General features: G+C 54.2%; 109 protein-coding genes and 6 tRNA genes (1 of these 115 only partly in view). 78 read left to right on the top strand and 37 right to left on the bottom strand.

Annotated elements, in window-relative coordinates; all coding sequences use genetic code 11:
* From ACMV5I_RS09550 to ACMV5I_RS09495, 12 genes are all read left to right on the top strand, one after another.
* A protein-coding gene (locus ACMV5I_RS09550; RefSeq protein WP_414824199.1) for a 4-oxalomesaconate tautomerase crosses the window boundary here: on the top strand, positions 1–694 show its 3' portion. Its footprint begins 398 nt before the window's first position; the window shows 694 of its 1,092 coding nt (coding positions 399–1,092); its start codon lies beyond the left edge, outside the window; the stop codon is at positions 692–694.
* An 87-nt stretch (positions 695–781) separates the two neighbouring features.
* Positions 782–2,026, top strand: a complete 1,245-nt coding sequence (locus ACMV5I_RS09545; RefSeq protein WP_414824198.1) for an MFS transporter — start codon at positions 782–784, stop codon at positions 2,024–2,026.
* Positions 2,027–2,107: 81 nt separating this feature from the next.
* On the top strand, positions 2,108–2,968 hold the full coding sequence (locus ACMV5I_RS09540) for a fumarylacetoacetate hydrolase family protein (protein WP_202673003.1): 861 nt from the start codon (positions 2,108–2,110) through the stop codon (positions 2,966–2,968).
* Between the two features lie 80 nt (positions 2,969–3,048).
* Positions 3,049–4,095, top strand: coding sequence for a [citrate (pro-3S)-lyase] ligase (gene citC / locus ACMV5I_RS09535; RefSeq protein WP_414824197.1), 1,047 nt, complete (start codon positions 3,049–3,051; stop codon positions 4,093–4,095).
* A 66-nt stretch (positions 4,096–4,161) separates the two neighbouring features.
* On the top strand, positions 4,162–4,452 hold the full coding sequence (gene citD, locus ACMV5I_RS09530) for a citrate lyase acyl carrier protein (protein WP_024531089.1): 291 nt from the start codon (positions 4,162–4,164) through the stop codon (positions 4,450–4,452).
* Positions 4,452–5,327: a citrate (pro-3S)-lyase subunit beta gene (gene citE, locus ACMV5I_RS09525; protein WP_024531090.1), complete on the top strand. Its 876-nt coding sequence runs from the start codon at positions 4,452–4,454 to the stop codon at positions 5,325–5,327. The genes citD and citE overlap by 1 nt, the downstream gene beginning before the upstream one ends.
* A 29-nt stretch (positions 5,328–5,356) precedes the next feature.
* Positions 5,357–6,880 carry a citrate lyase subunit alpha gene (gene citF / locus ACMV5I_RS09520; protein WP_414824196.1) on the top strand — a complete coding sequence of 508 codons (1,524 nt, stop codon included), beginning with the start codon at positions 5,357–5,359 and terminating at the stop codon, positions 6,878–6,880.
* Entirely contained in the window at positions 6,877–7,425 is a 549-nt protein-coding gene (gene citX, locus ACMV5I_RS09515; RefSeq protein WP_414824195.1) for a citrate lyase holo-[acyl-carrier protein] synthase, read from the top strand. The genes citF and citX overlap by 4 nt, the downstream gene beginning before the upstream one ends.
* Positions 7,397–8,269, top strand: a complete 873-nt coding sequence (citG, locus tag ACMV5I_RS09510; RefSeq protein WP_121608491.1) for a triphosphoribosyl-dephospho-CoA synthase CitG — start codon at positions 7,397–7,399, stop codon at positions 8,267–8,269. The genes citX and citG overlap by 29 nt, the downstream gene beginning before the upstream one ends.
* A gap of 25 nt (positions 8,270–8,294) precedes the next feature.
* Entirely contained in the window at positions 8,295–8,873 is a 579-nt protein-coding gene (locus ACMV5I_RS09505; RefSeq protein ID WP_284122060.1) for an RBBP9/YdeN family alpha/beta hydrolase, read from the top strand.
* 43 nt (positions 8,874–8,916) lie between these two features.
* Entirely contained in the window at positions 8,917–11,493 is a 2,577-nt protein-coding gene (gene acnB / locus ACMV5I_RS09500) for a bifunctional aconitate hydratase 2/2-methylisocitrate dehydratase (protein ID WP_414824194.1), read from the top strand.
* Positions 11,494–11,676: 183 nt separating this feature from the next.
* On the top strand, positions 11,677–13,110 hold the full coding sequence (locus tag ACMV5I_RS09495; RefSeq protein ID WP_121608494.1) for an anion permease: 1,434 nt from the start codon (positions 11,677–11,679) through the stop codon (positions 13,108–13,110).
* Between the two features lie 82 nt (positions 13,111–13,192).
* Here the strand turns inward: ACMV5I_RS09495 and ACMV5I_RS09490 are convergent.
* The 6 genes from ACMV5I_RS09490 to aspA all read right to left on the bottom strand — a co-directional run bounded on the left by ACMV5I_RS09490 (position 13,193) and on the right by aspA (position 19,065).
* Positions 13,193–13,268, bottom strand: a tRNA-Phe gene (locus ACMV5I_RS09490).
* 179 nt (positions 13,269–13,447) lie between these two features.
* A complete protein-coding gene (locus ACMV5I_RS09485) occupies positions 13,448–14,023 on the bottom strand; it encodes a transcriptional regulator (protein WP_021807590.1) in 576 nt (191 codons plus the stop codon).
* 40 nt (positions 14,024–14,063) lie between these two features.
* Positions 14,064–15,779, bottom strand: a complete 1,716-nt coding sequence (locus ACMV5I_RS09480) for a protein-disulfide reductase DsbD (protein ID WP_414824193.1) — start codon at positions 15,777–15,779, stop codon at positions 14,064–14,066.
* Positions 15,755–16,078, bottom strand: a complete 324-nt coding sequence (gene cutA, locus ACMV5I_RS09475) for a divalent cation tolerance protein CutA (protein WP_021807588.1) — start codon at positions 16,076–16,078, stop codon at positions 15,755–15,757. Before cutA ends, ACMV5I_RS09480 begins: the two co-directional genes overlap by 25 nt.
* 126 nt (positions 16,079–16,204) lie before the next feature.
* A complete protein-coding gene (locus tag ACMV5I_RS09470) occupies positions 16,205–17,506 on the bottom strand; it encodes an anaerobic C4-dicarboxylate transporter (RefSeq protein ID WP_024484767.1) in 1,302 nt (433 codons plus the stop codon).
* Between the two features lie 122 nt (positions 17,507–17,628).
* Complete coding sequence (aspA, locus tag ACMV5I_RS09465) at positions 17,629–19,065, bottom strand: aspartate ammonia-lyase (RefSeq protein WP_021807586.1); 1,437 nt, start codon at positions 19,063–19,065, stop codon at positions 17,629–17,631.
* 351 nt (positions 19,066–19,416) lie between these two features.
* Here aspA and ACMV5I_RS09460 point away from each other — a divergent pair, with 351 nt between their 5' ends.
* The 4 genes from ACMV5I_RS09460 to ACMV5I_RS09445 all read left to right on the top strand — a co-directional run bounded on the left by ACMV5I_RS09460 (position 19,417) and on the right by ACMV5I_RS09445 (position 22,881).
* The gene (locus ACMV5I_RS09460) at positions 19,417–19,908 is read left to right on the top strand and encodes an FxsA family protein (protein ID WP_024484768.1); all 492 of its coding nucleotides are present in this window, start codon (positions 19,417–19,419) and stop codon (positions 19,906–19,908) included.
* A 336-nt stretch (positions 19,909–20,244) separates the two neighbouring features.
* Positions 20,245–20,538: a co-chaperone GroES gene (locus ACMV5I_RS09455; RefSeq protein ID WP_004952634.1), complete on the top strand. Its 294-nt coding sequence runs from the start codon at positions 20,245–20,247 to the stop codon at positions 20,536–20,538.
* Between the two features lie 48 nt (positions 20,539–20,586).
* Positions 20,587–22,233: a chaperonin GroEL gene (gene groL / locus ACMV5I_RS09450; RefSeq protein WP_141130996.1), complete on the top strand. Its 1,647-nt coding sequence runs from the start codon at positions 20,587–20,589 to the stop codon at positions 22,231–22,233.
* Between the two features lie 303 nt (positions 22,234–22,536).
* Positions 22,537–22,881 carry a DUF4156 domain-containing protein gene (locus ACMV5I_RS09445; protein ID WP_024484770.1) on the top strand — a complete coding sequence of 115 codons (345 nt, stop codon included), beginning with the start codon at positions 22,537–22,539 and terminating at the stop codon, positions 22,879–22,881.
* A 108-nt stretch (positions 22,882–22,989) separates the two neighbouring features.
* Here ACMV5I_RS09445 and epmB read toward each other — a convergent pair whose 3' ends face one another.
* A complete protein-coding gene (gene epmB / locus ACMV5I_RS09440; RefSeq protein ID WP_024484771.1) occupies positions 22,990–24,021 on the bottom strand; it encodes an EF-P beta-lysylation protein EpmB in 1,032 nt (343 codons plus the stop codon).
* 42 nt (positions 24,022–24,063) lie between these two features.
* Here epmB and efp point away from each other — a divergent pair, with 42 nt between their 5' ends.
* From efp to sugE, 4 genes are all read left to right on the top strand, one after another.
* Positions 24,064–24,630: an elongation factor P gene (gene efp, locus ACMV5I_RS09435; RefSeq protein ID WP_024484772.1), complete on the top strand. Its 567-nt coding sequence runs from the start codon at positions 24,064–24,066 to the stop codon at positions 24,628–24,630.
* A 69-nt stretch (positions 24,631–24,699) separates the two neighbouring features.
* Positions 24,700–24,831 carry an entericidin A/B family lipoprotein gene (locus ACMV5I_RS09430; protein WP_021182099.1) on the top strand — a complete coding sequence of 44 codons (132 nt, stop codon included), beginning with the start codon at positions 24,700–24,702 and terminating at the stop codon, positions 24,829–24,831.
* 120 nt (positions 24,832–24,951) lie between these two features.
* Complete coding sequence (locus ACMV5I_RS09425; protein WP_021807577.1) at positions 24,952–25,083, top strand: entericidin A/B family lipoprotein; 132 nt, start codon at positions 24,952–24,954, stop codon at positions 25,081–25,083.
* Positions 25,084–25,311: 228 nt separating this feature from the next.
* Positions 25,312–25,629 (top strand): quaternary ammonium compound efflux SMR transporter SugE, encoded by a 318-nt coding sequence (gene sugE, locus ACMV5I_RS09420; protein WP_021182101.1) that lies wholly within the window; start codon positions 25,312–25,314, stop codon positions 25,627–25,629.
* Here the strand turns inward: sugE and blc are convergent.
* From blc to frdA, 5 genes are all read right to left on the bottom strand, one after another.
* The gene (gene blc, locus ACMV5I_RS09415; RefSeq protein WP_202673013.1) at positions 25,623–26,156 is read right to left on the bottom strand and encodes an outer membrane lipoprotein Blc; all 534 of its coding nucleotides are present in this window, start codon (positions 26,154–26,156) and stop codon (positions 25,623–25,625) included. The genes sugE and blc overlap by 7 nt on opposite strands.
* 95 nt (positions 26,157–26,251) lie before the next feature.
* Positions 26,252–26,611, bottom strand: coding sequence for a fumarate reductase subunit FrdD (frdD, locus tag ACMV5I_RS09410; protein WP_021182103.1), 360 nt, complete (start codon positions 26,609–26,611; stop codon positions 26,252–26,254).
* 12 nt (positions 26,612–26,623) lie between these two features.
* Complete coding sequence (gene frdC, locus ACMV5I_RS09405) at positions 26,624–27,016, bottom strand: fumarate reductase subunit FrdC (RefSeq protein ID WP_021182104.1); 393 nt, start codon at positions 27,014–27,016, stop codon at positions 26,624–26,626.
* A gap of 16 nt (positions 27,017–27,032) precedes the next feature.
* Complete coding sequence (locus ACMV5I_RS09400; RefSeq protein WP_024484774.1) at positions 27,033–27,767, bottom strand: succinate dehydrogenase/fumarate reductase iron-sulfur subunit; 735 nt, start codon at positions 27,765–27,767, stop codon at positions 27,033–27,035.
* The gene (frdA, locus tag ACMV5I_RS09395; RefSeq protein ID WP_024484775.1) at positions 27,760–29,562 is read right to left on the bottom strand and encodes a fumarate reductase (quinol) flavoprotein subunit; all 1,803 of its coding nucleotides are present in this window, start codon (positions 29,560–29,562) and stop codon (positions 27,760–27,762) included. Before frdA ends, ACMV5I_RS09400 begins: the two co-directional genes overlap by 8 nt.
* A gap of 403 nt (positions 29,563–29,965) precedes the next feature.
* On the opposite strand from frdA, the gene epmA reads away from it, so the two are divergent.
* Complete coding sequence (epmA, locus tag ACMV5I_RS09390; protein WP_065684070.1) at positions 29,966–30,943, top strand: elongation factor P--(R)-beta-lysine ligase; 978 nt, start codon at positions 29,966–29,968, stop codon at positions 30,941–30,943.
* A 113-nt stretch (positions 30,944–31,056) separates the two neighbouring features.
* Here epmA and mscM read toward each other — a convergent pair whose 3' ends face one another.
* The 3 genes from mscM to rsgA form a co-directional block, all read right to left on the bottom strand.
* The gene (mscM, locus tag ACMV5I_RS09385; RefSeq protein WP_414824192.1) at positions 31,057–34,410 is read right to left on the bottom strand and encodes a miniconductance mechanosensitive channel MscM; all 3,354 of its coding nucleotides are present in this window, start codon (positions 34,408–34,410) and stop codon (positions 31,057–31,059) included.
* 4 nt (positions 34,411–34,414) lie between these two features.
* Complete coding sequence (gene asd, locus ACMV5I_RS09380) at positions 34,415–35,308, bottom strand: archaetidylserine decarboxylase (RefSeq protein ID WP_174334392.1); 894 nt, start codon at positions 35,306–35,308, stop codon at positions 34,415–34,417.
* Positions 35,309–35,371: 63 nt separating this feature from the next.
* The gene (gene rsgA, locus ACMV5I_RS09375) at positions 35,372–36,421 is read right to left on the bottom strand and encodes a small ribosomal subunit biogenesis GTPase RsgA (RefSeq protein ID WP_021182110.1); all 1,050 of its coding nucleotides are present in this window, start codon (positions 36,419–36,421) and stop codon (positions 35,372–35,374) included.
* A gap of 162 nt (positions 36,422–36,583) precedes the next feature.
* Between rsgA and orn the strand changes: the two genes are divergently transcribed.
* Positions 36,584–37,129: an oligoribonuclease gene (orn, locus tag ACMV5I_RS09370; protein WP_021182111.1), complete on the top strand. Its 546-nt coding sequence runs from the start codon at positions 36,584–36,586 to the stop codon at positions 37,127–37,129.
* 62 nt (positions 37,130–37,191) lie between these two features.
* Here the strand turns inward: orn and ACMV5I_RS09365 are convergent, their stop codons facing one another.
* On the bottom strand, positions 37,192–38,718 hold the full coding sequence (locus ACMV5I_RS09365) for a DHA2 family efflux MFS transporter permease subunit (protein ID WP_202673015.1): 1,527 nt from the start codon (positions 38,716–38,718) through the stop codon (positions 37,192–37,194).
* On the bottom strand, positions 38,715–39,881 hold the full coding sequence (locus ACMV5I_RS09360) for an efflux RND transporter periplasmic adaptor subunit (RefSeq protein ID WP_414824191.1): 1,167 nt from the start codon (positions 39,879–39,881) through the stop codon (positions 38,715–38,717). The genes ACMV5I_RS09365 and ACMV5I_RS09360 overlap by 4 nt, the downstream gene beginning before the upstream one ends.
* Positions 39,882–39,983: 102 nt before the next feature.
* Here ACMV5I_RS09360 and ACMV5I_RS09355 point away from each other — a divergent pair, with 102 nt between their 5' ends.
* The 4 genes from ACMV5I_RS09355 to ACMV5I_RS09340 all read left to right on the top strand — a co-directional run bounded on the left by ACMV5I_RS09355 (position 39,984) and on the right by ACMV5I_RS09340 (position 41,383).
* A complete protein-coding gene (locus tag ACMV5I_RS09355; RefSeq protein WP_202810408.1) occupies positions 39,984–40,802 on the top strand; it encodes an AraC family transcriptional regulator in 819 nt (272 codons plus the stop codon).
* A 234-nt stretch (positions 40,803–41,036) separates the two neighbouring features.
* Positions 41,037–41,112, top strand: a tRNA-Gly gene (locus ACMV5I_RS09350).
* A gap of 64 nt (positions 41,113–41,176) precedes the next feature.
* Positions 41,177–41,252: transfer RNA gene (locus ACMV5I_RS09345), tRNA-Gly, on the top strand.
* 55 nt (positions 41,253–41,307) lie between these two features.
* Positions 41,308–41,383: transfer RNA gene (locus tag ACMV5I_RS09340), tRNA-Gly, on the top strand.
* Positions 41,384–41,671: 288 nt separating this feature from the next.
* Here the strand turns inward: ACMV5I_RS09340 and queG are convergent.
* Positions 41,672–42,811 carry a tRNA epoxyqueuosine(34) reductase QueG gene (queG, locus tag ACMV5I_RS09335; protein WP_059199518.1) on the bottom strand — a complete coding sequence of 380 codons (1,140 nt, stop codon included), beginning with the start codon at positions 42,809–42,811 and terminating at the stop codon, positions 41,672–41,674.
* Between queG and nnr the strand changes: the two genes are divergently transcribed.
* The 16 genes from nnr (at position 42,810) to ACMV5I_RS09255 (ending at position 63,944) form a co-directional block, all read left to right on the top strand.
* Positions 42,810–44,324 (top strand): bifunctional ADP-dependent NAD(P)H-hydrate dehydratase/NAD(P)H-hydrate epimerase, encoded by a 1,515-nt coding sequence (gene nnr / locus ACMV5I_RS09330; protein ID WP_414824190.1) that lies wholly within the window; start codon positions 42,810–42,812, stop codon positions 44,322–44,324. The two genes, queG and nnr, sit on opposite strands and share 2 nt — an antisense overlap.
* 10 nt (positions 44,325–44,334) lie before the next feature.
* The gene (tsaE, locus tag ACMV5I_RS09325) at positions 44,335–44,805 is read left to right on the top strand and encodes a tRNA (adenosine(37)-N6)-threonylcarbamoyltransferase complex ATPase subunit type 1 TsaE (protein WP_024483333.1); all 471 of its coding nucleotides are present in this window, start codon (positions 44,335–44,337) and stop codon (positions 44,803–44,805) included.
* Between the two features lie 7 nt (positions 44,806–44,812).
* Complete coding sequence (amiB, locus tag ACMV5I_RS09320; RefSeq protein WP_414824189.1) at positions 44,813–46,543, top strand: N-acetylmuramoyl-L-alanine amidase AmiB; 1,731 nt, start codon at positions 44,813–44,815, stop codon at positions 46,541–46,543.
* A gap of 28 nt (positions 46,544–46,571) precedes the next feature.
* Positions 46,572–48,434 carry a DNA mismatch repair endonuclease MutL gene (mutL, locus tag ACMV5I_RS09315; protein WP_414824188.1) on the top strand — a complete coding sequence of 621 codons (1,863 nt, stop codon included), beginning with the start codon at positions 46,572–46,574 and terminating at the stop codon, positions 48,432–48,434.
* Positions 48,427–49,368 carry a tRNA (adenosine(37)-N6)-dimethylallyltransferase MiaA gene (miaA, locus tag ACMV5I_RS09310; RefSeq protein ID WP_202672565.1) on the top strand — a complete coding sequence of 314 codons (942 nt, stop codon included), beginning with the start codon at positions 48,427–48,429 and terminating at the stop codon, positions 49,366–49,368. The genes mutL and miaA overlap by 8 nt, the downstream gene beginning before the upstream one ends.
* Positions 49,369–49,481: 113 nt before the next feature.
* Positions 49,482–49,793 (top strand): RNA chaperone Hfq, encoded by a 312-nt coding sequence (gene hfq, locus ACMV5I_RS09305; protein WP_021179001.1) that lies wholly within the window; start codon positions 49,482–49,484, stop codon positions 49,791–49,793.
* A gap of 98 nt (positions 49,794–49,891) precedes the next feature.
* Complete coding sequence (gene hflX, locus ACMV5I_RS09300) at positions 49,892–51,172, top strand: ribosome rescue GTPase HflX (RefSeq protein WP_121608505.1); 1,281 nt, start codon at positions 49,892–49,894, stop codon at positions 51,170–51,172.
* A 92-nt stretch (positions 51,173–51,264) separates the two neighbouring features.
* Entirely contained in the window at positions 51,265–52,533 is a 1,269-nt protein-coding gene (gene hflK, locus ACMV5I_RS09295; RefSeq protein ID WP_414824187.1) for an FtsH protease activity modulator HflK, read from the top strand.
* Positions 52,534–52,536: 3 nt separating this feature from the next.
* Positions 52,537–53,547, top strand: coding sequence for a protease modulator HflC (gene hflC, locus ACMV5I_RS09290; protein ID WP_024530186.1), 1,011 nt, complete (start codon positions 52,537–52,539; stop codon positions 53,545–53,547).
* 106 nt (positions 53,548–53,653) lie between these two features.
* Positions 53,654–53,854, top strand: a complete 201-nt coding sequence (locus tag ACMV5I_RS09285) for a DUF2065 domain-containing protein (protein WP_021179005.1) — start codon at positions 53,654–53,656, stop codon at positions 53,852–53,854.
* A gap of 97 nt (positions 53,855–53,951) precedes the next feature.
* On the top strand, positions 53,952–55,250 hold the full coding sequence (locus ACMV5I_RS09280) for an adenylosuccinate synthase (RefSeq protein ID WP_065684083.1): 1,299 nt from the start codon (positions 53,952–53,954) through the stop codon (positions 55,248–55,250).
* 219 nt (positions 55,251–55,469) lie between these two features.
* Positions 55,470–55,895 carry a nitric oxide-sensing transcriptional repressor NsrR gene (gene nsrR / locus ACMV5I_RS09275; RefSeq protein ID WP_024483339.1) on the top strand — a complete coding sequence of 142 codons (426 nt, stop codon included), beginning with the start codon at positions 55,470–55,472 and terminating at the stop codon, positions 55,893–55,895.
* 59 nt (positions 55,896–55,954) lie between these two features.
* Positions 55,955–58,474 (top strand): ribonuclease R, encoded by a 2,520-nt coding sequence (gene rnr, locus ACMV5I_RS09270; protein WP_074032086.1) that lies wholly within the window; start codon positions 55,955–55,957, stop codon positions 58,472–58,474.
* A gap of 59 nt (positions 58,475–58,533) precedes the next feature.
* A complete protein-coding gene (rlmB, locus tag ACMV5I_RS09265) occupies positions 58,534–59,265 on the top strand; it encodes a 23S rRNA (guanosine(2251)-2'-O)-methyltransferase RlmB (protein WP_021179009.1) in 732 nt (243 codons plus the stop codon).
* A 123-nt stretch (positions 59,266–59,388) separates the two neighbouring features.
* Positions 59,389–61,017 (top strand): isovaleryl-CoA dehydrogenase, encoded by a 1,629-nt coding sequence (locus ACMV5I_RS09260; protein WP_071682918.1) that lies wholly within the window; start codon positions 59,389–59,391, stop codon positions 61,015–61,017.
* Between the two features lie 395 nt (positions 61,018–61,412).
* Positions 61,413–63,944 (top strand): filamentous hemagglutinin N-terminal domain-containing protein, encoded by a 2,532-nt coding sequence (locus ACMV5I_RS09255; protein ID WP_414824186.1) that lies wholly within the window; start codon positions 61,413–61,415, stop codon positions 63,942–63,944.
* 66 nt (positions 63,945–64,010) lie between these two features.
* Here the strand turns inward: ACMV5I_RS09255 and bsmA are convergent, their stop codons facing one another.
* Positions 64,011–64,319, bottom strand: coding sequence for a biofilm peroxide resistance protein BsmA (gene bsmA / locus ACMV5I_RS09250; protein WP_024483343.1), 309 nt, complete (start codon positions 64,317–64,319; stop codon positions 64,011–64,013).
* A 99-nt stretch (positions 64,320–64,418) separates the two neighbouring features.
* Between bsmA and yjfP the strand changes: the two genes are divergently transcribed.
* Positions 64,419–65,171, top strand: a complete 753-nt coding sequence (gene yjfP, locus ACMV5I_RS09245) for an esterase (RefSeq protein WP_414824184.1) — start codon at positions 64,419–64,421, stop codon at positions 65,169–65,171.
* Between the two features lie 88 nt (positions 65,172–65,259).
* Here the strand turns inward: yjfP and ACMV5I_RS09240 are convergent, their stop codons facing one another.
* Positions 65,260–65,532 carry a DUF1471 domain-containing protein gene (locus ACMV5I_RS09240; RefSeq protein ID WP_414824183.1) on the bottom strand — a complete coding sequence of 91 codons (273 nt, stop codon included), beginning with the start codon at positions 65,530–65,532 and terminating at the stop codon, positions 65,260–65,262.
* 181 nt (positions 65,533–65,713) lie between these two features.
* On the opposite strand from ACMV5I_RS09240, the gene ACMV5I_RS09235 reads away from it, so the two are divergent.
* The 6 genes from ACMV5I_RS09235 to ACMV5I_RS09210 all read left to right on the top strand — a co-directional run bounded on the left by ACMV5I_RS09235 (position 65,714) and on the right by ACMV5I_RS09210 (position 67,922).
* Positions 65,714–65,860: a hypothetical protein gene (locus tag ACMV5I_RS09235; RefSeq protein ID WP_174334403.1), complete on the top strand. Its 147-nt coding sequence runs from the start codon at positions 65,714–65,716 to the stop codon at positions 65,858–65,860.
* Positions 65,861–66,003: 143 nt separating this feature from the next.
* On the top strand, positions 66,004–66,402 hold the full coding sequence (rpsF, locus tag ACMV5I_RS09230) for a 30S ribosomal protein S6 (RefSeq protein WP_004933634.1): 399 nt from the start codon (positions 66,004–66,006) through the stop codon (positions 66,400–66,402).
* 8 nt (positions 66,403–66,410) lie between these two features.
* The gene (gene priB, locus ACMV5I_RS09225) at positions 66,411–66,728 is read left to right on the top strand and encodes a primosomal replication protein N (RefSeq protein ID WP_065684090.1); all 318 of its coding nucleotides are present in this window, start codon (positions 66,411–66,413) and stop codon (positions 66,726–66,728) included.
* A gap of 4 nt (positions 66,729–66,732) precedes the next feature.
* Complete coding sequence (gene rpsR / locus ACMV5I_RS09220; RefSeq protein WP_000135199.1) at positions 66,733–66,960, top strand: 30S ribosomal protein S18; 228 nt, start codon at positions 66,733–66,735, stop codon at positions 66,958–66,960.
* Positions 66,961–66,999: 39 nt separating this feature from the next.
* On the top strand, positions 67,000–67,452 hold the full coding sequence (gene rplI, locus ACMV5I_RS09215; protein ID WP_004933629.1) for a 50S ribosomal protein L9: 453 nt from the start codon (positions 67,000–67,002) through the stop codon (positions 67,450–67,452).
* A gap of 110 nt (positions 67,453–67,562) precedes the next feature.
* Positions 67,563–67,922, top strand: coding sequence for a DUF488 domain-containing protein (locus ACMV5I_RS09210; RefSeq protein WP_024483346.1), 360 nt, complete (start codon positions 67,563–67,565; stop codon positions 67,920–67,922).
* Here the strand turns inward: ACMV5I_RS09210 and ACMV5I_RS09205 are convergent.
* Complete coding sequence (locus ACMV5I_RS09205; RefSeq protein WP_024483347.1) at positions 67,919–68,587, bottom strand: OapA family protein; 669 nt, start codon at positions 68,585–68,587, stop codon at positions 67,919–67,921. The two genes, ACMV5I_RS09210 and ACMV5I_RS09205, sit on opposite strands and share 4 nt — an antisense overlap.
* A gap of 342 nt (positions 68,588–68,929) precedes the next feature.
* Here ACMV5I_RS09205 and ACMV5I_RS09200 point away from each other — a divergent pair, with 342 nt between their 5' ends.
* Entirely contained in the window at positions 68,930–69,550 is a 621-nt protein-coding gene (locus ACMV5I_RS09200; protein ID WP_021179017.1) for a peptidylprolyl isomerase, read from the top strand.
* 44 nt (positions 69,551–69,594) lie between these two features.
* Here the strand turns inward: ACMV5I_RS09200 and ytfE are convergent, their stop codons facing one another.
* Entirely contained in the window at positions 69,595–70,260 is a 666-nt protein-coding gene (gene ytfE / locus ACMV5I_RS09195) for an iron-sulfur cluster repair protein YtfE (RefSeq protein ID WP_414824182.1), read from the bottom strand.
* Between the two features lie 120 nt (positions 70,261–70,380).
* A complete protein-coding gene (locus ACMV5I_RS09190; RefSeq protein ID WP_414824181.1) occupies positions 70,381–72,333 on the bottom strand; it encodes a bifunctional 2',3'-cyclic-nucleotide 2'-phosphodiesterase/3'-nucleotidase in 1,953 nt (650 codons plus the stop codon).
* 254 nt (positions 72,334–72,587) lie between these two features.
* Here ACMV5I_RS09190 and cysQ point away from each other — a divergent pair, with 254 nt between their 5' ends.
* Positions 72,588–73,328, top strand: a complete 741-nt coding sequence (cysQ, locus tag ACMV5I_RS09185) for a 3'(2'),5'-bisphosphate nucleotidase CysQ (RefSeq protein ID WP_414824180.1) — start codon at positions 72,588–72,590, stop codon at positions 73,326–73,328.
* Positions 73,329–73,369: 41 nt separating this feature from the next.
* On the opposite strand, the gene ACMV5I_RS09180 is transcribed toward cysQ, so the two are convergent.
* Positions 73,370–73,921, bottom strand: coding sequence for a YtfJ family protein (locus ACMV5I_RS09180; protein WP_414824179.1), 552 nt, complete (start codon positions 73,919–73,921; stop codon positions 73,370–73,372).
* Between the two features lie 330 nt (positions 73,922–74,251).
* Between ACMV5I_RS09180 and ACMV5I_RS09175 the strand changes: the two genes are divergently transcribed.
* Complete coding sequence (locus ACMV5I_RS09175) at positions 74,252–74,458, top strand: DUF1107 domain-containing protein (RefSeq protein ID WP_021179022.1); 207 nt, start codon at positions 74,252–74,254, stop codon at positions 74,456–74,458.
* Between the two features lie 187 nt (positions 74,459–74,645).
* On the opposite strand, the gene ACMV5I_RS09170 is transcribed toward ACMV5I_RS09175, so the two are convergent.
* Both ACMV5I_RS09170 and msrA read right to left on the bottom strand, forming a co-directional pair.
* Positions 74,646–75,977: a hemolysin family protein gene (locus ACMV5I_RS09170; RefSeq protein ID WP_414824178.1), complete on the bottom strand. Its 1,332-nt coding sequence runs from the start codon at positions 75,975–75,977 to the stop codon at positions 74,646–74,648.
* A gap of 175 nt (positions 75,978–76,152) precedes the next feature.
* A complete protein-coding gene (gene msrA, locus ACMV5I_RS09165; RefSeq protein WP_121609075.1) occupies positions 76,153–76,791 on the bottom strand; it encodes a peptide-methionine (S)-S-oxide reductase MsrA in 639 nt (212 codons plus the stop codon).
* A 284-nt stretch (positions 76,792–77,075) separates the two neighbouring features.
* Here msrA and tamA point away from each other — a divergent pair, with 284 nt between their 5' ends.
* Genes tamA through ACMV5I_RS09150 form a run of 3 tightly spaced genes read left to right on the top strand, consistent with a single transcriptional unit; the run spans position 77,076 to position 82,986 of the window.
* Positions 77,076–78,812: an autotransporter assembly complex protein TamA gene (gene tamA / locus ACMV5I_RS09160; RefSeq protein ID WP_414824177.1), complete on the top strand. Its 1,737-nt coding sequence runs from the start codon at positions 77,076–77,078 to the stop codon at positions 78,810–78,812.
* Complete coding sequence (gene tamB / locus ACMV5I_RS09155; protein ID WP_414824176.1) at positions 78,809–82,633, top strand: autotransporter assembly complex protein TamB; 3,825 nt, start codon at positions 78,809–78,811, stop codon at positions 82,631–82,633. The genes tamA and tamB overlap by 4 nt, the downstream gene beginning before the upstream one ends.
* 2 nt (positions 82,634–82,635) lie before the next feature.
* Positions 82,636–82,986, top strand: a complete 351-nt coding sequence (locus ACMV5I_RS09150) for a gamma-glutamylcyclotransferase (protein WP_024483355.1) — start codon at positions 82,636–82,638, stop codon at positions 82,984–82,986.
* Positions 82,987–83,036: 50 nt separating this feature from the next.
* Here ACMV5I_RS09150 and ppa read toward each other — a convergent pair whose 3' ends face one another.
* Positions 83,037–83,564 (bottom strand): inorganic diphosphatase, encoded by a 528-nt coding sequence (gene ppa, locus ACMV5I_RS09145; RefSeq protein ID WP_024483356.1) that lies wholly within the window; start codon positions 83,562–83,564, stop codon positions 83,037–83,039.
* A 258-nt stretch (positions 83,565–83,822) separates the two neighbouring features.
* Between ppa and ACMV5I_RS09140 the strand changes: the two genes are divergently transcribed.
* Positions 83,823–85,376 carry a methyl-accepting chemotaxis protein gene (locus ACMV5I_RS09140; RefSeq protein WP_024483357.1) on the top strand — a complete coding sequence of 518 codons (1,554 nt, stop codon included), beginning with the start codon at positions 83,823–83,825 and terminating at the stop codon, positions 85,374–85,376.
* 34 nt (positions 85,377–85,410) lie between these two features.
* On the opposite strand, the gene fbp is transcribed toward ACMV5I_RS09140, so the two are convergent.
* Positions 85,411–86,415, bottom strand: coding sequence for a class 1 fructose-bisphosphatase (fbp, locus tag ACMV5I_RS09135; protein ID WP_029711176.1), 1,005 nt, complete (start codon positions 86,413–86,415; stop codon positions 85,411–85,413).
* 170 nt (positions 86,416–86,585) lie between these two features.
* Between fbp and mpl the strand changes: the two genes are divergently transcribed.
* Positions 86,586–87,965, top strand: coding sequence for a UDP-N-acetylmuramate:L-alanyl-gamma-D-glutamyl-meso-diaminopimelate ligase (gene mpl / locus ACMV5I_RS09130; protein WP_121608515.1), 1,380 nt, complete (start codon positions 86,586–86,588; stop codon positions 87,963–87,965).
* 213 nt (positions 87,966–88,178) lie between these two features.
* Here mpl and yhcN (ACMV5I_RS09125) read toward each other — a convergent pair whose 3' ends face one another.
* From yhcN (ACMV5I_RS09125) to argR, 3 genes are all read right to left on the bottom strand, one after another.
* Positions 88,179–88,442, bottom strand: a complete 264-nt coding sequence (gene yhcN, locus ACMV5I_RS09125) for a peroxide/acid stress response protein YhcN (protein ID WP_021179031.1) — start codon at positions 88,440–88,442, stop codon at positions 88,179–88,181.
* A gap of 133 nt (positions 88,443–88,575) precedes the next feature.
* Positions 88,576–88,839, bottom strand: coding sequence for a peroxide/acid stress response protein YhcN (yhcN, locus tag ACMV5I_RS09120; protein ID WP_202810397.1), 264 nt, complete (start codon positions 88,837–88,839; stop codon positions 88,576–88,578).
* Between the two features lie 403 nt (positions 88,840–89,242).
* Positions 89,243–89,713, bottom strand: coding sequence for a transcriptional regulator ArgR (argR, locus tag ACMV5I_RS09115; RefSeq protein WP_021179033.1), 471 nt, complete (start codon positions 89,711–89,713; stop codon positions 89,243–89,245).
* Between the two features lie 465 nt (positions 89,714–90,178).
* On the opposite strand from argR, the gene mdh reads away from it, so the two are divergent.
* Positions 90,179–91,117, top strand: a complete 939-nt coding sequence (gene mdh, locus ACMV5I_RS09110) for a malate dehydrogenase (protein ID WP_021179035.1) — start codon at positions 90,179–90,181, stop codon at positions 91,115–91,117.
* A 62-nt stretch (positions 91,118–91,179) separates the two neighbouring features.
* Here mdh and ACMV5I_RS09105 read toward each other — a convergent pair whose 3' ends face one another.
* Complete coding sequence (locus ACMV5I_RS09105; RefSeq protein ID WP_071783710.1) at positions 91,180–91,440, bottom strand: helix-turn-helix domain-containing protein; 261 nt, start codon at positions 91,438–91,440, stop codon at positions 91,180–91,182.
* A gap of 181 nt (positions 91,441–91,621) precedes the next feature.
* Between ACMV5I_RS09105 and ACMV5I_RS09100 the strand changes: the two genes are divergently transcribed.
* Entirely contained in the window at positions 91,622–91,978 is a 357-nt protein-coding gene (locus tag ACMV5I_RS09100) for a DNA-binding protein (RefSeq protein ID WP_024483361.1), read from the top strand.
* A gap of 264 nt (positions 91,979–92,242) precedes the next feature.
* Positions 92,243–92,617 (top strand): DNA-binding protein, encoded by a 375-nt coding sequence (locus tag ACMV5I_RS09095; RefSeq protein ID WP_174334411.1) that lies wholly within the window; start codon positions 92,243–92,245, stop codon positions 92,615–92,617.
* Between the two features lie 44 nt (positions 92,618–92,661).
* Here the strand turns inward: ACMV5I_RS09095 and ispB are convergent, their stop codons facing one another.
* A complete protein-coding gene (gene ispB, locus ACMV5I_RS09090) occupies positions 92,662–93,633 on the bottom strand; it encodes an octaprenyl diphosphate synthase (protein WP_021807527.1) in 972 nt (323 codons plus the stop codon).
* 269 nt (positions 93,634–93,902) lie between these two features.
* Here ispB and rplU point away from each other — a divergent pair, with 269 nt between their 5' ends.
* The 4 genes from rplU to cgtA all read left to right on the top strand — a co-directional run bounded on the left by rplU (position 93,903) and on the right by cgtA (position 96,757).
* Entirely contained in the window at positions 93,903–94,214 is a 312-nt protein-coding gene (gene rplU, locus ACMV5I_RS09085) for a 50S ribosomal protein L21 (protein WP_004955927.1), read from the top strand.
* Between the two features lie 17 nt (positions 94,215–94,231).
* Positions 94,232–94,489 carry a 50S ribosomal protein L27 gene (rpmA, locus tag ACMV5I_RS09080; RefSeq protein ID WP_004933559.1) on the top strand — a complete coding sequence of 86 codons (258 nt, stop codon included), beginning with the start codon at positions 94,232–94,234 and terminating at the stop codon, positions 94,487–94,489.
* 107 nt (positions 94,490–94,596) lie between these two features.
* Entirely contained in the window at positions 94,597–95,568 is a 972-nt protein-coding gene (locus ACMV5I_RS09075; protein ID WP_021807524.1) for a DMT family transporter, read from the top strand.
* A 16-nt stretch (positions 95,569–95,584) separates the two neighbouring features.
* Positions 95,585–96,757, top strand: a complete 1,173-nt coding sequence (gene cgtA, locus ACMV5I_RS09070; RefSeq protein ID WP_024483364.1) for an Obg family GTPase CgtA — start codon at positions 95,585–95,587, stop codon at positions 96,755–96,757.
* 106 nt (positions 96,758–96,863) lie between these two features.
* Here the strand turns inward: cgtA and pmrB are convergent, their stop codons facing one another.
* From pmrB to dacB, 3 genes are read right to left on the bottom strand one after another with little or no spacing between them, the layout of a single operon-like run.
* Complete coding sequence (gene pmrB, locus ACMV5I_RS09065) at positions 96,864–97,928, bottom strand: two-component system sensor histidine kinase PmrB (protein WP_414824175.1); 1,065 nt, start codon at positions 97,926–97,928, stop codon at positions 96,864–96,866.
* Complete coding sequence (pmrA, locus tag ACMV5I_RS09060) at positions 97,925–98,587, bottom strand: two-component system response regulator PmrA (protein WP_121608520.1); 663 nt, start codon at positions 98,585–98,587, stop codon at positions 97,925–97,927. Before pmrA ends, pmrB begins: the two co-directional genes overlap by 4 nt.
* An 11-nt stretch (positions 98,588–98,598) precedes the next feature.
* Positions 98,599–100,032: a serine-type D-Ala-D-Ala carboxypeptidase gene (gene dacB / locus ACMV5I_RS09055; protein WP_021807522.1), complete on the bottom strand. Its 1,434-nt coding sequence runs from the start codon at positions 100,030–100,032 to the stop codon at positions 98,599–98,601.
* A gap of 289 nt (positions 100,033–100,321) precedes the next feature.
* Here dacB and greA point away from each other — a divergent pair, with 289 nt between their 5' ends.
* Positions 100,322–100,798, top strand: a complete 477-nt coding sequence (greA, locus tag ACMV5I_RS09050; RefSeq protein ID WP_021179044.1) for a transcription elongation factor GreA — start codon at positions 100,322–100,324, stop codon at positions 100,796–100,798.
* Between the two features lie 115 nt (positions 100,799–100,913).
* On the opposite strand, the gene yhbY is transcribed toward greA, so the two are convergent.
* Positions 100,914–101,207: a ribosome assembly RNA-binding protein YhbY gene (gene yhbY / locus ACMV5I_RS09045; protein WP_121608521.1), complete on the bottom strand. Its 294-nt coding sequence runs from the start codon at positions 101,205–101,207 to the stop codon at positions 100,914–100,916.
* Positions 101,208–101,350: 143 nt separating this feature from the next.
* Here yhbY and rlmE point away from each other — a divergent pair, with 143 nt between their 5' ends.
* The 13 genes from rlmE (at position 101,351) to rpsO (ending at position 113,886) form a co-directional block, all read left to right on the top strand.
* Positions 101,351–101,980, top strand: a complete 630-nt coding sequence (gene rlmE / locus ACMV5I_RS09040) for a 23S rRNA (uridine(2552)-2'-O)-methyltransferase RlmE (RefSeq protein ID WP_021179046.1) — start codon at positions 101,351–101,353, stop codon at positions 101,978–101,980.
* A 56-nt stretch (positions 101,981–102,036) separates the two neighbouring features.
* The gene (ftsH, locus tag ACMV5I_RS09035) at positions 102,037–103,968 is read left to right on the top strand and encodes an ATP-dependent zinc metalloprotease FtsH (RefSeq protein ID WP_024529076.1); all 1,932 of its coding nucleotides are present in this window, start codon (positions 102,037–102,039) and stop codon (positions 103,966–103,968) included.
* Between the two features lie 140 nt (positions 103,969–104,108).
* Entirely contained in the window at positions 104,109–104,942 is an 834-nt protein-coding gene (folP, locus tag ACMV5I_RS09030; protein ID WP_021807519.1) for a dihydropteroate synthase, read from the top strand.
* Positions 104,943–104,949: 7 nt separating this feature from the next.
* Complete coding sequence (gene glmM / locus ACMV5I_RS09025) at positions 104,950–106,287, top strand: phosphoglucosamine mutase (protein WP_024483368.1); 1,338 nt, start codon at positions 104,950–104,952, stop codon at positions 106,285–106,287.
* Positions 106,288–106,536: 249 nt separating this feature from the next.
* Positions 106,537–106,872, top strand: a complete 336-nt coding sequence (gene secG, locus ACMV5I_RS09020) for a preprotein translocase subunit SecG (RefSeq protein WP_024483369.1) — start codon at positions 106,537–106,539, stop codon at positions 106,870–106,872.
* A gap of 69 nt (positions 106,873–106,941) precedes the next feature.
* Positions 106,942–107,028: transfer RNA gene (locus ACMV5I_RS09015), tRNA-Leu, on the top strand.
* Positions 107,029–107,088: 60 nt separating this feature from the next.
* A tRNA-Met gene (locus ACMV5I_RS09010) sits at positions 107,089–107,165 on the top strand.
* Positions 107,166–107,382: 217 nt separating this feature from the next.
* Positions 107,383–107,835 (top strand): ribosome maturation factor RimP, encoded by a 453-nt coding sequence (gene rimP, locus ACMV5I_RS09005; RefSeq protein ID WP_024483370.1) that lies wholly within the window; start codon positions 107,383–107,385, stop codon positions 107,833–107,835.
* A 21-nt stretch (positions 107,836–107,856) separates the two neighbouring features.
* Positions 107,857–109,365, top strand: a complete 1,509-nt coding sequence (nusA, locus tag ACMV5I_RS09000) for a transcription termination factor NusA (RefSeq protein WP_024483371.1) — start codon at positions 107,857–107,859, stop codon at positions 109,363–109,365.
* 23 nt (positions 109,366–109,388) lie between these two features.
* The gene (infB, locus tag ACMV5I_RS08995; RefSeq protein WP_021807516.1) at positions 109,389–112,076 is read left to right on the top strand and encodes a translation initiation factor IF-2; all 2,688 of its coding nucleotides are present in this window, start codon (positions 109,389–109,391) and stop codon (positions 112,074–112,076) included.
* A 70-nt stretch (positions 112,077–112,146) separates the two neighbouring features.
* Complete coding sequence (gene rbfA, locus ACMV5I_RS08990) at positions 112,147–112,557, top strand: 30S ribosome-binding factor RbfA (RefSeq protein WP_024483372.1); 411 nt, start codon at positions 112,147–112,149, stop codon at positions 112,555–112,557.
* Positions 112,557–113,501 (top strand): tRNA pseudouridine(55) synthase TruB, encoded by a 945-nt coding sequence (truB, locus tag ACMV5I_RS08985; RefSeq protein ID WP_414824174.1) that lies wholly within the window; start codon positions 112,557–112,559, stop codon positions 113,499–113,501. Before rbfA ends, truB begins: the two co-directional genes overlap by 1 nt.
* A gap of 115 nt (positions 113,502–113,616) precedes the next feature.
* Positions 113,617–113,886 (top strand): 30S ribosomal protein S15, encoded by a 270-nt coding sequence (gene rpsO / locus ACMV5I_RS08980; protein ID WP_010279698.1) that lies wholly within the window; start codon positions 113,617–113,619, stop codon positions 113,884–113,886.
* Positions 113,887–114,007: the final 121 nt, after the last annotated feature.

Here is a 114,007-nt window from a genome sequence, read left to right as displayed (position 1 = left end):
TATTCAGACCCCTGATAAAATTGTGACCTATGAAGGCGGTACCACGATCGATGGCGTGCCAGGTAGTGCGGCACCGGTTGGGCTGACTTTCTTGAATTCTGCCGGCTCCAAAACGGGTAAATTACTCCCGACAGGTAAGGTCATCGATGTTATAGAGGGTATCGGTGTGACTTGCATTGATATGGCTATGCCCATGGTGTTAATCAACGCCCGCGATTTAGGTAAACGCGGTGATGAATTGCCACAGGCATTAGACGCGGATAAAAACTTTCTTCAGGCGCTCGAAAATATCAGATTAAAAGCCGGGTTGGCCATGGGGTTGGGCGATGTCAGTAAAAAGGTGATACCTAAACCGGTATTATTAAGTGAAGCTAGCGCAGGTGGCACCTTAAAAGTCCGTTATTTTATGCCCCATAATTGTCATAAATCATTAGCCATTACGGGCTCAGTAGGCATTGCTACCGCCTGCCTGATGCCAGGGAGTATAGCCAATCAATTCGTTGACCAACCGGCGGGTGTCTTTCTCGAACACGTCGTCATTGAGCACCCCAGCGGAAAAATTGATATCTCTTTGGTTAAAACAGGGAGTGAAATGGAAAGTGTCCGTGCCTCAGTGATAAGGACTGCCCGAAAATTATTTGTTGGCAATGTGTGTGTGGCTGAAGGGGATTTAGAAACGGAAGACGCTTATTGATTTCGTATTGCGTCAATGAGTAGATATGTTTTATTTAACTGTGATTTATCTCTCTGTACCTACACTTAATATAAATTTGAGGTCATAATGACTGTGTCCAAATCGGCTGATCTGCCAGGAAAAGGCAGCGGTGTCAGTGCCAGAAATTATTATCGCGTAATACTGGCCCTGGCTGTCTCAGGGTTGGCTGAACTAGCCTCTTTATTTTTTATACAACCTCTGCTTCCTCGTTTAGCCATTGAGTATGACGTTGCCGTTAGCCATGTCAGTATTATTCTCTCCGCGGAGACCGCGTTATTGGCGATAGGCTTGCTATTTACCGGCACGCTCTCAGACCGATTTGGACGGAAACGGTTAATTATAGTGTCGCTGTTTACCGGGGGCGTACTCACTCTCCTATGCCCCCTCGTTGAATCCTGGGCGTTGTTGGTGATGCTACGCGGTGTTATTGGGTTGGCGCTCAGCGGTATAGCGGCAGCGGCGACCGCTTATATCAGTGAGGAAGTGGCTCCCGTCGTCGCTGGGGTGGTCACCGGATACTTTGTATTTGGTAACTCGATAGGCGGTATGTCAGGACGTGTTCTAGCCAGCCAACTCATTGACTATGTCTCCATCGACATCATCTTCTACGGCTTTGCCGTGCTTTTGATGCTGGTCTCGTTGATGGTGTATTTTGTCTTGCCGGAGTCTCAAAAATTCCAGGCATCAAAAAGTATAAATTTCACCCGTGTTCTGAAAGAAGGCGCGCAACACTTTAAAAATAAAAAGTTGGCGCTAATGTTTGTCGTCAGTTTTATTATTTTTGGTGTATTTACCTCTTTGTATAACTATCTTGCTTTCTTCTTGGCTAAAGAGCCGTTTAATGTGTCACATGCGCAAGCTGGATTGATTTCATTCAGTTTTGCTTTGAGTTTCTTCACTGCACCACAGGCAGGGCGTTTATCAGCGAAGTTTGGTGGAATGAAAGTATTGGCTGGCCTTTTCGTGATGATGATTATCGGGATGTTGCTGACGTTGACACAAAATACTGCCGTATTCATTGTTGGCGCAGTCATTTTTACCGGATGTTTCTTCGGCTGTCATTCTATCGGCTTAAGCTGGGTGAGTAAAAATGCGACCCATTCTCGTGGACAAGCAACGGGGTTATACCTGTTCTTCTACTACATGGGCGGCTCGGTAATCGGTTATTGCAATGGACAGGTTTTTGCCACATTCGGCTGGCCAGGGATGACAGGGTTCATTATCGCCTTGCTGGGGATTGGGATTGTGGTAGCCAATTATTTAGGGGCTGTGGGTAACATCCAACTTGTCCCCGCCAAGAGTAATGAATAGCCCCGTTTTTAAGCAGTGAATTATTATTGCCGGCAATGAGCGTGTTTCTTGCCGGCCCAGGAAAATCCAATAGGCGCTTTTATGAAACTCGCAAGCTATAGCCACGGTGGTCAAAAAAGTTACGGTATTTATACTCCCAACGGCATTATCGATCTGGGGGATAGAATTGGTGCGCGGTACCCCACTTTGAAATCATTGTTGGAAGGTGATTCTCTTGCGTTGGCTCGTGAATTTATCCGTTGCCAGCCTGATATTTCTCTCGATGATCTTACCTTCCTGCCGGTCATTGAACAGCCAGGTAAAATCCTTTGTGTCGGCATGAATTATGCGGAGAAACGTAAAGAGTTTAATGAACAGAACCCAGCACCCACGTTATTCGTCCGCTTTGCCGACTCTCAAACCGGCCACGATACCGATGTCATCAAACCTGGGTTAACCAAGGAGTTTGATTACGAAGGTGAGTTGGCGGTCATTATTGGTAAATCAGGTGAGAACATTGGCCGTGAGCAGGCCTTTGAGTATGTCGCGGGTTACAGCTGCTATATGGACGGCTCTGTACGCGATTGGCAGCACAGTTGGTATACCGCCGGTAAGAACTGGCGTAAAACCGGCTCTTTCGGGCCTTTTCTCACTACGGTCGATGAAATTCCCGATCCCCACGCTTTATCTATCCGTACCTATCTGAATGGCCACTTGGTCCAGGACGACCATACCAGCAGCATGATCTACAAAGTCGCTGAATTAATTGAGTACATCAGCACCTTCACCTTCCTCAGCCCTGGTGACGTCATCATCACTGGTTCGCCGGGTGGGGTTGGGAAAAAACGTAATCCTCCACTGTTTATGAAATCGGGGGATTGTATCGAAGTAGAGATTGAAAACATTGGCCATTTACGCAACTCAATTGTTGAAGCCAGTTCACGATGCAACATTCCTGCGTAATAAAACGGGCTCCAGAACATCAGCAGAGATGTCAAAAAGGTGGGAGTGACGTTATGGACGGCAGCCTGGGAGTACCCTTGATGGATATCATTGACTCCGTTGAATTTGAAGTGATTTCAGTTACCGATGATGTCGTTTGGATCGGAGAGATACACTCGTTTTTACAGCATTGCCATCTGGGGGTAGATCGGGACATTGAGCTGTTTGTCATTGCCCGCAAGGGCAAGAACATCATCGCCTGTGCCGGTTTGGCTGGTAACACTATCAAGTGTGTGGCCGTGGATATTGCCTGGCGTGGGGAAAAGCTCAGCGTACGGATTGTCGAAGAGGTGGCTAAGCTGGCCGCCCAGCGTGGCAACATACACCTTTTCTTGTATACCCGCCCTGAAAATAAGATTTTCTTCCGCGGATGCGGTTTTTTCCCGATAGCTGAGGTTCCAGGTATCAGCGTGTTGCTGGAAAACACGCCGGTGGGTATAGCCCGGTATCGCGCCTCGCTCCAGCCGTTCAGGAAACCGGGCGAGCGTATCGGTTGTATCGTGATGAATGCCAACCCCTTCACTCTTGGTCATCGTTATTTGGTCGAGCAGGCACTGCAAGCCTGTGATTGGTTGCATATCTTTGTCGTAAGTGAGGATGTTTCACTGTTCCCGTTCGCGCAACGGTTGGAAATGGTAAGCCAAGGTGTGGCCGACCTCAGTGGCCTGACGGTCCACCCCGGCACTTGTTACATGATTTCCCGGGCAACATTCCCCAGTTATTTCCTCAAAGAACAGAAGGTGATTAACGAAACCTATTCAGCGATGGATCTGCTTATTTTCCGCCGCTATATCGCGCCTGCGTTAGGGATCACTCACCGTTTTGTCGGCACGGAACCCCATTGCGCAGTCACAGCACAATATAACGATGCCATGCATTACTGGCTGGAAGGCTCAGACAACGCAATCTCACGGGCAATAAGCGTGGTGGAGATCGACCGTAAAACCACCTTGAATGGCCGGGCGATTTCCGCTTCCGATGTACGCCAGCTATTACGACAACATCAGGCCGAGGCTATTGAGGACATTGTGCCCAAGACCACGTTGCCCTATCTACAATCCTATTGCTTACCGGTCTGTACATCCTGAAATGCGTTCATCAACCGTCAATAAGGTTACCCATTTTACCAATGTCTCGAGGCAGGAATTCATACCATGAAAATAACTAAGGCGGCTCTGGCTGGCACCTTTGAGTCCAGCGATTTGTTGGTCAAGGTGAGTCCGTCAGAGGGAGGGCTGGACGTCGTCATTAACAGTGAAGTGTTCAAGCAGTTTGGTGAGCAGATAGCGGCAGTCGTGCACCAAACCCTGAAGGCGCTAGATGTCACGGATGGGCTGGTGATCATTGATGACAAAGGTGCGCTGGATTGTGTTATCCGAGCCAGGGTTCAGTGCGCGGTGTTACGCGGTACGCAGGAAGAGACGCTTAACTGGGAGGTGTTGTGATGAAAAAGTTGCGTCGAAGCATGTTATTTCTCCCCGGTTCAAATGCGGCCATGTTGTCGACTGCATTTGTGTATAAACCGGATTCAATCATGTTTGACCTGGAAGATGCGGTGTCTCTGCGGGAAAAAGACAGCGCCCGTATTTTGGTCTTTCATGCACTGCAGCTCCCGATGTATCGCGACATTGAAACGGTGGTACGCATCAATCCGCTAAATACGCCATTTGGTTTGAAAGATTTGCAGGCAGCCGTTCGCGGCGGTGCTGATGTAATTCGTCTGCCAAAAACCGACAGCCCGGATGATATTTACCAACTGGAAAATGAAGTCGCCCGCATTGAAGAGTCTTGCGGTCGCCCTGTGGGATCAACCCGTTTGATGGCGGCGATTGAATCGGCTGTTGGCGTAATCAATGCGGTGGCAATTGCCCGCTCTTCTCCACGTCTGATGGGGATTGCTTTGGCCGCGTTTGATTATGTGATGGATATGCAAACTGAACGGGGTGACGGAACCGAGCTGTTCTATGCCCGTAACGCGGTGCTGCATGCGGCTCGGGCGGCAGGAATTGATGCATTTGATGTGGTGTATTCCGATATCAATGATGAAGCGGGTTTCCTACGTGAGGTGGATTTGATCCGCCGGATGGGCTTTAACGGCAAATCCCTGATTAATCCCCGCCAGATAGAGTTGTTGCATAACGCCTACGCGCCGACACAGGAAGACGTGGATTACGCAGTGCGGGTGATTGCCGCCGCAGAAGAAGGTGAACGTGCAGGACTTGGGGTCATCTCACTGAATGGGAAAATGATTGATGCCCCGATCATTAATCATGCCCGCATCGTACTCGATCGCGCCCATGCATCAGGTGTACGTCAATGATGATTAAACGGAACCAACGGGAAAAGTCGATGATTAATGTAATTGATTCATTGCGCCAGCACTGTGCCGATGAGCATCACTGGACGCTATTCAGTGGTGCCAACGTCCATACTCCTTACCTGGCCGATGCCCGTCAAAAGCATGAGCGCAAACTGTGTGCCAGCCTGGAAGACGCTATTACCCGCAGTGGATTGCGCGACGGTATGACGATCTCCTTTCATCATGGATTTCGTGAGGGCGATAAAGTCATCAATACCGTGGTGGACCTGCTGGCCAGGCAGGGACTGAAAAACATCACCTTGGCTTCCAGCTCTCTGATGACCTGTAATGCGCCGCTGATCGAACATATTCGCAACGGCGTTATCAGCAAAATTTATACCTCGGGCATGCGTGGTCCGTTGGCAGAGGCTATCTCTAACGGGCTGATGAAGGAACCGGTGCAGATCCATTCTCATGGCGGGCGGGTGAAGCTGATTGAAAGTGGTGAAATCACCATTGATGTGGCCTTCCTCGGCGTGCCTTGCAGCGATGAGTATGGCAATGCCAACGGGACAGCAGGCCAGTCACGCTGTGGCTCACTTGGTTATGCGATGGTGGATGCACAGTATGCTCGCCACGTGGTGCTGCTGACCGAGGAAATCGTCCCATTCCCCAACATGCCTGCCAGTATTTTGCAGACTCAGGTAGATAGCATAGTGCAGGTCACAGAGGTTGGTGACCCGGCGAAAATCAGCGTAGGGGCGGCGCGTGTGACCAGTAACCCGCGTGAGCTGATGATTGCCCGAACTGCTGCCGATGTGATCGAGCATTCGGGCTATTTCAACAACGGTTTCTCGCTACAAACCGGCTCTGGTGCCGCATCAACGGCCTGCACCCGTTTTCTTGAAGCCCGCATGCTACGCCAAAACATTGTGGCAAGTTTTGCGTTGGGAGGGATCACCGGCAGCCTCGTCGATCTGCACGAGAAAGGCTTGATTGAAACCCTGCTGGATACGCAAAGCTTTGACAGTAGCGCAGCCTCCTCACTGGCAAAAAATCCGCGACATGTGGAAATTTCGACCAGCGTTTACGCCAACCCGGCAGCTAAAGCGGCCTGTTGTGATCAGTTGGATATCGTCATCCTCAGCGCGTTGGAGATTGACCTCGAATTCAACGTAAACGTGATAACCGGATCGGACGGTGTCATGCGCGGGGCTTCGGGCGGGCATTGTGATGTGGCTGCCGCCGCAAATCTGACCATCGTGGTCGCGCCCTTGATCCGCAGCCGTATTCCTACGGTGGTGCGCCACGTGACGACCTGCGTCACCCCTGGCGAAAGCATTGATGTTTTGGTCACCGACCATGGTATTGCGGTGAATCCTGCACGCCCGGAGGTATACCAACGCCTGTTGGTTGCCGGTCTGCCGCTAATGAGCATTGAAGCACTGCATGAGCGGACATTGGAAATTTCCGGTGAGCCGAAGCCCATCGAGTTTGAGGATCGCATTGTCGGAGTGATCCGTTACCGCGATGGTAGCGTTATTGACGTCGTCCGCCAGGTTAAACAGCCATGAGTAACGTACCTGCTGTTGCGCCAACCCCGGTGACTCTGGAGGCGTTGTTGGCGGCCCGGGATCGACGGGCCGAACGGCAAAGAGTCTGGTTGGCTCACTGGCAAGAGACCCTGGTTTCACTGACGTTAGTCTGGCCTGGCGAGGTTAAAGATAGCCCGCAAGCCCGTCAGGTCATGCAGGTGGCACTAATGACGTTCGGGCAGTTGGTGCAGGGAGCCGGGTGGGGGATCAGTCAGCATCAGGTTTTCTGGTTGCCTGAAGGCGCGGAGGCTTTCTGGGCGGTAACGGCACCTGCAGCGGCGGTAAAACGTGCCACGATTGCGTTGGAGAACCATCACCCTTTAGGGCGGTTATGGGATATGGATGTTTTTAGCCCACAAGATGGGTTATTGAGCCGCAGTCTTTTCAGGCAGCCCGCTCGTCCCTGTCTGGTTTGCGATGAACCCGCGCATGCTTGTGCCCGTTCTGGCAAACACCCGCTATCGCGGTTGTTACAGAGTATAGAGGACAAGATTGATGACTACGTCAACAGCTCATCAGTGTGAGCCCATTACTGCTGGCGCCATTGCACAATTGTCCGTCGAAGCTTTACGCCGTGAAGTAGAACTGACTCCCAAACCGGGCTTGGTGGACCGGGATGGTAACGGTGCCCATCGTGATATGGATTTGCCGTTGTTTCACCGCAGTATCGCGGCGATAGCTCCCTGGTTCAGTCGTTTCGTCACGGCGGGGGAACTGTCGGCCAACGAGAAAGGCTACGTGGCGTTAAGTAGGGTGAGGCCGGTGGGGTTGGCGTGTGAGCAGGATATGTTCCGGGCTACTGGCGGAGTGAATACTCACAAGGGGGGGATTTTCTCGCTGGGCTTGTTGTGTACGGCGGCGGGGCGCCTGGCGGGGCAGCAGCAAGCGATCACCAGCACCACTCTTTGCCAGGCCGTGTCGTCCCTGAGCGCACATCTGGTGGAGCAGGAGCTGGTTCAGGGGCGTCGGGTTGTCACGGTAGGCGAGCGGTTGTATCAGCAATACGGCATGAAGGGGGCCAGGGGGGAAGCAGCCAGCGGGTTCATGACGGTACGGCAATACGCATTACCGGCGTGGCAGCAGGCTTGCAAAGCCGGCTACGCAGAAGAACAGGTGTTATGGCATGTGCTGCTGACGCTGATGGCGCATAACTGCGATACCAATCTGGTATCGCGTGGCGGGCTTGCTGGCTTGCGCTTTGTGCAACGCCAGGCCCGGCAACTGTTAGAGATGAAGGACGCCGGGCTTGCCGAGCGTCGCAGGGCGTTGATTATGCTGGATCAACGGATGACCGCGGATAACCTCAGCCCCGGTGGCAGTGCCGATCTGCTGGCTGTGACCTGGCTATTGGCTCAGTACCCATGCTGACGGGTTTTAACAAGGATCGAGCCTGATGCACATGACAGAAGTGGACAACGCACTGGCCGAGGTGGCGGCACACCTGACCATGATACTGGTCCCTGGGGTGCGCGACAGCGGTGAGGAGCATTGGCAAAGCCACTGGTCCCGGCGTTTTCCATCGTGGCGCAGGATCCGCCAACGGGACTGGTTTCAGGCCGATTTGGACAGTTGGGGATTAGCCATCCGGCGGGAGCTATTGGCCTGTAAGCAACCGGCCATTTTGGTCGGACACAGCTTTGGTGCCTTGGCGTCCTGTTATGTCGTCCAAAGTGGGATTTCGGGAGTGGCCGGAGTGGTATTGGTGGCACCGGCCGAGCCGCTACGTTTTGAATTAGAAGAGCGCATCAATAACCAACCTTTGGCGGTACCGAGCCTGGCATTCGCCAGCCATAACGACCCGTTAATGCGTTTTGCTCGCGCAGAATATTGGGCACAGGCATGGGGTAGTGAGCTGGTTGATGTCGGTGAGGCAGGGCATATCAATGCGGAATCCGGGTTTGGTCCCTGGGACTACGGCCTGACACGGGTGGGGCAGTTTGCCAAGCAAGTGATCAATAAATTCAATGAGTAAAATATTTTAACATGAATATTTAATGGATTTTCAGGAGAAAGCAATGTTAGCCGACTATAAGCAACATAGCGCTGAGCGCGCCGAAAAAGGCATCCCACCCAAACCGTTAACGGCCGAACAAGTGGCCCAACTGGTTAAACTGCTGCAATCAGCGGTACCGGATGAAGGGGATTTCTTACTGCAATTATTAGCTCACCATGTGCCTTCCGGGGTAGATGATGCCGCAAAAATCAAGGCAGAATTTCTTGACCATATTGCGCAGCAAAAAGCTGATTCCCCACTGATAACCCGAGAAGAAGCGGTGCGCCTCTTAGGTACGATGCAGGGGGGATATAACGTACAGCCACTGATAGACTTGCTTGATGATGGGGTGTTAGCCCCTTTGGCGGCCAAAGAGCTGGCTGCGACGTTACTGGTTTTCGACAAATTTGCCGAGATTGAAAGCAAGGCTCGGCAAGGTAATGTAATGGCTCAGCAGGTTCTTCTTTCTTGGGCCGACGCGCAATGGTTTACCTCTCGCCCAGCGGTAGCAGAAAAAATCACCTTAACGGTCATGAAGGTGACGGGAGAAACTAATACTGACGATTTGTCTCCTGCGCCAGAAGCTTGGTCACGCCCCGATATTCCACTGCATGCGCTGACGATGCTGAGTGTTCCCCGTGAAGGCATCACGCCCGATCTGCCAGGCATCATCGGGCCAGTCAGCCAGTTAGCGGCGTTAAGCCAGGCCGGTCATCCTTTAGCCTATGTGGGGGATGTTGTCGGCACCGGTTCATCGCGCAAATCGGCAACCAATTCGATCTTATGGTATATCGGCCAGGATATTCCTTTTGTACCCGGCAAACGCTGTGGCGGCATAGTGCTGGCGGGGAAAATCGCGCCGATCTTCTTCAATACGCTGGAGGACTCGGGGGCACTGCCGATTGAAGTAGACGTCACCTCACTGGCGATGGGCGATGTGATCGACCTTTATCCAGCCCAAGGCGAGATCCGTCGCCATGACAGTGAAGAAGTCGTGAGCCGGTTTGTGTTAAAAAGCCCGGTACTTTTGGATGAAGTCAGGGCGGGCGGACGCATTCCGCTGATTATTGGCCGTGATCTCACTGCTAAAGCGCGTACTTCATTGGGATTGCCGCCTAGTGACGTGTTTCGGCAGGCTGTTGTTCCGGCAGAAAAGCACACCGGTTATACCTTGGCACAAAAAATAGTGGGTAAAGCCTGTGGCACCGTAGGGGTGCGCCCGGGTCAGTATTGCGAACCCAAAATGAGCACGGTAGGCTCGCAGGACACCACCGGTGGCATGACGAGGGATGAGTTGAAAGACCTTGCCTGCCTGAGATTTTCTGCCGATCTGGTGATGCAATCGTTTTGCCACACGTCGGCTTATCCAAAGCCAGTCGATGTTAATCTGCAACAGACATTACCTGACTTTATGACCCAACGAGGTGGTGTTTCACTGCGCCCCGGCGACGGTATCATCCATTCTTGGTTAAACCGTATGCTAGTGCCGGACACCGTGGGGACCGGGGCTGACTCCCATACTCGATTCCCGATAGGCATTTCATTTCCTGCAGGTTCGGGGCTGGTGGCTTTTGCGGCGGCAACCGGGATTATGCCATTGGATATGCCCGAATCGGTCTTGATCCGTTTTCATGGTGAGAGGCAACCGGGGATCACTCTGCGTGATTTAGTGCACGCCATTCCATATTTCGCCATCAGAGAGGGCCTGCTGACGATTGCAAAGCAGGATAAAAAGAATGTGTTCTCAGGCCGTATCCTCGAAATTGAGGGGTTGACGGGGCTGAAGGTTGAGCAGGCATTTGAACTGGCCGACGCTTCAGCTGAACGTTCTGCGGCGGCGTGTACGGTTAAACTCGGCCAGCCCGAAGTCGAAGAGTATCTAAGATCCAACGTGGCGTTACTGAATTGGATGATGACACAGGGTTATCAGGATCAGCCGACTCTCCGGCAACGAATCAAGGAAATGGAGGCCTGGCTGGCCAATCCTCAGTTATTGAGTGCAGACTCTGATGCCGAGTATGCCGCTGTTATCAATATCGATTTGTCTGAAATAACACAGCCGATCCTGTGTGTGCCAAACGATCCTGATGATGTTCATTTACTTTCTGAAGTGGCAGGCGAAAAAATTGACGAGGTGTTTATTGGCTCATGCATGACCAATATCGGTCACTTTCGTGCCACCGGTAAGCTGTTAGCGCAGCACAAAGGTGAGGTTGCGACACGTTTCTGGCTGGCTCCGCCAACAAAAATGGATGCGGTACAGTTGAGCAATGAAGGTTACTTCAGTCATTTTATCAAGTCAGGAGCCAGGATCGAGCCCTCAGGTTGTTCACTTTGTATGGGGAATCAGGCCAGGGTTAAACCGGGAAGCCGTGTCGTTTCAACCTCAACCCGCAATTTTCCCAATCGGTTAGGTGTGGATGCCAAGGTTTATCTAGCCTCTGCTGAATTAAGTGCGATAACGGCCATGACGGGGCAACTTCCTGAGGTGGAGGAATATCTTGGCTACATGGCGAATATAAGTGATACCGCTCAGGATACTTATCGCTATTTGTCATTTAACCGCATGCCTTTTTATCTGGAGGGTAATGCCAGTTAAATTAATCGGTACGCTGTGCATTCTTGATTAAATGGTCGTGCTTCTCAGGCTTTTATCGGCAATGCCTGAGGGGTATTCGCGTTAATATTATCAAAAATTATCTTAATCCGTTTGAGGGAAATAGGATGGTGAGTTCTATAGCCAATTACTTCAGCGATTAATATGATATCTAGGTGAGTGATTATGATAAAAACCAATGTATGGAAAATGGGATTGATCTTGGTAATCCCTCTGCTGGTATTTGCTATTCCCGCACCCGAAGGTCTTTCTCCAATGGCCTGGAAGCTTTTGGGGATTTATTTGGCAGCGATTATCGGATTGGTGATTAAGCCCTACCCCGAACCGGTGGTTTTATTGACTGCGGTTGCCGCATCCGCTGTGGTGATTGAGACGTTGGGTGATGGCAAACTAAAATTCAGTGCGGCGTTAAGCGGCTATGCATCAGGGACTACCTGGCTGGTTTTTGCCGCATTTACCCTAAGCGCTGCTTTCGTCACCACAGGGCTTGGAAAGCGTATTGCCTATAAACTGATTGGGCGGATAGGCAGTACCACGCTGGGGCTCGGCTATGTCACGGTATTGCTTGATTTGATCCTTGCCCCGGCGACGCCGTCAAACACCGCCCGAGCTGGTGGCATAATTTTTCCTATCATCAATAGTATCGCGGTAGCCTTAGGCTCCGATCCAGAGAAGAGCCCGCGTAAGGCCGGGCGTTTTCTTATGATCAATATCTATATGGTGACGAAAACTACCAGTTATATGTTCTTAACTGGCTTTGCCGGCAATGCGTTGGCATTGAGCCTGATGTCCGACATCTTTCATATCAAGATAAGTTGGCTGGGTTGGGCGTTGGCCGGAGGGATCCCGGGGTTAATTATGCTGGCGGTTATTCCCTACATCACTTATAAGATCTCACCCCCAGAGTTGAAATGTATCGACAATAAAACTCTCTCTGCTGAAGGTTTGGCGACCTTAGGCCCTATGACGAAGAGGGAAAAAGGGTTGATGATTATATTTCTGTTGGCATTACTAGGCTGGATATTCTCCGGTGAGTTAGGGATTGATGCGGCGACCGTTGCGATTATTGTGATGGTGCTTGCCTTGCTTTCTGGCGTGGTCAGTTGGGATGATATTCTAAAAAACAAAGGTGGATGGAGTACGCTGATTTGGTATGGCGGGATTATTGGCCTGAGCAGTACCTTATCCAAGACCGGTTTTTTCACCTGGTTAGCCGATTGGTTTTCTCATCACTTTACCTTTAGCGGTTCAGGCAATTACGTGGTGATTATACTGCTGTTGATCAGCATTTTTATCCGCTATCTGTTTGCTTCCGGCGGTGCTTATGTCGCCGCGATGGTACCGGTTTTTGCCACTGTCGGCATGGTGGCAGGGGCACCGCCGATGATCCTGGCTTTAGCCATATTATTTTCCAACTCCTATGGTGGGTGCATTACTCACTATGGTGGCGCCGCAGGGCCTATCGTATTTTCTGCTGGCTATAATGACATCAAATCATGGTGGATCACCGGGACTGTGATTGCCTTACTCACGTTCGTTGTTCACGTGATGATTGGTATGCCGTGGTGGCAGTTTTTAATCAGTCAGGGTTTTTTGTAGAGGAAAACGTTTAGCGGGCTTATAGCGGGGAAGTTTTAACCCAAAAGCAAAAAACCCGCCATAGGCGGGTTCTTCTAAATGATGGTGCCCGGACTCGGAATCGAACCAAGGACACGGGGATTTTCAATCCCCTGCTCTACCGACTGAGCTATCCGGGCAACGGGGCGCATTAAACCGTATTGGCCGTGCGGCGTCAACGGATTTGTGACGAAAAACGTGAAAACAGCTCCGATTGCTGGCTTTTCAGGCAAAGCGCGCAGAATACGGCCTTATCCCATTGGTTATCAACGGGCACAGCATGCAGCGCCCCTACGTGGTAAGCCCGGTAAGGGAGGCTTTAGCTTAACGCACCAAACTGACGGCACTGGGCAATATGCAAGATATCTTCGGCCAGCCGCTTGGCGACAGCCACATCCTGCAACTGGCGTTTTATCAGCAGTTTACTCAGGCAGCCTTCCTGCACCAGTTCCATCTGCTGCGCTACCGAGTCGGCGTCGTCGGCATCCATCTCACGCAATAGATCGCGGGTGAAGTCCAGCGAGGTGATCTTCTGCTGCTCGGCCAGTTGATGGATCGGGTGGTCGCTCTCAGGGAAGAAGCTACAGGCGGCAATAAACAGGCAGCCTGGATAGCGTTCATTCTGCACGTGCTCTGCCAGCACGTCATAACGCGCAAGCAGCTTTTGCTGTGGGCTCAACGTCTCATCAAGCTGCAACTGGCGGCGCCAGGTATCAATCTGCTGGCCATGGTAGCGCAGGCAGTCATACAGCAGAGCCTCGCGGTCCGGCCAGAACGGTTTGAAATCGCTGTATGGCACACCCAGTTTTTCTGCCAGCATTTCCAAGGTGGTGGTCGCCAGGCCCTGTTTTTCCAACAGCTCCAAGGCTGTATTTAAAACCTGTTCACGTTGCACTAGTGCTCCCTCCAAAAAATGTTCTGAAACTCAGTGTCGTTTACCGAGTGGTTTTCTGCAAATGTGCGTCGAAGGCTTCTGCGTTCATAAAGCCCGTCACGCGGGCTGCGGGTAACTCTTTGCCATCTCGGTCAAAGAACAAAATGGTCGGCAGGCCAAGCACCTGCAAGTGCTTGAGCAAGGCGGCCTGTTCGGCATTGTTGGCCGTTACGTCGGCCTGCAGCAACACCGTATCGGCCAATTGGGTCTGCACCGCTTGATCGCTGAAGGTGTATTTCTCAAACTCTTTGCAGGCGACACACCAGTCCGCGTATAGGTCCAGCATCACCGGCTTGCCCTGTGCCTGTTGTAGCGCCTGGTTAAGCTGTTCAACGTTATTGATACGGGTGAAGTTCAGATGCGGCTGGGCCGTCTGCTCAGAGGCCGTGCTGCCGAAAGCCCAGTCTTGCAATGGGCGCGCCGAAATCACCAGCGCCGCCAACAGTAGCACCTGGATGGCTCGCGTCCAGCCACGGGATGATTTCAGGCTCAGGACGAATGCCCAGCCGAAGAATGCCAGGCCGAGCAGGCTCCACAGGCGCAGCCCCCAGACGTCGCCAATCACCCGCTCAAGCAGGAACACCGGCAGCGCCAGGATCACAAAGCCAAAGGCTTCCTTGACGTACTGCATCCACGGGCCGCTGCGAGGCAGCAGGCGGTTGCCGAACAGCGTCACGATCACCAATGGGATACCCATCCCTAGGGCATACAGATACAACGTGCCGCCACCGGCCCACATATTGCCGCTTTGGGCGATGTATAACAGGATGGCGCTGAGCGGGGCGGTGGTGCATGGCGAGCAGATCAGGCCTGCCAGAGCGCCCATCACAAACACGCCCACCAGCGAGCCACCCTGCTGGGTGTTGCTCCAGTTGGCCAGCCGCGTTTGCAGTGAAGAGGGGAGCTGCAAGGAGTAGCAGCCGAACATGGACAGAGCCAGGGCGACAAACAGCACCGAAAGACCTATCAGCACGTAAGGGTGTTGCAGCGCGGCCTGGAACTGCAACCCGGCGGCGGCAACCACCAGGCCGAGCAGGGTATAGGTCAGCGCCATGCCTTGCACATACACCACGGCCAGCACCAGAATGCGCCCACTGCTGTGTGGCCGCTCACGGCCCAGAATAATGCCGGAAATCAGCGGATACATCGGCAACACGCAAGGGGTAAACGCAATACCGATACCAATCAACAAGGCCCACAGGGGGGAGAAGGGCAGATTGGCCGGTGCTGTTTCTGCTGGTGCTATGGCTACCGGTGCTGCGGGCTCTGCGGCAAGTGCCACTGCGCTCAGCGGGATCACACGGGTCTCAGGTGGATAGCAGAATCCGGCCTCAGCACACCCTTGGTAAGTGACGCTCAGGCTGGCATTGTCACCCGCCTGCAACAGGGGAATGCTCAGGGCCAAGGGTTCCTTGAATATCGCCACTTCACCAAAGAATTCATCTTTATGCTTCAGCCCGGCGGGCAGCTCGAACTGGCCCAGCGTTGCCTGCTGCGGCACCAGCTTGATTTGCTGGCGATACAGGTAGTAACCAGGGCGGATTTGCCAGCTTAGCGTCAGTTGGGGGCCCTGTTGTTTAAAATCAAAGGCAAATGCCTGATCGACGGGGACGAACTGGTTACCCGCGTTTTGGCCGAACAGTGAAGCCTGGGCCGCTGTGGGCAGGAAGAACAGGCTGCACAGCAGCAATATCAGTTTAATGAGGCGTTGATCCATGACAGGTAATCTTTATCTCCAGCCATCACCGGCAGCACCAACAGTTCGGGTGTCTGGTACGGGTGATGTTGTTTCAGGTAGGTGAGTAGCGCTTGTTGATGCTGGCGATCGCTTTTAAACAGCATCTGCACTTCGTATTCCTGTTGCAGTTTCCCTTCCCAGTAATACAGCGATGTTGCCCCAGGCAGCAGCGTGGCACAGGCCGCCAGTTTCTCCCCCAGGACGCGTGCCGCCAGCTCTTGCGCCGTGGCTTCATCGGGTGCGGTACAGAGTATGACGATAGCTTCGCAATCAGACATCTTCGGCCCTCTCAACCAGGTTTGGTAACAGGGCACTATACCCTGAAGCGGTGTTGGCTAGAAGGTTAGATTATCAACAGCAGGGGAATGAGGAGGAGAAAGCGGGGCCGAAGCCCCGCTTGAGGATCACAGAATAACGCTACCAATCAGGAAGCCGAAGATGACGGCAAACGCCACGCCCAAGGTGCCAGGGATCAGGAACGGGTGGTTAAACACGAAGCGCCCGATGCGTGTCGTCCCGGTATCGTCCATCTGTACCGCCGCTACCAGAGTAGGGTAGGTTGGCAGAATAAACAGGCCAGAAACGGCAGCAAAGGAAGCGATCGCCGTCAGCGGGGTGACGTTCAGGGCCAGCGCCATCGGCATCAACGCCTTGGCAGTGGCGGCCTGAGAGTACAGCAGCGCCGAACAGAAGAAGAAGATCACCGCCAGTAACCAAGGATGGGATTGGATCACGGTACCCGCAGTCTCTTTGATCCAGTCAAGGTTGGCCTGCACAAAGGTGTCACCCAACCAGGCTACGCCCAGGATACAGATACAGGCGCTCATCCCGGCCTTAAAGGTGCTGGAGTTCAAAATCAGGTCGGTTTCGATGCGACACAGGATGGTGGTCAGGGTGGCCACGCTCAGCATGATGATCAGGATGGCATTGGTGGTGTTCATCAGCGGCGTCGTCACCAGACCCATGCTTGGGCTGTTGATGATGGCATAAGCCACTACGCTCAGTACGCCAGCCAGGAACAGCAGCACGGAGGTTTTCGCACGCGGTTTGATCACGATGACGTTCTCACCACGCAGGGCAACCAGACCTTCTTCGAAGCGCTTTTGATACACAGGATCGTCAGACAGTTTGGAGTCAAACAACCAAGTGACCAGCAGCGACATCAGTATCACAGCCAGGAAGGTAGAAGGGATCACCACCATCAGCAAATGCAGGTAACTCACGCCATGTCCTTCCATAACGGAAGACATGTACACCACCGCTGCTGAGATAGGCGAGGCGGTAATGGCAATCTGCGCAGAAACCACGGCAGTAGACAGAGGGCGGCAAGGTTTGATGCCTTGCTCTTTAGCCACTTCTGCAATGACCGGTAGGGCCGAGAGGGAGATATTACCGGTACCGGCGAAGATGGTCAGGAAATAGGTGACGATGGGGGCCAGAATAGTGATGTATTTTGGATTTTTACGCAGCAGTTTTTCGGTTTGCTGCACCAGATAGTCCATCCCGCCAGCGACCTGCATAGCGGCGATAGCGGCGATAACCGCCATAATGATTGAAATAACGTCGAAGGGAATGCTGCCTGGCTTAACGCCAATCATCGCCAGCACCAACACCCCAAGCCCGCCTGCAAAGCCTATTCCGATACCGCCCAGCCTGGCCCCCAAAAAGATGGCCAGTAGAACGATCACCAATTCTACTACTAGCATAGTGTTTACCCCTTAAAATGGATTTTTATGAAAACCAAACGTTACAGCTTTGTGTTTTCGGAAAGAAAAAAGGCACGCTATCCAGAGGATTAGCGTGCCTTTCAGGCTACCGGATGAGTCTATTATTGTTCATTTTCATCTGTATAGCGTTTCGCCTTATATGCCGGGTGCATCAGGTTCTCTACGGAGAAGATGTCATCCAGCTCAGCTTCGGTCAGTAAACCGCGTTCCAGCACGACTTCACGTACGCTCTTGCCGGTTTCAGCACAGATCTTGCCGACAATGTCACCGTTGTGGTGGCCAATGAACGGGTTCAGATAGGTGACGATACCGATAGAGTTAAATACGTAGTACTCGCACACTTCTTTGTTGGCGGTAATACCGTTAATGCATTTTTCCAGCAGGTTATAGCAGGCATTGGTCAGGATGTGAATTGATTCAAACATCGCCTGGCCAATTACCGGTTCCATCACGTTCAACTGCAGCTGGCCTGCTTCGGCGGCCATGGTAACGCAAGTGTCGTTGCCGATCACCTTAAAGCAAACCTGGTTAACCACTTCTGGGATCACCGGGTTCACTTTGGCTGGCATGATGGAAGAACCGGCCTGCAGTTCAGGCAGGTTGATTTCGTTCAGGCCAGCACGTGGGCCGGAAGACAGCAGACGCAGGTCGTTACAGATCTTGGACAGTTTGACCGCCAGGCGCTTGTGCGCACTGTGCACCATCACGTAGGCACCACAGTCGGAGGTGGCCTCGATCAGGTCTTCGGCAGGTACCACCGGCAGGCCACTGACTTCCGCCAGTTTCTTAACAGCCAGGTGTTGGTAACCTTCCGGGGTATTCAGCGCGGTACCGATCGCCGTCGCACCCAGGTTCACTTCCAGCAGCAACTCTGCGGTACGGTGCAGGTTACGGGTTTCTTCATTCAGCAACACGCTGAAGGCGTGGAATTCCTGGCCCAGGGTCATTGGCACCGCGTCCTGCAACTGGGTACGGCCCATTTTCAGGATGGTTTCGAACTCTTTGGCCTTACGGTCAAACCCTTCACGCAGTTGGTTGATAGCATCGATCAGTTTCTGGTTGGAGGCGTAAACCGCGATGCGGAACCCGGTTGGGTAAGCGTCGTTGGTAGACTGACACTTGTTGAGGTGATCGTTAGGGTTCAGATATTGGTATTCACCCTTCTGGTGGCCCATCAGCTCCAAGCCGATGTTTGCCAGTACTTCGTTGGTGTTCATGTTCAGCGAGGTGCCAGCACCGCCCTGGAACACATCCACCGGGAATTGGTCCATGCATTTGCCTTTATCCAGTACTTCATCACATGCCTGGATGATGACGTCGGCAATTTTACGTGGGATGGTTTGCAGCTCTTTGTTTGCCATGGCGGCGGCTTTTTTTACCATCACCATGCCGCGTACAAACTCAGGAACGTCGCTGATTTTACTGTTGCTGATATAGAAGTTTTCAATCGCACGCAGAGTATGAACACCGTAGTAGGCTTCTGCTGGGACTTCACGTGTTCCTAATAGGTCTTCTTCGATACGAATGTTGTTTGACATGAGAACCTTCTCTATGTTGCTGCCGAATATAATTATGTGCAGGATAACAAAATAATGTTGCCGAGCGGGTCTACTGCGGAAGTATTGACCGCAGCTATTGTCGCTACCCAGATCATATGCTGGTTGGTAATAAATGAATGAACGTAGATCACTATATGGTGCTTCAGCAAATGACAGCTTTTGGTTTCTGTGAAGGGCTTCACGTTTGCGGCAAAGAGAATAAAAAAGATCGCCCGGTTGAAATGGCGGCGGGAAGCCCCCATTGTATGAAGGTTGGCCGATTAGCGGCCCCATTTATCACGTATGCGCCATCGGGCGGGTACGCCGACTCTACCTAGAGGAGAGAACCAGGTGCGCTGGTTACCGTTACTGCTGATATTTCTACTGGCTTATATAGAGATATCCTTGTTTATTAAAGTTGCCGCCGTGTTCGGCGTGGCAATGACGCTGCTGCTGGTGGTGTTTACTTCCTGCGTCGGTGTTTCCTTGGTGCGTAATCAGGGCATGAAGACCTTTGTGCAGATGCAACAGAAGCTGGCGGCGGGCGAAAGCCCGGCAGCGGAGATGGTGAAAAGCGTTTCACTGGTGCTGGCGGGTTTCCTGCTGGTGATACCGGGCTTTTTCACCGATTTCCTTGGCCTGTTGCTGCTGTTGCCGCCGGTGCAGAAATCACTGACGCTGAAGCTGATGCCGCATCTCGCCGTTTATCGCCCAGGCGGTTGGGGCCAGAACGGCGGAGCCGCCAATGGCAATACCTTCGACGGTGAATTCCAGCGCAAGCAAGACGACCGCTACACCTTGGATCATCAACCCGACGATCGCGACAAGCGTGACGATCGCTGATAATTTCCCCTCACCCTAACCCTCTCCCAAAGGGAGAGGGGACTGAACGTGCTACAATTGCCCCCGGTACCTGACCGCGACTCTGGACTACCCCCTCTCCCTAAACAAGTACCCATGTGTTATCCGGTCCGTATAGTGGGAGAGGGTCGGGGTGAGGGGAGATCGGCCGCGTTTTTGCTAATGGCGTTCACCGCAGGCCATCAAATCGAAAATTTTTTTGCTGCTGCCCCTTGAAGGGGGATGGAACGCCCCCATTTCAAATCCCACGGAGCCGGTATCAATAATCTGGCGCACAACCCTAAATCTGATAGAAACCTTCTTACAGGAGAGCGTTCAATGAGTATTCGTCCATTGCATGACCGCGTTATCGTCAAGCGCAAAGAAGTTGAATCAAAATCTGCTGGCGGCATCGTTCTGACTGGCTCTGCAGCGGGTAAATCTACTCGTGGTGAAGTGGTAGCCGTTGGTAAAGGACGTGTTCTGGAAAGCGGCAACATCCAGCCGCTGGATGTGAAAGTAGGCGACATCGTGATTTTCAACGACGGTTACGGCGTGAAAGCAGAGAAGATCGACAATGAAGAAGTGTTGATCATGTCCGAAAGCGACATTCTGGCAATTGTTGAAGCGTAATAACGCTTTATAAATCTTCTGAACTGAACGAGTTGAAGGGAAATACCAATGGCAGCTAAAGATGTAAAATTCGGCAATGACGCTCGCGTGAAGATGCTCCGCGGCGTGAATGTTCTCGCTGATGCAGTAAAAGTGACTCTGGGCCCGAAAGGCCGCAACGTAGTGCTGGATAAATCCTTCGGCGCTCCTACCATCACCAAAGATGGCGTATCTGTTGCTCGTGAAATCGAACTGGAAGACAAGTTCGAGAACATGGGTGCACAAATGGTGAAAGAAGTTGCCTCTAAAGCGAACGACGCTGCGGGCGACGGTACCACCACTGCAACCGTACTGGCTCAATCCATCATCACCGAAGGCCTGAAAGCTGTGGCTGCCGGCATGAACCCGATGGATCTGAAGCGCGGTATCGACAAAGCGGTTATCGCTGCGGTTGAAGAGCTTAAAAAATTATCCGTACCTTGCTCTGACTCTAAAGCTATCGCTCAGGTAGGCACCATCTCTGCAAACTCCGACGAAACCGTGGGTAAACTGATTGCAGAAGCGATGGAGAAAGTGGGCAAAGAAGGCGTGATCACCGTTGAAGAAGGCACTGGCCTGCAAGACGAGCTGGACGTGGTTGAAGGTATGCAGTTCGATCGCGGCTACCTGTCTCCGTACTTCATCAACAAGCCAGAAACCGGTTCTATCGAGCTGGAAAGCCCGTTCATCCTGCTGGCTGACAAGAAAATCTCCAACATCCGTGAAATGCTGCCAGTGCTGGAAGCCGTTGCGAAAGCGGGCAAACCACTGCTGATCATTGCTGAAGATGTTGAAGGCGAAGCGTTGGCTACCCTGGTGGTTAACACCATGCGTGGCATCGTGAAAGTGGCTGCGGTTAAAGCACCTGGCTTCGGCGACCGTCGTAAAGCCATGCTGCAAGACATCGCTACCCTGACTGCCGGTACCGTGATCTCTGAAGAGATCGGTCTGGAGCTGGAAAAAGCTACCCTGGAAGATCTGGGTCAGGCAAAACGCATCGTAATCAACAAAGACACCACCATCATCATCGATGGCGTGGGCGACGAAGCCACCATTCAGGGCCGCGTTTCCCAGATCCGTCAGCAGATCGAAGAAGCGACCTCTGACTACGATCGTGAAAAACTGCAAGAGCGTGTTGCTAAACTGGCTGGCGGCGTTGCCGTTATCAAAGTTGGCGCCGCAACTGAAGTTGAAATGAAAGAGAAGAAAGCCCGCGTTGAAGATGCCCTGCACGCTACCCGTGCTGCGGTAGAAGAAGGCGTGGTTGCTGGCGGTGGCGTAGCGCTGATCCGTGTAGCAGACAAAATCTCTGGCCTGAAAGGCGATAACGAAGACCAGAACGTGGGTATCAAAGTTGCCCTGCGTGCTATGGAATCTCCACTGCGTCAGATCGTGATCAACGCCGGTGAAGAAGCTTCTGTGATTGCCAATAAGGTGAAAGCAGGCGAAGGCAGCTTCGGCTACAACGCTTACACCGAAGAATACGGCGACATGATCGCGATGGGTATCCTGGATCCAACTAAAGTGACCCGTTCTGCTCTGCAGTACGCGGCCTCTGTAGCTGGCCTGATGATCACCACCGAGTGCATGATCACTGACTTGCCGAAAGAAGACAAGTTAGACATGGGTGGCGCTGGTGGTATGGGCGGCATGGGTGGTATGGGCGGAATGATGTAATTCCCCTCACCTCTGTGAGCTAACCACAAAACCCGGCTTCGGCCGGGTTTTTTTATCCCTTTCTTCTGTGTGGGGCTGATTGTGGCGCCCGTTTTTTTCATCGTCAGCGGCTACCGATGCGTCAGTGCTGAATTTGATGATATTTTTGCAGACCGTATCTATTAAGCGTGTAAACTGATAGTTCATCAGCTGTCGCTCAAGACGTTGACCAGGCTCCAGTGGCCGGTGGCAACGGATGCTTAAGAGATAGCAACGCTTTCTGATAAGCTTTTGCGTAATTCTCAACATCATATGGGGAACAAGATGCGGATTAAAGCCTTACTGGGTCTATCGGCAGCGCTGCTGCTGGCAGGGTGCAGCAGCACCAATGAACTGACCGCCGCAGGTCAACAGGTCAAATTTACCGACACCAAGCCTGCCGCAGAATGCCAGTTGGTAGGCGAAGTCACCGGCACTCAGAGCAACTGGCTGTCGGGGAGCGGTGGTGAGGGCAGCTCCATGCGCGGCGCGGCTAACGATCTGCGCAACAAGGCAGCAGCAATGGGCGGCAACGTGATTTACGGTGCGACTAGCCCAAGCCAGAACCTGCTTTCAAGTTTTGCACCGTTGGATAGCAAAATGATCGGCCAGGTGTATAAGTGCCCGTAACGCTGGCATAAGCACCCGTATAAAACAAAAGAGGAATGCCCAGGCATTCCTCTTTTTGCATTCATATGCGTGCGGCATGTTATTAAACGGGTGCAGCGTGCAGCGCCCCTACGAGCTTTGCGTGAGGCGCAGATCCAACGGTGTTTTGCTGGGTTCGCCGCCGACCTCACGGGTCAGGCGGGGTACCAGATAACCGGAAACCTTGCTCAGCAAACTTTTCACGATCGCACGAGCTTCGTCGTCGCTGACCATAAAATGGGCCGCGCCCTGCACCTTATCCAACACGTGGAGGTAATAGGGCAGGATCCCTGCATCAAACAGGGCGTTACTCAGCGTTGCCAGCGTATCCGCGTTATCATTGATCCCTCGTAGCAGCACGCTTTGGTTCAGCAGCGTCACTCCGGCGCTACGCAACTGTGCCATACTGGCGCGCAGCGGTGGGTCAATCTCGTTGGCATGATTGATATGGGTGACCATCAGCACCTGCAGGCGCGATGCCGAGAAGCGTTGGCACAGCGTGGCGGTGATGCGGGCGGGGATCACCACCGGCAAGCGGGTATGAATACGCAGGCGTTTGAGGTGTGGGATAGCCTCCAGTTCCCCGATCAGCCAATCCAGTTCATGGTCTTTGGCCATCAGCGGATCGCCCCCGGAGAAAATAATTTCATCCAGTTCCGGGTGTTGGCGGATATACTCCAACGCTTGAAGCCAGTTTGCCTTGTTGCCCTGGTTCTCCTGATAGGGGAAATGACGGCGGAAACAGTAGCGGCAGTTAACCGCACAGCCGCCTTTTACCAACAGCAGGGCACGGTTGCGATACTTGTGCAGCAACCCCGGCACCACGCTGCGCTGTTCATCCAGCGGATCGGTCGTGAAGCCTGGGGCATCGATGAATTCTGCGCTGGCGGTGAGTACCTGGCGCAGCAGCGGGTCATTGGCATCACCGGGTTGCATACGCGCGGCAAAGGCTCGCGGCACGCGTAGCGCAAACAGGCGGCGTGCATCGCGCCCCTGTGGCAGTTCCGGGTGCGTATTTAGTGACAGAAGCTGCAGTAATTCATCTGGGTCGGTAATAACATCGGCGAGTTGATGCAACCAATCTTCTCTATGCGCCGTGTTTTGGGTTATAATGTGTGCCATTTTTTTGGCTAAGCTACCAGTTTAAATTTTCAGAGGGCCATCATGGCGACTTATTCTAGCAACGATTTCCGTCCGGGTCTTAAAATCATGTTCGAAGGCGAACCTTACGCTGTCGAATCCAGCGAGTTCGTTAAACCAGGTAAAGGCCAGGCTTTTGCGCGTGTAAAAATGCGTCGCCTGCTGACCGGCACCCGCGTTGAGAAAACCTTTAAGTCTACCGACTCCTGCGAAGGCGCGGACGTGGTAGATACCAACATGAACTACCTGTACAACGACGGTGAGTTCTACCACTTCATGCACCCTGAGACTTTTGAACAGCATCAGGTTGAAGAGAAAACCGTTTCTGACGTGGCTAAATGGCTGCAGGACAACGCGGAATGTATCGTCACCCTGTGGGATGGCCGTCCTATCGCTGTGCTGCCACCGAACTTTATCGAAGCAGAAATCACTGATACCGATCCAGGCCTGAAAGGCGACACCGCAGGTACCGGCGGCAAGCCAGCTACCCTGAGCACCGGCGCAGTAGTTAAAGTGCCATTGTTCGTGCAGATTGGCGAAGTGATCAAGGTTGACACCCGCTCTGGCGAATACGTCTCCCGCGTTAAATAAGTTTCAATACAGAGGAACCCCCGTGGTTCCTCTGTATTATCCCTTCCCGTCACTCGTTGGCAGAACCGCATGATGAAGAAAACGCTGTTGGCCGTGGTCTCTCTGTTGTTGCTGATGTCTCTCAGCGGCTGTAATACCTTCCGTGGTTTTGGTGAAGACGTTCAACACCTCGGCGGTGCGATTTCCCGCAGCGCTGGCTGAAATCAATTAGCGCCATTAATCGGATAATACAGAAAAATCCGTTTATTCCGGCAACCCTCCTGATTTTTACTACGCTTAGAGAGCTACACTTTTTCACTAATAACGAATAAGGGTAATCTTATGCTGAAGAAAACTATTTTCGCCATTTTTTCCTTGTTGATCCTGTCATCGCTGGTGGGCTGTAATACTACCGAAGGCGTGGGCAAAGATGTTGAAGCTGGTGGTCAGGCGATCCAGCGTAGCGCACAGTAATTAAGACCGCACATTGGGGCACTGCATGTTGCTAAACGGGCGCAGCGTGCAGCGCCCCTACAGTCGAACATGTTCGGCACCGGCAAATATGAGCAACCTCGCCATTTCGTCGCCTTGTGACTTGCCATCTTCGTTGGTTATAATCCACGTCTTCAATCAGCCAAGTGGGACGACCCGCCTGCGCTTCTGTTGTCTGGGGACGACCCCATCAGTTCTGGAGCCAGTGTCATGGCATGGATAATTTTGCTTTTTGCGGGCCTGTTAGAGGTCGTCTGGGCTATTGGCCTGAAATATACCCACGGTTTTACCCGTTTGACCCCCAGTTTGATTACCGTCGCTGCGATGGTGGTGAGCATGGTGTTGCTGGCGCACGCCATGAAAACGTTGCCTGCGGGCACGGCTTACGCCGTGTGGACCGGGATTGGGGCGGTGGGCGCGGCGGTAATGGGCATGGTGCTGCTCGGTGAGTCGACCAACATCATGCGTATTCTCAGCCTGTGCCTGATCGTGGCCGGGATCCTGGGGCTAAAATTCAGCAGTCAATGAGTGGGCTGCTGATTGACCCAGATTAACGCTTCGGTATCAAAGCCGTAGCCCTTGGCAATCTGCACCAGTCTGTCGCGCGTGGCGGCTTCCAACGTCGGCGTGCGCGACAATATCCACAGATAGTCGCGGTTTGGGCCACAAACCAGCGCATAACGGTACTCCGGATCGAGTTCGATGACGTTATAGCCGCCATAGAAAGGGCCGAAGAATGAAACTTTCAGCGAGGCCGTCTGCGGCGAGCCGATAAAGTACGCCTTGCCTTCGCTCTCCTGCCACTGCTGTTTTTTGCTATCGAAACCCCGGTTAATCACCTTCAGGCCACCATCTGTACGCGGGCTGTAATTGGCCGTAACCTGCTCCAGGCCTCGTTCAAAGCGATGATCCAGACGCGCGATTTCATACCAGGTGCCCAGATAGCGTTTGCTATCGAAGTTATCTATGACCTTGACGTCCTTCGGGGGTGTCACGCTACAGGCAACGGAAACGAGGGCGGATAAAATGACGCACAGCTTTGACCAAAAACGCATGGGTGACTCCTGTTTTTCAGTTACAGATAAACAGTGTAGTCGAAAGAGTGGGAGTAGCGGAATAGGCGGCCAACGGGAGTTGGCCGCCAGAGGTCTTACAGCGTGACGACCCCGATCAGGGTAACGACGCTCAGGATAGCTGCCAGGCCGTAGAACACCCATTTGCCTGCAGGCACGTGGATTTTCAGATCGTGCATGGCATGGTGGATACGGTGTAGCCCGCACCACAATGGCAAAATGATCATCAGCAGCAGGAACAGGCGGCCGATCCAGCTTTGGCAAAACGCCAGGACGCGCTCATAACCTAAAGCTTCGCCGGGGAACAGGCCGAGTGGCAACAGGATGCCGACCAGCAGCACGATAGCCGGAGCAACGATCGCTCCCCACATACCGCCAGCGCCAAATAATCCCCAGAAAACCGGCTCGTCAGAGCGCTTAGGTGATTGATTTATCATGTTTCCTCCGGATTACAGTAACGCTACGGCGAGAATGATCACGGTGACGACGATCGTCACTGCCCACAGCGCCTTAACGATTGGCTCCGGCCCCATTTTCTCGCTGTTGACGACGATATTGGCGGCTTTCGGTGCCAGATCGAACCAGGTTTTGGTATGCAGCGCGGCGGCCAGCAGGGCGATGATGTTAATCAGCAGCACCAGCGGGTTTTGCAGGAAGCCGACAAACCCGGCCCAGCTTTCAGGGCCACCCTTCAGGGCAAAGACGCCGTAGATCAGCACGATGCTGAACCACACCGCCAGCACCGAAGTGCCTTCACGCAGCATGTAGAAACGGTAGAAACCCAGCTTTTGCCACCAGGTAGGAGTCATGGTACGCACATAGGGCTTACGTTGTGTTGTCATTGCTGTCTCCCCTCCCTTATTGCGGTTTCAGCATTGCGATCATGAAGTCTTTGGCACTCTCTACCTTGCCCTGCTGGATCGCAGCGGCCGGGTCGACGTGTTTTGGACAGACTTCAGAGCAGTAGCCAACAAACGTACAGGACCAGACACCGTTCTGGCCGTTAAGCAGCGGCATACGCTGTTTCTTGCCGTGGTCGCGGTTATCCAGGTTATAACGGTGTGCCAGCGTAATCGCTGCCGGGCCGATAAACTCCTGATTCAGGCCGAACTGTGGGCAAGCGGCATAGCACAGGCCACAGTTGATGCAGCCGGAGAACTGGTGATACTTCGCCATTTGCGCCGGGGTCTGCACGTTCGGGCCATCTTCCGGCTTGCGATCGTTGCCGATGATGTAAGGCTTAATCGCTTCCAGGCTCTCGATAAAGTGGGTCATATCCACCACCAGATCGCGCTCGATCGGGAAGTTGCCCAACGCCTCAACCTTCATGCCATCGGTATATTCACGCAGGAAGGTTTTACAGGCCAGCTTAGGCACGCGGTTGACCATCATGCCGCAAGAGCCACAGATGGCCATACGGCACGACCAGCGATAGGACAGGTCTGGTGCCAGGTTATCTTTGATATAACCCAGTGCGTCCAGCAGCGAAGTCTGCTCATCGTAAGGCACGCTGAAGGTCTCGAAATGCGGCTCTGCGTCGCGTTCCGGGTTATAGCGCATGACCTCGATTTTCAGGGTTTTCAGCTCAGCCATTCGCCTGCTCCTTATCCTTTCTCTCTTTGTCCTGCGCTTCGGCTGCTGCGCCATAAACACGCTTGGCCGGTGGCAGTTTGGTAATTTTCACGTCGCTGTACTCCAGGCGTGGTGCACCGTTCGGGTTATGGAACGCCAGCGTATGTTTCAGGAAGTTCACGTCGTCACGCTCGGTACAACCTTCGTCGAGACGCTGGTGTGCGCCGCGCGATTCTTTACGGTTGAAGGCCGAGTGCGCCATACATTCGGCAACGTCCAGGCCATAGCCCAGCTCGATGGTGTACAGCAGATCGGTGTTGAACACGCTGGAGTTGTCGGTAATTTTGACGCGCTTGAAGCGCTCTTTCAGCTCCGCCAGCTTATCGATGGTTTTCTGCATCAGCTCCGGCGTACGGTAGATACCACAGCCTTCTTCCATCGACAGACCCATTTCATCGCGGATCTTCGACCAGTTCTCGCTACCTTCCTGCTTCATCAGGTTGCTGAGGCGGGTTTCCACGTCGCGGCCTTGTGCTTCCAAAGCGCTGCCGTTGGCCGGGCCACTTTCCAGCGCGCGGCGTGCTGCGTGTTCACCTGCCACACGCCCAAACACCACCAGCTCAGCCAGCGAGTTGGAGCCCAGGCGGTTCGCGCCGTGCAGACCAACCGAGGAACATTCGCCGACGGCGAACAGGCCTTTGATGCGGGTTTCACAGTTCTGATCGGTTTCGATACCGCCCATGGTGTAGTGCGCGGTTGGACGGACCGGGATTGGATCCTTAACGGGATCGACCCCCACGTAGGCTTTCGACAGTTCACAGATGAACGGCAGACGTTCCAGCAGTTTCTTCTCGCCCAGGTGGCGCAGATCCAGATAGACCACGTCGCCGCGCGGGGTGGCGATGGTGCGGCCAGCACGCCATTCATGCCAGAAAGCCTGCGACACTTTGTCACGCGGGCCCAGCTCCATATATTTGTTTCTTGGCTCGCCCAGCGGGGTTTCCGGGCCCATACCGTAGTCTTGCAGGTAGCGGTAGCCGTCTTTGTTAACCAGAATACCGCCTTCACCGCGGCAGCCTTCAGTCATCAGGATACCTGAGCCTGGTAGGCCGGTTGGGTGATATTGCACAAATTCCATGTCGCGCAGTGGCACGCCGTGGTGGAACGCCATCCCCATACCGTCGCCGGTGACGATGCCGCCGTTGGTGTTATAGCGATAAACGCGGCCAGCACCGCCGGTGGCCATGATGACGGCGTTGGCACGGATCTGCACTCGGGTGCCTTCCATCATGTTCATGGCAACCACGCCGCGCGCCTGGCCATCATCTACCAGTACGTCCAGCACGAAGTGCTCGTCGAAACGTTGGATTTGCGGATACTTCAGCGAAGTCTGGAACAGGGTGTGCAGCATGTGGAAGCCGGTTTTATCGGCGGCAAACCAGGTACGTTCAATCTTCATGCCACCAAAGCGGCGCACGTTGACCGAACCGTCTGGCTTACGGCTCCACGGGCAACCCCATTGCTCCAACTGGGCCATTTCACGTGGGCAGCTGTGAACAAAGTGATCGACCACGTCCTGCTCACACAGCCAGTCGCCACCGGCTACGGTGTCCTGGAAGTGATAGTCGTAGCTGTCGTGATCCTGAGTGACTGCGGCGGAGCCCCCTTCGGCGGCTACCGTGTGGCTACGCATTGGATATACTTTAGATATCAGCGCGATTTTCAGTTGGGGATTGGCTTCCGCGGCGGCTATAGCGGCCCGTAAACCAGCTCCCCCGGCACCAATGATGGCTAGGTCGGCGTTAAAGGTTTGCACTGCACTCCTCCAATGTTCTCGTTAAAACGACAATTTAATTAATCTATGCTTAATATTTATAAAGGTGCTTCGGGTGCTAAGCTAAATTCAGTGACTTTTTAAACTAAACACTAAGGATAGATTACCGCTACCGAATATAGGGTTATCACTATACCTAAAGTTAAGTAGTAGAAATTTGATGTGATCGATTGTTTTGCCTTTTAACCGTTACGCAAGAGGCATTCCTGCAAAAATAAGGTGTTGCCTCGCCTTTGTCTTTGATTAGCGTGATTGTCGGTGGTTTATATGGCTTATATGTTTTTTATGATTTTAATGTAGACCAGCGCACACAATAGCCAAGAATTTGTTTGCTTGAGAGGATGCGAGTAGACTGCACCCCCTGTTTGATTTCGGAGTAATTACCATGAGCGAAACGGCAAGCTGGCAGCCAAGTGCACCCATCGCCAATTTGTTGAAGCGCGCAGCGATACTGGCTGAGATCCGGCGTTTCTTTGCCGATCGTGGCGTATTGGAGGTTGAGACCCCGGCCATGAGCCAGGCGACAGTCACCGACATCCACCTGGTCCCGTTCCAGACGCGTTTCGTCGGCCCGGGCGCGGCAGATGGCCTGACGCTGTACATGATGACCAGCCCGGAATACCACATGAAGCGCCTGCTGGCGGCAGGGAGCGGCCCGATCTATCAGATGGGGCGCAGCTTCCGTAATGAAGAAGCGGGGCGGCATCACAACCCTGAATTCACCATGCTGGAATGGTATCGCCCGCACTATGATATGTACCGCCTGATGAACGAGGTGGACGATCTGCTGCAACAGGTACTGGATTGCGACAGTGCCGAAACCCTGTCCTATCAGCAGGCGTTCCTGCGCCATCTGGATCTCGATCCGCTGTCGGCAGAGAAGGCACAGTTGCGCGAGGCTGCGGCCAAGCTCGATCTGAGCAACATTGCCGATACGGAAGAAGACCGCGATACCTTGCTGCAACTGCTGTTTACCGTGGGCGTCGAGCCCCATATCGGCCGTGATAAACCGGCATTCGTTTACCACTTCCCGGCTTCACAGGCCTCGCTGGCAGAGATCAGCACCGAAGATCACCGTGTCGCGGAGCGGTTCGAGGTCTATTTCAAAGGCCTTGAGCTGGCGAATGGTTTCCGCGAGTTGACCGACGGCGATGAGCAACGCCAGCGCTTTACGCAGGACAATCGTAAACGCGTAGCGCGTGGCTTGCCGGAGCACCCGATTGATAACAATCTGCTGGATGCCTTGAAGCATGGTATGCCGGAGTGTGCTGGCGTGGCATTGGGCGTCGATCGTTTGGTGATGTTGGCGTTGGGAGCCGAAAGCCTGAGCGAAGTGATCGCGTTTCCGGTCAGCCGGGCATAACCGCGTCCTCGTGCAATGTAGGGGCGAACATGTTTGACCGTAGGGGCGCTGCATGTGCGCCCGTTTTTTATCCAGTAAAAAGGGTTCGGTTTGTTGCCGAACCCTTTTTGCTTCTATAGCCCGCCCGACTCGCGGCGTGTATTGCGCGGTGGGGTTGAAGGCGGCGTACGGCCATTACTGGTCATGCGCGACAGCGTCTCGGTGCGAACCTGGAACGGTGGGTATGGCAGCGTGATGCCGTGTTCTCGGTAACCCGCCAGGATCAACTGGTGGATCTCATGGCGTAACGGCATGCGGTGGCCCATTTCGGCGGCGTAGATGCGCAGTTCGAAGATCTGAATACCCTGTTGCAGATCGACCAGATAGGCTTCCGGTGTTGGGTTATCCAGCACCAGTGAGCAACGTTCGGCCGAGTTGATCAGGATCTTGGTCACTTCTTCCGTATTCGCCTCTGCCGGTGCCGGTACGGTCAGCACCACACGGGTCAGCGTGTCCGACAGCGACCAGTTGATAAACTGCTCGGTAATAAAGGCCTTGTTAGGCACGATAATCTCTTTGCGGTCCCAGTCTGAAATAGTGGTGGCGCGGGTATTGATCTTGGTTACGGTGCCCGTCAGGTTACGGATCGTCACCGTATCGCCGATGCGGATCGGTTTTTCAAACAGAATGATCAGGCCAGAAATAAAGTTGGAGAAGATCTCCTGCATACCAAAGCCCAAGCCCACGCTGAGCGCGGTGACCACCCATTGCAGTTTCGACCACTCGATACCGATCCAGGAAAAGCTGAGGATCGCCCCGAACAGCAGCAACAGATACTTGGTGATGGTGGTAATGGCGTAGCCGGTGCCTGGCGTCAGATCCAGGTGCTGCAACACCGCCAACTCGAGCAACGCTGGCAGGTTACGCACCAGCTGCATGGTGACGATCAGCACCAGGATGGCGATCAGCAGCGCCCCCAAGGTGATCGGCTGAGCGATATCAATGCCATTCACCGTGGAATTGACATCCCAGAGCTTGATATTTTCCAGGAAGCCGAAGGCCGAGTGGATCTCTGACCACAGGACGATCACCGAGACCAGTGCCACCATCGTCAGGATCGAACGCACCAACCTCAGAGACTGGGCGCTGATGGCATCCAGATCGATTTCCGTCTCATCTACCTCAATCGCACCTTCAATGCTGTTAGGGGTATGTGAGGATTCTTCTTCGCCTTTGGCACGCTGCGCCAGGATATCGGCACGGCGCTGTTTGGCACGGTCAAAGGCGATGCGGCGACGTTGGATCAGCATCCAGCGGCGGATAATGTGGTAAATCACCAACAGCAGGAACCAGATGGCAACCGAGGTCTCCAGGCGTGCCAACAGTTTCTGTGCGGTGGTCAGATAGCCGACGGTGGAAGCCAACGCAGCAATCAGCGGTGCGGAAAGCAATAGCCCCCACAACGCGGTGTTGATCATGTTTTCGCCGGAGCCTTTGTTATCCAGATACAGTGGAATACCGGCCCGCTTCAAGCTGTTGGTGACCAGAGCCAGCGCCAGACAGAGCAGAATGAAGCACAGGCGGCCAAGGGTGTTGGCGAATTCGCGATCGTTGAGATTGTCGAAGGTGATCAGCGCCATAATCAACGGCACGATCAGCCAGATCGACATCTGGTAATAACGCATGGCGCGGGAAACCTGTTTCACCGGCCAGCGGAAATGCACGATGAATAACCCTTGCGGGTGGGCGAAGGCGGCGCTGATCATACAGATCCACAGCACTGGCAGCGTGGCGGTGACGCCCTCACCGATCGCGACGGCTACCGGATACGGCCAGGCATTCTGCAAGCCAAAGCCTAGCGCTGCCCACAAGACCGGCAGCGGCAAGGCCACCAGGATTGACCAAAATACGGTACGCAACGTCAGCAGGAATTCATCTTGCGTGACCTTGCCCACTCTGCTGCTGGCCCGCGCCAGGAACGCATGGTAATGCTTACGCGAACTGATGCTGAAAATCACCAACAGCACCGCACCAAACAGCGGGATCAAGGTTTCCCGGCTAGTGACCATCATCACGAAGGCGCCGCTGAGCTGCGTCAGGGTATCCAGTGACAGTACACGGGTCAGATCTTGTGCCACATTGAGCGGATACGACAGGGTGATAGGGCTGATGTCTGGCACCCAGAACAGATAGCGGTGCGCTGCATCCTGAATTTCGTTCAGCGCATCGACCAACTGGGTGTTGGCCACCTTCAGCTTGGTCAGCTCAAGGATCTGGGTATCGCAGCCGGACAGCAGCGAATTCAACAGATCACGCTGGGTGCGTAGCTGAGCATCGACGATACGCTGCTGGGCGCTGGTCAGGGGGCTACCGTCGTCTTGTTTAAACTCTTTGGCTCGCTGTGGCAGGCTTTCCAGCTGGTTTTCAAAATTCAGGCGTTGAACGCGCAGATCGGCCATGGCGCTGTCCAACTGCCGGGGTTTTGGCATTTCTGGCAAGATGGCGACCTGGGCGCGCAGGGTTTCCCCCAGCGCAGTAGAGGCGCTCAACCATTGGGACTGCTCAATGATGGTGCTCAACGCCTGGCGTACCTGCAGCGTTTGTGCGGCGGCCTGGCGCTGTTGGGAAGAGATCAGATCCATCTGTTGCGCCTGATCGTTCAGCGCAGCAGAAAGTTCACGGTTGATTTGCAGCTGCTTGCGTAGGCTGGCGGGTAAATCGCCGTTCTGTTCGGCCAATTGCTCGGTTTTTTCCAGCGCCCGTTCCGCTTCCCGCTGGCGTTGGCTGTTGAGGTTGTTACGCAGCGCCTGTAACTGAACATCAATTTTTTCATGCCGCGTTTTGTAGACATCGGCACGCATCCGAGCCAGTTCCTGGCGGTTATTGGCCGAGAGTTGAGCCAGATCCAGCTCATCCACTTTCGCTTTACGTGCCGCTGCCTCTGCCTGTAACAGGGCAAGCTGCGCCAGTGCCAATGGCGTAGTTTGGTTATTGCCCTGAGCTTGTAGACGGCGCTGAACTTCCGTTAACGCGCGCCGGGCTTCGGTTTGTTGGTGTGGCAGTTGGCTGAGAGAGTCGCTGATTTCGCGTGTCCGGTCCTGCTCCTGTTGCAACAGGCGGGCCTGTTCCAGCAGTTGGCTGCTGGTTTGCAGGATTAACTGTTCCAGATCGCTGGCGGGCAGGTTCTCGCCGTTGGGCAGGATTTTGGTTTCTTCGAGGGTGAGCTGGCGGCGCAGTTCCTGCGTCATCTTCGGGAAATCGTCGATCACCCGCTGATACTGCTGGGAATTGTTCTGCGACTCTTTGCGTTCGGTGAGCCAGTTGATGGCGCTTTGCAGCGCCTCAACCGTTTCCGCCTGATTAGGCGCGTTTTTATTGCCCTCGGCCAGCTTCAATTCTTGCCGTAACTGGGACTCGTTGGGGATCGCGGCGGCGAGAACCGGCTGGATCAGTAGCAGGCTGAGCAATAAAGCGATAATCAGGCGCACAGCATCAATTCCCTTCGAAGGTGGCTTCTGGCGCGGCTGCGGCTTCAGCAAAAGCCTGGCCCATCCGGGTTACGGTGCCGTTGTTCAGGTGCGGAGCGAACTGTACGCTGCCAGGTGTGAACAGGTTGATGACCGTGGAACCGAGTTTGAAGCGGCCCATCTCTTCACCTTTAACCAGTTGGATCGCGCCTTCCATGCCTTCGGCTGGATAGGTCCAGCGGCGGATGATGCCTTCGCGGGGTGGCGTGACGGTACCGGCCCAGACGGTTTCGATGCTGCCCACAATAGTCGCACCGACCAGGATCTGCACCATCGGCCCAAAGGCGGTATCGAATACGCAGATCACACGCTCATTGCGCGCAAACAGATTCGGCACGTTGGCGGCGGTTAGCGGATTGACCGAGAACAGATCGCCCGGTACGTAGATCATTTCGCGCAGTATGCCGTCACAAGGCATATGGACGCGGTGATAGTCGCTTGGGGCCAGATAGGTGGTGGCGAACAGGCCGTTACGGAAAGGCTCCGCCAACAGATAGTTGCCAGCCAACAGGGCTTCCAGCGTGTAATTATGGCCTTTGGCCTGGAAAATCTGATCGTCGCGGATCGCACCGAGCTGGCTGATGGCACCATCTGCTGGCAGTGCCAGCACGTGAGGCTCCGCTACGATCGGGCGTGCGCCATCACGTAATGGACGAACGAAGAATTCATTGAATGTGGCATAGGAGGCTAAATCCGGGTTCTGTGCTTCCTGCATCTGCACGCGGTAATAGCGGGCAAACGCTTTTACCACCAGCTTCGTCAGCCAGCCGGCCTTTTTATCTGCGCCCCAGCCCGCCAGGCGGGTTAACGCCAGCTTTGGCAGCCAATACTGTAATTTAATCTTGATGCTATCCAGCACATTAACCTCTTGAAAGGGGATATAAGGGCGGGGGGGCGATTAGCGCAACCCCCGCACTGTGGATCAGTTATCTGCGTCCGGGAAGTTTTTGCGGGTTTTAACCTGCGCCATGCTTTCCAGGATGCGGTGATAGTTGTCGAAACGCTCTTTGGCTATCGCGCCACTTTCCATCGCGGCGCGAATGGCGCAGCCCGGATCGGTGTCGTGGCGGCAGTCGCGGAATTTACAACCGCCCAAATAGTCGCGGAATTCGACATAGGCCTGGGTGACTTGCTCTGGCTCCAGATGCCACAGACCAAATTCACGCACGCCAGGGGAGTCGATAACATCACCGCCATGTTGGAAGTGATACAAGCGCGCCGCCGTGGTGGTATGTTGCCCCAGGCCGGAGACGTCGGAAACCTGATTTACCAGAATTTGCTTTTCCGTCTGCGGCAGCAGGGCGTTCAACAGGCTGGATTTGCCCACACCGGACTGCCCGGCAAAGATGCTGATACGGTCGACCAGCGCCTGTTCAAAGGCTTCCATCCCTTCGCGGGTCTGGCTGGACACTTCGAGAACGCGGTAGCCAATATGGCGATAGATGTCCATCATTCCGTCGACCACCTTACGCGCTGCGGCGTCCAGCAGGTCGATCTTGTTGAGCACGATCAGCGGCTCGACTTGCAGCGTTTCGCAGGCGACCAGATAGCGATCGATCATATTGAGTGAAAGTTCGGGCAAAATGGCCGACACGATGACGATCTGATCGATATTGGCGGCGATGGGTTTAACGCCGTCGTAGAAATCAGGGCGGTTCAGCACCGAGGTGCGTTCATGCACCGCTTCTACGATGCCTTTGACCCCCGCATGAGTGCCTACACCAGGGCGCCAGACCACGCGATCGCCGGTAACCAGCGAACGTAGAGTGCGGCGAATGTTGCAGCGATGCTGGACGCCGTCTGCGGCTTCCACGTCGGCATGCATGCCAAAGCGGCTGATGACGATCCCGTCTTGCGGTTCGCCCAATTGGGAATCATCCAGCTCCGGCTTGTTGTCAGTACGCTTCAGGCGACGCTGATGGTTGGCCTGTACGCGGCGTTCTTGACCTTTGGACAGTTTGTTCTTACTCACTGAGCCTCACTTGAATCGGCATTTATCGCTCGGGGCGAGCAAAAAGGCTATGATACACGCTATTTTATATTAAATAACCGTTCTTGACCGCCACGCACGCTGGCATTAGCCGCGGGTTTGCCCGTGGTTTATTTATCTTTCGGCTTTTACGCAGGAAAAATCATGACAGGAAACGAAAACAACCTGATTTGGATCGATCTGGAGATGACCGGGTTGGACCCTGAACGCGATCGCATTATCGAGATCGCGACATTGGTGACCGATGCCAATTTGAATATCCTTGCCGAAGGACCGGTGATCGCGGTGCATCAATCAGATGAGCAACTGGCGCGAATGGATGACTGGAATGTGCGCACGCATACCGGCAGTGGGCTGGTGGAGCGCGTTAAAGCCAGCAAGCATGACGATCGTGCCGCCGAGCTGGCGACTATCGCTTTCCTGCAAGCGTGGGTGCCAGCAGGTAAATCACCTATCTGTGGCAACAGCGTTGGCCAGGATCGCCGTTTCCTGTTCCGCTATATGCCGCTGCTGGAAGCCTACTTCCATTACCGTTATCTGGACGTCAGCACCCTGAAAGAGCTGGCGCGCCGCTGGAAACCGGAGATCCTGCCAGGCTTCAAAAAGCAGGGCACTCACCAGGCGTTGGATGATATCCGCGAATCCGTTGCGGAACTGGCGTACTACCGCGAGCATTTTATTCAGCTGTAGCCGGGAGCAGGTTCATAAAAGGGGGCGGAGGAGTAATCCACGCCCCCTTTTCTATTGGGGATCTAGGGTTTGGCTTTAGGAACGAAGGGCGGTTTGGCAAACCAAACCAGCACGATGGCTAGCAGAAACACGCCAGCCAGCGCATAAGAAATATCATTGAAGGCGATCTGTGCGGCCTGTTCGGAGACCAGGTTATTCAGCCGTTCATATCCTGACTGCGCCTGGCCCAACCCTAAAGTTGTGACCGCCTGACGAGTCTCTTGATCGTAGACGGTCAGGGATTCGCCTAATTGGGCGTGATGGGAAACCGCACGGCGATCCCACATCAAGGTCGTAATGGAGACTGCCAGGCTGGCACCTAACGTACGCATAAAGGTGGCAAGCCCTGAGCCTGCCGCAATCTCGTCCGGCTTGAGATCGGAGAGCAAGATGGCGTTGATCGGCATGATAAAGAGTGCCAGCCCGAGCCCCTGCAGCAGTTGGATCAGCGCGATATGTTGGAAATCAATATCAATGACAAAGCCTGAGCGCAGGTAAGAGGCCGTGGCCAGCAGGATGAAAGCGCCGCATACCAGCCAGCGCATGTTGAAACGCGGCGCATATTTGCCCATAAAGGGCATCAGCAGCAGCGGCAAAATCCCCATGGGGGCAACGGCTAACCCTGCCCAGATGGGGGGGTAGCCCAAGGTACGCTGTAGCCAAAGCGGCATGATGACGTTGGTGGCGTAAAAAGCGGAATAGGCACCTATCAGCGCAAGCGTGCCCACCCGGAAATTGCGATGACGAAATAGCTGCAAATTAACGATCGGTTGTGAGTCGGTCAGTTCCCAGATAACAAAAAACAGCAAGCTGACCACGGCGACGATAGCCAGCAAGACGATCTGGGTAGAGTTGAACCAATCCTCTTCATTGCCTTTATCCAGCAAGATCTGGAGTGCGCCCACCCCCAGGATCAACGCGACTAGCCCAACGCGATCCACCTTGGCACGCATGGTGCTCTCGGGGCGGCCATGCATTTGGCTGGCAACCAGGGTGCAGGCAAAAATGCCGACCGGGATATTGATCAGGAAGGTCCAGCGCCATGAATAAAAATCGGTGATCCACCCACCGAGCAAGGGGCCCGCAACTGGAGCGACCACGGTGACCATGGCGATCATGGACAGGGCATACCCTCGTTTTTCTGGCGGATAAATCGACAACATCAGCGCTTGGGTTGTCGGGATCAGTGGCCCGGCTACGGCTCCTTGTAACACACGGCAGAGAATTAACATTTCCATATTGATGGCCATTCCGCACGCTAATGAGGCGGCAGTGAACAATCCCATTGACCAGAGAAACAGCCGCAGCTGGCCAATGCGACGCACCAGAAAACCCGTGAGTGGCAAGGCAATCGCATTGCTGGCGGCAAAACTGGTGATCACCCAGGCGCTTTGGCTACTGCTGGCTCCCAGATTACCGGCAATGGTCGGCAGGGAGACATTGGCGATAGTGCCATCAAGCACGTACATAAATACTGCCAGAGCCAGACCAAAGGTGGTCCAGTTGACGCTGGGGGGGCGGAAATCCTGGGCGGGGATCGTGGGACTCATAAATTCCCCCCATTAGCCTTAACGATCCGTTCGATCAGGGTGTCTGACTGGCTCAGTTGATCGCGGTAGACATCGGTAGCCAGCAAGGGCTCTGGCGAGCGTTGAGCTAATAGCGCACCGCTACGGTCATGCAAATCAACATTGACCTGCATGGACAAGCCAACGCGCAACGGGTGGCTGATAAGCTGCTCAGGCTGGGTGAGGGCAATTCGTACCGGCACCCGTTGAACAATCTTGATCCAGTTCCCAGTGGCGTTTTGTGCGGGCAGCAACGCAAACGCAGCACCGGTCCCAATACTCAGATGCTGTACCTGACCGTTATAGCGAATGGTTTTGCCATAGACATCGGCATAGATCTCTACTGGTTGACCGATGCGAATATCACGCAGTTGGGCCTCGGTGAAATTAGCCTCGACCCAGACTTTATCCAGCGGTACGACGGCCATTAGCGCTTCGCCTGGCTGTACACGCTGGCCCAACTGCACCTTACGTTTGGCGACATACCCCGTGACTGGGGTGACGATGGTGGTGCGTGAACGATCGAGGAAAGCGACACGCAATGCCGCTATCGCTGCCAGCACTTCGGGGTGTGAAGCCAGGCTGGTGTTATCCACTAATGAGAGATTTTGCTGGTACTGTTGCTCGATAGCCTCCAGCGCGCTCTGTGCCTCCAGAAAGGCGTTATTGGCGTGTGCTAACTCCTCTTTGGAGATGGCGCCAGAAAGGGTGAGGGCACGGCGCCGTTGGTAATCGGCGCGCGCTTTGTCCCGCGTGGCTTGGCGGGCAGCGATTTCGGCCTTGGCACCGCTGACCGCACTAAACAAACCTCGCACTTTACGCACCACGTTGGCCAGATGGGCCTCGGCATTGTCCAGTGCCAGTTGGCTGTCGTCAGGATCAAGCATAACCAGCGTATCGCCAGCGAACACCCATTCACCGTCATCGACGTTGATGGAGACCACGGTGCCATGAAACTGTGGCGTGATCTGTACGACGTCACCCTGAACATAGGCGTTATCGGTGCTGGCATACCAGCGACCATACATGCCATACCATCCCCCCCAGAGGATGGCGGCAAGCAGACAGGCTGCCCCCAGTAAATACAGCAGCCAAGGGCGTTTACTTTTCGCGGGGGTGGGGGGAGTGGTCTTAACATTGTTCATTAGGCACCTCTGGTTGGTCAAAGAGCGGAGAAAGTATGAATAATGGACAACTGGCGAAAAGTTGGATAACGTTATTTATGCTAAAAATAATGAGAAGCAGTCATGACGGTAGCGGCGCTTGCTAATCATCCATCCGATCTCAGTGAACGTGCCGATGGCCCTTCGCTGATTGCTGTGTGGGGTGAAGACGATCCGGGTCTTGAGTTTCGTCTGGGGACGCGTGAATACGATTGGCATCAGCATTTGCGGGGGCAGTTGTTCTGCGTGGAGAACGGCTTGTTGCATGTTCGCACCAGACAGGGATCCTGGCTGTTACCACCGAATCGCGCTGGCTGGATACCCTCACATGAGCCGCACAAAGTCAGCATCAGCGGCGTCATGAGCGGCTGGACGGTGTTGATTACGCCTGATGCGAGCAAAGCGTTGCCCGATCAACCCTGCGTGATTGGTATCAGTGAGTTGATGAATGCGTTGGTACGCCGTGCGGTGTCCTGGTCGTTTGAAGAGACTTTGCAGGCTGAACAGGAGCGGATGATTGCGGTGTTGTTGGATGAAATCCGGCGTTCGCCTCATCAGCCGCTGCATTTGAGAATGCCTACCGACCGGCGCTTATTGCGGATCACCAATGCGATCCTTGCCGAACCTGATGACACGCGGACCTTGCAAGCTTGGGCAGCTTGGGGAGGGCTTTCGCCTAGCACCCTGTCGCGTTTGTTTATGGCCGAGACGGGCAACAGTTTTGCACAATGGCGTCAACAGGCAAGGTTGTCTCACGCGTTGGAAATGCTGGCTAATGGTATGTCTGTGAGCAGTATTGCTGATGCCTTGGGGTACGCGACCCCCAGCAACTTTATTGCGATGTTCAGACGGTGTTTCGGCGATTCTCCCGCCCATTATTTCTCCAAGCGTAAGTCGCTGTGAGTTGAACCATTGGTTGTTCACCGTGATGAGGGACCAAATCCTGACCTTGGTTGCCCGCAAAACAGGTTTTTGCCTATCCCGGCGCGAAAATTCACCATTTCGGTGCTTAAAGCAGCAATCAGACAAAATTCGCGTTTTTTTGCTTTCAGGGGCTTGCGGCGAAAAGGATTTCTCGTATAATGCGCACCCCGTACCGATGAAGAATTTCGTTCCATTACACCATCGTTACGCCGGGCGGGAATAGCTCAGTTGGTAGAGCACGACCTTGCCAAGGTCGGGGTCGCGAGTTCGAGTCTCGTTTCCCGCTCCAACTTCAAAAATGCTGCTGATGTAGCATGATGAAGAAAAAGTAGTTAAAGTAACACCCATGCGACGCGGGAATAGCTCAGTTGGTAGAGCACGACCTTGCCAAGGTCGGGGTCGCGAGTTCGAGTCTCGTTTCCCGCTCCAAAAATTTCAAAGGCCATGTAGTCCATTGTTGGCCGGATGCTTCAAGCATATCAATGCGGGAATAGCTCAGTTGGTAGAGCACGACCTTGCCAAGGTCGGGGTCGCGAGTTCGAGTCTCGTTTCCCGCTCCAAATTTATCTCCAGTTTAGATTCAATCCTACGCCGCTTCCGGTGTGACTTTCTTTCAGTTATACATACTCAGAAAATATGTTGTGAACAGAGTTATCCACAGATGCTGTACATAATACCTTCTGTGCAAAATTGCAACGCCGCACAAATGAAATTTATATCTTGTTGATAATCATCAATATTTATTTCTTATAAAACGTTATCTCGATCACTTGCTCTTTTTGTGACGCTTGAAAGACAACGCATTTTTATTTTTATGCACAAATCCACAGGGAGAGTCTGAGGGTTTTCTAGGCATCCCTCGGTAATCCTTTCTCGACCGCCCGAATTAAACGTTTTTTCTGCATCGTCTGCACCTCAACCGCCAGAGCTTCACGGCGTGCAAGCTGTTGAGCCAGTGCCCAACTGATGTGCTCGTCCAGCATCGGATCCTGACCTTGCCGGGTCTGCAAGCTGATAACGATCTGATCCAGATAAGGGGCGTTGCCGAGTGCTACCGCGATATTGCGTAACCAGCGCAAATGGCCGATACGTCGGATGGCAGAGCCTTCGGTGATACGTAGAAACTTCTCCTCATTCCAGCCAAACAGCTCGATCAGTTGCGGGGCATGCAGCGCAGCGCGGGGGCTGAAATCGTCTTCATCCGTTAACTGCGAGAAGCGGTTCCATGGGCAAATGAGCTGGCAATCGTCGCAGCCGTAGATTCTATTGCCCATCAGAGGGCGGAATTCTTCTGGAATAGCGCCTTCTAGCTCGATGGTCAGGTAGGAGATGCAGCGCCGGGCATCGACGGTGTAAGGGGCAACTATCGCACCGGTGGGGCAAGTGGTGATACAGGCGACACAGCGGCCACACTGCTCTTCCTGCGGCTTATCCACCGGCAGGGGCAAATCGATTAACAACTCGCCCAGAAAAAACCAGGAGCCAGCGTCGCGGTTCAGGATCAGTGAGTGTTTACCAACCCAGCCAATGCCGGCTTTTGAGGCCAAGGCTCGCTCCATGATGGGGGCCGAATCCACAAAGGGCCGGAAATTCAGTTCACCGCAGTAAGCCTGGATTTGATCGCCGAGTTTTTTTAGCCGCTGGCGTAGCAGCTTGTGATAATCACGCCCCAGCGCATAACGGCTAACGTAGCCCAACTGCGGGTTTTTTAACGTACTGGCGAACGCGGCTTTCGCGGGTAGATAGTTCATGCGCACGCTGATCACCCGCAGTGTGCCGGGCAATAATTCATGTGGCCGTGCACGCATCATGCCGTGGCGTGCCATCCACTCCATCTCGCCGTGGTATTGCTTATCCAGCCACGCCTGCAATCTGGGTTCTTCCGCGCTGAGATCGGTATCGCAGATCCCCACCTGCTGGAATCCTAGCGATTGCCCCCATTGCTTGATATGTTGGGCTAGTTGATCGAGATCGAGGGGGTGTGTCATGACGGGCCATAGTGAGAAACAATACTGTTCCAGTTTACCACACTCTGTTTGGTCTGCAGACTGGATCCGCCAGGCAGAACCTGCTGCCGCCGCAACGCTGGGCCTCTCCTTGTATTCGTTAATGGAGCGTGCCGGTGCGGCGGCTTACGAGCTGGCGTGCGACCGGTATCCGGCCAGCAGGCATTGGCTGGTGCTGTGTGGGCATGGCAATAACGGTGGCGATGGTTATGTGGTTGCTCGTCTGGCCCGTGCGGCGGGTATCAAGGTGACGCTCATCGCCTGCGAAGGCGTTCGTCCATTGCCCCCAGAGGCTGCCAACGCCCGGCAAGCCTGGTTGGCAAGTGGCGGAGAAGCCCTGCCAGCGACCAGCCGTTGGCCAGAGGATGTCGATCTCATCATTGATGGATTGTTAGGTACCGGGTTGGGGGCAGCCCCCAGAGCGCCCTATGATGCCCTGATCGAAGCAGTCAACCGAGCCGATGCGCCAGTGGTTGCTTTGGATATTCCTTCTGGCCTGCTGGCTGAAAGCGGAGCCGTGCCGGGAGCCTCGATCCGTGCGGCCCATACGCTGACTTTTATTGCACTCAAACCAGGCTTGCTGACCGGGCAGGCTCGTGATTGGGTGGGGCAACTTCATTACAGTACGCTAGGATTGGTGGATTGGCTGGCAACACAGTCTCCTCAGATCGAGCGTATTACGGCTGGCGATTTGGCCAGGTGGCTGAAGCCTCGCCGCCCTTGTTCTCATAAAGGGGAGCAGGGTCGTTTACTGCTGGTGGGGGGCGATCACGGCTTTGGCGGGGCAATCCGCATGGCTGCGGAAGCCGCACTGCGTGCTGGGGCTGGACTAGTGCGAGTGCTTACTCACAGTGAAAACATTGGGCCGCTGCTGACCGCCCGGCCTGAGTTGATGGTGCAGCGTCTGAGTGATGATATCCTGCAACCGGCGCTGGACTGGGCCGATGTGGTCGTGATTGGCCCGGGGCTTGGCCAGGGCGATTGGGGCCGCAATGCGTTGCAACAGCTGCAAGCCAGTGATAAACCAACATTATGGGACGCGGATGCGCTTAACTTACTGGCATTACACCCCGAGAAGCGTCAGAATCGCATTATTACCCCGCATCCTGGTGAAGCCGCGCGATTATTGAGCTGCCGCACCGCTGATATTGAGAGTGATCGCTTACTTGCAACCCGCAGGTTGGTCGCGAAATACGGCGGCGTTGTGGTGCTGAAAGGCGCAGGCACCTTGATCGCCGATGAGCATGGACAGATGGCGATCGCCGACGTTGGCAATGCTGGCATGGCATCCGGTGGCATGGGAGATGTGCTGTCGGGTATCATTGGCGGTTTGCTGGCGCAAAAGCTGCCGCTGTATGATGCTGCCTGCGCGGGCTGCGTAGTGCACGGCGCAGCGGCGGATCATATTGCTGCAAAACAAGGAACAAGGGGATTACTGGCCACCGATCTGCTGCCGGTGATCCCTCATTACGTTAACCCTGAGTTGGCAAAATAGACATTATCGAATGAAAGAACTCGTTTTACCGCTGCCGGATGAGGCAGCCACAGTCGCACTGGGGGCCGTCTTGGCCCAGGCGTGCGATCGTGCCAGCGTGATTTATCTTTATGGCGATTTGGGTGCCGGTAAAACCACCTTCAGCCGCGGCTTTTTGCAGGCGTTAGGCCATCAGGGCAATGTGAAAAGCCCAACCTATACGCTGGTGGAACCTTATGCGCTGCAGCCGCTGGCGGTCTATCACTTTGATCTTTATCGATTGGCCGACCCGGAAGAACTCGAATTTATGGGTATCCGCGACTATTTTGCCCAGGACTCGATTTGCCTGGTCGAGTGGCCGCAGCAGGGTACCGGCGTGCTGCCCGATCCCGATCTGGAACTGCATCTCAGTTACCATGACGAAGGGCGTCAGGCGAAGCTCCAGGCAGTTTCAGCCTATGGCGAACAATTATTAGAAAGTATCCAGGAGCAACAAGGATGACGCAGCAATGATGTATGGGTTAAGAAGATTTGCTGTGATTGCCTTGCTTGCGTTGCTGGGGCCGTTTGGTGCCTGGGCGGCATCGTCCCTCTCCGACGTCAAAGTGACCAATGCTCAGCGTGAAGCCACTGTATCGGTGAGCTTTACCGGCCCTCCGGAGTATACCTTCGCCACGTTACATGGCCCGGATCGGGTGGTGCTGGACGTTACCCAAACTGGCAAGGTGGGCGGCCTGCCGTTGAACTTCAGCGGCCAAAACCTGGTAAAAAGAATTCGTTCCAGTCAGCCGAAAAATGCGCAAACCGTACGCTTGGTGTTTGATTTAACCCAACGTGCCAAAACCCGTGTGTCGACGCGTCAAGAGGGTAACAGTTACATTGTCGTCTTCACCATCACCTCAGAAGCCAAGACGACGACCAACACCGTTCGTAAGGCACCGGTGCCTGTGCCGGTGGTGACTGAGCCAGTGCGTAAAGCGCCGGTTACGTCAAGTAACGCCAATCCATTTACTCCGAAGTCGGCTGCGGTATCAGGTACGGCAACCAGCATTACCCCACGTAGCAGCCGGGTGTCCGCCGGTTCTGGCGATCGGGTAGTGGTGGCGATCGATGCAGGCCATGGTGGACAAGATCCTGGCGCTATCGGGCCAAACGGCCTGAAAGAGAAAAACGTCACCATTGCCATCGCGCATCGTCTGCGTGCGTTGTTGGATGCCGATCCGATGTTCAAAGCGGTGATGACGCGTAACGGGGATTACTTTATTTCGGTGATGGGCCGTTCTGACGTGGCGCGCAAGCAGGGGGCCAACGTGTTGGTGTCCATCCACGCGGATGCTGCGCCGAATCGTAGCGCCAAAGGGGCTTCGGTTTGGGTATTGTCCAATCGCCGGGCTAACAGCGAGATGGCCGGTTGGTTGGAACAGCACGAGAAACAGTCCGAACTGCTGGGTGGTGCGGGCGATCTGTTGGCCAACAGCCAAGCCGACCCTTATCTGAGCCAGGCGGTGTTGGATCTGCAGTTCGGTCATTCGCAGCGCGTCGGTTATGACGTAGCCGTCAAGGTATTACAGCAGTTACAGGTCGTAGGTTCATTACACAAACGCCGTCCGGAACACGCCAGCCTGGGAGTGCTGCGTTCACCGGATATTCCATCTTTACTGGTGGAAACCGGGTTTATCAGTAATAGCACGGAGGAGCGACTGCTGGGCAGTAGCGCATATCAGGATAAAATTGCACGGGCGATCCACAACGGCCTGCGCGGTTATTTCCTGGCGCATCCGCTACAAGCCGACCCAAAGGTGGAAAACCGCCCGCTGGACGTCGCAGCGGCGGTTAACTCCACAACAGACGATCTCAGACAGCCTGAGCCGGTGACCAGCCCGGCCAGAAGTCGCGCCAGCGTAGGAAAAACGCAGATCCATGTGGTGAAGCGGGCGGAAACGCTTTCCGGCATTGCCGATAGCTATGGCACCAGCATGGCGGCGCTACGTGAGCTGAACAAGCTGAAAAAAGATGGCGTCTGGGTCGGCCAACGCCTGAAGGTCCCTGCCGGAAAAACGGCAGCAGCACCGGTTCAGGCCAAGGCAAAAAGCGCTAAACCGAGCAAACATAAGGTGACTCGCGGTGATACGCTGTCATCCATCGCCGCGCGATATGGCGTCAGCGTCAGCGATCTTAAACGGGTTAACAAATTAAAGTCGGATGTTGCGCCGCTGGATCGGACGCTGATCATTCCGTAGGCTTGATGCCAACAACAGAGGGAGCCCCATGCCTATCCAGGTGTTACCGCCACAGCTAGCCAACCAGATTGCCGCCGGAGAAGTGGTCGAACGGCCTGCGTCGGTAGTGAAGGAACTGGTAGAAAATAGTCTGGATGCCGGGGCAACGCGGATTGATATTGATATCGAACGCGGCGGGGCCAAACTGATCCGCATCCGTGATAACGGCTGCGGCATTGCCAAAGCCGATCTGGCCTTGGCCCTGGCACGTCATGCTACCAGTAAAATCAGTACGCTTGACGATCTGGAGGCCATAGTCAGCCTGGGCTTTCGCGGCGAAGCGTTGGCCAGTATCAGTTCGGTGTCCCGTCTGATGTTGACCTCACGCACGGCGGAACAGAGCGAAGCCTGGCAAGCCTACGCGGAAGGGCGCGATCAGGCGGTCACCGTCAAACCGGCAGCTCATCCGGTGGGCAGCACGCTCGAAGTGCTCGATCTGTTTTACAACACCCCCGCACGGCGCAAGTTCATGCGCACCGAAAAAACCGAATTTGGCCATATCGACGAAGTGGTGCGGCGCATAGCGCTGGCGCGTTTCGATGTGGCGATCAACCTCAGCCATAACGGCAAGCTGATGCGTCAGTATCGCGCGGCAAAAGAAGAAAGCCAGCATGAGCGGCGTCTGGCCAGCATTTGTGGTCCGGCCTTCTTGCAGCATGCGTTGGCGATTTCCTGGCAGCATGGCGATCTCAGCATCCGCGGCTGGGTGGCCGATCCGCAAGGGGCGCGTCAGCTTGGCGAAATGCAGTATTGCTACGTCAACAGCCGGATGATGCGCGATCGGCTAATTAATCATGCCATTCGTCAGGCGTATCAGGATCAGTTGAAAGACGATCAACTGCCTGCCTATGTGCTGTATCTGGAAGTGGATCCGCATCAGGTAGATGTCAACGTCCATCCGGCCAAGCATGAGGTGCGTTTTCATCAGGCTCGGCTGGTACATGATTTTATCTACCAGGCGGTTACCACGGTGCTGCAGCAGGCGGGTAATGTCGCGCTGCCAATGGCTGAAGAGTCCGCCGCGCAAGAGGCTCCCGTCTGGCAGCCGGAGAACCGCGTTGCTGCCGGTGGCAACCACTTCTCCCAGCCTGCGCCACAGCGTGAACGTCAGCCTGCTGAACCCTCCGCTGCCCGTGAACGTGCCCCGCAGCCAGCCTATCAGGCCGGTGCGGGTTACCAAAAGCGTGAAGGCGAGCTGTATGGCAAGCTGTTGCAAGCTACGCCGCCAGCAGATACGGTAAAACAGCCGCTGTTCCCGCCGGTTAACTCCGTGCAGGAAACTCCGCTCGCCGGTAGTCAGCACAGTTTTGGCCGTGTCCTGATGATCTGCCCGCCGAGCTATGCGCTGGTTGAACAGCGTCAGCAGTTGGCGTTACTGAATCTGACCATGGCCGAACGTTGGCTGCGTCAGGCGCAGCTTTGCCCGCCGGAAGAGGGATTACGGCCACAGCCGCTGTTGATCCCGATTAAGCTGACGTTGAATAAAAATGAAGCGGCCGCCTGCGTGCAACACCAGGCGCTGCTGGCCAAAATGGGGTTGGAGCTGCAATCCGATCACGGGCGTGTGACTTTGCGCGCAGTACCTTTACCATTACGCCAACAAAATTTACAAAAGTTGATACCCGAGCTGTTAGGCTATCTGGCCGAACATCAGGAGATGTCGCCGACGGTGCTATCCATCTGGATCGCCAGCCAATTAGGCAGCGAACACGAAGTATGGAACAGCTCGCAAGCGATACAATTGTTGACAGAAGTTGAACGACTTTGCCCGCAACTGGTCAAATCCCCTCCTGCCGCTCTTTTACAACCCGTTGATTTGCAGGCTGCATTGGCAGCACTTAAGCATGACTGAAATTGAAATGACCCCCCGTCCCCCAGCCATTTTTATCATGGGGCCAACGGCCTCAGGCAAAACCGCCTTGGCGATGGCGCTGCGTGAGCGCTTGCCCGTCGAACTGATCAGTGTCGATTCCGCCCTGATTTATCGCGGTATGGATATCGGCACCGCCAAACCCTCGGCGGAAGAGCTTGCCCAGGCACCACACCGTTTGATTGATATCCGCGATCCTGCGCAAGCGTATTCGGCGGCCGATTTTCGTGCCGATGCGTTGCGGGAAATGGCCGATATTACTGCCGCCGGGCGTATTCCGCTGTTGGTGGGGGGCACAATGCTTTACTTTAAGGCGTTACTGGAAGGTTTATCGCCGTTACCCTCTGCCGATCCCGCCGTGCGCGAGCAGATTGAGCAGCAGGCGGCAGAGCTTGGTTGGGAGGCTTTACACCGCCAATTGCAGGCGATAGACCCGGTTTCCGCGTTACGTATTCATCCGAATGATCCACAGAGACTCTCCAGAGCACTGGAAGTTTTTTTGATTTCGGGTAAAACTTTAACTGAACTGACTAAAATTTCGGGTGAATCGTTGCCGTATCATGTTCACCAATTTGCGATAGCGCCAGTCAGCCGGGAGTTGTTGCATCAACGTATCGAGCTGCGGTTCAATCAGATGTTGGCGGCGGGTTTTGAGGCGGAAGCGCGTGCACTTTTTGCACGGGGTGATTTGCATACGGATTTGCCTTCCATTCGCTGTGTCGGTTATCGCCAGATGTGGTCATATTTTTCTGGCGAGATTAGTTACGATGAGATGGTTTTTCGAGGTATTTGCGCAACACGTCAGTTGGCCAAACGCCAGATGACCTGGTTACGGGGTTGGGAGTCGGTTCGGTGGTTGGACAGTGAAAAGCCGGGAGAGGCTTTAGACTCGGTAACACAGGTTGTTAGTGCATAGGTTGAGTGATTGTGTACAATTGATGAGTATTCAGCGCGCAAATTTTTTAGGTCGTTTATTTTGAGCCGACAGGTTCTTGGTTAAAAACAACAAACAAATAAGGAAAAGATAGAATGGCTAAGGGGCAATCTTTGCAAGATCCGTTCCTGAACGCATTGCGTCGTGAACGTGTTCCGGTTTCTATTTATTTGGTGAATGGTATTAAGCTGCAAGGCCAGATTGAGTCTTTTGACCAGTTTGTCATCCTGTTGAAGAACACGGTGAGCCAGATGGTTTATAAGCACGCTATCTCTACCGTTGTTCCATCGCGCCCGGTATCGCACCACAGCAACACCCCGAGCAGCGGCGGCACCAGCAATTATCACCATGGTAACAACCCGTCTGCGCCGCAACAGCCGCAGCAGGAAAGCGATGACGCTGAATAAAGCGCGTTGCGAGTCAACCATGACGGGGAGCATAAGCAGCGCAGTGCTGTTTATGTCCCCCAAACTCGCGGTTTTGTTCCGTTTGAGAGGTTGCACGCTTGTTTGACCGTTATGAAGCCGGTGAGCAGGCCGTCCTGGTTCATATCTATTTCTCGCAAGACAAAGATACAGAAGATCTCAGTGAGTTCGAATCGCTGGTGTCCTCTGCGGGCGTCGAGGCTTTGCAAGTGGTTACTGGTAGCCGCAAAGCACCTCACCCAAAATACTTTGTCGGTGAAGGAAAGGCCGAAGAAATTGCAGATGCGGTGAAAGCCAGTGGCGCGTCTGTTGTCCTGTTTGATCACGCCCTTTCCGCAGCGCAGGAGAGAAATCTCGAACGCCTGTGTGAATGCCGGGTGATCGATCGCACCGGGTTGATTCTCGACATCTTTGCCCAGCGTGCCCGTACCCATGAAGGTAAGCTGCAGGTAGAGTTGGCGCAATTGCGTCATATTGCCACTCGTCTGGTTCGTGGTTGGACTCACCTTGAACGTCAGAAAGGGGGGATTGGCCTGCGCGGGCCGGGGGAGACTCAGTTAGAGACTGACCGTCGTCTGCTACGCGATCGCATCAGCCTGATCCTTAAGCGCCTTGAGCGCGTAGAGAAGCAGCGCGATCAAGGGCGACGAGCGCGTACCCGTGCCGATGTGCCAACCGTATCGCTGGTGGGTTACACCAACGCCGGCAAATCAACCCTGTTTAACCGAATTACGTCTGCCGGAGTGTATGTGGCGGACCAACTATTTGCCACCCTGGATCCTACCCTGCGGCGTATTGACGTGGCGGACGTAGGCGATACCGTGTTGGCGGATACCGTAGGCTTTATCCGGCACTTGCCGCACGATCTTGTTGCCGCGTTCAAAGCGACACTGCAAGAGACGCGCCAGGCCTCTCTGTTGTTACATGTGATCGACGCCGCGGATACCCGGGTGGATGAAAACATCGAAGCGGTGAACTCCGTGTTGGCAGAGATTGAGTCGGATGAAATCCCTACACTGTTAGTGATGAACAAAATAGATATGCTGGATGATTTTGTCCCGCGTATCGATCGCAACGAGGAAAATTTACCGATCCGAGTGTGGCTGTCCGCCGCCAGCGGTGAAGGTATCCCGTTGCTATTTCAGGCGTTGACGGAGCGCTTATCGGGGGAAATCGCGCATTATGAGCTGCGCTTACCGCCACAGGCAGGCCGTCTTCGTAGCCGTTTCTACCAGCTTCAGGCGATCGAAAAAGAGTGGAATGAAGAGGACGGCAGTATCGGCGTGGTGGTGCGTATGCCGATCGTGGAGTGGCGTCGCCTCTGCAAGCAGGAACAGGAACTGATTAACTTTATCGTATGATCATATCCTGTTACATTTGTGTGCCCGCTCAATAGAAGAGTGGGCTAAGCATTAGCCTGAAGTACCCAATCACAGAATAATGGAGCTAAAACATGGCGTGGAATCAGCCCGGTAATAACGGACAGGACCGCGACCCGTGGGGGAGCAGCAATAATAATGGCGGCAACTCTGGCGGTAACAATAAAGGCGGTCGCGATCAAGGGCCACCGGATTTAGACGATATCTTCCGCAAGCTGAGCAAGAAATTGAGCAGCCTGACCGGCGGTGGCAAAGGCTCCAACGGCAACAACAGCGGTGGAACGGGTTCAATCGGGCCGGGCTTCAGTGGCAAGATTGTCGGCATCGCTGCGGTTGCAGTGGTGGTGATCTGGGCCGCCAGCGGTTTCTATACCATCAAAGAAGCCGAACGTGGTGTGGTCACTCGCTTTGGTAAATTCAGCCATCTGGTGCAGCCAGGCCTGAACTGGAAACCGACGTTTATCGATCAGGTTCGCCCGGTTAACGTGGAGTCAGTCCGTGACCTGTCCGCGTCCGGTGTGATGCTGACCTCTGATGAGAACGTGGTTCGTGTCGAGATGAACGTGCAGTACCGCGTTTCCGATCCGGCAGCCTATCTGTTCAGCGTAACCGATGCCAACGACAGCCTGAGACAGGCGACAGACAGCGCATTGCGTGGTGTTATCGGTAAATACACCATGGACAAGATCCTGACCGAAGGCCGTACCATCGTCCGTAGCGACACTCAGCGTGTACTGGAAGAAACCATCCGCCCGTACAAAATGGGGATCACTCTGCTGGACGTCAACTTCCAGGCTGCACGTCCGCCGGAAGAGGTGAAAGCCGCGTTTGATGATGCGATCGCCGCACGTGAGAACGAGCAGCAATCCATTCGTGAAGCAGAAGCTTACGCCAACGAAGTTCAGCCGCGTGCCAACGGTGCTGCACAGCGCCTGCTGGAAAATGCGCGCGCCTACCAGGCCCAGACCGTTCTGGAAGCCCAGGGTGAGGTTGCTCGTTTCGCCAAGCTGTTGCCGGAGTACAAAGCCGCACCGGAAATTACCCGTGAGCGTCTGTACCTCGAAACCATGGAAAAAGTGTTGAGCCACACCCGTAAGGTGTTGGTGGCAGACAACAAAGGCAATAACAGTCTGATGGTGCTGCCACTGGATCAAATGCTGCGCGGTGCCGGTAAGCCGGTTACCGAAGGTAGCAAAGATGTCGGACAGAACCTTCTCGCCCCTGCGCCGGCCTCGACTCCTTCATCGGAGGCGAGCACCAACAGTTCTAGCAGTGGTTCCATCATGGACCAACGCCGGGCTAATGCGCAGCGTAGCGACAACACACGCCTAGGGAGAGAATAATCAATGCGTAAGTCTTTCATAGTTATCCTCGCGGTGGTGTTGGTAGCCCTTTACGCCTCAATGTTTGTGGTTCAGGAAGGCGAGCGCGGCATCGTGCTGCGTTTCAGTAAAGTACTGCGCGACAGCGAAAACAAACCGCTGGTTTATGCACCGGGTCTGCACTTCAAGATCCCGTTTATTGAAACCGTGAAAATGCTGGATGCCCGTATCCAGACCATGGACAACCAGGCCGATCGCTTCGTGACCAGCGAGAAGAAAGACCTGATCGTCGATTCCTACCTGAAATGGCGTATTAGTGATTTCAGCCGCTACTACCTGGCGACCGGTGGTGGTGATGTTTCTCAGGCGGAACTGCTGCTGAAACGCAAGTTCAACGACCGTCTGCGTTCCGAGATTGGCCGTTTGGACGTGCGTGACATCGTGACCGACTCCCGTGGCCGTCTGATGGCAGACGTGCGTGAGGCGCTGAACACCGGTACCGTGGGTGACGGCGAAGAAGCCGCCGCCAGCGAAGCCGATGACGCTATCGCATCTGCCGCAGCCCGTGTTGAGCGTGAAACCAATGGCAAACAGCCAGCGGTTAACCCGAACAGCATGGCGGCACTGGGTATTGAAGTGGTGGACGTGCGTATCAAGCAGATCAACCTGCCTGCGGAAGTGTCCGATGCGATCTTCCAGCGTATGCGTGCAGAGCGTGAGGCGGTAGCCCGTCGTCACCGTTCACAAGGTAAAGAAGAGGCTGAGAAGCTCAAAGCGACCGCCGACTACGAAGTGACTCGTACCATCGCGGAAGCCGAGCGTCAGGCACGTATCACTCGCGGTGCGGGCGATGCGGAAGCGGCCAAGCTGTTTGCCGATGCCTTCAGCCAGGATCCGGATTTCTACGCTTTCATCCGTAGCCTGCGTGCTTATGAAACCAGCTTCGGCCCTGGCAACCAGGACGTGTTGGTGCTGAGCCCGGACAGCGATTTCTTCCGCTACATGAAGTCGCCGGTTGCTACGCGCAACAGATAACGTCAGCATGATGGCGATCCCCGATAGCTTTCAGGCCATGGTTTGAAACAACAGGGGTAGAACCAAGGCCCGTTTAAACGCGGGCCTTTCTTTTTTTGGGGGAAGGATGAATTCGACAATCTGGCTGGCGCTTGGGTTGGTTTTGGTGCTGGAAGGGCTGGGGCCGATGTTGTTCCCACAGGCTTGGCGTAAAATGGTTCAGACAATGTCGCAACTACCCGATGCCACGCTGCGGCGTTTTGGTGGGGGATTAGTGGTTGCAGGCTGTGTGATCTACTACATGTTGCGTGCACACACGGGGGTTTAAAGTTTAGCCGAAAAAGTACGCAATCGTATGCTAAAAGTGCTGAAACTGAAGAATTAGGGTGGTAGAATCCATTTTTAAGCAACCTGGTGATTTTAAAATGGGTAAGAACGTCGTCGTACTGGGCACCCAATGGGGTGACGAAGGTAAGGGTAAGGTCGTAGACCTACTGACTGAACGGGCTCAATATGTTGTGCGCTACCAAGGTGGCCATAACGCTGGCCACACTCTGGTTATCAACGGTGAAAAAACCGTTCTTCATTTAATTCCTTCAGGTATCCTGCGTGAAAACGTGACCAGCGTCATCGGCAACGGTGTGGTTCTGGCGCCAGACGCATTGATGAAGGAAATGGGTGAACTCGAAGCGCGCGGCATCCCGGTACGCGAACGTCTGTTACTGTCTGAAGCCTGCCCGCTGATCCTGCCTTATCACGTCGCCCTGGATAATGCGCGTGAGAAAGCGCGTGGCGCCAAAGCCATCGGCACCACTGGCCGTGGTATCGGCCCGGCTTACGAAGACAAAGTTGCTCGTCGCGGTCTGCGCGTTGGCGACCTGTTCGATAAAGCCACCTTCGCTACCAAGCTGAAAGACATCATCGATTACCACAACTTCCAACTGGTTAACTACTACAAAGTAGAAGCCGTTGATTACCAGACCACCCTTGACTATGTGCTGTCGATTGCCGATATCCTGATCGGGATGGTAGTAGACGTCTCCGAACTGCTGGACGGTGCGCGCAAGCGTGGCGACCTGATCATGTTCGAAGGTGCGCAGGGTACGCTGCTGGATATCGATCACGGTACCTATCCGTACGTGACTTCTTCCAACACCACCGCGGGTGGCGTAGCAACCGGTTCTGGCATTGGCCCGCGTTACGTGGACTACGTGCTGGGCATCGTGAAAGCCTATTCTACCCGTGTAGGTGCAGGCCCGTTCCCAACCGAACTGTTCGACGAAACCGGCGAATACCTGTGCAAACAGGGTAATGAGTTTGGTGCTACCACTGGCCGTCGCCGTCGTACCGGCTGGCTGGATGCGGTTGCCGTTCGCCGTGCCGTGCAGATCAACTCCCTGTCTGGCTTCTGCCTGACCAAGCTGGACGTGCTGGACGGCCTGAAAGAAGTGAAGATCTGTGTGGGCTATCGCATGCCGGACGGCCGCGAAATGACCACCACGCCACTGGCTGCAGAAGGTTGGGAAGGTATCGAGCCAATCTACGAAACCATGCCGGGCTGGAGCGAAACGACGTTTGGTGTGAAAGATTACAGCAAACTGCCACAGGCAGCGCTGAACTACATCAAACGCATCGAAGAGCTGACTGATGTACCGGTAGACATTATCTCTACTGGCCCAGACCGTAGCGAAACCATGATCCTGCGCGATCCGTTCGACGCATAATCTGTTTACCTACTGTCACCAAACAAACCGGGCCAAGTCCCGGTTTGTTTGCCTCATGTATCCTCCCCGATGGCGTTTTAACCTCACAAAATCCCTTCGTTGCTCCGGTTGAGAGTTACCTATGCGCTAAATAATTAGCTGCGAACTCTCCGGCTGGTTTATCATCCAATAAGATAGTAAAGAAAATCGCCGAAAATCGGCAGATACCCAGAGGTAAACGTGCAGTTAACAAGTTTTACTGACTATGGCCTACGGGCATTGATCTATATGGCATCATTGCCTGCGGACAAAATGACCAGCATCTCTGAGGTTACGGAGGTGTACGGGGTTTCCCGTAACCATATGGTAAAAATTATCAATCAGCTGAGCCGTGAAGGCTTTGTGACCGCCGTACGGGGTAAAAACGGCGGTATACGCTTGGGTAAACCGGCTGAGAGCATCCGTATTGGCGACGTGGTGCGGGCGCTGGAGCCGCTTTCGTTGGTTAACTGCAGCAGCGATTTTTGTCATATCACTCCAGCCTGCCGTTTGAAGCAAGTGCTCCAGCAGGCGGTAAAGAATTTCCTTGAGGAGCTGGATAGTCACACATTGGCCGACATGGTCGAAGACAATTCACCGCTCTACAAGCTTTTGCTTGTCGAATAAAGCGTTACTGAGAAGACAAGGCTCAGCGACACCCTGCTGATGACAACGGAGGAACCTCAATGTCACAAGATCCATTCCTGGAACGAGAAGCAGAAAAATATGAATCCCCAATTCCTAGCCGCGAATTTATCCTGGCCCATTTGGCGAAACGTGAAACGCCGGCCAGCCGCGAAGAATTGGGCAATGAACTGAACTTATCCGGCGAAGAAGCGCTGGAAGCCTTGCGCCGTCGCCTGCGTGCGATGGAGCGTGATGGCCAGTTGGTCTTTACCCGCCGCCAGTGCTATGCCCTGCCGGAGCGTCTGGACCTGCTGCGTGGCACGGTGATCGGCCACCGCGATGGCTTCGGCTTCCTGCGGGTTGAAGGGCGTAAAGACGACCTTTATCTCTCCGCCGAGCAAATGAAAATGGCCATCCACGGCGATGTGGTGTTGGCTCAACCGCTGGGCGAAGATCGCAAAGGCCGCCGCGAAGCGCGTATCGTGCGCGTCCTGGTGCCCAAAACCAGCCAGATTGTTGGCCGCTACTTCACCGATGCCGGTACCGGCTTCGTGGTGCCGGATGACGGCCGCCTGAGCTTCGATATTCTGATCCCTGCCGACTCGGTCAGCGGGGCGCGGATGGGCTTTATGGTGGTGGTCGAGCTGACCCAGCGCCCAACGCGCCGCACTAAAGCCGTGGGCAAGATCGTCGAGATCCTGGGCGATAAAATGGGCACCAGCATGGCGGTGGATATCGCATTGCGTACCCATGAGATCCCGCATACCTGGCCACCTCAGGTGGAGAAGCAGGTTGCCGACCTCAGTGAGCAGGTGCCGGAAGCCGCTAAGAAAGGGCGTGTGGATCTGCGTCACCTGCCGCTGGTCACCATTGATGGCGAAGACGCTCGCGATTTCGATGATGCCGTGTACTGCGAGAAGAAACGCGGTGGCGGCTGGCGCCTGTGGGTCGCGATTGCCGACGTCAGCTACTATGTGCGCCCGCGCACGGCGTTGGATGACGAAGCCCGTAGCCGTGGCACCTCAGTCTACTTCCCGTCGGAAGTGGTGCCAATGCTGCCGGAAGTGCTTTCCAACGGCCTGTGCTCGCTCAACCCGCAGGTCGACCGCCTGTGTATGGTGAGTGAGATGACCATCTCCGCATCGGGCCGTCTGTCTTCGTTTAAATTCTACGAAGCGGTAATGAGCTCCCATGCGCGCTTAACCTACACCAAGGTCTGGCATATCTTGCAGGGCGATCAGGAGCTGCGCGAGCAGTATCATCCGTTGGTCAAACACCTGCAGGAGCTGCATGCGCTGTATAAAGTGTTGGATCAGGCTCGAGCCGAACGCGGTGGTATCGCCTTCGAAACCGAAGAAGCCAAGTTTATCTTCAACGCCGAACGCCGTATTGAGCGCGTAGAGCCAACGGTACGTAATGACGCGCACAAACTGATCGAAGAGTGCATGATCATGGCGAACGTTGCGGCGGCACGCTTTGTTGAAAAGCATAACGAACCTGCGCTGTTCCGCGTGCACGATCGCCCAAGCGACGATCACATTTCTGCATTGCGCAGCGTGTTGAGCGAACTGGGCCTGACCCTGGGCGGAGGCCTGAAGCCGCAGCCGAAAGATTACGCCACTTTGATGGACGAAGTATCGGAACGTCCGGATCGTGAAATGCTGCAAACCATGCTGCTGCGTTCGATGAAACAGGCGATCTACGATCCGGAAAACCGTGGCCACTTCGGCCTGGCGTTGGCTTCTTATGGCCACTTTACTTCGCCTATCCGTCGTTACCCGGACCTGTCACTGCACCGCGCCATCAAGTATGTGTTGGCGAAGGAGCAAGGTGAGCAGAAAGAGCGCTGGACGCCAACCGGAGGCTGGCACAGCGATCTGGAAGAGATGCTGCAACTGGGTATGCACTGCTCGATGACCGAGCGCCGTGCCGATGAAGCTACGCGTAATGTGGCGGACTGGCTGAAGTGCGACTTTATGCAAGATCACGTCGGTGAAGTGTTTAGCGGCGTTATTGCCAGCGTCACCGGCTTTGGTTTCTTCGTCCGCCTGAGCGATCTGTTTATCGATGGTCTGGTACACGTGTCCACGCTGGATAACGATTACTATCGCTACGATAATATCGGCCAGCGTCTGATCGGCGAATCTTCCGGCATGGTCTATCGCCTGGGAGATACGGTGGAGATCCGCGTTGAGGCCGTACATATGGACGAACGCAAGATCGACTTCGCCCTGGTTTCCAGCACTCGTAAACCGCGTGGTGAAGGCAAAACCGAGCGCGAACGTGCCAAGAATGGCGGCCAGCGTACGCTGCGCGACGGTGCCGGAGCGGGCCGTAGTCAGGCTCAACGTAAACGCCGTGGCGGCAAGACGCCTGCCAACTTTGAGCCAGACAGCGCCTTCCGTAAAAAAGACGGGGCCAAGGCCAAACCCGCAGACAAGGTGAAGCCAGACCCGAAGGCGAAAGCGAAAACCGATCCGAAGGCGAAAGCCAAAAAAGCGTCTGACAAAACCAAAAAGATAGCGGCCGCGACCAAAGCCAAGCGTGCCAGCAAGAAGAAAGGTGCCGAGCAGGGTTAACCTGCCGCACGTTATTATCCCCGGCCGGGTCATCCCGGCCGCACAGTTAAAAGAGCATCATGAGCGAAATTATCTACGGTATTCACGCTGTCAAAGCCCTGCTAGACAACGATCCACAACGTTTCCTGGAAGTGTTTATTCTCAAGGGGCGTGACGATCGCCGCTTACAGCCTTTGATTGCCGAGCTGGAAGCGACCGGTATTGTGATCCAGGTGGCTAACCGCCAATGGCTGGATGAGAAGGTCGAAGGGGCCGTCCATCAGGGCATTATTGCGCGGGTTCGTGAAGGGCGGAAATATCAGGAGAACGATCTGCCTGGGCTGCTGGAAAGCGTTGAAACGCCATTCCTGCTGGTGCTGGACGGCGTTACCGATCCCCATAACCTGGGGGCTTGCCTGCGTAGTGCCGACGCTGCCGGTGTCCATGCGGTGATCGTCCCACGCGATCGCTCTGCCCAACTGAATGCGACGGCGAAGAAAGTGGCCTGCGGTGCGGCCGAGAATGTCCCATTGATCACCGTCACCAACTTGGCTCGTACCCTGCGTTTGCTGCAAGAGATGAACATCTGGATCGTGGGCACGGCGGGTGAAGCCGACCACACGCTGTATCAAAGCAAAATGACCGGCCCGATGGCGCTGGTGATGGGCGCGGAAGGCGAAGGTATGCGTCGTTTGACCCGTGAACATTGCGACGAACTGATCAGCATTCCGATGGCCGGTACGGTTTCCTCGCTGAACGTCTCGGTAGCGACCGGCGTCTGTCTGTTTGAAGCGGTGCGTCAGCGCAGCTGATGATTTAATAGGGGTGAAATCTGTCACCCCTACCTCTAATCTCCTATCTTGTGATCCCGCCAGCTGCAGAAATCCAGCTAATGACCATAATTACCCCTGAAGCGTTAATCAGGGAGCAATCTCATGGTCTGGACTACGCATACCGTCTTTAACCAACCCAAGCCCTTGGGGAACAGCAACCTTTTCCTGTCCGATACGCCGTTGCGTGAAGCGTTGCAGCGCGAGTTGGCGGGTTGGGATAGCGATGTTTTAGCCTCGCTTGGGCAACAGCTAGGCACACAGGAGTCACTGGAGTTGGGGCGGCTGGCCAATACCAACCCACCGGAGTTGCTGCGCTATGACGCCACCGGGCAACGCCTGGACGACGTGCGCTTTCATCCAGCCTGGCACATCCTGATGCAGGGGCTGGTCGCTAACCGGGTGCACAACCTGCCGTGGCAGGAAGATGCCCGTATTGGCTCCTTGGTGGCCCGTGCCGCCCGCTTTGTGTTGCACGCTCAGGTGGAGGCTGGCACGCTCTGCCCAATCACCATGACCTTTGGCGCTATCCCACTGCTACAGCGTTCCCTGCCAAAGGAGTATCAATCCTGGCTATCCCCGTTACTTTCCGATCGTTATGATCCTCATCTGCTGCCCGGAGCACAAAAGCGCGGGCTGTTGATCGGCATGGGGATGACGGAAAAGCAGGGCGGCTCTGACGTGCTGAGTAATACCACCACCGCTGTGCCGCTCGCCAGTCGCGGCAATGGGGAGGCCTATCGCCTGGTGGGCCATAAATGGTTCTTTTCGGTGCCGCAAAGCGATGCCCATCTGATATTGGCACAGGCGGAGGGAGGGCTTTCCTGTTTCTTCCTACCCCGGCTCCTTCCTGACGGCACTCGCAATGCCATCCGCCTGGAGAGGCTTAAAGACAAGCTGGGCAACCGTTCCAATGCCAGTAGCGAAGCCGAGTTTCAGGACGCAACGGCCTGGTTATTGGGCGATGAAGGGGATGGCGTCAGGCAAATCCTCAAGATGGGGGGGATGACCCGTTTCGATTGCGCTTTGGGTAGCCATGGGCTGATGCGCCGCGGCCTTTCGGTGGCGCTGTACCATGCTCTGCAACGGCAGGCGTTTGGTAAATGCCTTATTGAACAGCCGTTGATGCGGCAGGTGTTGGCCCGTATGGCGTTACGGCTTGAAGGGCATACCGCTTTGCTGCTCCGTTTGGCGCGAGCGTGGGAAAGCCGGGGGGATGAAGGCGAAGTGGTCTACAGCCGCTTACTGACCCCGGCGGCAAAATACAGTATCTGTCATCAAGGCGCGGCATTTATCGGGGAAGCCATGGAAGTGCTGGGAGGGATTGGCTATTGCGAAGACAGCGAGCTGCCGCGTCTGTATCGAGAAGCACCGGTAAACAGTATTTGGGAAGGCTCGGGCAACATCATGTGCCTGGACGTGATGCGCAGTCTGCATAAGTTGCCTGGTGCGCTAGAGTTGCTGCAGCAGGAACTGTTGCCGGTGCGCGGGCAGAACCGGTTGTTCGATCGCGCCTGGCGGCAATGGCAACAGCGTATGCGCCAACCGCGTGAAGAAATGGGGCGTTTGCTAACCCAGCAGTTATTCGATCTGTGCTGTGCCGCCCAACTGCTGCAGCATGCCAGCCCGCCAATTGGAGAAGCCTGGTGCCACTTAACGCTGGATTATCGTGGAGATAGAGTGCTGCCTGCTGAGGTGTGCGATACGCTACTCCAGCGGGCTATGGGGGGATAAACAGGAACTCGGGGCTTATAGCCTAGAGGGAAATGCCATCAGATAATAGGCTGATGGCATTGGGTGTATAATTTCCTGCCTGATTTCAGCTCGAATGATTAATTATAGAAATATCCCGCGTGATATTAATTTCGTGTAAGCACCCAAGATGTATTTCGGTGTAATTTTAAGGATGATTCTTGTTAACGTGTGGGATATACCCTTTTTTGGGTTCTGATTAACTAATTGGCTGAGTGGGTAACGGGTTGTATGTTACATTTTTAATGTAATGGAGATTAAGCACGGCTCGTGAGTGCCAATCTGTGCTAATTATTTATTTGGGAAAGTCTTGTTTTTATTGCAGCTTGTTCGGGGCAATCTACAGGCTTTCCTATTGTGCAAAAGGAATTAACAGCATGACATATAGTAAACACTCGTCCACTACCGATTTATCGACACGTAAGGAAAAGAGCAATTCATCTCTGCAGATGAATCTTTCACCACTCTACTTTGCCGGGCTGCTGGCTTTTGGCTGCATCTCCGTGGCTAATGCGGCTATCGTTGCCGATGCCGGGCAGGCGTCTAGCCCCGCGGTTAATGCAGGGGCGAATGGGTCGACCGTGGTGAATATCAACGCAGCGGGTAAAGGCGGTGTTTCGCATAATATCTTCAACCAGTTCAACGTTGATAAAAACGGTGTGGTGCTGAATAACAGCGTCGATGGTGCGAATAGCCAACTGGCGGGAAGTCTTGCGGGTAATGCAAATTTAAGCGGTTGGGCGGCCTCGGTGATCCTTAATGAGGTCAACTCTAATCGGGCCAGCGTGTTAAATGGCATGGTGGAAGTTGCAGGTCAGCAGGCTCAGGTAATTATTGCTAACCCGGCCGGTATTACCTGTAGCGGCTGCGGGTTTATTAATGCTGGCAGAGCAACGCTGACCACCGGTACTGCCCAGATTGCCGATGGTGCCATACAGGGATATAAAACGGAAAAAGGCAGCATTGTTATTAATGGCAATGGCCTGAACAGCGGCGACAGTAATTATACCGATTTGATTGCTCGCTCGGTGGCGATTAATGCCGGTGTCTGGGCCAAGGATTTGAAAGTGACCACTGGCCGTAATAACGTCAATGCGGACAACACCCAGGCGACTGCGCTGGCCTCGGCGTTGGGCAGACCTGGCGTCGGGATTGACGTTGCCGCATTGGGGGGGATGTATGCTGGCAAGATCACCCTGGTGGGTACAGAAAGCGGAGTGGGTGTTCGTAATGCCGGTACCATCGCGGCTTCCACCTCAGATCTGGTGATGGACGTTAATGGTGTGCTGGATAACCGTTCAGGGACCCTATCCGCCGCACACGCCAACACACTGAACACCACAGGCACTATTAATAATACCAGGGGGAAAATCACCGGCGGGAACGGTGGTATCACTATCAATACCCTTAAAAACCGCATTACCAATACCAACGGCAACATAGCCGCTATCGGCTCTGTGAGCCTCAATAGTGGGCAATTGAACAATACCAACGGTATGGTGCAATCCAGTTCACAGGTCACTATCGATACCAATGGGCAGTTGCTGACCAATACTGGTCGCAATAACGATACCGGCATTTACAGCACCTTGGGTATGACCCTGAAAACGGGTCAGTTGAACAATAACCATGGCCGGATCACCACCAGTGGTAACTCCACTATCATCAGCGGTGCACTGGATAACCGTAATGGGCAGATTTTTGCGTTTGGTTCTTCGTCGTCCGATCTGTCGATGACCATTGGCGGCACGCTTGATAACCGTGGCGGCGAAATAGCGGCTCAACATCAGGTAAATCTGTCTACCAGCAGTACGTTGAATAATAGCGCTAACGGCAAAATGAGTGCGGGTGAGGATTTTAAGCTGACAACAAATAAAGCTGCGCTCAATAACACCAACGGCTTGATTGAGTCGGCTGGGGCGTTGGATATCAACAGTGGGCTACTGACCAATAGAACCGGTAGTCTGCAAGCGACCAAGATGCTGAACGTAAACACCAACGGCAGTAACCTGCTCAACGAGAGTGGGCAGATCTCTGCAATGGGGGATATCCAGCTCGCCAATATCAACGTCATGGACAACCGGGATGGCAGTGTTAGCGGTGAGGGTAAGCTGTTGCTGCGAGCAAACAGCCTGGATAACCGCACGGGTGGGTTAACCCTGGACAAGGGCAATGATGTTCGCATCAACAATGCCCTTAATAACAACTATGGCGTGATCCGTAGCGCGCTGGGTAGCACGGAGCTGTACGCCAGCACGGTCAACAACAATGCGGGCTTGTTGGGGGGGCAGGAGGTTCATGTGCATACCGACACATTGCGCAATGACGAGGGGCTGATTTTTGCCGAGAAGACGGCAGAAATAAAGGCGGCGACTCTCTATAACCGTAATGGTGAGAATTTTGGTCGAGTGATGGGCGTGCATATCGATATGCCGGAGGACACTCAGGGGGGCATTATCAGCATGGGCGATCTGAGCATGACCGGTAACCGGGTGTACAACAGTCGGGGTCTGATTGCTGCCAGCGGCGGCAACTTGAACATGAAGTATGCCGGCAACGTGGATAATAACCGCGGCACCCTTTCAAGTGTGGCTTCTCTGTCGCTGCTGGCTAACCGCCTGGATAACGGCAATGGCACGATCTCTTCAACAGGTAGCAGTAGCGTAGAAGTGGCTTCAGCCTTTACCAACAGCGGCTTGGTCCACGGTAGAGAAGGGCTGGATATTCGAGTCAACGGGGCATTGACCAACAGCGGTCAATTATGGTCCGAGAAGGTCACCACGATCAACAGCCAGAATTTAACTAACCGGCGTGGCGCGGTGATCGGCGGCCTGGAAGGTGTGAAACTGAATCTGACGGGGAGATACACCAATAACGGTGATGTCACTGGGCCGGTAATCAAAGAGTAATCGCGTAAATCTCTTTTACGGGTGCCTATTCAGGCACCCGTTTTTACTTATCTCTCAGAGCCAGCGCTATCGATAAAGTATCGCCTGTGAATACCACTGGCCCGGCACGATGGTTTCGCTGTTCATGATGATCATGTAATAGCGTGCCCCGCTGGCGTTAGCTTTGCGCTGGATCTCGGCTTCCACGTTCATCGGACTGCCATGCACCAGCGCGCTGATCGTTCCCATTTTCTCCAACTCGGTGGTTTGGGCGCGGGTGATCTCTTGTGCCTGAGAGGTAGGCGGTGGTGGGGGTTTGGGCGTGGTTTTAAATACGCTGCAGCCGGATAACAAACCAAACAGCAATAGGGTGATCAACGTACGGGAAAGATTCATGCTGGCCTCATTACTCTTTCGCATAGAGTAGAATGGGTTGAACTAAGATTTCGGGCCGATTTTTGCCATCATAGAGAAGATTAGCTACAGGGGGAATACATGATCGAGATCCATGATGAGCGGGTGGGTGATGTTGCGGTGATCCATGCTGTGCCTACCGGGTGCTATGAGCAACCGTTGCCCACGATCTTCTTCTATCACGGCTATACCTCATCGAAAGAGGTGTACGCCTATTTTGCCTATGCGCTGGCCAAGGTCGGTTTCCGGGTGGTGCTGCCCGATTGTGCGATGCACGGTGAGCGGTTTGATGGTGATGAAGCACGGCGGCTGGCGCATTTCTGGGAAATCCTCAAAAGTAACGTCGATGAGTTACCCGCGCTCAAAACGCACTTTGAGCAGCGTGGGCTAATTGCCGGGGATCGCATTGGCGTGGCGGGCGCTTCGATGGGGGGCATGACCACTTTAGGGGCATTTACCCGTTATCCTTGGGTGAAAGCGGCCGCCAGCCTGATGGGATCGGGCTACTTTACCTCACTGGCGCAGACGCTTTATCCGCCATTGGATGCGCAGGGCCAGCCGCTGGAGCAGCCCGCGCTCAAGGCGCGTCTTGCGCCCTTGGTCTCTTATGAGGTTGAACAGCATTGGGAGAGTTTTGCCGGGCGGCCGCTGCTGTTATGGCATGGTGAAACCGATGATGTGGTGCCCGCGGTGGAGAGTGAGCGCTTGGCCAGTGAGTTACGCCAGCGCGGCCTGGATCGGAAGTTGACTTACCTCACTGAAGCGGAAGTACGCCATCGTATTACCCCTGGGGCGTTGAACGCTACCGCAGCTTTCTTCCAGGATGCACTGTAAAAAGCCCCCGAGGGAGGGGGCAAGGCATGGCTGTTACTGATCGACCGCCTCTTGGTGCGGCAGGGTTCCCTGGTGCTGCATTTTTCGGTTAGCGATAAAGCTCGGCGCTGACGTGGATAGACGCGGTGCTGCCTGGCTCATGTAGCGCAACAATCCGGTAAGCGCTGGCGCCGCGTTGATCGGCAATCTTGTTGATTTGGGACGTCGCGTCGTCGGGCGAAACCACTTCCTGAGTCAGGCTGACGAAGCCAATGCTTTGGCGTTCTGCGGCCTGGTGTGCGGTGATTTCAGTGGCGGCCATGGCGTTGGCGGAAAGCAGCAACGCGATAGCGATAGCGGTAGCGATGGTGATACGTTTCATAGGTGCCTCTCTTAACTCTTTGCTACAGCGGCGTGTCACTTGGCCCGCAGCCGATATACTGCTCATTAAGCAAAAAGTTATTTATCTATATTGAATAACTGCAACCCTTTATCGCTGCGCTTTCTGCGGCGGATAATTTAACTTTAGTCCGATAGTCAGGATTAAAAAGGGGGAGATTTTGATGGCCTTGTTCAAAAAAAATGATAATAATTTCCAGTGGGCTGATGATTTTGTTGAAGGATTTTTAAAACCTATGGATCGGCATACATCGCTTTTTCTGTCAGCAAATCGTGCTATTTCTCGTGGCCTTACGCATAAACCTCAATAAATCCTACTCAGTCCTTGAGTTCCCCCCCTTGCGCCGGTATGATTACGCGTCATTTTTCAGCCGCACACATACACACGTTCCTTGCTTCCATGGGCCGCGGTTGACCCTGACAGGAGGCTGAATAATCCGTAAGGAGCAATTCGATGCGTCATTACGAAATCGTTTTTATGGTCCATCCTGACCAAAGCGAACAGGTTCCGGGCATGATCGAGCGTTACAGTGCTACCATCACTAACGCGCAAGGTCAGATTCACCGTCTGGAAGACTGGGGCCGCCGTCAACTGGCTTACCCGATCAATAAACTGCACAAAGCCCACTACGTTCTGCTGAACGTTGAAGCTCCGCAGGAAGCGATCGATGAGCTGGAAACTAACTTCCGCTTCAACGACGCCGTTATCCGTAGCATGGTTATGCGCGTTAAGCACGCGGTAACTGAAGCATCTCCGATGGTTAAAGCGAAAGACGAACGTCGTGGCGATCGCCGCGAAGACTTCGCTAACGAAACCGCAGATGATGCAGATGCTGGGGATTCTGAAGAGTAATTGCTGTCGTGACGGCTAATCGTCTGGTGTTGTCTGGCACAGTGTGCAAGACGCCGGTGCGAAAAGTGAGTCCTTCCGGGATACCCCACTGCCAATTTGTGCTTGAGCACCGATCGTCGCAGATGGAAGCCGGATTCAGCAGGCAAGCATGGTGCCGAATGCCCGTGGTTGTCAGCGGACAACAGTCACAAGCTTTAACTCAAAGATTAACGGTCGGCAGTCAGGTTACCGTTCAAGGCTTCGTTAGCTGCCATCAAGGGCGCAACGGGCTGAACAAATTGGTCCTGCATGCCGAGCAGATTGAATTGATAGATTCTGGAGACTAGCCAAATGGCACGTTATTTCCGTCGTCGCAAGTTCTGCCGTTTCACCGCGGAAGGCGTTCAAGAGATTGACTATAAAGACATCGCTACGCTGAAAAACTACATCACTGAAAGTGGTAAAATTGTCCCGAGCCGTATCACCGGTACTCGTGCAAAATATCAGCGCCAGCTGGCCCGTGCTATCAAGCGCGCGCGCTACCTGTCTTTGTTGCCGTACACTGATCGTCATCAGTAATCGGCCACTGTCCATTAACGACTTTGAGAGGATAAGGTAATGCAAGTTATTCTGCTTGATAAAGTAGCAAACCTGGGCAGCCTGGGTGATCAGGTTAACGTTAAAGCGGGTTATGCCCGTAACTTCCTGGTACCACAGGGCAAAGCTGTTCCTGCTACCAAGAAAAACGTAGAGTTCTTCGAAGCACGCCGTGCTGAACTGGAAGCCAAACTGGCTGACGTTCTGGCTGCTGCTGAAGCTCGCGCAACCAAGATCAACGAACTGGGTTCAGTCACCATCGCGTCTAAATCAGGCGACGAAGGTAAACTGTTCGGCTCTATCGGCACCCGCGACATCGCTGACGCAGTTACTGCGGCAGGCGTTGAAGTTGCCAAGAGCGAAGTTCGTCTGCCGAACGGCGTTCTGCGTACCACTGGTGAGCACGAAGTGCACTTCCAGGTACACAGCGACGTGTTCGCACAGCTGAATGTAGTTGTGGTTGCTGAAGCTTAATCGGCTTTAGTACACCAAGTTAAAACGCCAGCCTAGTGCTGGCGTTTTGCTTTTCAGCGCCAGGTAAAACGCGCTACTCTGAGGCCATCTGTTGGCAAGGAGAGGCGAAAATGGCAGAAATTATCTTACAGCGAGTCTACGATTTCAGCGGCCCGGCACCGGAGCACTGCTATCTGACCGACCGGCTATGGCCGCGCGGTGTGAGTAAGGAGAGATTGCAGGGCGTCATCTGGCTTAAGCAGGTGGCACCGGATACGGCGTTACGCCAGTGGTTTCATCAGCATACCGACCAATGGGATGAGTTTGTTGCACTCTATCGCCAACAGTTGGTCGCCAATGAGGCCTGGCAGCCGCTGGTGGCGTTGTTAAAGCGAGGTGAGCCGTTGACCCTGCTGTATGGCAGCAAGGACACACAGCACAACCAGGGGGTTGTACTGCGTGATTTTTTGCTGGACCAGCTTAAAGATTAGCGAACGCGCAGGTAGCTGCCATCGTTCTGGCGGCGGAACAGGGCTTCCCTGTTATCCACGGTGGTGACTGAGAGCGCGGTGATCACACCGTTGGCATTGCGTTCGATACGCACTTCTTGCCCGGCCTTCAGATTGCTGAGTGGCTTATCGTTGCCTTCAACTCGCGCCATGGCAAACACCTCGTTCACCGGCAGATTGTTGTCACGGAACAGCTGCGCCAGAGTTTGGCCAGCCTGGATTTGATATCGCTGCCAGCTATCGCTTTCGCCTGCCGTTTGTTGGCCATCGTTTTGTAACTGAGCCTGCAACGGTATCTGGTTTTCCTGGCTGGTGACCGGGAACGGACGCGCGTTATCGTCGGAATACGGCCAAAGCAGCGACAGTAGCAGGATAGCACCAAAAATAATCACCCAACGGCGGTGAAAATAGGGCAGCGGTTCCATCCAGTGGAGGCTGTCCGGCAGGTGCCATATTTTCAGCAACAACGCTTTGAGCCTTTGCCCCTTGCCGCTCTGCTGTGGCGGTGGTGAGTCCGGCTCATCTGTGGTTGCTGGCGTTTCCGGTGCCGGGCCAGGCTTCAGGCGTTGGCTCAGGTTCAGCCAGGTGCGCAGCAATGGCTGGTAGACACGGGTGGTTTTCCTTCTCCTGGGCGCGATTCTGCCCATGGTGACCTCTCTTCAACTGCGTAAATTTGTCACTTTACAAAAAGTGTATCGCTGACCCCAGTATACCCTATGGTTTCAAGCCGCAGTGCACTTGTGCACCTTGAGGGGCGAATAGTCTCTGTACTGCGCCACTTCGGTGCCGGCCTTGAGCCGTACCGGGTCTATATCCGCTAACTGTTTGAAGCGATTGGTAGCCGAGAGAATAATGACACCAAACGTTAACAGCAGGTTATTGTTTCTTTTTCTACGACAAAAGTCATCATTCTCCACACAAGATTTTACCCGGCTTTGCCGCGCTGTTATGCTGCGCTTTCGACTTTTTACAGACTAAAGGAAAACCCCATGACAACCCCTTCTTTTGATAGCGTTGAAGCGCAAGCAAGTTACGGGATTGGTTTACAGGTCGGTCAGCAACTGCAAGAGTCCGGCCTGCAAGGTTTACAACCAGAAGCTCTGCTGGCTGGCCTGCGTGACGCGCTGGAAGGGAATGCCCCGGCGGTTCCGGTTGATGTGGTTCATCGTGCGTTGCGCGAAATCCACGAACGTGCGGATGCTGTACGCCTTGAGCGCCAGCAGGCGATGGCCGTTGAAGGCCAGAAGTTCCTGGAAGATAACGCCAAGCGTGATGAAGTGACGCTGACCGAGTCTGGCCTGCAGTTCTCCGTACTGGAGCAGGGCAATGGCCCAATCCCATCTCGTCAGGATCGCGTGCGCGTGCATTACACCGGCCGCCTGATCAACGGTGATGTCTTCGATAGCTCCGTTGAACGTGGTCAACCTGCCGAGTTCCCGGTCAGCGGCGTGATCCCAGGCTGGATCGAAGCCCTGACGCTGATGCCGGTTGGCTCCAAGTGGCAGCTCTATATCCCTCACAACCTGGCCTATGGCGAGCGTGGTGCAGGCGCATCCATCCCGCCATTCAGCGCGCTGGTGTTTGACGTTGAGTTGCTCGAAATTCTGTAATCGGCTCTAGTGTTACAGTAAGGGCGCCTCACGGCGCCCTGGTTTTATCTGCCGCTCAGTACGCGTGGGAACAGCAGGTTGTTCTCCAGATGGATATGCTCCATCAGATCGCTGATAAACGTATTGATACCGTTGTACAGCGCTTGCCAGGTATTACAGGCCCCTTCCGGTGGAGTGACGTTGTTGGTGAGGAATTTTACCACCTCCAACTGTTCGCCAGCCTCATCATGCTCATGTTCCATCACCGAAATCGGCCCTGCCGCCTGTTGCCCCATGCCTTGTTTAATCAGCGGGAACAGGATCTGTTCTTCCTTCATCATGTGATTTTCCAGATCCAGCCGGATCAGGTTTAGCTGCTTGGCCAGCCCGCGTGGGCAGGTGGGCTTGTCGCCGTGGACACGTTCAACCTTTTCCGCCATCAATACCAGTTCTGACAGCTGTTCGCGGTGGCGTTGGTGGAAGCGTGGCAGGATGTAATCGATGATCTCAGCCAGCGGGGCCAGGCGCCAATCGCGGGTATCCACCGGGTCTGCCGCCAGTGCGGCCAGCTCACTTTCCAACTTATCCAGATCCAGTTCTTTGCGGCTGGCAGCGCGCTCCAGGGTTTGCTTACCCCCGCAGCAGAAGTCCAGATCGTAGTCGCGGAACAGCTTGCTGGCTCGTGGGATTGCAATGGCGAGTGCGCCTAGGGATTGGTTACGGTAATCCATGATGATGCCCCTTTAAAGGAAGAAATCTATAACGTGCATTTTAAATGCCATTTAAAGGGTGCGCCATGGTTAAAAAGGGGTAGAACCAAAAAGGCGCGCCGTAACGCGCCTAACGCTCAATTACTTGGCTTTTAGGTCGATCTTATACAACTCAAAGCCGATACTGTCGTTACCCACTGACTTCATCGGGTACTGCGCGTTATCTTTAATAAATGCAGCAGCCTTCTCGCTAGGGGAGGTCTCAAAGCGGATATCCAGCGGCTGTGGGCTGTGGAAGCTCGCCAAACGCCAGTTATTGTCTGCCTGTGGATGCACCGCGCCGTGCTTCTGGGTTTCTTCGCTGATGTAGGCCGCTAATACCGCGCGGTTCTCATCCGGTGAAGCAAAGGCGATATGCTTATCGCCCGTTCCGGCAAACTTGCCGCCGTAGGCACGATAGTTGTTGGTCGCAACCAGGAACTGGGCGTCAGGATCGATCGGCTTGCCTTTGTAGGTCAGCTGCTTGATACGTTCTGCCTGGTCATTGATCAACGCGCACTCTCCGTCGTAACGCGCCGGTTGGCTGACGTCAATCTGATAATTGACGCCGTCGATCACGTCGAAATTATAGGTGCGGAAACCGTCCCAATTGATCAGCCCTTGCGGTTTGCTGCTATTAACGTCAATTTGGTTGAACTGCCCGGCGGAGCACTCCAGCCACTCTTTCACTTCCTTACCGCTGGCTTTAACCACCACCAGGGTATTGGGGTAGAGATAGAGATCGGCGGCATTGCGGAAGGTGAGCTGGCCTTTTTCCACCTCGACAAAGCTGGCGGGATCGTTCTTGCGGCCACCTACTTTGAACGGTGCAGCAGCGGCCAATACCGGCAGATCGGCCAGATCCGGATCGCCTTGAATATAGTGCTCAACGTAGGCTCTTTGCGCATTGTTGACGATCTGCACGGTAGGATCGTCCTGGATCAGGGCCAGATAGCTGTACATATTGCCGTCGGACTTGCCGATAGGCTTGCTGACGAACTCACGCGTTCCGTTATGATCTTCCTCTAACACCTTGATCAATGAGGGATCTTCTGTTGCCAACGAACGCTTGTTCTCTTTGTCATAAACCGGTCTGGCTTGCGCCTTCGCTGCGATAACCTTCCAATTTCCTCCATCGTTATTCAATTGCAGATCCACGATGCCGAGATGATCGCCCCATTGGCCGGGCATCACTGCAGGCACGCCGTTCAGCAAACCTTTATCGATATCCGCGCCTTTGATATTGGCGAAGTCCTTGCTGGGGAACACTGCGTGCGCATGGCCGAACATGATGGCATCGATGCCTGGAACCTGGCTGAGGTAGTACACCGAGTTTTCCGCCATGGCCTTATAGGGGTCGCTGGAAAGGCCAGAGTGGGGGATCGCGACGACCAGATCGGCCCCTTGTTGACGCATTTCCGGTACGTAGCGTTTGGCGGTTTCGGTGATGTCGTTTACGGTCACTTTCCCCTGCAGGTTGGCTTTGTCCCACACCAGGATCTGCGGCGGCACAAAGCCGATATAGCCGATACGTAAAGTATGAGCTTTGCCATCACGGTCTTTTACCGGGGTATCGACAATAATATAGGGAGTGAACAACGGTTTTTGCGTGGTGGCATCAATAACGTTGGCGTTGACGTAGGGGAATTTGGCTCCGGCCAGGGCATTCTTCAGATAGTCGAGCCCGTAGTTGAACTCGTGATTACCGATATTGCCTACCACATAATCCAGGGTATTCATCGCCTTGTAGACCGGGTGTATATCGCCGGGTTTCAAGCCCTTGGCAGCCATATAGTCAGCCATTGGGCTGCCCTGGATGATGTCACCGTTATCGACCAGTACGCTGTTGGTCACCTGCTGGCGAGCGTGTTGGATCAGGCTGGCGGTGCGCACCAGGCCGAATTTATCGGTGGGCTTATCCTTGTAATAGTCGAAGTCCATCATATTGCCGTGTAGGTCGCTGGTTTCCAGCACGCGCAGGTCAACCGTGGCTGCCTGCGTTGAGGCGCAGACCAGCAGGGCCAGGGCAGATAGTCCCAAAGGGCGCTTGATCATGGTTATCTCCATTGGATTATTCTTCGAGGGGCATCTCAAAGGGGTATGTAATTACCACTACCTCTCTCAGCAAACTGTGAAGTCTGGCATAAATTGGCCGAATGTAACCTACCGATATGCAAAGTTGTGACGGAGAAGACTTGAATAAATACCGCAGCTTAGCGAGTTGAGATGGATATTCCGCCAAAAAAAAACTAGGCTGCAAGCTATAGAAAGGGGAAATGTCCCATGGAACTTAATGTCTGAGGTGCACTATGTTGGAGCAGATTTGCCAGCTGTCCCGTGAGGCGGGTACGGCGATCATGGCGGTATATCATGGTGAACAACCGCTTGATGTGGCACAGAAAAAAGATGATTCACCGGTGACCGCCGCGGATTTGGCCGCGCACCATATTATCAAACGAGGTCTGGCGGCACTGACGCCGGAGATCCCACTATTGTCAGAGGAAGACCCTCCCGCCTGGGAAATCCGCCGCAACTGGACGCGTTATTGGCTGGTCGATCCGCTGGACGGTACCAAAGAGTTTTTAAACCGTAACGGTGAGTTCACGGTCAATATCGCGTTGATCGAAGAGGGTGAGGCGGTAATGGGCGTGGTCTATGCCCCGGCGATGAACGTGCTGTATCTGGCCGAACGCGGCAAGGCCTGGAAGGAAGAAGGGGGCCGGCGTCGTGAGATTAGCGTTAGTAATGCCGAGCTACCGTTGGTGGTGGTCAGCCGCTCTCATAGCGATGAGGAATTACAGGATTACCTGCAACAGTTGGGCGAACACCAAACCATCTCGGTAGGCTCATCACTGAAGTTTTGCCTGGTGGCGGAAGGGCGGGCGCAGCTTTACCCACGGTTTGGGCCAACCAATATCTGGGATACGGCGGCAGGGCACGCGGTAGCGGTAGCGGCCGGGGCTCAGATCCACGATTGGCAGGGCAAGCCGCTGTTATATACCCCGCGTGAGTCTTTCCTGAACCCTGGCTTTAGGGTTTCTCTGTTTTAGGCCGCGCCCCGCTCATTGCCGTGCGGGACGCCGTTTAAGCGCTATTTCAGCAACTGGTGCAGCATCTCCATCACCTGCTGCACCTCTTGCGGCGTCAGTGCGCCATCTTTGGCAAACTGGATGTTGCCTTCTTTATCGAGCACCACAATTGCTGAGCCTTTTGGTTGCAGGTCCCAAGCTTTTTTGACGTTGCCATTACTGTCGACAATAAACTGCGACCAAGGGAACTCTTTCTTGCTGTCTTCAATACTGTTACGCACAAAGATGGCGGTACCGATGATGGCATCGTCGGTATTGACGATGGTCGTCGTTTGGTAACGATCGTGCGGTAGCTTGGCAGCCTTGATGGCTTCAATCAGCGGATCGTTGAGCTCTTTGGCCGAAGTGCGACCAGCAATATGCTGCACCACTCGCACTTTTCCACCGAGCTGCGCGCTATTCCAACCTTTGTAGCTAAACTTATTATCAACATAGTTCAACTCGCCCTTATCGCTGACGCCGATCGGTGCCACGCGTTGGTGGAGTTGAAGGTTGTGAGCAGAGGCCAACATCGGGGCCAACAGCAGCGATATTATCAGCATGCTATTTTTCATGCGTTCTCCTGCAGAGGGAAATAAGTCTCAATATGACTCAAGGTGATTAAAGCATAGGTGCTCATCCGAGGTCTGTCCTGTTAACCGGATCGCAGTTTTTCCTTCTGGGAGCAATCACGCGATTTTTGAATGGATATACTGCAAAGGTTATAAATAGGTATACACAATTCTGTCAGCAAGTGTAAATCCAGGATAGAAATCCAGGCAGAGTTGAACGAAATGGTCTTTACTCAGTCTACTAGAAAGCAATCAAGTTGCGCTCCGAATGTCGAGGTGGCCACTTTGGCCGCTCGCTGAGCGCATGGATCCAACGGGAGGAGAGTAACAACTATGAGAATCTTCCAGCGTTATAACCCACTGAAAGTGGCTACGTATGTAAAAACCCTGTTCCGGGGGCGGCTGTACATCAAGGATGTGGGGGCGTTCGAGTTCGACAAGGGGAAAATCCTGTTGCCGAAGGTTCGTGACAAGCGCCACTTCAACGTGATGTCAGAAGTTAACCGGCAGGTGTTGTTGCTACAGGCCGAAATGGGCTAAAGCGCGATACCCGTCGCCTTTCAAGCCGCAGCGTTGTTACCTGCACTTGTTAACCCCAGTCACTTACAATAGTAAGCTCCTGGGGATGAACAAGCTTGTCGCCTAGCTGCGACTTGAAATTCTTAGGGTAATTGTAGAGCCACCTGCAAAGCAAAAGTAACTGCGGCCCCGAAGGGGCCGCTAATGTTTATGCCTGAGGCGTTTCGTCGGGGGCTTTTGGTAGCACCGAGATCGGTTTGTCGACCAGCCTGGTGACCAATAGCTGATCAATTTTGTAGCTGTCGATATCGACCACTTCAAACTTGTACCCGGCATATTTCACAAAGTCGGTACGTTTCGGGATCTTGCGCAGCATGTACATCATGAAGCCGCCGATGGTTTCGTAGTTGCCAGCCTGTGGGAACTCATCGATATGCAGTACACGCATCACGTCTTCGATTGGCGTCCCACCTTCAATCAGCCACGAGTTCTCATCACGCGTCACGATCTGCTCTTCCTGACCTTGGCCGACCAGGTCGCCCATCAGCGTGGTCATCACATCGTTCAGCGTAATAATCCCGACCACCAAAGCATATTCATTGAGGATCACCGCAAAGTCTTCACCGGCGGTTTTAAAGCTTTCCAGCGCTTCTGACAGGGTCAGGGTATCCGGCACGATCAGCGCCGAGCGGATCTGCACGCCGCTGCTCAGTACCAGGCTCTGGTTGCCCAAAACGCGGTTCAGCAGGTCTTTGGAGTCAACATAACCAACGACCTGATCGATATGGCCGTCGCACACCAGGAACTTGGAATGCGGATGAGTGGAGATCTTTTCTTTAATACTGTCTTCACTTTCGCGCAGGTCGAAGTAAATCACGCTTTCGCGGGACGTCATCGAAGAGGGCACGGTACGCGATTCCAACTCGAAGACGTTTTCAATCAGCTCATGTTCCTGTTTGCGCAGTACCCCGGCCAGCGCGCCGGCTTCCACCACCGCGTAAATATCTTCGGAGGTGATGTCGTCTTTACGCATCATCGGCAGCTTGAACATGCGGAAAATCAGGTTGGCCATGCCGTTGAAGAACCAGACCAGCGGGCGGAACAGCATGATCGAGAAACGCATCGGGTTGATGATCCGGACGGCAACCGTCTCTGGTGCAATCATACCGATGCGCTTCGGTGTTAAATCCGCGAACAGGATGAACATACTGGTCACCATCACGAACGAGCACATAAAGCTTACCTGCTCGGAAATCTCGGGTGACAGGAAGCGGTCAAAAATCAATTTGAAACTAGGGGAGAAGGCGGCATCGCCGACGATCCCGCCGAGGATGGCTACGGCGTTGAGGCCGATTTGCACCACGGTAAAGAAGAGGCCAGGGGTTTCCTGCAGCTTAAGGACTCTGGCGGCATTGATGTTGCCTTCGTCAGCCATCAGTTTGAGTTTGATCTTGCGTGACGCAGCCAGAGAGATTTCTGAAAGCGAGAAAAACGCACTCACTGCGATCAGAAAAAGAATCAGTAAAATACTGTTTAACATAGTCTATCCATTCGTACCGACGGGATGTCGGCGATCTTTCGGAGGGGTCATACCGTTTAAAAAGGTGGATCCAAGGGGCGTTATATCACGCGCCCACAAAAGCGGGCCGCAAACGCGGCCCAACACAGTATAGCAGTTGCCCCGTGAGGGCCGCCAGTGGTTAAAAATTAACAGTTTAACCCTGTGGAGGCAGGCAAACCCCAATGCCGCCCAGGCCACAATAGCCGCCTGGATTCTTATGCAGGTATTGCTGGTGGTCATCTTCTGCATAGTAGAAAGGCAGTGCCGGTGCGATTTCGGTGGTGATGGTGCGTTGATCGCCCGCTTTATCCATCGCCTGTTGGAACGCTTGCAGGCTTTGCTCCGCTTCGGCCTGTTGTTCTGCATCCAGGTAGTAAATAGCAGAGCGGTATTGGGTACCGATATCTCCGCCCTGGCGCATGCCCTGCGCAGGATCGTGGTTTTCCCAGAAGACCTGTAACAGCTGGCGGTAGCTGATGACCTGCGGGTCAAACACTACGCGTACCACTTCGGCATGACCAGTCTGGCCGCTGCATACCTCGCGATAGGTTGGATTTGGCGTATAGCCACCGCTATAGCCTGCGGCAGTGCTATAAATCCCTGGCTGTTGCCAAAACAGGCGTTCAACGCCCCAAAAGCAGCCCATGCCAAAGATGGCCGTTGCCATCCCCTCGGGCACGAAGGTCATGGAATGGCCGGTCACCTCGTTAAGCGTAGCGACGGGCATCGGCGTAGTACGGCCAGGAAGCGCACTCGCCTTATCGATGTTTTGAGACTTATCAAAAGATTGCACCACGTTTGACTCCTGTTGCCATAATAAGAATTAGCCTAATAGGAACGCGTGTCAGTTGTAACTGGCCGCTTCTTTGCCCACAATAAGCCCTATCTAAGGTTTATGTATCAGCTTAACGCAGTATTTTGAGCGCCAAAAGCTAAGAATGCGTCTTGTTTTCGGTAACGGTCGATGCCGTATGGGCAACGTCTGGGATCTAAAGGTAAGGGGGGCAGTCTGATAGCACCGCCCCAGCACCAGAGCAAAGGTACTGACAGGACAGAAAAATCAATTAAGGAGCACCTGTGCCACGATATCGTGTCCTTTGCGTGTTATGTGCGCTATTCGTTACGCCGTCGGTGTTAGCGGCGAATGTGCGGCTGCAGGTTGACGGCCTGAGTGGGGATTTGGAGCGCAACGTTCGTGTGCGCCTTTCAGCGATCACGCCGGAAGAGGTTAATGCCGAGGGGCGTTTTCGCGCTCGAGTGGATGCTGCCATCCGCCTGGGGTTGCGGCCATTGGGCTATTATCAGCCTACGATTGAATTCACCTTTGATGATAACCCGAAGCTTTCGCGTCCAGTATTGATCGCCAAGGTCGATCCGGGTGAACCGGTGCGTATTGCAGGTGTGGATATCCAGCTGCAAGGCGGGGCCAGAACCGACGAAGATTATCTGAATCTGGTCAGAACCGATCGGCCAACGGTTGGCGAGATCCTCAACCATGGCCAGTTCGACAGTTTTAAAAGTTCGCTGACCAACCTGGCGCTGCGTAAAGGCTATTTTGATGCTCAAATGCTCAAGAGCCAACTTGGCGTGGCGGAAGAGTTGCATAAGGCGTTCTGGGACATAGATTTCGACAGCGGTGAGCGCTATCACTTCGGCAAAGTGATTTTCAAGGGCTCGCAAATCCGCGAGGACTATCTGCAAAATCTGCTTCCCTTCCATCAGGGGGATTATTACAGTTCGAACGATCTTGCCGAGCTGAACCGCCGTTTATCCGCCACTAACTGGTTCAACTCGGTGGTGGTGTCTCCAGACTTTACCGACTCTAAAGAGAGCAAGATCCTGCCGCTAGATGCGGTGGTGACGCCGCGTAGCAGCAATATCGTGGAGCTAGGTGGCGGTTTTTCTACCGACATTGGTCCACGGGTGCTAGGAACCTGGAGAAAGCCCTGGCTGAACGATCGTGGCCACAGCCTGGTAACCGCTGCCAGTATCTCTCAGCCGGAGCAGCAGCTGGATCTGACCTATAAAATCCCATTGCTACGCAACCCGCTAGAACAGTATTACCTGTTACAGGGCGGTTTCAAACGTACCGATCTGAACGACACCCAATCTGACAGTACCAAGGTCGTGGCTTCGCGTAACTGGGATCTCTCCAGCGGCTGGCAGCATGCGGTGAACCTCAGTTGGCGTCTGGACCACTTTACCCAGGGTTCTGTCACCAATACCACCATGCTGCTTTATCCTGGGGTGACCGTGAATCGAACGCGTTCACGGGGAGGCCTGATGCCTGTGTGGGGTGACAGCCAGCGCTATTCCATCGACGTGTCGGACACCACATGGGGTTCCGGGGTCGATTTTGCGTTACTGCAGGCGCAGAACGTCTGGATCCGCACCTTGGGGGAGAAAAACCGCTTTGTGGTCCGTGGCCAGGTAGGCTGGATCGAAACCAACGATTTTGACAAAGTGCCGCCGGATTTGCGCTTCTTCGCCGGTGGCGATCGCAGTATCCGTGGTTATAAATTCCAGGGCATTTCCCCGCGTGGAGATGACGGCAAGCTGACCGGTGCCTCTAAAATGGTGACGGGTTCGCTGGAGTATCAATATAACGTCACTGGCCGCTGGTGGGGGGCGATGTTTGTGGATTCCGGGCAGGCGGTCAATAAATTCTCAGACAGCAATTTCAAGACCGGTGCGGGCGTTGGCGTGCGCTGGCAGTCGCCGGTAGGGCCGGTGAAGCTGGATATCGCCGCGCCGGTTGGGGATCAAGAGACCCACGGCCTACAGTTTTATATCGGTTTGGGGCCTGAACTATGAGCCTGATAAAAAAGATTTGTCTGGGATTTTTGATCCTGCTGTTGCTGCTGATTGGCACGTTGGCGTTTCTGCTTGGCACCACGACCGGCTTGCATATGGTGATCAACGGGGCTGCCCGCTGGGTACCCGGGTTGGAAATTGCGGCGGTCAGTGGCGGTTGGCGCGATCTTACCTTGAAAGGTGTGAAGTATCAGATGCCAGGCGTGGCGGTTAACGCCGGGCAGTTCCATCTTTCGCTCGATCTCTCCTGTTTTAAACGCAGTTCATTGTGCGTCAATGCGCTGACCGTACAGGATGTTGATGTGGTGGTGAAAACCGCTGAAATGGCGCCTTCTGCGCCGGTTGAGGAAAGCAACGAGCCGATCGGCGATCTCAGCACGCCTTATCCTATTACCCTGCGTAAGCTGGCGTTGAATAACGTCAAGGTTACCGTGGACGATACGGCGATCTCGCTGGGGGAGTTCAGTACTGGTGCGCAGTGGCAGGAACGTGCTTTGACGTTGAGGCCAACTACGGTCCGCGCTTTGCTGATCGCGCTGCCAAAAACGCCGGTAAATCCTTTGCCGGAAGCACTGCAGCCCGCAGCGGAGAAAGTGGCAGACAAGGTGGCAGAGAAAACGACGGTTGCGCCAGCATTGGTGCCACCGCCAGCGGAAGAGCAACCGTTGGGCGAAACTCTGAAGGCGTTGTTTGCCAAACCGCTGCTGCCGGACCTGCCAGAAATTCGCCTGCCGCTGGATATTACCGTTGAGGAAATCAACGGTGAGCAGCTACATCTGACCGGGGACACTGAGGTGTCGATCACCCGCTTGCAGCTGCAGGCCAGCACCAAAGATCAGCACATTCAGCTCGATCGCTTTGACGTGAGATCGCCGCAAGGCATGCTTTCCGCCAAAGGGCAGGCAACGTTGACCGGCAGTTGGCCGGTGGAAATGGTGGCCAACAGCACGCTGAATATCGATCCGCTGAAAGGCGAGAAGGCGAAGCTGAATGTATCTGGTGGGCTGCGTGAAGAGCTGAAAGTGGCGCTTAACCTGTCTGGCCCCGTTGGTGCGCAGCTGGATGTGCAAACCCAACTGGCAGAGGTGGGTTTACCCTTGGCGCTGACGCTGCAAAGCAAACAGCTGAAATGGCCGCTGACTGGCGAGCCACAGTATCAGGTCAATGACTTCCGCCTGCGCTTTAACGGCAAGGCCGCAGATTATGCGCTCTCTACCCGTGCCAATTTCAAAGGCCAGGATCTGCCACCGGCAGTGCTACAGCTGGATGGTAAAGGTAATCTTGAACAGTTCAGACTCGAGCGCCTGCGGTTGGTTGCGCTGGAGGGGAACACCGATCTGACGGCGCTGGTAGACTGGAGCAAAGCGATCAGTTGGACGTCGCAACTGACGCTTTCAGGCATTAATACCGCCAAGCAATGGCCGGAATGGCCAGCGCGGTTGGAAGGGAAAATCACCACCCGTGGCAGTCTGCATGGCGGCAGTTGGCAATTACAGGTGCCGGTGCTGCAGCTCGACGGCAATGTGAAACAAAACAAGGTATCGGCGCGGGGCTCTTTGCGTGGCAATGCGGCCGGGCAGTGGACGATCCCGGGTATCGATCTGGCGTTGGGGCGCAATACGCTCAACGTTAAAGGCCAGTTGGATGAGAAAAGCTGGGTGCTGGATGCCAATGTTGATGCGGCGCATCTCGACGGCGCCTTGCCGGGCCTTGCTGGAAATGTCCGCGGGCAGTTGAAGCTGCGCGGAAATTTGCAGGCACCACAGCTGTTGGCAGACCTGACCGCGACAGGCTTGCAATGGCAGGCGCTGCACATCAATCGGGTGAAGGTCAACGGCGATGTCCGTTCCAGCGATCAGATCCAGGGGCAACTGGCGGTACGGGTTGAACAGCTCAAACAGGATGCGTTGCAGGTCAATCTGCTGACGTTGGATGCCAGAGGCAGTGAGCGCCAACATCGGCTGCAATTGAACATCGATGGCAAACCAGTCTCCGGGCAGTTAGCCCTGGAGGGCAGCTTTGATCGTCAGCAACAGCGCTGGCGAGGCAACCTGAACAACACTCGTTTTGATACACCGGTGGGTGAATGGCGTCTTAGCCGTGCCATCGCGTTGGATTACCTGAATACGCAACAGAAAATCAGCGTAGGGCCGCATTGCTGGGTGAACCCGAATGCCGAGCTGTGCGTACCTAGAACCATCGAGGCGGGGGCCAGCGGCCAGGCTAGCGTGGTACTCAATCGCTTCGACCTGGCAATGATCAAACCGTTCCTGGGGCCGGATACCGCCATGAACGGGGTCTTTACTGGCCGAGCTGACGTAAGTTGGCAACCGGGGGGGGCATTGCCACAGGCGAAGGTTTCACTGGTTGGCAAAGGAGTGAAAGTGGTGCAGCAGGTGCAGGGCGCCGCATTGCCGATCGCCTTTGACACGCTAAACCTCAATGCGGGCCTGAACAATGGCCGGGCACAGGCAGACTGGCTGATCAAGCTGACTAATAACGGGCAGTTTAACGGTAACGTTCAGATCGCTGATCCGCAGGTACGTCGTACCATCAGCGGCAACGTCAATATTACCAATGTGTCGCTGGCGCTGCTTAACCCGATACTGACGCAGGGCGAGAAAGCCGCGGGGATGCTGAATGCCAACCTGCAATTAGGCGGCAATGCGCAGAACCCGCTGGTGTTTGGCCGTCTGGCGTTGGATAAGGTGGCGATCGTTGGCCACTGGATGCCGTTCGATATGACCGAAGGCCGCCTGGCGCTGAACTTCAACGGGATGACCTCGACCCTGGAAGGATTGCTGGCGACCACGCATGGGCAGCTCAATCTGTCCGGGGATGCCGACTGGCGGGATATCAATGCCTGGCGTGCACGTATTGCAGCCAAGGGCGATCGGCTGCGGGTGACCCTGCCGCCAATGGTCCGTATTGATGTTTCACCGGATGTGGTGTTCGAAGCCACGCCGCAGCTGTTCTCACTCAACGGTAGCGTAGGTATCCCTTGGGCGCGCATCACGGTGCAGGAGCTGCCAGAAAGCGCGGTCGGAGTTTCTCCTGATGAAGTGATGCTGGATAACCAGCTCAAGCCGATCCAACCGGCGACGGCAGGGATCCCAATCAACAGCAATCTGACGATCCGCGTGGGTAACGACGTGCGTCTGGATGCATTTGGCCTGAAAGCCAGACTGCGTGGCGATCTGCGTGTGGCACAGGACCAGAATGGTCTGGGAGTACATGGCCAGATTAATATTCCATCGGGGCGTTTCCATGCGTATGGTCAGGATCTGCTCGTGCGTAAAGGCCAACTGATATTCTCTGGGCCACCAGATCAACCGCTGCTGAATATTGAGGCGATCCGTAATCCGGATGCTACGGAAAATGACGTGACCGCTGGTGTCCGCGTGACCGGCATGGCCGATGCGCCAAGGCTTGAGGTGTTCTCCGATCCGGCCATGTCTCAGCAAGAAGCGCTGTCTTACCTGCTGCGTGGCCAGGGATTAGGGGCTGGCGGTGCCGATGGCAACGCCATGACCTCAATGTTAATTGGTATGGGGGTTGCACAAAGTGGTCAACTTGTGGGTAAAATCGGCGAGGCGTTTGGCGTAAGTAATCTGGCCCTTGATACCGAGGGAGTTGGCGACAGCTCTCAGGTAGTGGTGAGCGGCTATGTCCTCCCTGGCTTACAAGTAAAATATGGGGTGGGGATCTTCGACTCATTGGCCACGCTGACGTTGCGATACCGCCTGATGCCTAGGTTGTATCTGGAAGCGGTGTCTGGTCTAGACCAGGCACTGGATGTGCTCTATCAGTTTGAGTTTTAGCTATGCGAATAATTGTCTACGGCAGTTTACGACGCAAACAGGGAAACAGCCATTGGATGACCAACGCCCAATGGTTGGGTGAACATGAGTTAGAAGGCTACCAGCTTTATAATCTGGGGCACTACCCGGCGGCGATCCCTGGAGAGGGCACGGTACACTGCGAAGTGTATCGTATTAACTCATCGATTCTGGCCGAGCTGGACGAGTTGAAAAGCAATACCAAAGACTACAAGCGCGAGCTGATCCGCACGCCTTATGGCAGTGCGTGGATCTACCTGTATAGACACAGCGTGGACGGTTTCCCGCGGATTGAAAGCGGTGACTGGCTCAAGCGTCTTGACGAAAAGCAGTAAAAAAAACACCGCTCATCTGGGCGGTGTTTTTTTATCAGTTCGGGCGAGAATTACTTCTTGGCGCGCTCGAAAGAGGCAACGATCTCAGCTTTGGCTGCAGCAGCGTCTGCCCAACCATCCACTTTTACCCACTTGCCTTTTTCCAGATCTTTGTAGTGTTCAAAGAAGTGGGTGATCTGCGCTTTCAGCAGTTCTGGCAGGTCGTTCACATCTTTAATGTGATCGTACTCTTTGGTCAGTTTGCTGTGCGGTACGGCAACCAGTTTCGCATCTTCACCGGCTTCGTCGGTCATTTTCAGCACGCCAACTGGGCGGCAGCGGATCACTGAGCCTGGCTGCAGTGGGTATGGGGTTGGCACCAACACGTCTACCGGATCACCATCCAGTGACAGAGTGTGGTTGATGTAACCGTAGTTGCACGGGTAGAACATCGCCGTGGACATGAAACGGTCAACGAACAGCGAGCCGGTTTCTTTGTCGATTTCGTATTTGATTGGATCGGCGTTAGCCGGGATTTCGATAACTACGTAGATGTCTTCTGGCAGGTCTTTGCCAGCAGGGACCAGGTTCAAGCTCATGTCGGTTTCCTTTAATCAAACCAGAAATGGAGTGGCGGCTATTATAGCGGAGTCTTTTGTGATTTCCCGTCCTTTTCATCATTGAGCTGCTGCCTGGCCGATAACAGCAACTTTTCCAGATTAATCCCTCATTGATTGAAGTTTACTCCCCGGCTGCCGATAACTTCCTCAAATAATAACGGTCCAGCAGCTAGCTGACCCTGCCTTCTTGCCTCCTCTACATCTGAAGCTACTTTTTTCTAAAGCCGGGAAACACTCATGTTAAAGAAGATCACCGTTAAGGCCGGGCTGATTGCCCTGTTGAGCCTGATGACGTTGCTGTTGATTGTTGTCAGCATCATCGGGGTTAAAGCCATTAACGACGGAACACGTTCGCTACAGACTCTGAACCAGATCCTGGGGGAAGAACTGGGTTCGTTGGCCAACAGCTCCAACCTGGCGCTACGGGCCAGAACGGCTGCCTCGCTTGCAGTACGCCAGCGCGAGATTGGTCAGATTGAGGTTGCTGACGCCTCGGTGGGGCGCATTTATGGCTATCTGGAACAGTCGAAAAAGGAAATGGCGCGCTTTGTCGACGTGGGAACGGTGACCGAACGCGGTCGCCAATTCTCAATGCGGATGCAGGCGAGCTATCGCGCCTATCTGGAGCAAGGCATTGCGCCCATGGCGGCGGCGATAAAGGCGGGGAAGTTGGATGACTATTACGCCATTCAAGAAAATCATATCTCTAAGTTGAGCATTGCTTTTGAAGCCGATCTTAGTGAATTCCGCGCGTTTGCCATGGATATTGGCCAGCAGCATGCGCGTGAGGCAGAAAGTAATGCCAGCACCAAGATTATCCTGATCGTTGCGGCTGGGCTGCTCAGCATGTTACTGGCGGTGCTGGCCTGGTTTGCTATGCGTGTGATCTTGCTGCGCCCGTTAGATGAGTCGATCGTCCAATTGGAGCATATTGCCGCCGGGGATCTGACCCACGAAATTAGCGGTGAAGGTGATACCGAAATGGGGCGTCTGGTAAGCGCCATGCAGCGTATGCAGCAATCGCTGGTGATGTCGGTCAGTAAAGTCCGCGATGCCAGCAGCCAGATCGATACCGGCTCCCGCGAGTTGGCTGCGGGTAACGTTCATCTGGCGCAGCGTACGGAGGAATCGGCCGCTTCGCTGGAGCAAACCGCCGCCAGTATGGAGCAGTTGACCTCTACGGTGAAAATGAATGCTGAAAACTGCGAACAGGCCAACCAGTTGGCACTGAGCGTCTCCGATATTGCCGAACAGGGCAGTGACGTGGTCAGCCAGGTGATGAGCAAGATGCAGGCCATTACCGACAGCTCCCGACGCATCGCCGACATCATCAGCGTGATGGACGGTATCTCCTTCCAGACCAATATCCTGGCGCTCAACGCGGCGGTAGAGGCGGCACGTGCCGGTGAGCAAGGCCGTGGTTTTGCCGTGGTGGCCGGTGAGGTACGCAGCCTGGCCCAACGTAGTGCGCAATCGGCCAAAGAGATCAAAGGGCTGATCGAAGTTTCACAACACCGCGTGCGGGAAGGTGAACAGATGGCAGCTACGGCGGCGAAGACCATGAACGGAATAACGGGCGAAGTCGGGCGCGTCACGGCGCTGATGCGTGAAATCTCGGCGGCCACTCGCGAACAAAGCAGTGGTATCGAGCAGGTTAACCTGGCGGTAGTGCAAATGGATCAGGTGGCACAGCAGAATGCGGCGCTGGTGGAAGAGTCTGCGGCAGCAACGCGCTCTTTGGAAGAGCAGGCGCAACTATTGGCACAGAGTATGGCTGTGTTCAAACTGTGATGTGAAGGGGCGGTATGCCGCCCCTTTTATAGCGTTACTGGTCTGGGAAATCAGCAATAAAACGTTCGGCGTCTTCTACCATCGATTTGGTTCCGACGAAGAATGGCGCACGCTGGTGCAGTTGTTGCGGCACGATATCCAGAATGCGGTTTTTACCATCGCTGGCTTTACCACCGGCCTGTTCAGCCAGGAACGCCATCGGGTTGCATTCATACAGCAGACGCAGCTTGCCCTGTGGGTGGCTGGCGGTGCTTGGGTAGATATAGATGCCACCTTTGAGCAGGTTACGGTGGAAGTCGGCAACCAGTGAACCGATATAGCGTGAGGTATAAGGGCGCTGGGTGGCTTCATCCTGCTCTTGGCAGTATTTGATGTATTTCTTCACCCCGAGCGGGAACTTGATGTAGTTACCTTCGTTGATGGAATACATATTGGCTTTTTCCGGGAAGCGCACTTTCTCGTGGGAGAGGCAGAACACCCCTAGCGACGGATCGTAGGTGAAGGCATGTACGCCATAACCGGTGGTGTATACCAGCATGGTGGAAGAGCCATAAACTACATAACCGGCCGCTACCTGTGCATGGCCAGGCTGCAGGAAATCTTCTTCGGTGACTGGCGTGCCAATCGGGGTGATGCGGCGATAGATAGAGAAGATCGTCCCGACCGAGACGTTCACATCAATGTTGGACGAGCCGTCCAACGGATCCATTAGCACCACATACTTGCCATTCTCAGCTCGCTCGCCGTCGAAAATCACGATCTCGTCTTCTTCTTCCGACGCGATGCCCGCAACTTCACCACGAGCCTTCAACGCTGCTTTCAGCTTTTCGTTCGCGAACAGGTCCAGCTTCATCTGAACTTCGCCCTGAACGTTGGAAATGCCGTTAGTCCCCAAGATATCAACTAAACCCGCCTTGTTGATATCACGGTGAATGATCTTGGCGCCCAGTTTGATGGCAGAAAGCAATGAGGTCAGCTCACCGGTGGCGTGAGAGAAGTCGTGTTGTTTCTCGACGATAAATTCGCCTAACGTTTTCATGACACAATCCCTGAATCTACGGATGGATAGCGGCTTGTTAACATACCGCCAACGTTTTCGTCAGCAGTGTAGCCCAAAGCAACTTGCGATTCATAGGCAAATCCATTTCTTCTGAGCGATTCTGAGCGCTAGAATAGGCAGTAAATCGTTGCACTAAAATGAGAGACCTAATGCGCATACATATTCTTGGGATCTGTGGCACCTTTATGGGTGGGCTAGCCATGTTGGCTCGTTCACTGGGGCATGAGGTGACCGGTTCAGATGCCAACGTCTATCCTCCTATGAGCACCTTACTGGAAAAGCAGGGGATCGATCTGATCCAGGGTTACGATCCTGCCCAGTTGGATCCGGCTCCGGATCTGGTGATTATCGGCAATGCCATGAGCCGTGGTAATCCTTGCGTAGAAGCGGTGCTGGAGCAGAGCATTCCTTACATGTCTGGCCCCCAGTGGCTGCATGATTATGTCCTGCGCGATCGCTGGGTGCTGGCGGTAGCGGGAACACATGGTAAAACCACCACCGCCGGGATGGCGACCTGGATCCTGGAGGCTTGCGGTTATCAGCCGGGCTTTGTGATCGGCGGCGTACCGGGCAATTTTGATGTCTCGGCCCGTCTTGGCGGCAGCCCGTTCTTTGTCATCGAAGCCGATGAGTATGACTGTGCCTTCTTCGACAAACGCTCCAAGTTCGTTCATTACTGCCCGCGCACGTTGATCATGAACAACCTCGAGTTCGATCACGCCGATATCTTTGACGATCTGAAAGCCATTCAGAAGCAGTTCCACCACCTGGTACGCCTGGTGCCGGGCCAAGGCAAGATTATCCTGCCGGAAAACGACACCCATCTGAAACAGGTAATGGCGATGGGGTGCTGGAGCGAACAGGAATGGGTCGGGGAAGGGGGCGCGTGGCGCGCACACAAACTGACGACGGATGCCAGCCATTACGAAGTGTTCCTCAATGGTGAGAAGGTAGGGGAAGTTAACTGGTCGCTGGTGGGCGAACACAACATGCATAATGGCCTGATGGCAATCGCTGCTACCCGTCATGTTGGCGTACAGCCAGCCGATGCCTGCCGGGCGCTGGGTGACTTTATCAATGCCCGCCGCCGTCTGGAATTGCGTGGTGAAGCCAACGGCGTCACGGTGTATGACGACTTTGCTCATCATCCGACAGCCATTCTGGCTACCTTGGCGGCGCTGCGTGGCAAAGTGGGCGGCACCGCACGCATCCTGGCCGTGCTGGAGCCTCGCTCAAACACCATGAAAATGGGGATCAGCAAAAACGATCTGGCTCCCTCACTGGGTCGTGCCGACGAAGTGTTCCTGTTCCAGCCTCACCACATCCCGTGGCAGGTAGCAGAAGTTGCCGAAGCTTGTGTCCAGCCCGCGCATTGGAGTGCCGATCTGGATACGCTGGTGGAGATGATCGTGAAAACCGCGCAGCCCGGTGACCATATTCTGGTGATGAGCAACGGCGGGTTTGGCGGCATTCATGACAAATTGCTGGCAGGGCTGGCTAACAAGGCTGAACCGAAAGAAACCTACTAACGTTTAGTTAAACAGGCGTCGCGTGCGGCGCTTGTTCCAATACCAAGGTCGCTGATGCGGCCTTTTTTACACCCATAAAAAAGCCCTCGCGTGCGAGGGCAATGGGGTTCGTCGGATAGGACGACGACAATTTCCGAGGATATAACGTTTACCTGAGAACTCGGCAGTGGCAGTGACGAGGGTAGTCAGTTCAGTAAGCGCGACCTCGGTGTTTTACTTGTAGATTTCAGCCGTTGCGTGCCAGTTACCATTTTCATAGGCTTCGATCACACGGTAGGCTTTGGCCCCTTGCTGGTCCGCTTTATCAGACAGCGCCTGACGGATATCAGAAGGTGCGCCACCCACGCCGCTAGCGGTAATGGTGCCGACAGACTGCAGATTGCTGGCTTGGGCATCAGTGACCAGGTTAGCCGCAGAAGCACCGAAAGAAACGGCAGACAGCAGGCTAAGTGCAACGAGAGTAGTTTTCATGTTCATGATACTTGGATCCTTAATCGTTCAGAGATAACGGCCTGGAAGGGCTTTACAGCGTTTTTTATACTTGAAGGCCGTTATCTAGTTGGTTTTTTACCAGAGAGTTGTCGTGCAATGCTCACATAAAATCTTGTACTTACTTGTAAATCTCGGCGGTAGCGTGGTAGTTGCCTTCGTTACGAGCTTCGATCACGCGGTAAGCAGTCGCGCCTTGGGCATCGGCTTTGGCAGACAGTGCCTGACGGATATCAGAAGGTGCTGCACCGACGCCGCTCACGGTGATGGTACCGGCAGACTGCAGTTTTTCAGCCTGTGAAGCATCAACGGATTGTGCTGCGAATGCACCGAAAGACAGTATGGACAGCAGGCTAATTGTTGCTACGGTAGTTTTAATTTTCATGATTTATCCTCTTCGTATTCTTTTATCAGTTCCAATGAACTGTGATTTACGTCACGAAAATGAGTATACATCTAGTAACGGCAAAAATTAATAGCTGACTAACAGTTTCTAGTGAAACTTTATTAGGGTGGATGTTACTTTTAATAACCTAATGGAATAAAAAACGGCGATAAAATACACTTTTGATGTTAAATTTTTGTAATTTCAATGAGCTAAGTGCTTTTGACTAAAAGTGCGGAAGCCTCCAGTCACTATCACCAGTCACCCAGAAATGTCATTGAAATGTGCTGCAGGTCGGCTTTTTGGCAGTTTTAAACGTGGTAGGCAGCGCGGAAGAAGTAAATGAAGGGTTAATAAAGGATGCACAGCCCGCGACGGAGCGCCGCAGGCTGCGCTGAATGCATCAAAGTTCCTGTTCGAACAAGGAGAGAATGGCTTCAAACAGTTGGCGTGCGGTAAATGAACTGGCCGGGGTGACAAAAATAGTATCGTCGCCGGCAATGGTGCCAAGGATCCCTTCGGATTTGCCCAGTGAGTCCAACAGGCGGGCAATCAGCTGCGCCGCACCAGGGCTGGTATGGATCACCACCACCGCGTCGTTATGGTCCACGTCCAGCACCAGATTCTTGAGCGGGCTGGTGGTGGTTGGGACACCAAGTTCGGCCGGGAGGCAGTACACCATTTCCATTTTTGCATTACGCGTGCGTACCGCGCCGAACTTGGTCAGCATGCGCGATACCTTGGACTGGTTAATGTTCTCGAAGCCTTCTTCTTGCAGCGCCAAAACGATCTCGCCTTGAGAACTGAATTTTTCTTCTTTCAATAACGCCTTAAACGCCTTGATCAGATCTTCCTGCTTTGCGGGATTACGCATTTTGCACCGTGGAATGTTGGTAATAGAGCTGATTATTATGCATATAAATGCATTTTTATGCAATATGGGGGCCATCTGGAAAATCAAAAATGCCCAGACAGAAAGGCAAGAGCGCGATTTTAACAAAATCCGTTGCTCATGAATATGCCCTTTCGGTGCGGGAAGCGAGTCAGCTCTCCGGTAACGAAAATGTTATTAAAATGATGTTGTTCTGATGTTACGTAAGGGTGTAATGTAACCGCCGGTTAACGCGATCGTGAAAAGCTTGGCACTATTTTCGATTAGTGTGCGCTATGCCCTTAATGCATAAGCTATTTACTTTAAAATGCTCGCAACATCGGCCATTTTATTGCGCCAGATCTAAAACCGACTGTTAAGAGGTTGTTTTTAAAGGCGTGATAAATTAAGGTCCGTGACCAAAGAATTCACGGCGCTTTTATATTTAAGACAATAAAGGAGTATAGGATGAAAGTTGCAGTTCTCGGTGCTGCTGGCGGTATTGGCCAGGCCCTCGCCCTTCTACTCAAGACCCAGCTTCCTTCAGGTTCTGAACTCTCCCTCTACGACATTGCCCCTGTTACCCCAGGCGTTGCCGTTGACTTAAGCCACATCCCAACCGCAGTTAAAATCAAAGGCTTCAGTGGCGAAGATGCAACCCCTGCGCTGCACGGTGCGGACGTGGTGCTGATTTCTGCTGGCGTTGCGCGTAAACCAGGGATGGATCGTTCCGATCTGTTCAACGTTAACGCTGGCATCGTACGCAACCTGATTGAGCAAGTGGCTAAAACCTGCCCGAAAGCCTGTATCGGTATCATCACTAACCCGGTGAATACCACGGTGGCCATTGCGGCAGAAGTGTTGAAGAAAGCGGGTGTGTACGATAAAAACAAACTGTTTGGTATCACATCGCTGGACATCATCCGTTCCAACACCTTCGTCGCGGAACTGAAAGGCAAACAACCGGAAGAGCTGAACGTACCGGTGATTGGCGGCCACTCCGGCGTGACCATCTTGCCTCTGCTGTCGCAGATCCCAGGCGTGAGCTTTAGCGATCAGGAAGTGGCTGATTTGACCAAACGTATCCAGAATGCGGGTACCGAAGTGGTTGAAGCCAAAGCCGGTGGCGGTTCTGCAACCCTGTCTATGGGCCAGGCTGCTGCACGTTTTGGCCTGTCTCTGGTACGTGCGCTGAGCGGTGAGAAAGGCGTAGTGGAATGTGCCTATGTTGAAGGGGATGGCAAATATGCCCGCTTCTTTGCACAGCCGCTGCTACTGGGTAAAAACGGTATCGAAGAGCGTAAAGACATCGGTACCCTGAGTGCCTTCGAGCAAAAAGCGTTGAGCGAAATGCTGGACGTGCTGCACAAAGATATCGAACTGGGTGAGAAGTTTATCAACAACTGATCCCTCAGTATGTGATGTTTTGATAAGCCGCCGGGCCGAATCCGGCGGCTTTCTTATGTTTATCATGATTTGATTCGACTTTTCCGATCTCGCAGATGATGGGTGAGCGGATCAAAATATCTGCTCGGCCAGATCTCTGCCGGATGTACGTTCAGTGCATCAGCAATCAACCACTCTCCCTTGGGCCAAGGACGTGACAGCGCGTTGGCCAACGTCGATGAACTTAGCCCTGCCCCCCGTGAAACCGCAGCCAGAGTGGTACCTCTCTTCTTCAAAGCCGCGATGACGTCTGCTGGATGCCAATCTGGGTCCCGTGAATTCATATTTTCATTCCTTTTTTGATTAGAGAAAGTTCTGTTAGTGGTATAACTAACAGGTAAGTATTAATCGTTTGAACAACGTGAAGCGTTTATTCAGAAACTAGGATACCACCAAGTTTCCCAAAAATACCTTATGGTTTCTGAAAAATTTGTCTTGCCACACAATTGTCCCGAGATCATGGCTATGAAAAACGAGTGGTTTGCTGCCAAGGAGCTGATAGGCATCGCAGGATTACCGTCCTCTACACAGGGAATCAATCTGATGGCCCGGCGCGAAAATTGGCTCAGCCGTCGCCGCAAAGGCGTGCAAGGCAAGGCGCTGGAATACCATATCGACAGCTTGCCTACCGGCGTCAAAAACCTGCTGGTATTGCGCGAAGAGCCTGCGATCTATGAGGCCGGACGTCAGGACCCACTGGCGGTGTGGATCGAATACTATTACCACCTTTCAGACAGTGAGCGTGGCCAAGTGATGGCATTTTTGATGCGTGAAGGTATGGATAGCCTGCTGACCTGGATTGCCGAAAAGAACAAACAGTAAATCTCCTCAGCTGACGTGCACTTTGTAGGGGCGCCGCATGCTGCGCCCGAGTAGCCATATGGTGCTCCCACCAAGCTCCTTTCTGCGTCGCCTCTCTGTTTTCTCCTCCTTATTTAGTAAGTGTTTCTTGAGTATTTCGTCAGATTTTTGGTTATTGGCAACGGCTTGGTTAATGTTATAACTAACTTATTAGCATTAGTTGTTCATGCAACTGGAAGGTCTGATAAGTCAGTTAGGGGCAACGCCGAGATCAAGGAGGGGGAAATGGGCCAGGAGTGGTTTACCGCCAACGAACTGAAAGAGAAAGGCGAATTGGGCAGCTCCCCGCAAGGGATCAATAAGCGAGCACGTGAGCAAAACTGGCGATGGCAGCGACGTTTTGGCAAGCAGGGGGTGACTAAGGAGTATCATATCAGCAGCCTGCCCCTCTCGACCCAAAACGAGTTGTATCCCCAGCGATATCCCCTTGCCGCAGAGGAACCGGCGGCTTATAGCGTCTCCCGTGATGGCGATCCTGGGGCACGTTTGCAGAGCTATCTGGCAGGTATGAAACCTGACGAATACGCGGTTTTATTGAGTTTTCTGGCGGAGAATGGGGCTGCGGGGTTGCTGGATCTCATTAGCAAGGCAAATAAATAGGCCTGCATTGCAGGCCTATTTGAATATTAAGAAACTTAAGTTTCTTAAAAGTCTCGTTGAACCGCCAGATGCGCTAATCCTTCCAGTGCGGTTCGATAAGGAGAGTCGGGCAAAATCTGCAATGCGGCGATCGCCTTGTCCGCTTCTTCTTCTGCGCGCTGACGTGTATAGGTGAGTGAACCACACTCCTGCATGGTAGCCAGAACCGGCTCCAGCAGATGGCGGCCATTCCCCTGTTCAATCGCGCCACGGATCATCGCAGACTGCTCGGCATTGCCATTATGCATCGCATGCAACAACGGCAGTGTCGGCTTGCCCTCGTTCAAGTCATCGCCGGTATTTTTACCCAGGGTCACGCCGTCTGCACTGTAGTCCAGCAGATCGTCGATCAGTTGGAATGCCGTACCAAGATAGCGGCCATAGTCTTGCAGTGCTTGCTCTTCGGCCGGGTTAGCCTCTGAGAGGATGGCTGATGACTGGGCTGCCGCCTCAAACAGACGAGCGGTTTTGCTGTAGATGACCCGCATATAGTTTTCTTCACTGATATTCGGATCGTTGACGTTCATCAACTGCAGCACTTCCCCTTCGGCGATCACGTTGACCGCTTCGGACATCACTGCCAGCACGCGCAGCGATTCCAGGCTGGTCATCATCTGGAAAGCACGCGTATAAATGAAATCGCCCACTAGCACGCTGGCGGCATTGCCAAACGCCGCGTTGGCGGTCGCCTTGCCACGGCGCATGTCGGACTCATCCACCACGTCATCATGCAACAGGGTAGCGGTATGGATGAACTCTATCAGGGCAGCAACGGCAATGTGTTTATCGCCTTGATAGTGCAAGGCCCGTGCCGCCAGAACGGCGATCATCGGGCGAATGCGCTTACCGCCACCGCTGATAATGTAATAGCCAAGTTGATTGATGAGCGTGACATCGGAATTCAACTGTTCGAGAATTGTTGCGTTCACGGCCGCCATATCTTGCGCGGTTAACTCAGTAATTTGTTCTAGGTTCATTGTATTTTTTTCAGCTGTGTTTCTGTTGACCGCGATGAGAACGCTGCTCACATCGGTACATGGCGGTAACTGTCCTGTTGATTGTACTTGAAAATCGGCCCAGATAAACGTTGTGAGAGAAACTGTGTTTTTTTTCTTCTTTTTTCACCTTCTGGCCCTAATCTGCTCTTGTCATATGCGGGATTATTGCGTAGAATTCGCGCCCTATTGTGAATATTTATAGCGCGCTCTGTACTGAACAGTTGGGCACGCGGAAAGCGGAGTTTTATATGTACGCGGTTTTCCAAAGTGGTGGTAAACAACACCGAGTAAGCGAAGGTCAGACCGTTCGCTTGGAAAAGCTGGACATCGCAACTGGTGAAGCGGTTGAGTTTGACCAGATTCTGATGATCGCTAATGGCGAAGATATCAAAATCGGCGTTCCTTTCGTCGATGGCGGTAAGATCAAAGCTGAAGTGGTTGCTCACGGTCGTGGCGAAAAGATCAAGATTGTTAAGTTTCGTCGTCGTAAGCACTATCGTAAGCAGCAAGGTCACCGTCAGTGGTTCACTGATGTTAAAATCACCGGCATCAGCGCTTAAGTTAGGAGAGCGGATTAATGGCACACAAAAAGGCTGGCGGCTCGACTCGTAACGGTCGCGATTCAGAAGCTAAACGTCTGGGCGTAAAACGCTTTGGCGGCGAAGCAGTACTGGCAGGCAGCATCATCGTTCGTCAGCGCGGCACCAAATTCCACGCTGGTACCAACGTGGGTTGCGGCAAAGACCACACTCTGTTTGCTTTGAAAGACGGTAAAGTCAAATTCGAAGTTAAAGGCCCGAGCAATCGTAAATTTATCAGCATCGAAGCTGAATAATTTTTCGAGCCTTACGAAATAGATGTTAAGCCCCGCAATTCGTTGCGGGGCTTTTTACATTTATAGATTGCTTGTGCTTGGCGGCACAACGCACAGACAGTGAGAAGATGGAAAAAAAACAGCAGGCTGGCGTTGGTATTTTTCTGGCGGTCACCACAGCGGTTTGCTGGGGCGCACTGCCTATCGCAATGAAAGAAGTGCTGGAAGTGATGGAGCCGTTTACCATCGTCTGGTATCGCTTTACGATTGCCGCCATCGGCCTGGGGATGATCCTGGCAGTGCGCGGGCGCTTACCCCCGGTGAAAATGTTCCGTCAACCCCGCTGGTTGCTGTTGCTGGCGATCGCCACTGCCGGGTTGTTGGGCAACTTTGTCTTCTTCAGCTCTTCGCTGCAATATTTGAGTCCGACGGCCTCGCAGGTTATCGGCCAACTCTCGCCGGTGGGCATGATGTTCGCCAGCGTATTGATCCTGAAAGAAAGGATGCGTATCACTCAGGTGATTGGCGCTCTGATGCTGATCTGCGGGCTGATGCTGTTTTTCAACGTCAGCCTGATCGAGATCTTCACTCAGTTCACAGACTACACGCTCGGTGTGTTGTTGGGCGTGTGTGCAGCCATGGTTTGGGTGACCTATGGCGTGGCGCAGAAAGTATTACTGCGTCGATTGGCCTCACCGCAGATCCTGGTCTTGTTGTACACTTTATGTGCGATCGCGTTATTCCCGCTTGCGAAGCCAGCGGTGATTTTCCAGCTCAGCGGCTGGCAATTGGCCTGTCTGCTGTTCTGTGGTGCTAACACGCTGATTGGTTATGGTGCGCTGGCGGAAGCGATGGCGCGCTGGCAGGCGGCCCAGGTGAGTGCGTTAATCACGCTGACTCCCCTGTTTACCCTGCTGTTTTCAGATTTATTGGCGCTGGCCTGGCCACAGGTATTTACGGCCCCGGCATTGAATGTCGTTGGCTATGTAGGTGCTTTTGTGGTGGTTGCAGGTGCCATGTTTTCCGCAATTGGTCACCGTTGGTGGCCGCGACGGGCAGAAACCAACCTGGTTGCTTCTTTGAAGCGGCCCGGTGAATGAGTTACGGAGACGGTAAATGAAGTTTGTAGATGAAGCAACGATCCTGGTCGTGGCAGGTGATGGCGGTAATGGTTGCGTCAGCTTCCGCCGCGAAAAATACATCCCGAACGGTGGGCCAGACGGCGGTGACGGCGGTGACGGCGGTGACGTCTACCTGGTGGCAGACGAAAACCTGAATACCCTGATCGATTACCGCTTTGAAAAATCTTTCCGTGCCGAACGTGGCCAGAATGGTCAGAGCCGTGACTGTACCGGTAAACGCGGTAAAGATGTCGAAATCAAGGTGCCGGTCGGTACTCGTGTGCAGGATCAGGGCACCGGTGAGATCCTCGGCGATATGACCCGTCATCAGCAGCGTCTGATGGTGGCGAAGGGCGGTTGGCACGGCCTGGGCAACACCCGTTTCAAATCCTCGGTAAACCGTGCTCCGCGCCAAAAAACGCTGGGTACCAAGGGCGAGATGCGCGATATCCTGCTGGAACTGCTGCTGCTGGCGGATGTGGGCATGTTGGGCCTGCCGAACGCCGGTAAGTCGACCTTCATTCGCGCGGTTTCTGCCGCCAAGCCAAAAGTGGCGGACTACCCGTTCACCACGCTGGTACCGAGCCTGGGCGTGGTACGTATGGACCATGAACAAAGCTTCGTGGTGGCGGACATTCCTGGCTTGATCGAAGGCGCACATGAAGGTGCTGGGCTGGGGATCCGTTTCCTGAAACACCTGGAGCGCTGCCGCGTGTTGCTGCACCTGGTGGACATTGCGCCTATCGACGAGTCCGATCCTGTAGAGAATGCCAAGGTGATCATCAACGAGCTCAACCAGTACAGCGAGAATCTGTCGCACAAGCCACGCTGGCTGGTGTTCAACAAAGTTGACCTGCTGGACGAGGAAGAGGCCGCCGAGCGCGCCAAGGCGATCGTAGAAGGCATGGGTTGGGAAGGTAAGTACTACATGATCTCCGCTGCGAACCGCGAAGGCGTTAACGCGCTGTGCTGGGACGTGATGAACTTTATCAATACGCAACCTAAAGCCATGGCGATCGAAGAAAGCGCGCCAGAAAAAGTCGAGTTCATGTGGGATGATTACCACCGTGAGCAGATCGCTGAAGTGGAAGCTGAAGCGGATGACGATTGGGATGATGACTGGGATGAAGATGACGACGAAGGCGTCGAAATCGTCTACCAGAAGTAATTCTGCGTAATAAAGTAAGGGCTCGGTTCGATGAACCGGGCCCTTGTTGTTTTTTGGACGGCTGAAAATCTTTTACGTAGGGGCGCTGCATGCTGCGCCCTGGTGTTTACTGATTTAAAATATTATCGGGTAACCAGCACTGGGCATCCAGGCCGCTGGCATCGGTGCGGTTTTCCAGACGTAGACAGCCACGGTGCAACTGAACGATACGGATCACGATATTCAATCCCAGCCCGCTGCCACCATAACGCTGGTCCATCCGGCGGAAGGCCTGAGTCAACTCTCCCGCCATCTCTTGTTTGATACCCGGCCCCTCGTCGAGAACCTGTAAGCGTTGTCCATTATTCTCGGGGATGAGCTGAACACGAATGACACTCTTCTCAGGGCCATAACGGTGCGCATTTTCAACCAGATTACGCAGCATCAGGCGCAGCAGCACCGGATCGCCATGGGTCGGGGCACTGGCTGGCAGTTGCCAGACAATCTTTTGTCCGCGTAGAGCGGCAAGCTCCTCCAGCTCACCCTGCAGTGGCTTGATAACGTTGGCCACCCAGTCAAACTGTTGGTAATGGCCGCTGGCGAAATCCTGCCCGGCGCGCGATAGCATCAGCAATTGCTCAACCACGTGCATTAGTTGGTCAATGCGGGCGATCAGTTGCTTACTACCCGTGATCCCCTGTTGCTCCATGAGTTCCAGATGCAAACGGATCCCCGCCAGCGGCGTGCGTAATTCATGGGCCGCATCGGCCGTAAACAGGCGTTCCTGCTGGATGGTATGGTCAAGTCGTGACAATAACTGATTCAATGCCTTGGTGACCGCTACCACCTCTAGGCTGTCGTTAGATACTGGCAAAGGGGTCAGATTATCTGCCGAACGTTTCTCGAGCTTTTCCTGCAGTTGATTCAGCGGCCGGATAATCCAACTGATGGCCCAGAAGGAGGCCAGCAAGGTCACCACCATCATGATCAATGAGGGAGCTAGCAGAGAAGCTATCGCTTCGGCAATCTCGGTATCGACCCGTTCGTTGCGGACTTTGGCTGAGAGGGTTTCATCTACCAGGAAAGTGATCTGCTCCTGGCTTTCGTGCCATAACCAAAATGCGCTGATGAGCTGGGTGACCAGCAGGATCAGGGCCAACATCAGCAGCAAACGACGGCGCATGCTGATCAAGATGCGGGCTCCAGACGGTAACCGATGCCACGTATGGTACGGATACGATCTTTGCCCAGTTTACGGCGCAAGTTGTGCATATGCACTTCGAGGGTGTTCGAGCCCAGATCGTCGTTCCAGGTATAGAGATCCTGTTGCAACAGCTCACGGTTGACGGTTTGCCCGGCCCGCATCATCAGACGCGACAGAATGGCAAACTCTTTCGGCGTGACGTCTATCGCCTGCTGTTGCAGATACACCTGCTGGCTGGACAGGTTGAGTGTCAGATCGTCCTGTTGCAGCAGGTTATCGCTGTGGCCCTGATAGCGGCGGATCAAAGCGCGCACCCGGGCTTGCAGCTCAATCAGCGCAAAGGGTTTGACCAGATAGTCATCGGCACCGGCGTCCAGGCCATCGACACGGTCTTGCAACGCGTCACGAGCGGTGAGGATCAACACCGGGATGCTGATGTGTTGACGACGCCACTGCCGCAGCAGGGTGGCACCGTCAATATCTGGCAGGCCGAGGTCAAGGATCACCATACTGTACTGGCTGGTGACGATCAGGCTATTGGCCTGCGCAGCACTGGCCGCACAATCACAGGCGTAGCCTTCGTTGGACATTGCCAACGCCACGCCTTGCTGCAATAACTCATCGTCCTCAACAATCAGTAGCTTCATGCCCTTGGGCCTCAATTGTTCTGATAGATATCCCGATACAACCGGCTTTCGAACCGCACCAGCGGCGCTCGGCGCTGTTTCTGATCTTCTGGTGGCACCGCGTAACCAGAGAGATATTGGACAAAGGCAAGGCGCTGACCGCTGGCCGTAGTGATAAAGCCGGCCAGGTTGTAGACCCCTTGCAGCGCGCCGGTTTTGGCAGAAACCTTACCGTCGACCCCGGCTTCGTGCAGGCCACCGCGATAGCGCAGCGTGCCATCATAACCGGACAGCGGCAGCATCGAGATAAAGTTGAGCTCGCTGTCGTGCTGAGCAATATATTGCAACGCCTGCATCATGGTAGCAGGTGCCAGCAGGTTGTGGCGCGACAGGCCAGAGCCGTCCACCACGATGCTGTTACCCAGATCTACCCCGGCCTTCTGGCGCAGAACCTGGCGTACTGCATCTGCCCCCGCGCGCCAGGTGCCCGGTACGCCAAAGCGTTCATGGCCGATGGTGCGAAACACGGTATCGGCAATCATGTTGTCCGACTTCTTCAGCATGATTTTCAGCAGGTCATGCAACGGTGCAGACTGCGTCTGGGCGATGACCGTGCCCGTCATGCCTGGCTGGGTTTGGCGTTTCAAATGGCCGCCAATCTGGATCCCTGACTTGACCAACTCATCTTTCAGGATGGCGCCGGCATAGCTGGCCCCGTCTTGAATGGCGAATGCCAACGGCAGTGGCTCACTGCGCTGGGTCAGGCATCCCGTCAGTGTAAAGCGGTTCAATTCGCCCGGAACCACATCCAGTTCACAATATTGGGCATCCGGAGAGCCTTTCGCCAGCGTTCTTACCTGGCTGAACATATTGACCGGGTAGAATGAAGCCACGCGAATAAACGCCATCTCACCGGGGTTAGGGGCGCTGTAAAGGGAAACCGAGAAACAGTTGCGATCGACAATCGCTGCCGCTGGCGGGGCGCTGAAGCACTGGGTCATATCGTTCCAGGGCCAGCCGGGCGCTTTGTCATGGCTGGCAAATACCGAGGTATCGACCAGCACGTCGCCGCTGATTTCGCGCACTCCCTGTTTTTTCAGTTCCGCCACCATATTGCGCAGATTCTGCCGCTTGAAGGTGGGATCTCCGCTGAAACGGGCGATAAGGTTGCCACGCAACACGCCATCCGTGATGTTGCCCTGACTTTCCAGTGTCGTGGTGAAGCGATAATCCGGCCCGAGCTGCAACAAAGCCGCCAGCGCGGTAAGCACCTTCTGGGTGCTGGCCGGGAGTGCCATTTGCTGTGAGTGATAGTCGATGGTTGGCGTGGTCGCGCCAATCTTCTGAACGATCAGGGCCAGGTTCGCCCCATCAGGCAAATATTGGGTGTAATCTTCAACCGGGGCCGCATGGGCATTAACAGCAAATGCGCAGGCCAATACACTGACAATTCGTGAAAAACGCATAATCTCGGGGTAACAGCTGGATAACGTGCTGTCATACTACGGTGCATCAAGGGATAAAGTAAACGATGACCCTTAAGGAACTCTAGGCTAAAATGCGTATCAAAATGCAAAATCGACGCTGACTTGGAGCAAACCTCCGAGCTCGGTTTCTTTTGTTTATCGCCTGGAGACGGAAGGCGCAACGCCTGCCGTAATTTCATACGAACACGTCAGGATGACGCTAATGCCCTGGGGATGCTTGCTACACCACGGGTATATTTGAACAGGATAGATTTAGAGGTATTTAACGATGAAACAGATCCCGATGACCTTGTTTGGCGCAGAACAGCTGCGTGAAGAACTAGAATATTTGAAAGGTGTGCGTCGCCCGAAAATCATTGCCGACATCGCCACCGCACGCGAACACGGTGACCTGAAAGAAAACGCCGAGTACCATGCCGCTCGTGAACAGCAGGGTTTCTGTGAAGGGCGTATCCAGGAAATCGAGGCCAAACTGTCCAATGCGCAGGTGATCGACATCACCAAAATGCCTCAGACTGGCCGCGTGATTTTTGGCGCTACCGTCTCGGTGATGAACCTGGATAGCGAAGATCAGGTGACTTACCGCATCGTGGGTGATGATGAAGCAGACTTTAAGAAAAATCTTATCTCTGTCAACTCACCGATGGCTCGTGGCCTGATTGGCAAAGAGCAGGATGATGTTGTTGTCATCAAAACCCCGGGTGGTGATGTAGAATACGAAATTCTGAAAGTGGAATATCTTTAATTTCGCCCGAGTTGGTTAAAAGTTCAGCAGGGTTTTGTAAAGAAAGGAAAAAGGCCGCAAGCGGCCTTTTATCTGAGCCCGGCGCATGGCACCGTCTCAGCAAACAGATTGCGGATTAGCGCGGCAAAGTGATCTTGCGCTCTTTCGCCGGGCGGTAAAGAATAAGCGTACTGCCGATCACTTGCACATTGCAGGCACCCGTTTCACGCACAATAGCGTCGGCGATCAGGGTTTTGGTTTCGCGATCTTCGGCAGCAATTTTTACTTTGATCAGCTCGTGATGCTCCAGAGCCAGCTCAATTTCAGCCAACACCCCTTCGGTGAGACCGTTATTACCCAGCATGACCACCGGTTTTAACGGATGTGCCAGGCCTTTCAGGTGTTGTTTTTGTTTATTATTCAGATTCATTGTCTTTTTTGCTTAAGTTGGGATTGAAAACGGTACATTCTACCGCCATCTCATGTGTATCACCAAATCGGTCTGCACCGAATTGAGTTTACGTGAGAAGCGAACCTGGCATGAGACTCTTTTTAGGATAGTTGGAATACTCGATGGCAAATAAAAAGCGTTCGGCCAGTTCCAGTCGCTGGCTCCAAGAACACTTTAGCGATAAATATGTGCTTCAGGCGCAGAAAAAAGGGCTGCGCTCGCGCGCCTGGTTTAAACTTGATGAAATACAGCAAAGTGACAAACTGTTCAAGCCGGGTATGACGGTCGTTGATTTGGGGGCTGCACCGGGCGGTTGGTCGCAATATGTGGTAACCCAGATTGGTGGTAACGGGCGTATCATTGCCTGTGATATTTTGCCAATGGATCCTATCGTTGGCGTCGATTTCCTTCAGGGCGATTTTCGTGATGAACTGGTCCTCAAAGCACTGTTGGAACGTGTAGGTGATAGTAAGGTTCAGGTAGTCATGTCTGACATGGCCCCGAATATGAGCGGCACCCCGGCGGTCGATATCCCAAAATCGATGTATCTGGTGGAATTAGCACTGGAAATGTGTCGTGATGTTCTCGCACCAGGCGGTAGTTTCCTGGTGAAGGTGTTCCAGGGAGATGGTTTTGACGAGTACCTACGGGAAATTCGCTCCCTGTTTACGAAGGTTAAGATTCGTAAGCCAGACGCTTCTCGCGCACGTTCGCGTGAAGTGTACATTGTAGCGACAGGGCGGAAACTGTAGTACCCTAACGCTGTTTGTTAACACAGTTGTAATATGAGGTTAATCCCTTGAGTGACATGGCGAAAAACCTAATTCTCTGGCTAGTCATCGCGGTCGTTTTGATGTCGGTATTCCAGAGCTTTGGGCCCAGCGAGTCTAATGGCCGTAGGGTAGATTACTCTACCTTCATGACCGAACTGACCCAAGATCAGATCCGTGAAGCGCGCATTAATGGGCGTGAAATCAACGTTGTCCGTAAAGACAGCAACAAGTACACCACTTACATTCCGGTCAACGATCCGAAGTTGCTGGATACGTTGTTAACCAAAAACGTGAAAGTTGTTGGTGAGCCACCGGAAGAGCCAAGTTTGCTGGCTTCCATCTTTATTTCCTGGTTCCCAATGCTGTTGTTGATTGGGGTCTGGATCTTCTTCATGCGGCAAATGCAGGGCGGCGGCGGCAAGGGCGCGATGTCCTTCGGCAAGAGCAAGGCCCGTATGCTGACGGAAGACCAGATTAAAACCACTTTTGCCGACGTTGCAGGCTGTGACGAAGCAAAAGAAGAAGTGAGTGAACTGGTAGACTACCTGCGCGAACCGAGCCGTTTCCAGAAGCTGGGCGGTAAGATCCCGAAAGGCGTGCTGATGGTTGGCCCTCCGGGTACCGGTAAAACCCTGCTGGCGAAAGCGATTGCCGGCGAGGCGAAAGTCCCGTTCTTCACCATTTCTGGTTCTGACTTCGTCGAAATGTTCGTCGGTGTGGGTGCATCCCGAGTCCGTGACATGTTCGAACAGGCCAAGAAAGCGGCACCGTGCATCATCTTTATTGATGAAATCGACGCCGTAGGTCGCCAACGTGGCGCAGGTCTGGGCGGTGGTCACGATGAACGTGAGCAAACGCTGAACCAGATGCTGGTTGAGATGGACGGCTTTGAAGGCAACGAAGGCATTATCGTCATCGCGGCAACCAACCGTCCTGACGTACTGGACCCTGCGTTACTGCGTCCAGGCCGTTTCGACCGCCAAGTGGTGGTTGGGCTGCCAGACGTGCGTGGCCGTGAGCAAATCCTGAAGGTGCACTCCCGTCGCGTGCCGTTGGCGCCAGATGTTGATGCTTCTGTGCTTGCACGTGGTACTCCGGGCTTCTCCGGTGCGGACTTGGCCAACCTGGTCAACGAAGCGGCCCTGTTCGCAGCACGTGGCAACAAGCGCGTGGTGTCGATGGTGGAATTCGAAAAAGCCAAAGACAAGATCATGATGGGTGCGGAACGTCGCTCCATGGTGATGACGGAAGCACAGAAAGAATCGACCGCCTATCACGAAGCGGGCCACGCCATCATTGGCCGCCTGGTTCCTGAGCATGACCCGGTGCATAAAGTCACGATTATTCCTCGTGGCCGTGCGCTCGGCGTGACCTTCTTCCTGCCGGAAGGGGATGCGATCAGCGCCAGCCGTCAGAAGCTGGAAAGCCAAATCTCCACCCTGTACGGTGGCCGTCTGGCAGAAGAAATTATTTACGGGCCGGAAAAAGTCTCTACCGGTGCATCGAACGACATTAAAGTCGCTACCTCGATCGCTCGCAATATGGTGACCCAATGGGGCTTCTCTGAGAAGCTGGGGCCATTGCTGTATGCGGAAGAAGAGGGCGAGGTGTTCCTGGGCCGTTCCGTGGCCAAGGCGAAACACATGTCGGACGAAACCGCACGTATCATCGACCAGGAAGTCAAATCCCTGATTGAGCGCAACTACATTCGCGCACGTGCGTTGCTGATGGAAAACATGGACATCCTGCATTCGATGAAAGATGCACTGATGAAATATGAAACCATCGATGCACCACAGATCGACGACCTGATGAACCGTAAAGATGTGCGTCCGCCAGCAGGTTGGGACGACGTGGCGAAAAGCAACAACTCCGACAACGGTGGCACACCAAAAGCACCAACGCCGGTAGATGAGCCGCGTACGCCAAACCCAGGCAACACCATGTCTGAACAGCTCGACAAGTAATATCGGCTGTAGCGTAAAATAAAACCCCGGCCAGCCGGGGTTTTTTATTGCTGGCTGAAAATTGCTACCTCTCCTTGGGTGAGAGGGGCGGGATCCACTCCAGGCAACAGTAGTAGTATTGACTCCAAGGTAGATTAATCATGCAGTTAACCGTGCGCGACCAAATCCTCGATCTCAACCATCCTCGGGTGATGGGGATCCTCAATGTTACGCCAGACTCCTTCTCTGACGGCGGGCGGCATAATTCGCTGAATGATGCTCTACTGCATGCGCATGCGCTGATTTCGGCGGGTGCAACGATGATCGATGTGGGTGGCGAGTCCACGCGCCCGGGCGCTGCTGAGGTTAGTGAAGAGGAAGAGATTGAGCGCGTTGTGCCGGTAGTGGAAGCCTTGGCGCAGCGGTTTGAGATTTTTATCTCGGTGGATACCTCAAAAGCTGGCGTGATCCGCGAATCCGCTAAAGCCGGTGCGCACCTGATCAACGACGTTCGCTCGTTGCAGGAGCCTGGTGCGCTGCAGGCTGCCGCCGAAAGCGGTCTGCCAGTCTGCCTGATGCATATGCAAGGCGAGCCGCGTACCATGCAACAGGCACCGCATTACGATGACCTGATGGCGGACGTAAATGCGTTTTTCCAGCACCATATCGACCGCTGTATTGCAGGCGGCATAGCAAAACAGAAATTGTTACTCGACCCAGGCTTCGGTTTCGGTAAGAATTTAGCGCATAATTATCAGCTTCTGGCCCGATTGGCGGAATTTCATCACTTTGGCTTGCCACTGTTGGTGGGGATGTCGCGTAAATCGATGATTGGGCAGCTATTGAATGTCCCACCCGAACAGCGGGTTATCGGCAGCGTTGCCTGTGCGGTGATTGCCGCGATGCAGGGGGCGCAGATAGTCAGAGTGCATGATGTCAAAGAAACCGTCGAGGCGATGCGTGTCGTCGAGGCAACACTTTCAGCTAAGGGATAGTAGAAACATGAGCGAACGCAAATACTTTGGTACCGACGGCATTCGTGGCAAGGTGGGTGACAGCCCGATAACCCCAGAGTTCGTCCTCAAGTTGGGCTGGGCGGCCGGCAAGGTATTGGCGCGCCATGGCTCCCGCAAAATCATCATCGGTAAAGATACCCGTATCTCAGGCTATATGCTGGAGTCAGCGCTGGAGGCCGGTTTAGCGGCTGCGGGGCTGTCTGCTTCGTTTACCGGCCCGATGCCAACCCCTGCGGTGGCTTATCTGACCAGAACTTTCCGTGCGGAAGCCGGGATCGTGATTTCTGCCTCACATAACCCGTTCTATGATAACGGCATCAAGTTCTTCTCCATCGATGGCGCCAAACTGCCAGACGATGTGGAAGAAGCGATTGAAGCGGAAATGGAAAAACCGCTGACCTGCGTCGAATCTGCCGAGTTGGGTAAAGCCAGCCGCATTGTCGATGCCGCTGGGCGCTATATCGAATTCTGTAAAGGCACCTTCCCGAGCGAACTGAGCCTGAACGGGCTGAAGATCGTGGTGGACTGCGCCAACGGCGCTACCTATCACATTGCCCCAAGCGTTTTGCGTGAGCTGGGCGCCACGGTGATCGCTATCGGCTGTGAGCCGGATGGCATGAACATCAACGAAGAGTGTGGCGCTACCGATGTACGTCAACTGCAGGCGCGCGTGCTGGAAGAACAGGCACACGTTGGCCTGGCCTTTGATGGCGATGGCGACCGCGTGATGATGGTGGATCACCTGGGTAACAAGGTCGACGGCGATCAGATCCTCTACATCATCGCTCGTGAAGGCCTGCGCCAAGGGCAGCTGCGCGGCGGTGCCGTGGGCACCCTGATGAGCAACATGGGTCTGGAGCTGGCACTGAAGCAACTCGGCATCCCGTTTGCCCGTGCCAAGGTGGGTGACCGCTACGTACTGGAAAAACTGCAAGAGTTGGGCTGGCGCATTGGGGCGGAAAACTCCGGCCACGTGATCCTGTTGGACAAAACCACCACCGGGGACGGTATCGTCGCTGGCCTGCAAGTGTTGACGGCAATCGTGCGGAATAACATGAGCCTGCACGACCTGTGCAGCGGTATGAAATTATTGCCACAGATCCTGGTCAACGTGCGCTTTGTCGGTGAGCATAACCCGCTGGAGTCAGAGGCGGTGTTGAAGGTCGCTGAGCAGGTCGAAGCCGAATTGGCGGGTCGTGGCCGCGTATTGCTGCGTAAATCGGGCACTGAACCGCTGATCCGCGTGATGGTGGAAGGCGAAGATGAACAGCAGGTTATCGCGTTGGCGCACCGTATCGCCGATGCGGTCAAGCTGGCAGGTTAACACGCTGTTTTTACGCAGGTACGCTGTCACTGCCTGCGTAATTTCCCGATTAACCCTGCTTTTGCTGTTTTTTTCCGCAAACGCATCGGCGGTTGCAAATTGCCCTTGCGCGCTCAGGCGGCTTTGGTTAGTATTCACACCCGCTTCAGTGGGCTGTTTTAGTGACACGCCACGCCTTCTTTAGTTTGGAAGCATCTGGGGTGAGAAGCATTTGGCACGCGGTGAACCCGCAAGGATACAGGTACCACTATGTACGAAGCTCTTCTGGTAATTTTCTTGCTGATATCGATCGGGCTAGTCGCTCTGATCATGCTACAGCAAGGTAAAGGCGCTGATATGGGAGCCTCATTCGGAGCAGGTGCTTCTGGCACATTCTTCGGATCGACCGGTTCAGGCAACTTTATGACCCGCATGACGGCTGTTCTGGCGACGCTGTTCTTCGTCATCAGTCTGATCCTGGGCAACCTGAGCACCAATCAGGGCAAGAAAGGCAGCGAGTGGGAAAACCTGGGTCAGCCAGCGCAAACTGAGCAGACCAGCACTCCGGCAGCACCAGCTAAACCGGTCAGTGATATCCCGCAGTAAGCCGCTGAAAAGTTTTAAAACGGTTGTTTTCGACCTCAATAGAAACAGCCGTTAGCAGTAAAAATCAGTACCGAGGTGGTGGAATTGGTAGACACGCTACCTTGAGGTGGTAGTGCCCTAACGGGCTTGTGGGTTCGAGTCCCATCCTCGGTACCAAATCCCAGAGATAACTTGCGTTTTTGCAATTATCGGCGTAATATTTGCCACGTTTTCGGACGCGGGGTGGAGCAGCCTGGTAGCTCGTCGGGCTCATAACCCGAAGGTCATCGGTTCAAATCCGGCCCCCGCAACCACTTTCCTTTAAGTGTCTATTTTCAAATACACTTTTCGATTGAATTCCGCTTTTCTCGATCAACATTTGAAAATGACACTTGCTAGAAAGTTGCACCGAAGCCGCTTTGCGGCAAACAGGGTCCAGTTGCATAAAGCCCCGAATTTTCGGGGTTTTTTGTTATTTGGCAACAGAATCACTGGGCTATTAGGCCCTTTTTTTATGTCTTGGGGGTGGGCTTGTCCACATTAGAGCAAAAATTAACAGAGATGCTTTCCGCACCGGTAGAGGCGTTGGGCTTTGAGCTCGTAGGCATCGAATTTATTCGGGCGCGCCAATCGACACTACGCATCTATATTGATAGTGACAACGGAATCAATGTTGATGATTGCGCTGATGTCAGCCACCAGGTCAGCGCTGTACTGGACGTCGAAGATCCGATCACGGTCGCTTACAACCTGGAAGTCTCCTCTCCTGGCCTTGAGCGCCCTATGTTTACCGCGGAACACTATCAACGTTTTCTCGGTGACGAAGTCAGCGTTGTTCTGCGTATGGCGATACAAAACCGCCGCAAATGGCAGGGCATCATCAAGTCTGTAGAAGGCGAGATGATCACGGTTACTGTGGATGGGAAAGATGAAGTGTTCGCGCTGAGTAATATTCAGAAAGCGAACCTGGTACCCCACTTTTAAAGTTTGGATGAGGCAACTAGGATGAACAAAGAGATTCTGGCTGTTGTTGAAGCAGTTTCCAATGAAAAATCCCTACCACGTGAGAAGATTTTCGAAGCCCTGGAAACCGCTTTAGCCACCGCCACCAAGAAAAAATATGAGCAGGAAATCGAGGTCCGTGTCAGCATTGACCGTAAGACTGGCGATTTCGACACCTTCCGCCGTTGGGTTGCCGTTGATGAAGTGACCCAGCCAACGCGTGAGATCACGCTGGAAGCTGCACAGTATGAAGATCCGTCTATGGAATTGGGCGGTTATATCGAAGATCAGATTGAATCTGTGACCTTCGACCGTATCACCACTCAGACCGCGAAGCAGGTCATCGTACAGAAAGTGCGTGAAGCCGAGCGTGCGATGGTGGTTGATGCCTTCCGCCAACACGAAGGTGAGATCGTCACCGGCGTGGTGAAAAAAGTTAACCGTGACAGCATAGCGCTGGATCTGGGTAGCAACGCCGAAGCGGTCATTGGCCGTGAAGACATGCTGCCACGCGAAAACTTCCGCCCGGGTGACCGTATCCGCGGTGTACTGTACGCAGTTCGTCCGGAAGCGCGCGGTGCGCAACTGTTCGTCAGCCGTTCCAGCCCGGATATGCTCAAAGAGCTGTTCCGCATCGAAGTGCCGGAAATTGGCGAAGAAGTGATTGAGATTAAAGCGGCAGCCCGTGATCCTGGCTCCCGTGCAAAAATTGCCGTGAAAACCAACGACAAGCGTATCGACCCGGTCGGTGCCTGTGTCGGTATGCGCGGTGCCCGCGTCCAGGCCGTTTCGAGCGAGCTTGGCGGGGAACGTATTGATATCATCCTGTGGGATGATAACCCTGCACAGTTCGTCATTAACGCCATGGCCCCGGCAGATGTTGCCTCGATCGTGGTGGATGAAGATCGGTGCACGATGGACATCGCCGTTGAAGCCAGCAACCTGGCACAGGCGATCGGCCGTAATGGCCAAAACGTGCGTTTAGCTTCCCAACTGTTGAAACAGCATCGTGATGATGATCGCTGGGAACTGAACGTGATGACGGCGGACGATCTGCAGGCCAAGCATCAGGCCGAGGCTCATGCCGCCATTGATACCTTCACCAAGTATCTTGATATCGACGAAGATTTCGCCACCGTTCTGGTCGAAGAAGGCTTCTCTACGCTGGAAGAACTGGCTTACGTGCCAATCAAAGAGCTGCTGGAAATCGACGGTCTGGATGAAGATATGGTTGAAGCGTTGCGCGATCGCGCCAAAGCTGCATTGACCACGCTGGCCCTGGCACAGGAAGAAAGCCTGGGCGACCAAAAACCTGCTGATGATTTGCTCAACCTTCCGGGTCTTGAGCGCAGCATGGCCTTTAAACTGGCCGCGCGTGGGGTTTGTACGCTGGAAGATCTTGCCGAGCAGGGTGTTGACGATCTGGCTGATATTGAAGGGCTTAGCGATGAGCAAGCCGGCGAGCTGATTATGGCCGCACGTAATATCTGTTGGTTTGGCGACAACGCGTAATAACTGTAGCAGGAAGGAACAGCATGACGACAGATGTAACCGTAAAATCGCTGGCAGCAGAGATACAGACACCGGTTGATCGCCTGGTACAGCAGTTTGCTGATGCAGGGATCAACAAGTCTGAGACCGACTCTGTGACACAGCATGAGAAAGAAACCTTATTGGCGCACCTGAACCGTGAACACGGTAGTGCGCCAAGCAAACTCACGTTGCAGCGCAAAACGCGCAGCACTTTGAATATTCCGAGCACCGGCGGTAAGAGTAAATCGGTGCAAATTGAGGTCCGCAAGAAACGCACTTATGTAAATCGCGATCCGCAGGAAGCCCAACAGGCTGAAGCGGCTGAGCAGGCACAGCGTGAAGCGGAAGAGCAGGCAAGGCGCGAAGCGGAAGAGCTAGCGAAACGCGAAGCAGAAGCTAAGCGCGCAGCCGAAGAGCAAGCCAAACGTGAGGCCGCGGAGATTGCTAAGCGTAATTCAGCGGAAAAAGAAAAAGTGACCAATCAACATACCGACGAAATGACCAAGCCAGCTCAGGCAGAAAAAGCACGCCGTGAAGCCGAAGCCGCCGAACTGAAACGTAAAGCGGAAGAAGAAGTACGCCGTAAGGTGGAAGAAGACGCCAAACGCGTAGCGGAAGAAGCGCGCCGTATGGCCGAAGAAAACGGTGAGAAGTGGGCCGAAGCCGAAGCAGCAAGCGCTGCGGTTGAAACAGCCGACTACCACGTAACCACCTCAGAGCACGCTCGTGCTGCCGAAGACGAAAACGACGCTAAAGTTGAAGGTGAGCGCCGTAGCCGTACTCGCGGTGGCAAAGCGACCAAACAGAAGAAAGGCAACAAGCTCTCCGAGTCTAAAGCAGACCGCGAAGAAGCTCGCACCATGACCCGTGGCGGTAAAGGCAAGCGTAAGCCAAGCACCCTGCAGCAGGGCTTTAACAAGCCAGCTCAGGTAGTGAACCGTGACGTGGTGATCGGCGAAACCATCACCGTTGCCGAACTGGCTAACAAGATGGCGGTAAAAGGTTCTCAGGTCATCAAAGCGATGATGAAGCTGGGCGCCATGGCCACCATCAACCAGGTCATCGACCAGGAAACCGCACAGCTGGTTGCCGAAGAGATGGGCCACAAAGTTATCCTGCGTCGTGAGAACGAGCTGGAAGAAGCGCTGATGAGCGACCGTGACACCGGCGCCGGTGCCGAGTCTCGTGCGCCAGTCGTGACCATCATGGGCCACGTTGACCATGGTAAAACCTCTCTGCTCGACTACATCCGCTCCACCAAGGTGGCAGTTGGCGAAGCCGGTGGTATTACCCAGCACATCGGTGCTTACCACGTAGAAACCGAAAACGGCATGATCACCTTCCTGGATACCCCAGGCCACGCAGCGTTTACCTCAATGCGTGCTCGTGGTGCTCAGGCGACCGATATCGTGGTTCTGGTAGTAGCAGCAGACGACGGCGTGATGCCACAAACCATCGAAGCCATTCAGCATGCTCAGGCGGCTAAAGTGCCATTGGTGGTTGCGGTTAACAAAATTGACAAGCCAGAAGCCGATCCAGACCGCGTCAAGCAAGAGCTGTCTCAGTATGGCGTTATGCCAGAAGAGTGGGGCGGTGAAGCTCAGTTCGTTCACGTATCTGCGAAAGCCGGTACCGGTATCGACGAACTGTTGAACGCTATCCTGCTGCAGGCCGAAGTTCTCGAACTGAAAGCGGTTCGTAGCGGCATGGCGAGCGGTGTGGTAATCGAATCCTTCCTGGATAAAGGCCGTGGCCCAGTGGCTACCGTACTGGTACAGGAAGGGACGCTGAACAAGGGCGATATCGTCCTGTGTGGCTTCGAGTATGGCCGTGTTCGTGCGATGCGTGACGAATTGGGTCGTGAAGTGACCTCTGCGGGTCCTTCTATCCCAGTTGAGATCCTGGGCCTGTCCAGCGTTCCTGCTGCGGGTGACGAAGCGACCGTAGTGCGTGACGAGAAGAAAGCGCGTGAAGTTGCGCTGTACCGTCAAGGCAAGTTCCGCGAAGTTAAACTGGCTCGCCAGCAGAAATCTAAACTGGAGAACATGTTCGCGAACATGACCGAAGGTGAAGTTTCTGAACTGAACATCGTGCTGAAAACCGACGTACAGGGTACCTGTGAAGCGATTTCCGATTCACTGCAGAAACTCTCCACCGACGAAGTGAAAGTGAAGATTGTGGGTTCTGGCGTAGGTGGTATCACCGAAACCGACGCGACCCTGGCTGCGGCATCCAACGCCATCATCCTGGGCTTCAACGTGCGTGCGGATGCTTCTGCCCGCCGCGTGATTGAGTCAGAAAGCCTGGATCTGCGTTACTACTCCGTGATCTATAACCTGATCGACGAAGTGAAGCAGGCGATGAGCGGTATGTTGGCGCCTGAGTACAAACAGCAGATCATCGGTCTGGCTGAAGTACGTGATGTGTTCAAATCACCTAAGTTCGGCGCTGTTGCCGGCTGTATGGTGACCGAAGGCAACATCAAGCGTCACAACCCAATCCGCGTGCTGCGTGACAACGTGGTTATCTATGAAGGCGAGCTGGAATCCCTGCGCCGCTTCAAAGATGACGTTAACGAAGTCCGTAACGGTATGGAATGTGGTATCGGCGTTAAGAACTACAACGACGTGCGCGTTGGCGACATGATCGAAGTGTTCGAAATCATCGAGATCCAGCGTACTATCGCTTAAGCCTCGAAAAACGCTTAAATCTGTTTTTAGGGGGGCCTTGTGCCCCCCGATTTGTCTGGAGGGTTTCCAAATGGCAAAAGAATTCAGCCGCGGTCAACGCGTGGCACAAGAAATGCAAAAAGAGATTGCGATGATCTTGCAGCGTGAAGTCAAAGATCCGCGTGTCGGCATGGCTACCGTTTCAGGTGTTGAAGTGTCTCGCGATCTGGCTTACGCCAAAGTTTACGTCACCTTCCTGAACGTGCTGACCGAAAACCACGATCCGGATCTGGTGACCAACGGCATTAAAGCGTTGCAGGATGCCTCTGGCTATATCCGTACGCTGCTGGGCAAAGCGATGCGCCTGCGCGTAGTGCCGGAACTGACCTTCTCCTACGATAACTCACTGGTTGAAGGCATGCGTATGTCCAACCTGGTGACCAACGTAGTGAAGAGCGATGCCGAACGTCGCAATGCATCAGGCGATGAAGAGGAGGCTTAATGAGTCGCCCTCGCCGTCGCGGCCGTGACATTCACGGCGTACTGCTGCTGGACAAACCGCAGGGCTTGTCGTCTAACGATGCCCTGCAAAAAGTAAAGCGTATCTACAATGCCAACCGCGCGGGCCACACCGGCGCGCTCGATCCACTGGCGACCGGTATGCTGCCAATCTGTCTGGGTGAGGCCACCAAGTTCTCCCAGTACCTGCTCGATTCCGATAAGCGTTACCGCGTGATTGCCCGTTTGGGCCAGCGCACGGACACCTCGGATGCCGATGGCCAGATCGTGCAGGAGCGGCCGGTAAACTTCACTCAAGCGCAGCTCGATACCGCGCTGGACACCTTCAGGGGTAACATCCAGCAGGTGCCTTCGATGTATTCCGCACTGAAATACCAGGGCAAAAAGCTGTACGAATATGCTCGCCAGGGTATCGAAGTCCCACGTGAAGCACGTAGTATCACCGTGTATGAGTTGCAGTTTATCCGCTGGGAAGGGGATGAGCTTGAGCTGGAAATTCACTGCTCAAAAGGCACCTACATCCGTACCATCACGGATGACCTCGGTGAACTACTGGGCTGTGGAGCGCACGTGATTTATCTGCGCCGTCTGCAGGTGGCGAAGTACCCGATCGCCCGCATGATCACGTTGGAACAGCTGAATGCGCTAGTGCAGCAGGCACAGGAGCAGAGCATTGCGCCGAGCGAACTGCTCGATCCGTTGCTGATGCCGATGGACAGCCCGGCCGAAGACTTCCCTGAAGTGAACCTACTGCCAGCGGTAGCGGGTTACGTCAAGCAAGGGCAGCCGGTGCAGGCCGCAGGGGCTCCGGCCTCGGGTCTGGTGCGCATTACCGAAGGCGAAGAACGTAAATTTATCGGCATTGGCGAGATTGCTGATGATGGCCGAGTCGCGCCGCGCCGCCTGGTTGTCGAATATTTCGACTGACCTGCCCGCCTTGCGATCGCCCTGCGCTAAGAGTAGAATGGCGCAGCTTATGCATTGGGTTGCTGAATTAGAGATCGGCGCCTGTATTTATTATCTATAATTTTGGAGTATGACAATGTCTCTAAGTGTTGAAGCTAAAGCTAAAATCGTAGCTGACTTCGGTCGTGGTACTAACGACAGCGGTTCTACCGAAGTTCAGGTTGCCCTGTTGACTGCGCAGATCAACCATCTGCAAGGCCACTTCTCAGAGCACAAAAAAGATCACCACAGCCGTCGTGGTCTGCTGCGTATGGTTTCTCAGCGTCGTAAGCTGCTGGACTACCTGAAGCGTAAAGATGTAGCACGTTACACCAGCCTGATCGAGCGTCTGGGTCTGCGTCGCTAATCGAGCAAGTTTCAGTAGAAAGGGGCCAAATGTGGCCCCTTTCTTCTAGGAAGCATAAGCAAATCAGGTTAATGTATTACTGAGGATCTTCCGTTACAGAGGTTCGCGCGGCTAATGAGAG

The organism is Serratia sp. T13T92, from assembly GCF_047530105.1.
Lineage (GTDB): Bacteria > Pseudomonadota > Gammaproteobacteria > Enterobacterales > Enterobacteriaceae > Chania > Chania fonticola.
Note: the sequence above shows the minus strand (reverse complement) of the source record. Positions and strands in the feature narration are given on the sequence as shown.

Excerpts from the sequence above, each read along its gene's own strand:
- ACMV5I_RS09545 (WP_414824198.1), top strand. The coding sequence starts at position 782 with ATGACTGTGTCCAAATCGGCTGATCTGCCAGGAAAAGGCAGCGGTGTC.
- ACMV5I_RS09540 (WP_202673003.1), top strand. The coding sequence starts at position 2,108 with ATGAAACTCGCAAGCTATAGCCACGGTGGTCAAAAAAGTTACGGTATT.
- citC (WP_414824197.1), top strand. The coding sequence starts at position 3,049 with ATGGATATCATTGACTCCGTTGAATTTGAAGTGATTTCAGTTACCGAT.
- citD (WP_024531089.1), top strand. The coding sequence starts at position 4,162 with ATGAAAATAACTAAGGCGGCTCTGGCTGGCACCTTTGAGTCCAGCGAT.
- citE (WP_024531090.1), top strand. The coding sequence starts at position 4,452 with ATGAAAAAGTTGCGTCGAAGCATGTTATTTCTCCCCGGTTCAAATGCG.
- citF (WP_414824196.1), top strand. The coding sequence starts at position 5,357 with ATGATTAATGTAATTGATTCATTGCGCCAGCACTGTGCCGATGAGCAT.
- citX (WP_414824195.1), top strand. The coding sequence starts at position 6,877 with ATGAGTAACGTACCTGCTGTTGCGCCAACCCCGGTGACTCTGGAGGCG.
- citG (WP_121608491.1), top strand. The coding sequence starts at position 7,397 with ATGACTACGTCAACAGCTCATCAGTGTGAGCCCATTACTGCTGGCGCC.
- ACMV5I_RS09505 (WP_284122060.1), top strand. The coding sequence starts at position 8,295 with ATGCACATGACAGAAGTGGACAACGCACTGGCCGAGGTGGCGGCACAC.
- acnB (WP_414824194.1), top strand. The coding sequence starts at position 8,917 with ATGTTAGCCGACTATAAGCAACATAGCGCTGAGCGCGCCGAAAAAGGC.
- ACMV5I_RS09495 (WP_121608494.1), top strand. The coding sequence starts at position 11,677 with ATGATAAAAACCAATGTATGGAAAATGGGATTGATCTTGGTAATCCCT.
- ACMV5I_RS09480 (WP_414824193.1), bottom strand. The coding sequence starts at position 15,779 with ATGGATCAACGCCTCATTAAACTGATATTGCTGCTGTGCAGCCTGTTC.
- cutA (WP_021807588.1), bottom strand. The coding sequence starts at position 16,078 with ATGTCTGATTGCGAAGCTATCGTCATACTCTGTACCGCACCCGATGAA.
- ACMV5I_RS09470 (WP_024484767.1), bottom strand. The coding sequence starts at position 17,506 with ATGCTAGTAGTAGAATTGGTGATCGTTCTACTGGCCATCTTTTTGGGG.
- aspA (WP_021807586.1), bottom strand. The coding sequence starts at position 19,065 with ATGTCAAACAACATTCGTATCGAAGAAGACCTATTAGGAACACGTGAA.
- ACMV5I_RS09455 (WP_004952634.1), top strand. The coding sequence starts at position 20,245 with ATGAGTATTCGTCCATTGCATGACCGCGTTATCGTCAAGCGCAAAGAA.
- groL (WP_141130996.1), top strand. The coding sequence starts at position 20,587 with ATGGCAGCTAAAGATGTAAAATTCGGCAATGACGCTCGCGTGAAGATG.
- ACMV5I_RS09445 (WP_024484770.1), top strand. The coding sequence starts at position 22,537 with ATGCGGATTAAAGCCTTACTGGGTCTATCGGCAGCGCTGCTGCTGGCA.
- epmB (WP_024484771.1), bottom strand. The coding sequence starts at position 24,021 with ATGGCACACATTATAACCCAAAACACGGCGCATAGAGAAGATTGGTTG.
- efp (WP_024484772.1), top strand. The coding sequence starts at position 24,064 with ATGGCGACTTATTCTAGCAACGATTTCCGTCCGGGTCTTAAAATCATG.
- ACMV5I_RS09430 (WP_021182099.1), top strand. The coding sequence starts at position 24,700 with ATGATGAAGAAAACGCTGTTGGCCGTGGTCTCTCTGTTGTTGCTGATG.
- ACMV5I_RS09425 (WP_021807577.1), top strand. The coding sequence starts at position 24,952 with ATGCTGAAGAAAACTATTTTCGCCATTTTTTCCTTGTTGATCCTGTCA.
- sugE (WP_021182101.1), top strand. The coding sequence starts at position 25,312 with ATGGCATGGATAATTTTGCTTTTTGCGGGCCTGTTAGAGGTCGTCTGG.
- blc (WP_202673013.1), bottom strand. The coding sequence starts at position 26,156 with ATGCGTTTTTGGTCAAAGCTGTGCGTCATTTTATCCGCCCTCGTTTCC.
- frdD (WP_021182103.1), bottom strand. The coding sequence starts at position 26,611 with ATGATAAATCAATCACCTAAGCGCTCTGACGAGCCGGTTTTCTGGGGA.
- frdC (WP_021182104.1), bottom strand. The coding sequence starts at position 27,016 with ATGACAACACAACGTAAGCCCTATGTGCGTACCATGACTCCTACCTGG.
- ACMV5I_RS09400 (WP_024484774.1), bottom strand. The coding sequence starts at position 27,767 with ATGGCTGAGCTGAAAACCCTGAAAATCGAGGTCATGCGCTATAACCCG.
- epmA (WP_065684070.1), top strand. The coding sequence starts at position 29,966 with ATGAGCGAAACGGCAAGCTGGCAGCCAAGTGCACCCATCGCCAATTTG.
- orn (WP_021182111.1), top strand. The coding sequence starts at position 36,584 with ATGACAGGAAACGAAAACAACCTGATTTGGATCGATCTGGAGATGACC.
- ACMV5I_RS09365 (WP_202673015.1), bottom strand. The coding sequence starts at position 38,718 with ATGAGTCCCACGATCCCCGCCCAGGATTTCCGCCCCCCCAGCGTCAAC.
- ACMV5I_RS09360 (WP_414824191.1), bottom strand. The coding sequence starts at position 39,881 with ATGAACAATGTTAAGACCACTCCCCCCACCCCCGCGAAAAGTAAACGC.
- ACMV5I_RS09355 (WP_202810408.1), top strand. The coding sequence starts at position 39,984 with ATGACGGTAGCGGCGCTTGCTAATCATCCATCCGATCTCAGTGAACGT.
- nnr (WP_414824190.1), top strand. The coding sequence starts at position 42,810 with ATGACGGGCCATAGTGAGAAACAATACTGTTCCAGTTTACCACACTCT.
- queG (WP_059199518.1), bottom strand. The coding sequence starts at position 42,811 with ATGACACACCCCCTCGATCTCGATCAACTAGCCCAACATATCAAGCAA.
- tsaE (WP_024483333.1), top strand. The coding sequence starts at position 44,335 with ATGAAAGAACTCGTTTTACCGCTGCCGGATGAGGCAGCCACAGTCGCA.
- amiB (WP_414824189.1), top strand. The coding sequence starts at position 44,813 with ATGATGTATGGGTTAAGAAGATTTGCTGTGATTGCCTTGCTTGCGTTG.
- mutL (WP_414824188.1), top strand. The coding sequence starts at position 46,572 with ATGCCTATCCAGGTGTTACCGCCACAGCTAGCCAACCAGATTGCCGCC.
- miaA (WP_202672565.1), top strand. The coding sequence starts at position 48,427 with ATGACTGAAATTGAAATGACCCCCCGTCCCCCAGCCATTTTTATCATG.
- hfq (WP_021179001.1), top strand. The coding sequence starts at position 49,482 with ATGGCTAAGGGGCAATCTTTGCAAGATCCGTTCCTGAACGCATTGCGT.
- hflK (WP_414824187.1), top strand. The coding sequence starts at position 51,265 with ATGGCGTGGAATCAGCCCGGTAATAACGGACAGGACCGCGACCCGTGG.
- hflC (WP_024530186.1), top strand. The coding sequence starts at position 52,537 with ATGCGTAAGTCTTTCATAGTTATCCTCGCGGTGGTGTTGGTAGCCCTT.
- ACMV5I_RS09285 (WP_021179005.1), top strand. The coding sequence starts at position 53,654 with ATGAATTCGACAATCTGGCTGGCGCTTGGGTTGGTTTTGGTGCTGGAA.
- ACMV5I_RS09280 (WP_065684083.1), top strand. The coding sequence starts at position 53,952 with ATGGGTAAGAACGTCGTCGTACTGGGCACCCAATGGGGTGACGAAGGT.
- rnr (WP_074032086.1), top strand. The coding sequence starts at position 55,955 with ATGTCACAAGATCCATTCCTGGAACGAGAAGCAGAAAAATATGAATCC.
- rlmB (WP_021179009.1), top strand. The coding sequence starts at position 58,534 with ATGAGCGAAATTATCTACGGTATTCACGCTGTCAAAGCCCTGCTAGAC.
- ACMV5I_RS09260 (WP_071682918.1), top strand. The coding sequence starts at position 59,389 with ATGGTCTGGACTACGCATACCGTCTTTAACCAACCCAAGCCCTTGGGG.
- ACMV5I_RS09255 (WP_414824186.1), top strand. The coding sequence starts at position 61,413 with ATGACATATAGTAAACACTCGTCCACTACCGATTTATCGACACGTAAG.
- bsmA (WP_024483343.1), bottom strand. The coding sequence starts at position 64,319 with ATGAATCTTTCCCGTACGTTGATCACCCTATTGCTGTTTGGTTTGTTA.
- yjfP (WP_414824184.1), top strand. The coding sequence starts at position 64,419 with ATGATCGAGATCCATGATGAGCGGGTGGGTGATGTTGCGGTGATCCAT.
- ACMV5I_RS09240 (WP_414824183.1), bottom strand. The coding sequence starts at position 65,532 with ATGAAACGTATCACCATCGCTACCGCTATCGCTATCGCGTTGCTGCTT.
- ACMV5I_RS09235 (WP_174334403.1), top strand. The coding sequence starts at position 65,714 with ATGGCCTTGTTCAAAAAAAATGATAATAATTTCCAGTGGGCTGATGAT.
- rpsF (WP_004933634.1), top strand. The coding sequence starts at position 66,004 with ATGCGTCATTACGAAATCGTTTTTATGGTCCATCCTGACCAAAGCGAA.
- rpsR (WP_000135199.1), top strand. The coding sequence starts at position 66,733 with ATGGCACGTTATTTCCGTCGTCGCAAGTTCTGCCGTTTCACCGCGGAA.
- rplI (WP_004933629.1), top strand. The coding sequence starts at position 67,000 with ATGCAAGTTATTCTGCTTGATAAAGTAGCAAACCTGGGCAGCCTGGGT.
- ACMV5I_RS09210 (WP_024483346.1), top strand. The coding sequence starts at position 67,563 with ATGGCAGAAATTATCTTACAGCGAGTCTACGATTTCAGCGGCCCGGCA.
- ACMV5I_RS09205 (WP_024483347.1), bottom strand. The coding sequence starts at position 68,587 with ATGGGCAGAATCGCGCCCAGGAGAAGGAAAACCACCCGTGTCTACCAG.
- ACMV5I_RS09200 (WP_021179017.1), top strand. The coding sequence starts at position 68,930 with ATGACAACCCCTTCTTTTGATAGCGTTGAAGCGCAAGCAAGTTACGGG.
- ytfE (WP_414824182.1), bottom strand. The coding sequence starts at position 70,260 with ATGGATTACCGTAACCAATCCCTAGGCGCACTCGCCATTGCAATCCCA.
- ACMV5I_RS09190 (WP_414824181.1), bottom strand. The coding sequence starts at position 72,333 with ATGATCAAGCGCCCTTTGGGACTATCTGCCCTGGCCCTGCTGGTCTGC.
- cysQ (WP_414824180.1), top strand. The coding sequence starts at position 72,588 with ATGTTGGAGCAGATTTGCCAGCTGTCCCGTGAGGCGGGTACGGCGATC.
- ACMV5I_RS09180 (WP_414824179.1), bottom strand. The coding sequence starts at position 73,921 with ATGAAAAATAGCATGCTGATAATATCGCTGCTGTTGGCCCCGATGTTG.
- ACMV5I_RS09175 (WP_021179022.1), top strand. The coding sequence starts at position 74,252 with ATGAGAATCTTCCAGCGTTATAACCCACTGAAAGTGGCTACGTATGTA.
- ACMV5I_RS09170 (WP_414824178.1), bottom strand. The coding sequence starts at position 75,977 with ATGTTAAACAGTATTTTACTGATTCTTTTTCTGATCGCAGTGAGTGCG.
- tamB (WP_414824176.1), top strand. The coding sequence starts at position 78,809 with ATGAGCCTGATAAAAAAGATTTGTCTGGGATTTTTGATCCTGCTGTTG.
- ACMV5I_RS09150 (WP_024483355.1), top strand. The coding sequence starts at position 82,636 with ATGCGAATAATTGTCTACGGCAGTTTACGACGCAAACAGGGAAACAGC.
- ppa (WP_024483356.1), bottom strand. The coding sequence starts at position 83,564 with ATGAGCTTGAACCTGGTCCCTGCTGGCAAAGACCTGCCAGAAGACATC.
- ACMV5I_RS09140 (WP_024483357.1), top strand. The coding sequence starts at position 83,823 with ATGTTAAAGAAGATCACCGTTAAGGCCGGGCTGATTGCCCTGTTGAGC.
- fbp (WP_029711176.1), bottom strand. The coding sequence starts at position 86,415 with ATGAAAACGTTAGGCGAATTTATCGTCGAGAAACAACACGACTTCTCT.
- mpl (WP_121608515.1), top strand. The coding sequence starts at position 86,586 with ATGCGCATACATATTCTTGGGATCTGTGGCACCTTTATGGGTGGGCTA.
- yhcN (WP_021179031.1), bottom strand. The coding sequence starts at position 88,442 with ATGAACATGAAAACTACTCTCGTTGCACTTAGCCTGCTGTCTGCCGTT.
- yhcN (WP_202810397.1), bottom strand. The coding sequence starts at position 88,839 with ATGAAAATTAAAACTACCGTAGCAACAATTAGCCTGCTGTCCATACTG.
- argR (WP_021179033.1), bottom strand. The coding sequence starts at position 89,713 with ATGCGTAATCCCGCAAAGCAGGAAGATCTGATCAAGGCGTTTAAGGCG.
- mdh (WP_021179035.1), top strand. The coding sequence starts at position 90,179 with ATGAAAGTTGCAGTTCTCGGTGCTGCTGGCGGTATTGGCCAGGCCCTC.
- ACMV5I_RS09105 (WP_071783710.1), bottom strand. The coding sequence starts at position 91,440 with ATGAATTCACGGGACCCAGATTGGCATCCAGCAGACGTCATCGCGGCT.
- ACMV5I_RS09100 (WP_024483361.1), top strand. The coding sequence starts at position 91,622 with ATGAAAAACGAGTGGTTTGCTGCCAAGGAGCTGATAGGCATCGCAGGA.
- ACMV5I_RS09095 (WP_174334411.1), top strand. The coding sequence starts at position 92,243 with ATGGGCCAGGAGTGGTTTACCGCCAACGAACTGAAAGAGAAAGGCGAA.
- ispB (WP_021807527.1), bottom strand. The coding sequence starts at position 93,633 with ATGAACCTAGAACAAATTACTGAGTTAACCGCGCAAGATATGGCGGCC.
- rplU (WP_004955927.1), top strand. The coding sequence starts at position 93,903 with ATGTACGCGGTTTTCCAAAGTGGTGGTAAACAACACCGAGTAAGCGAA.
- rpmA (WP_004933559.1), top strand. The coding sequence starts at position 94,232 with ATGGCACACAAAAAGGCTGGCGGCTCGACTCGTAACGGTCGCGATTCA.
- ACMV5I_RS09075 (WP_021807524.1), top strand. The coding sequence starts at position 94,597 with ATGGAAAAAAAACAGCAGGCTGGCGTTGGTATTTTTCTGGCGGTCACC.
- cgtA (WP_024483364.1), top strand. The coding sequence starts at position 95,585 with ATGAAGTTTGTAGATGAAGCAACGATCCTGGTCGTGGCAGGTGATGGC.
- pmrA (WP_121608520.1), bottom strand. The coding sequence starts at position 98,587 with ATGAAGCTACTGATTGTTGAGGACGATGAGTTATTGCAGCAAGGCGTG.
- dacB (WP_021807522.1), bottom strand. The coding sequence starts at position 100,032 with ATGCGTTTTTCACGAATTGTCAGTGTATTGGCCTGCGCATTTGCTGTT.
- greA (WP_021179044.1), top strand. The coding sequence starts at position 100,322 with ATGAAACAGATCCCGATGACCTTGTTTGGCGCAGAACAGCTGCGTGAA.
- yhbY (WP_121608521.1), bottom strand. The coding sequence starts at position 101,207 with ATGAATCTGAATAATAAACAAAAACAACACCTGAAAGGCCTGGCACAT.
- rlmE (WP_021179046.1), top strand. The coding sequence starts at position 101,351 with ATGGCAAATAAAAAGCGTTCGGCCAGTTCCAGTCGCTGGCTCCAAGAA.
- ftsH (WP_024529076.1), top strand. The coding sequence starts at position 102,037 with ATGGCGAAAAACCTAATTCTCTGGCTAGTCATCGCGGTCGTTTTGATG.
- folP (WP_021807519.1), top strand. The coding sequence starts at position 104,109 with ATGCAGTTAACCGTGCGCGACCAAATCCTCGATCTCAACCATCCTCGG.
- glmM (WP_024483368.1), top strand. The coding sequence starts at position 104,950 with ATGAGCGAACGCAAATACTTTGGTACCGACGGCATTCGTGGCAAGGTG.
- secG (WP_024483369.1), top strand. The coding sequence starts at position 106,537 with ATGTACGAAGCTCTTCTGGTAATTTTCTTGCTGATATCGATCGGGCTA.
- nusA (WP_024483371.1), top strand. The coding sequence starts at position 107,857 with ATGAACAAAGAGATTCTGGCTGTTGTTGAAGCAGTTTCCAATGAAAAA.
- infB (WP_021807516.1), top strand. The coding sequence starts at position 109,389 with ATGACGACAGATGTAACCGTAAAATCGCTGGCAGCAGAGATACAGACA.
- rbfA (WP_024483372.1), top strand. The coding sequence starts at position 112,147 with ATGGCAAAAGAATTCAGCCGCGGTCAACGCGTGGCACAAGAAATGCAA.
- truB (WP_414824174.1), top strand. The coding sequence starts at position 112,557 with ATGAGTCGCCCTCGCCGTCGCGGCCGTGACATTCACGGCGTACTGCTG.
- rpsO (WP_010279698.1), top strand. The coding sequence starts at position 113,617 with ATGTCTCTAAGTGTTGAAGCTAAAGCTAAAATCGTAGCTGACTTCGGT.